Genomic DNA, 115,343 nt, shown 5'->3' on the forward strand with positions numbered 1-115,343 from the left:
ACACAGGTATCTGGTCGCGCTCGGCTCCAACATGCGCCATCCGCGGTACGGCGGACCGCGACAGGTGCTCGCCGCCGCGCTTGAGGCGCTGGATCACGGCAAGATGGAAGTGCTGGCGGCCTCGCCGGTGATCGAGAGCGCGCCGCTCGGCCCCTCGCGCCGCCGCTACGCCAATGGCGTGGCGCTTGTGCGCAGCAAGCGTGAGCCCGACGAAGTTCTGCACAAACTGCACAAGATCGAGCATAAGTTCGGCCGCCGCCGCATGGGCGCGGCCTGGGGCTCGCGCGTGCTGGACCTCGATATCGTGCTGTGGAATGGCGGCCCATGGGCGGCGGGAGAAGGCGATGAAAGCCTTGTAATCCCGCACCCGGCGTTCCGCGAAAGGGACTTCGTGCTAGGCCCCGCACGGCGGATTGCGGGGGGCTGGCGCGATCCTTTGACAGGCCTGACGATAAACCAGCTTCATGCCCGCTTGACCAAGGCGCGACCTGCCCTTAGGTGACCCCTTCCGCCGCCGGTCACGGCGGCGCCCGGAAACGGGGGCCCTTAGCTCAGTCGGTAGAGCAACTGACTTTTAATCAGTAGGTCGCTGGTTCGAACCCAGCAGGGCTCACCATCCAATCCACCCGCATACAGCTGCTATCGTGGATCCATGGTTGGTGGGGCGGACTCGTCCCGATCCGGCGTATGGTCCCAGGCGGATAGCAGAGGGTGTGACGGCGTGCGGCGATCCTGCAGGTTACCCTGCACGACTTCAGTTTTTCTGATCGATCTCAAGTTGAAGGCGCTTTGACGCGCGATCAGGTGGTTCCCTTATTGGCCAACCGCCGTCGCTTTACGTCATCATGCCGTAGCCGACGATAGTCGAAGCCTTGCCACGACTATCGTCGGCTGGATCACTGCTCCAATGCCGGGGAAGAGCATTGGGCGGCGATGGTCTTGATGGAGGCCCTGTGGCGTTACCGGATCATGCGAAGCGTATGCGGATCGAACCGCTGCATTTCGAGCACATTGGGTGCGCGCCGGAAGATGACCGCGCCGCGCCCGAAATCGACCGCTGCCACCGAGAGGGCCTGCCCCGGGTTCCTGGCGCCCGCACCATAGTAGTTGTTGAGCAGGATCGTGCCGATGACACCCGAAACGGTGTTGCCGTGGACGGCCCGCTTTTCGACCTGTGCACGGGTCGGGGCATCCAACACGCTCAGCATGGCGCGTTCAAATGCAGTGGGTGTGGCTGCCGGTTGTGCCAGAGACGCAGTAGGGAGTGCCGCAAGATTGACTGCAATCAAGGCGGCACAGGAAAGTGTGACACGATTGAAGTTCATTGGCCTTTTCCTTCTTTGTGGGGGAAGATTAATCTAGCACTATTTCCAATGGATAGACAAGCTGGGACAAACGTCCCGACTATGTTTGCTGCAGTTGCGAAATAACGTTGGCGTCACGATTTAAGTCGCGTTAACTCTATAGGCGAGGCGAATGGAAGGGGCCGGATCCATCATGGCTGTGCCTGCGTCTGGTCGGAATTCTGTCGCCGGTTGAGGTCCTGCGAAAGCCGGTGAAGCCCGGCTTCCGTCCAGCCCGTCGGCTGTGTCACGGCCACCCAGGCGTTGACGTAGTGGTCCGCGGCGAAGACGTGTCCGAAGCCCGGGGGTGTTTCCATCCCCGTGATCATGTCCACGCTCAGTTGCAGGAAGGTGACGCCGGGCACCCAGCGAAATGTGGGCGAGACATCGGGCGCGCGCTGGCCGATCATCCATTCCGGCTGCCTGTAGAACGAACTGGGCGTGAAGAAGGTAATCGGATCGCTGCCATATTGCAGATAGACGATGCGCATCCGGCCCCATGAGGCCCCCGGAATGGTCAGGTGATCCTGCTGGTTTGTGAAGCGGACCACCGAACTGTCCCGAAACCGGGGCAGCCATGCGGGCGAATCGGGCTGCCGGTCCCGCGTCGTCGATTGCCAGAGCGTGCTGGGAAAGGGCGGTCCCGCCCAAAGCGCGCCCTGAATCGGCTCGTTTATCATGTCGAACAGATCGAGCGAGCTTTCGGAACTCAACGCGCCGAGGCTGAGGCCATAGAGATAGAGGCGCGGCCGGTGCGCTCTGGGCAGGGTTTTCCAGTAATCGTAGACTTTCCGGAACATGGCGCGCGCACTGTCCGCGCCATAGTTCGGCTCGACCAGCAGCGACAGCCAACTGGCGAGGTACGAATACTGGATCGCCACGCTGGCGACATCGCCGTGCTGGAGATATTCGAGACTGTCGATCGCGGCGGGATCGATCCAGCCGGTGCCGGTCGGGGCGATCACGACAAGTATCGATTTGTCGAATCCACCCACGCGCTTCAATTCTGCGAGGGCAAGGTTCGCCCGCTCGTCGACATTGCGGGCCGAATTCAGCCCGGCATAGACCCTGATCGGCTGGGATGCGGGAGCGCCGGTGAACAGGCCGATCTGGTTCTGCGACGGGCCCGAGGCGATGTAGTGGCGCCCCTGCCGGCCGAGTTCCTCCCATGTGATGAGCGAGTCCGCGCTGCCAACCTGGAAAGGCGCGGTCGGCGGGGCGAGATCGGGTTCGATCAGAGCGTCCAGCTCGCTGAACGATGCATCGGCAAGGTGAAGGCCGGCCTTGAACACGACGCCGGTGATCATGCTCCAGAACAGCAAGGCGACGATCAGGACGCCCAGCGGGATGGCAACGCGGCGCGGCAGATAGCGGTCGAGCCACAGGGTCAGGCGGCGGAACAGCGCTCTTGCCAGCAGGCCCAGCGCAAAGAGCACGGCAAAGGCGACGAGGGCGACGATGCAGGTGGCGATCAGCTGCCAGTGCGACAGGGGTTCCATATGCAGCACGACGCGGACGTCATTCTGCCAATCGATGGAAAGCCACAGATAGGCCGCCGCAAGAATGGCGCAGGCCGCGATGATCGCTTGCGTTACCTTCGGCGGCACGCGGCGGACCGGCAGGCCCATGTAGTGCCAGACGTAGAGCAGGGCGATGCTCAGCAGATAACCCATCGCGAAGCTCGTGCCGCCCAGCAGGCCGAGCAGGAGCGGGGGGCGAGGGGCAAGGCTGGGCGTGAGCGACGCGGCGAGGAAAATCGTGCCGAGAACCAGCCCGAGCAACGATCTGCGGGCAAGATGGAAGCGAATGCGCCGGGCGCTCCAGAGTCTTGCGAACGTCGTGCCCGCTCTTGCTCCGGAAGCGCCCTGGTCTGCCGGCGTGGGCATCGGATCAGCCTATGACGCGGGCCCTGAGCTTGGCGTGCTCTTCGCTGGTGATGGCGCCGGATGCCTTCAGGGCTTCCAGTTTTTCCAGTTCCTGCGCCGGGCTTTGGCCAATGAATTCACGCAGTTGTTCGCGAGTTCGGGCCACTTCCTGCCCGTTCCGGATCGCCATGCCTTTGGACTGGAGAAGCAAGTACAGGAAAACGCCCAGAAAAGGCGCAACGATCAGCAGGATGACCCAGAGTATCTTCTTGAACCCGCCGGCGTCATCGCGGCGAAACAGATCGCGCAGCACTGTAATCAGGAGCCAGAACCACATGACGAAAACGAAGATGACCGCCACATCCAGGAGGAACGTCCAGAAATCCGGTAGATTCATTAGAAATCTCCTGCTCGATTGACTGGAATGTGTGCAGGTCGCTGTATCAGCCTGCACTTGGGAAGACGGATTGCAATTGCCTTGGGGACTGGTCGAGTTATCTAATCGTGATTGTTTAGTGGTTCCGTGAATCGATACGACTTGTATAGATAACATGAAATCGAGTCCAAGCTCAAACGACAACCTCACCTTGCGTAGAATTTTGAAGGACTTGAATGGGTAAGGTAATCCGGTATGATGCGATTGGGCGACTCAACGATCGTCATTGATAAGTCATTATCTGAAATTGAGTGATCTTGGCGCGATTACACGCGGCCCTGATATCTCGGGGCAGAACAGCTCGTAAAATCCGCGTCATTCGAACGAGGAGAATTTTATGAAGCTCCGTACATATATTCTGGCCTCTTCCGTGGCGTCCTTTGCTCTGCTTGGTGCCTGCACGCCTCAGCCCGGGCCATCCTCGTTCTCCCGGAATGAAGTGGGTCAGGCTGTGCCCGTCCAGTTCGCGGAGATCATATCGCTTCGCGAGGTCGAGATTCGCCCCGGGCAGACGAACGTCGGAACCATCGCGGGCGGTGCGCTCGGCGCGATCGGTGGCAGCCAGATCGGCAGCAGCACGGCCGCCAATGTCGCAGGCGGTGTTGCCGGTGCCGTGGTCGGCGGGGCGGTCGGTTCGGCTCTTCAGGGCTCCAGCAGGACCACGGGCGTCGAGTTCACTCTCAAGCTGGATTCGGGGGAAACCATTGCGGTCGTCCAACCCGGCGAAATGCGCGATTTCCGCGTGGGTGACCGCGTACGCGTCAGCGGTACGGCACAGAACACCCGCGTAACCCACTGATCCCCGCATCCTGTCGGGCCGGGGCCCTGTCGGGCCGGGGCCCTGTCGGGCCGGGGGCTCACCACACTGCGTGGAACGAGCCTCCGGCCGATGACGGGTCCGGTATTGCAGCATGCGTCGGTGTTCATCGGAATGCCGCAAGTCCAGTCAATTCCAAGCCATGGCTCCATCACAATTCGATCCAGTACGTCACAGGTGAAGCGTGGACTGACGTGACCCGTTCGCCGGATCGGGCGTGTGCGAAGGACAGTCGCCACATGCCGCAATTTGGCTGGTCACCGAAGCCTTGCTGCCGCCATCCCGGTGGTCTCCCCCTGTGACGCTATCCTGTCGATCACTGGAAAGGAGTAAGCCGATGTCGAGAACGTCAGTCTGGGTCGCGGTGATGGCCTGCGCCGCCGTGGCCGGTTGCGCCAATGACGCGCCGCCGTCCGGGCAGAACGCCGCGCAGCGACAGCCGCCGCAATGCTTCCAGGCCAGCTCCGCCCGGCACTTCAGGGCCGTGAACTCCCGCACCGTCAACATGCGGATCGGCCGCGATGTCTATCGCATCGATACGATGGGCATGTGCCGGGATCTGAACTGGACCACGAGCATGCGGCTGGCCACCACCGGCAGCTCGACGGTCTGCACCGGACTGGGGGCCGGGGTCTCCATCGTGACGAGAGGCCCGAGCGGTCCACAGCGTTGCACAGTGCAATCGATCACCGGCTTGACGCCGGAGCAAGCGGCGGCGCTGCCGCTGAGCCAGCGACCGTAGTCACTTCATTTGCGAAATGACGGACGTCACGGGTGATATCTCCGTGCCGTCTGTCATTTCAGCATCGCGGACGAATTCGGCGCCCCAACGCGTTTTACGTGATGTCGAACCGTCAGTTTCATTCGTTCGTCGCCCCCGCGAAGGCGGGGCCCCCGCTTTCTTCTGCAACCTCTCGTGTCGCGCAAGAGAAGCGGGATCCCCGCCTTCGCGGGGATGACGAGTTTGGGCGAACTTTCGGACTCGTTCTACTCAGCGGCATCGCGAATGATGGGGCACGTCATGCAATGCCCGCCGCCCCGTCCGCGTCCGAGTTCGGCGCCGGAGATGGTGATGACCTCGATCCCGGCCTTGCGCAGCAGGGTGTTGGTATAGACGTTGCGGTCATAGGCGAGCACCACGCCGGGCGAGACGCAGACGAGGTTCGCGCCCGAATCCCACTGCGTGCGCTCGCGCATGTAGTGGGTGCCGCCGGTCTCCACCACGCGCATGTTGTCGACCTTGAGCGCGCGGGCGACTGCCGCCACCCAGCCGCCTTCCTCGCGCCGCACGTCGAAGCCGCCGTTGGCACCGGGGCGGATCATGTAAGGGGTGATGGTGTCGACGATGTCGGGATAGATCAGCACGCAGTCGCGGTCGGCAAAGGTGAAGATCGTGTCGAGGTGCATCGCCGCGCGCAGCCGGGGCATGCCCGCCACCAGGATCTGGTCCACCACGTCCTGCTGGAACAGCGAGCGCGCGAGCAGCGCGATGCCCTGGCGCGAGGTGCGCTCGGACATGCCGATCAGCAAGGTGCGGTTGCCCGCCGGCATCACGTCGCCGCCCTCGATCGTGGCCAGGCCGTGGTCCTCTTCGGGATTGCCGTGCCAGATCTTGGTCTTGCCCGCGAAGTCGGGGTGGAACTTGTAGATCGCCGTGGTCAGCAGCGTCTCGTCCTTGCGCGCGGGCCAGTAGAGCGGGTTCACCGTGCAGCCGCCGTAGATCCAGCAGGTGGTGTCGCGGGTGTAGAGCGTGTTGGGCAGGGGGGTGATGAGGTACTGGGTAATCCCCGGCGTCTCGCGGATCAGCGCCATCAGCGCGCTGGAGTGGCTTTCGGGGAACTCCTCCACCGACAGGCCGCCGATCAGGATCTCGGCCAGTTCGCGGTGGGGCAGGCCTTCGAGATAGCTGCGCACATCGTTCAGCAGGCCGAGCCCGACCTCGTTCTCGGTGACGCGGTGGTCGAGGATCCACTTGCGCGCCTCGGGGATGCCCACGGTGGTGGTCAGCAGGTCATGCATCTCCACCACGTCGACGCCGCGGTCGCGCATCTTCTGCTGGAAATCGAGATGGTCGCGCTTGGCTGCGTCCACCCAGAGCACGTCATCGAACAGCAGGTCGTCGCAGTTGGACGGCGTCAGCCGCTGGTGCGCGCGGCCCGGCGCGCAGACCATGACCTTGCGCAGCTTGCCGACTTCGGAGTGAACGCCATAGGGAGTGTCAGTAGACATGGGGGGAGGCTCCTGTTGGATCGGATCACGGAACGATGCGGCCGGTGAGCAGCCCGGCAAGGCCGACCAGCCCTCCGACCAGCACCACCAGGAAGATCACCAGCTCGACCGGCTTGAACAGCCGCACGCCCTGTTCGCGCCGGGCCCAGACGTAGAGGATCAGGGTGCCCGGGATCAGCAGGATCGCCACGAGCATGACATGCTCCAGCCCCGCCGCCACGAACATCACGACCGAATAGAACGCCGCCACCCAGGCGATGAACTGGTCGCGTCCGGCCTCACTGCCATCGGCGCCATACCCCTCGCGGCGGCGGGCGATCAGAACGCCGTAGCCCGCCACCAGCAGGTAAGGCAGCAGCGCGCTGACGCTGGTGAGGTCCAGCATCAGGTTGAAGGCATCCTGCGACCAGTAGGTCGAGATGACGAAGAGCGAGACGACGATGTTGGACAGCCACAGCGCATTGGCGGGCACGCGGTTGCGGTTCTCTTCGGAAAACAGCCGGGGCATGTCGCGCGACTTGGCGGCGGCGAACAGCACTTCGGCGCAGATCAGCGACCAGGCGAGATAGGCGCCCAGCACCGAGACCAGCACGCCCACCGAGATGAACACGCTGCCCCACGGGCCCACCACTTCCGCCAGCGCGCTGGCGAGCGAGGGCTGGCGCAGCCCGGCCACCGCCGCCTGCGGCATCACCGCATAAGGCAGCAGCGTGACCGCGACCATCAGCCCGGTCACCCCCACGAAGCCCAGGATCGTGGCGGTGCCGACATCGGCGCGGGTGCGGGCAAAGCGCGAATAGACGCTGGCGCCCTCGATACCGAGGAACACGAAGACGGTGATGAGCATGGTATCGCGCACTTGCGCCACCAGCGTCTTCTCCGGCATGCCTTCGCCGCCCCAGAAGTTGGCGGCGAACGTGTCCCAGTGGAACGCCAGCAGCATCAGCAGCAGCGCCGCCAGGATCGGCACGATCTTGGCGATGGTGACGACGAAGTTGATGAAAGTGGCCTGCTCGATCCCGCGCAGGATCATGAAGTGGAAGGCCCAGATGCCGACCAGCGAGACGCCGATGGCCACCGCCGAACTGCCGTCTCCGAACACCGGGAAGAACTTGCCGAGCGTCGCGCCGATCAGGACCCAGTAGAACACGTTGCCGAGAATGGAGCCGAGCCAGTACCCGAAGGCGGAAAGGAACCCCATGTAGTCCCCGAAGCCGGCCTTGGCATAAGCGAAGACGCCGGCATCGATATCGGGCTTGCGCGCGGCCAGCGCCTGGAAGACCCGGGCCAGCGCGTACATGCCGGTGCCGGCGATGAGCCAGGCGATGATCGCCCCGAACGGCCCCGTCGCCGAACCGAACCGCGCCGGCAGATTGAAGATCCCCGCCCCGATCATCGAACCCACCACCATCGAGGTGAGCGAAAACAGCGAGATCTTGTTATCCTGGCTCGGCATCTACGTCTCCCAAGAGTGGAATTTCGATGGGTCGCGGTTTATTCTTGAGTAACTTACGGAATAACTGTCACAAATCTGCGCGCAGCGTGATGGCGGGCAGGACTTTGAAAGCGGAGCGGTCCGCGCTGTCCAGATTGGAATCGACTTCCAGCCAGAGCACGCCGACGCCTAGCGCGTGAAGCGGGTTGAAGCGGCCCGGCGGCGGGGCAAGCAGGTTTGCGATATCGATCCCGGCAAAGCCCTCGAACCGCCAGTCGCGCCGCTTGCCGGGCACAGCGGAGCCGTTGTTCAGGTACCAGCGGCGATCGATGGACACTTCGCCGATCAGGCCGATGCCGTCGTTCATGACGGGATAGAACGCGTCGATGAAAAGTTCGGCGGCGAGGTAATCGTCGGTATTGTGATTGGAATTCATCCAGCGCGGGGCCAGTTCCACCCCGATCGACCCGGCGCCGACATTCGCGCCATAGCGCAACCCGCCCGTGAGGGTCTGGTCGGTGGCGAGGCTGCTGCCGAAGAAACTGTCCATGTCGTGCGCCAGTTCGTACCGCGCGAAACCGGCGAAACCGGAGGCGCTTTGGTGCGTGCGCAGTTCGAGCGACGCGGCGAGGGTGGATTCCGCGATGTCGCCATGTTCCAGAAGCATCGACGGCCCGGCGTCGAATTCGACTTCCAGCCGGTCCGACAGGGGCTGGGTGGTGATGAAGGTTAGCGATGTGCTGGTGGACGTGCTTGTGCGGGAGTTCGAACCGAGCGGATTGTGGGAGGCGATCTCGGGCGCGAATTCGAACTCGATTGCCGATGCGCCCACGCGCGTTCCGTCGTAGCCGGGGATGTGGAGCTGATCGACTTCCTGATCCGATCCGGATGCATCGGATTTGAGCGTTCCCGCCTCGCCATCCGGGGGGACTGCTGGTTCTGCGTGGGCCGAAAGCGGTGCGATGGCCAGGAGGTAGCCGAGGAGACGGACCGAGGCAGATTTCACTTTGCCCTCCCGCGCGGTGTTCCCGCGTTCAAAAGTGATCTGAGGCCAGCATATCTTCAAAGCGAATAAGTGTGCAAAGACAAATTTTTAAATGGAGCGACGATTTCTCCTCGCCATACCTGTATTGTTGCAGTGCAACGCAAATGTGATTGCGCTCTTTCATAGAAGGCGGCTGTTGATTTCATGCGGAAAATTGAATTGTATCAGCGTTAATCCATTGTTTAGCAACGGGATCGAGGTGCCAGGAAGAAGCACGAAAGCTGCAGTGCAGGCGGGCGGGTTCCCCCCGAACAGCATCAATTCGCGCTCTCGTCCGCCGTTTCGCAGGCTCGCGGCAATAGAGTGTCGCTTCTAATGCGTTGCCGCGGGTGTTCTCGAAATGGACTCTAAATGAGTGGCGCTTCGCGAATTTTTGAATTTTGAGCGTGATAATTTTTTCTTTGTGCGCCAATATCGGTTCATCACCTAGCCGACTCGGCAAGTGCTTTTACTGCGGAACTTTTCGAAAGATGGACCGCATGCCCGAAACGGATCCTGAACCCACCCCAAGACAACCCCGCGAACCCTCTTATGCGGACGCGCTGTTACCGCTGGTGATCCTGGCAGTACTTGTCAGTAGCGCGGTCGTGTTGTTCGGCGTGGATGCGATGGCCGGGCCATTGCAGGTCGCGATGATGCTGGCCGGCATGGTGGCATCCCTGATTATCCTGAAGAATGGCCATCCTTGGGAAAGTGTTGCCGAAGCGGGGCGTCGCGGCGTTTCTTCGGTGGTCAGTGCGATTTTCATCCTGCTTACGGTGGGCGCGCTGATCGGTACATGGAACATGGCCGGTACCATTCCTACGCTGGTATACTACGGTCTTGGGATCATTAATCCCAACTGGTTCTACGCTACGGCGCTAATAGTCTGTGCCGTCACATCGCTCTGCATCGGCAGTTCTTGGACGACAGCGGGAACTATCGGAGTTGGATTGATCGGGTTGGCCACTCTGGCCGATCTATCCCCCTTCATTACTGCCGGTGCGGTCGTTTCCGGGGCCTATACCGGAGACAAACTGTCTCCCTTGTCCGAAACGACGATCCTGGCCGCCCAATTGACCGGCAACGATATTTACGAGCATCTTCGCCATCAGGCGTGGGTCAGCGGCCCGGCCTTCGTTATCGCGGCGATCGGATTGATCTCGCTGGGATTTATCGGCCATCCCGCGCTGGCCGGTTCGGAGGTCATACATTCCGAACTGATGGCGCTGGATCAGATCTTCAATATCTCGGCCATCAATCTGCTTCCGCTTCTGCTGCTGGTCGTCCTGTCGTTCCGCAAGGCTCCGGCGTCGCTGGCGATCATGACTTCGGCGCTGTTCGCGGGGTTGCTCGCCTGCTTCACCCAACCCCATGCGGTGCTTGCGATCATTCCCGACGGCGGGACCGGGCTGGAGGCCTATATCAAGGCGGTCTGGCATGTGATCGCCAGCGGCTATCATACCGATACCGGCATAGAGGCGGTGGACAGCCTGCTTTCGCGCGGCGGCATGGCGAGCATGTTGTTGACCGTCTGGCTGATCATCGTGGCGCTGGCTTTCGGATCGCTGCTCGATGAGTTCGGTCTGTTGTCCAAGCTTGTGACGCCGGTGCTCACGCGGGCGAAGCACACCGGCAGCCTGATCGCGACATCGATCTGCACCGCGATCGGCCTGAACATCGTGACCGCTGATCAATACGTGGCGGTCGTGCTGCCGATCCGCCTGTTTCGGGTGGAATTCGAAAAGCGCAATCTGGCGAGCAAGAACCTCTCACGCGTGGTTTCGGACGGCGGCATCGTCACGGCACCGTTGGTGCCGTGGAATTCCTGCGGCGCCTATATGGCGGCGGTGCTGGGCGTGCCCACGCTGGCCTATGCGCCCTTCGCGATCTTCAACTATGCGAGCCCGCTGCTCGACATTCTCTACGGCGGGCTGGACATCAAGATAGCCCGTATCCGCGAGAACTGATTTCCCGCGCCGCCGCGCCGGAGTTTCGCGCCGCGGCTTCGACTGCTCCTGTAATCGAGTCCGGCCGGCACGTTGGCTGGCGAGCTATCCTATAATGGCAAAGTCTATCAGTGTCCCGCAAAGAGGACTTACATGCGTTTTGCCATTCCTTCAGGGGTCGCCCTGATTGCAGTTCTGTTTCCCCCCGCCGTTCAAGCTCAGGAAGAAAGCCCCGCCATCACCGTCTCGGGCGACGTCACCCTCATCAGCGACTACCGGTTTCGCGGCATCTCGTTGACCGGCAAGGACCCTGCGATCCAGGGCACGATCAACCTTGCGCACAAGAGCGGCGTCTACGTCGGCACCTGGGGCTCTTCGCTCGGCTTGGGGGACCGTTATGGCCCCACCGAGGTCGATCTCTACGGCGGCTGGGCGGGTAACGTCGCCAAGCGTACCAGCCTTGACGTTGCCGTTGCCTATTACAGCTATCCCGGCGGCAAGGGCACCGGGAAGATCGAGTACTTCGAGACCACGGCCAAGCTGACCCACGATTTCGGCCCGCTGCGCGGAACGCTGGGCAGTGGTTATAGCTGGGATCAGGCCGCGCTGGGCGGCGATCACCTTTACCTCTTCGGCGAGGCTGCCGCGCCTATTCCCGGGACCCCGGTGACGCTTCGCGCGCACGGCGGCCGCAGCAAGGGCGCGCTCAGCCCGAAGCCCGGCGGCTATTACGACTGGTCGCTGGGCGCCGACGTCGCGGTGAGCAAGCTGACCTTCAACCTTTCCTACATCGATACCGACCTTAGCCACGGCCACAACGCCGATGGCGCCGCGCTGTTTTCCGTCAGCGCCGGCTTCTGATCCTCCCGCTGGAGCGAGATAATGAAAGACCTGTTCAGTCGCATGCACATAGCGGGCAAGCTGATGACGGTCGCCGGCCTGGCGATCGCGCTGCTGCTCCTGCTCGGATTTTCGGGCGTCGTTTTTGAGACCGGCACGGCCGTGGCCAACCTGTCAGACGATGCCGCCGTCGCCCAGGCCAATGCCGAGGGCAATCAGGTGAAGGCCGATATCGCCACGTTCGAGGCGACTGCACGGGCCCTGGCCTCGTCGCTGGGCAAGATGCACGCGACCGGCGCGCGCGATCGCGGCACGGCGTTGACGGTGCTGAAGACCGATCTGCTCGAATCCAAGGCAGCGCTGGGCAGCTGGGTGATGATCAAGCCGAACCAGTGGGACGGCACCGATGCGGGCAAGGGCAATCAGCCGGGCTCCGCACCCAACGGCAACTTCACGCCGTACTGGGTGAAGAGCAACGGCGTCCTGACGCAGCAGCCGAACAATGAGGCGGGTGCTTACGACAAGCCTTACTTCCGTCAGGCATTCGACAGCGGCAAGGGCGCGCTTGTCGATCCCTATGCCTACGATCTTGACGGCAAGCAGGTCCTGATGACCTCGATCACGCACCCCGTCCGTTCGGGCGACAAGGTGATTGGCGTGGTCGGCGTGGACATGGAACTGGGTACGATTTCCCAGCGTCTCGGCACGCTCAAGCCCTTCGGTGACGGCCGCGTGATGCTGCTGTCCTCCTCGGCGACATGGGTGGCCAATCCGGACGCCTCGGTGCTCGGCAAGACTTATGCCGACCCCGGCCTCGATGAAGTGAAGGCCGCGCTGGCCAGCGGCGAGACCAAGGTGCTGCCGGGCCTCGACATCGGCGGCGTGCCCACCCGCCGCGTGATCCGTCCGATCGCGCTCGACAATCTCAATGCCACTTGGGCGCTTGTGCTCGACGTTCCCGAGGCGACCGTTTCGGCGCCGGCGCGTTCGATCGGCTGGCAGCTTGTGCTGGGCGGTCTGATCATTGTCGGCGCGGTGCTGGCGAGCCTGTTCTTCGCTGCACGCGGCATCATCGGCCGCCCGATGGCGGCGCTGAGCGATGCGGTTGACCGCCTTGCCAAGGGTGAGGATTGCACGATCCCCGAAACCGAGCGTGAGGACGAGATCGGCACCATGGCCCGTGCGGCGGACGTGTTCCGTCAGGCCGCTGCCGACCGTGCCGAGGCCGACCAGCGCGCCGCCGAAGAGCAGCGCGTGGTGACGAGCGCCGTGGGCGAGGGGCTCGACGCCCTGACGCGCGGCGATCTCACGGCCGAGATCGCAGTGCCGTTCCCGGCGGGCTATGCTGCGCTGAAGGACAACTTCAACGCCGCTCTGGGCGAGCTGCGCCGCATGATCGGTGCCGTCGCGCTCAGCGCCGGGGGTATCCGTTCGGGCTCGATGGAAATCGCGCAGGCATCGGAAGACCTTGCCCGTCGCACCGAAGCCAATGCCGCCAGCCTGGAAGAGACGTCGGCCGCGCTCGTGCAGATCGACCAGCGGCTCAAGGCTTCGGCCACCGCCGCATCGCAGACGGTCCGCCGTGCCGACGAGGCGCTCACCACTGTCTCCAGCGGCCGCGCGGTTGCCGGTGAGGCCGTCGCGGCGATGGACCGTGTGAGCGACAGCGCCAAGGGCATCGACCAGGTGATCGAAGGCGTCGACAAGATCGCCTTCCAGACCCGCGTGCTCGCCATGAACGCGGCGGTCGAGGCAGGCCGTGCGGGTGATGCCGGTCGCGGGTTCGCCGTGGTGGCCGATCTCGTCTCGGCGCTTGCGATGCGGGCCGAGGAAGAGGCCAAGCGCGCGCGTGACCAGCTTACGGTGACGCAGACCGATATCGTCACCGCCGTGAACGCGGTGCAGCGCGTGGACGGTGCGTTCGAGAACATCTCGGGCGGCGTCGGCGAAGTGCACAAGCTGCTCGGCCAGATGGCGGAGGACAATCAGGCCCAGTCCACCGCGATCAGCCAGATCAGCGTGGCGGTTTCGACCATGGACCATTCGACCCAGCAGAACGCGGCCATGGTGGAGGAAACCTCCGCCGCCGCGCGCAACCTGACGACCGAGGCGGTTTCGCTCAACGATCAGGCGGCGCGTTTCGATACCGGCGAGATGCGCGGTTCGGCGCGGCTGGCTTCGGTGGCCTGACGGTTGCCGGTCCAGCCTTCGGGTAAAGCAAAGGCCCGCGGATCACGCCGATCCGCGGGCCTTTTCGTATAGGCCTCGCGGCGTTCCACCCCTTTACATCCACCGGTCTTCGTCGCCCCGGCGAAGGCGGGGGCCCCGCTTTTCTTTTTAAGCACGCAGAGACGCGGAGACGCAGAGGGGCGATTGCTGCACCGTCTCTCTGCGTCTCCACGTCTGCGCGTGAACTCAAGAAAAAGCAGGGCCCCCGCATTCGCGAGGGCGACGGAGTGTTTGGGTGTGAGGGGAGTGGACGGAACGGGCCTGACGGGCTGATTGGGCAGAGCGAGCGGAACAGGCGGAGCGGGCTTACTCTCCCGGCCGGTACGTACGGGTCGTGTGCCCGGCCAGATCCTCGGGATAGAAATAGATCGGCCGCAGCGCACCATCGGCATAGCGCTGCGCCTGATCCTTGAAGTGCGCAGAGGTCGGATCGCCGCTCTGTCCTCCGGCGCTCACGGCCCATGCCCGCACTTTGGGTCCGAACTCGACCACGGCGACGAAGCTGTTGCCGCTGGTGCCGTAATACTTCTTCGTGTTCGGATAAGGCTTCGCGCCGAACGAGGCGAGCGAGCCCCAGAGCGCCGAGGTGAAGGGCACCGAAATGCTGCTCTTGGCATCGTCGAAGTGCGGCGTGATCGCACCGTCGAGCCGCTGGAAGCGATTGACCTCGCCCCACGGCACCTGCCAGCCGCCGAAGTCGCGCGTCAGCCGGTCCGTCGCCTCCGAAAGCGCGGTCAGTCGCTGGTCAGACGTGGTACGCTTGGCGATGTAGTCCGGCAGGTTCAGCCGTGCCCTCTTGGCATCGGCGCCGAACTTGCCGCCCAGCGTATCGCCCCAGAACACCGCCAGCGTGGTTTCCTTCGAGCCATAGCCCCAGCGGCAATCCCAGCTCCGCAACAGCGCCATCGGCGCGGCGAGCTTGGCTTTCAGCGGATCGGCGGCGGGCAGGGCGTCGTAGTCTGCGGCAAGCTGCGGCAGCAGCACCGCGAAAGCGGGCAGGTGGCTGTCGTAAGCCGCCGCGATCAGGCGTTCGGGCGTGAAGTCGTGCTTGCCGGTGAGCACTTCGTCGGCATGGACGCCGCGATAGTTGCCGCCCACCTGATCCATGTAGCGCGGGAAATCGGCGGCCTTGGGGCTGTCCGGCCCGGCGGCGTCCCAGGGCCAGTCATTGGTGTTGTGGACCCAGCCGACTTTGGGATTGAGCACGTTGGGCAGCGTGTCGATCGCGTGCAGGCCCTTCCAGTCGGTGGCCGGATCGGCGCCGTCGACCGGATCGCGGTAGTCGAAGCGATCGTCGCGCACTGGCACGAATTGCGGGTGGAGATAGGCGATCTCGCCCCGGGCATCGGCCAGGATCGTGTCGTTCGAGGAATTGGCCCGCGCGCCCGCGACCGTGATGAAGGAGGCAAGGTCGCTCGTCTTGGTGCGCAGCCAGCTCTGTTGGAGCGCGGGGATCGGCTTCCACATCAGCGCCTCGGCAATCCACTTGCCGCCGTCCTCGGCCACGATGGGGCCGTGGTGCGTGCGGTAGGTGGTGAACTGGCGCTCGCCCATGGTGCCGTCGGGGCGGCGGAACGAGACGGTCACCTCGCGCGTCGTCAGCGGGCGCAGTCCGCTGCCGTAGTGATAGACGGGCTTGCCGCCGCGCGTGTCCACCGTCTCCGCGAACTGGTCGATATTGTCGACGGTGGAGGACGTATGCATCCAGCCGATCTTCGGGTTGAAGCCCTGATAGATGAAGAACTGGCCCCAGGTCGACGCGCCATACGTGTTGAGCCCGGCATCGCTGGTCATCTGCAATTCGGCGCGGAAGTAGAAGCTGGTGTGCGGGTTGATCAGCAGCAGGGCATGGCCGTTCGCGGTGTTGACGGGCGCGATGGCGATGCCGTTCGATCCGCTCGGTTCTTTCACCAGCGCGCCGGTTTCCAGCGCGGTGGGCGGAATGCGGCGGTGTTCGTAAAAGCTCTGGAGCTTGGTCAGCGAGATCTGCTCGATGTCGCCGCCGATCGAACCCTCGGTGAAGGAGAGGGCCATCCACGGCTCGAACCGCGTGAGCAGCTTGGGCTTCACGTCGGGATGCGTGGCGAGGTAGAAATTGAGCCCGTCCGCCCAGCTGTTCATCAGCGTGCGCAGCCATGGCGGGCTCTCGCGATATTGCGCCTTCAGTTCCTCGGGATCGACGAAGAGGCGCTGGCGCAAGTCCTGCCAGATCGCGCTTTCGCCATCGGCTTCCGCCGTGCGGCCGAGCGCGGTGAGGTAATTGGCCTCTACCCTCGGGAAATCGTCTTCGGCCTGCGTATAGATCGCGCCGAACACGGTGTCGGCATCGCTGCGGCCGTGAACATGGGCAATGCCCCAGTCGTCGCGGGTGATCGTGACCCGGGCCGCCTCTGCCTTCCAGCGGGCCAGTTCGGCCGGCGTTGCCGCATGGGCGGCCGGCGGAGCGGCAAGCGCGGTAAGGAAAGTGCCGGCGGCGAGAGCCTTGCGAACAGGAGATAAATTGCGCTGCATCGCCCTCAGCTATCGCCCGAGGCGCCGCCGGGCAAGGTCCATCGGACCGGCCCGGCGGAGCAAGGCAATCGGCCTATTCAGCGGCTTCGACTTCGCGGTCCCAGTCGTGCTGGACGGGGTAGGTGGAAATGCGCTCGTCGGGCAATTCGGGGCTGCGAATGCTGCCGAGGAAGCGCTCGACCTGGCTCTTGAGGATCGCCGCCTGAAGCTGAAGCTCGGTCGAGGAGGAGAGCACTTGCGAGGCGGCGGCACCCGTCGCCAGCGAGGTTTCGCGCACGTCTTCCACGCGCCCGGTAACATCGTCGGTGCTGCGCGCGGCAAGGTCGATGCTGCGGGCAAGATCCTGCCCGGCAACCGACTGCTGATCGACCGCGGCGGCAATCGAGACCGAGGTGGCCTCAAGCTGGGCCACGTCCTCGGCAATGGCGCGCAGGGCCTCGACGCTACCGGTGGTGGATGCCTGGATCTCGCCGATCTGCGCGGCCACTTCGTCGGTCGCCTTGCTGGTCTGGGCGGCCAGTTCCTTGACCTCTGCGGCGACGACCGCGAAGCCGCGACCAGCCTCGCCCCCGCGTGCCGCCTCGATCGAGGCATTGAGCGCCAGCAGGTTGGTGCGCTGGGCGATGGAGTGGATCAGCTTGACGATCTGGCCCACCTGTTCGGCCGACACCGCCAGTTTGGCGATCGTGGCATCGGCATTGGCGGTGGTTTCGCTGGCCTGACGGGCCAGTTCGGCCGAAGTCGCGGCCTGACGGCTGATTTCGTGGATCGACATGGCGAATTCGTCGCTGGCGGCAGCGGCGGCGGTCACCCCGGCCGACGCTTCGCCCATCGCGGTCGAGACTTCGCTGGTGCGTGTGGCGGCATGTTCGGCGGACTTGGCCATCGAGGTCGCGGTCGACTGAAGCTGGCTGGAGGCCGAGGCGACGCCGCTGACGATCTCGCCCACGCTCTGTTCGAACTTCTCGGCAAGATCGAGGACGATCTTCTTGCGCTGGTCGCGCATGGCGTCGCGGCCACGGCGCAGTTCTTCCTGTCGCTCGATCTCGGCCTCGGCGGCGGCGGCGGCTTCCTGCCGCAGCTTGTCGAGCCGCAGATACCCGCGCCGGAAGGTTTCGAGCGAGCGGGCCATGTCGCCGATCTCGTTGACCTGATCGGTGCCGGGCACGACGATATCGCGGTCACCCTCGGCCAGCTTGACCATGGCATCGGCCATGTCGGCCAGCGGGCCAGTGATGCCGCGCCGGGTGACCAGGAGCGCGAAGATGCCATTGAGCGCGGCCAGCAGGGCGAGGACCAGCATGGTGACTTCGGTCCAGCCGATGAAGCTGTCACGGCTCTGCTCGATGGATTCGGTGCGCTGGGTCAGCACGTCCTTGATCTGCGCGACCTGGCCCGAGATCTGGGTCATCGCCACGGAGGGATCGGTGCCGGTTGGGCCCGAGGAAAGCTGCGCGTCGAAGGCAGTGAGCGTGGGCGTCAGGCGGTCGAACAGCAGGTCCACGCCGGGATCGACATTGTCGAGCGCCACGCGCGCCTTGCCGAGCTTGTCGGCGGCCGAGGCGACGAGCGCCCGGGTGGCATTGGCATGGGCGGCATCGAGGCCGTGCCCTGAATCACCGCCTGTATCGCCTGCTGCGCGCGCCGCATCGAGCTGCTGCATGGCCTGCGCGATATCGCTCCAGGCATCGGCGGCACCGAGCGCGGAGCTGTGGAGCTTGGCGGTCAGCGTGGCGTCGCCCTGAACCTTGCTCAGCGCGACGCAGGCAACGCCCGCGATCGTCACCGACATGACCAGGAAAATGCAGATGATAATGCGGATCTTGGTGACGATGGACCGGCGCCAGAACCAGTCGCGCTTCGATGCGGAAGCCATGTCGGTCATTGCACTCTTCCCCCCTGCAAACCTTGGCTGAACAACCTTGGCGAGCGATGATGCAGAGGCCTACGAAATTACGCTTAAATAAGGCTTAAACGGAGTGACGGCGCTTCAGGCGATAGCGGCTGGCGCGACGGCGGCGCGGCGCGGTTTTGCGGGCTTTGCATGGCGGAAGAATCCGGGGGCGCCGCGTTCTGGGGAGAGCCGGTCGGTCAGGCCCAGCGTGGTCTCTCCAGCGCCGAGCATCAGCCAGCCGTCGGGCGCCAGCGCGGAGGCGACGCGGGCAAAGGCGCGCTCCCGCGTGGCGGCATCGAAATAGAGCAGGACATTACGGCACAGCACGATGTCGAACGTGGGCATCTGGCCGCCGGGCAGGGCGGGCAGCGGATCGAGCAGGTTGTGCTCCTCGAAACGAATCATCCGGCGCAGCCGTTCGCGCACGCGCCAGCCTTGCGGCGTTTCCTCGAACCAGCGCATCATCTCGCCCATGGCGAGGCCGCGCTGGATCTGGAACGGCGTGTAGCAGCCCTTGCGCGCGATCTCGATCACCGAGCCGGAGACGTCTGTGCCGAGGATCGAGATGGTCCAGCCCGCCCAGCGCGCTTCCTGAGAGGCGAAGAGCATCGCCAGCGTCAGCGCCTCCTGCCCGGTCGAGCATCCGACCGACCAGATCGTCAGTGAGCGGCTTTCCGCCCGGGTTTCGGCCAAAGTGGGCAGGACATGCCCGACGAGATGGTCGAACAGCGCGCGGTCGCGGAAGAAATAGGTTTCGTTGTTGAGCAGGGCCTCGACCATCTGGCGCGCCAGCACGGATTGCCGCGTGGGCGAAAACATGGCGACAAGCTGGTCGATGCTGTCGATGCCATATTCGCGGCACAGGCCTGAGAGCGCCGTGCCGATCCGCCAGCGGCGATTGTCGGGCAGCTCCTGCCCGGTGCGCGCCCGCAGAAGTTCGGCCAGCAGGCGTTCGGAGGCGAGACTCACTTGCACGGCGTGGCTCCAATTCCGGCGATCACGCGCTGGGCAAGCTGTTCGGGCGGCAGGACGGCGCTGGCAAGCCCGGCCTCAGCTACCGCGCGCGGCATGCCCCAGACGGCCGAGCTGGCCTCGTCCTGCGCAAGGATTGTGCCTCCGGCCGCGACGATGCGGGCCGCGCCAAGGGCTCCGTCGCGCCCCATGCCCGAGAGCACGACGCCCAAAGTACGGTCGCCCATCTCCTCGGCGAGCGAGGCGAACATGGTGTCCAGCGAGGGCAGGCAGCCGCTCGGGGCAGGCGCGTGGTCGAGCCGGACGGTGAGCGTGTCTCCCCGGCGGCGGAAGGCCATGTGGGCAGCGCCGGGCGCGATCAGCACGCGGTCGGGCAGGAGCGGCATGTCCTCTTCGGCCAGCAGCGTCTCGCAGCCCGAGGCGGTGCGGATCTGGCGCGCGAAATAGGGAATGATCGCGGGCGGCAAGTGCTGGGTGATGACGACCGGCACGCCAAGCTGCCGGGGCAGCGCCGCAAACAGGCTGGCTAGCGCGTGAACGCCGCCGGTGGATGCGCCGATGGCAAGGATTTCGGCGGGTTGCCGCGCGGGATTGCCCGTTGGCGGACGCAGGCGCGGGGACGGCGCGGCCTCCCGGCCGACCGCTTCGCGCGTGGGGACGGCAGCAAGGCCGAGTTCGCGGATCTTGCCGAGCAGGAGGTCGCGGTAGTCTCCGTGGAATCCGCGTGCGACGGGCTTGGGCAGGGTATCGGCAGCGCCCAGTGCCAGCGCCGCCAGTGTATGCTCGGCGCCGTCGATGGTGAGCGAGGAGACCACCAGAATACGCGCGCCGCGTGCCCGCTCGATGATGCGGGGGAGTGCTTCCAGTCCGCCCATGCCGGGCATGTCGAGATCGAGCAGGATCACGTCGACCCGACTGGTGCGCAAGGTTTCCAACGCCGCTTCGGCATTGCTGGCAATACCGACGACCTCAAGCCCCTCGGCCCCTTCGACCATGCGCTTGAGCGCGGTGCGGGCCACCAGCGAATCGTCGATTATCATCAGTCGGACGGGCGGCAGCAGTGCCGCGCGGGCCCGATCGGAGCGCATGTCGCGTCGGCGCAGCGGGGATAGGGCCATCGAGGCAGCCTCGATGCGGCTCAGGCGACGCCGACGAGCTGAAGCTTCATGTGCAGGGTATCGTGGTCGAACGGCTTCATCACATATTCGTCGGCGCCCGCCTCGATGGCCGCCTGAATATGGGCGGCATCGCTTTCGGTGGTGCAGAACACGACCTTGGGTTGGTTGGCATGGCCGGTCTGGCGCAGGACGCGCAGGAATTCGATGCCGCTCATCACCGGCATGTTCCAGTCGAGCAGGATGACGTCGGGCATCGCGGCTTCGCAGCTCTGGATGGCTTGCTGCCCGTCGCAGGCCTCACTGACCATGAAGCCGAGGGCCTCCATCGACTGACGCGAGAACTTCCGGATCAACCGCGAGTCATCGACGATCAGGCAGGTTTTCATACGGTAGTTTCCTTATCCCAGAGCCCAACCCTAGTCGTTTTGCGTAACCATTTGCTTAAGCGGCCTCGACGGAGGGCGGGAAAGTGGCTTGCGGACCCGCGATCAGGGCCCCGACATCGGCCACCAGCAGCGGCCCCAGCGCGGTTTCGACAAGGCCGTGCGACATCGCTGCCCAATTGCCTTCCATTTGCGCGTTGATCGGTTGCGGCTCGTTCCACGCCTCCGTCACGTCCTCTACCTCGTCGAGCAGCAGGGCGTAGGCGTGACCTTCGTGCATGACCACGGCGGCGGGCGATCCGGCGCCGCCTTGGGCGCCGCGCGAACATTCGCCGAGATCGAGCGCGCGGCAGCCGTCGATCACGGTCAGCACCCGGCTGCGCAGACCCGAAAGTCCGGCAACATGGGCGGGGGCGCAAGGGACCGGAGTCATCACTTCAAGCGCGATGACCGATTGCACATCGCGCGAGCGCAGCGCGATCCGCCGCCCGGCCAGCGTGACGACGACGAGCAGTTCTCGATTGGACAGTTCCGACATGCTCAGGCCCTCCCGGCGTGGCGGCGCAAGGCGCCCATCAGCGCGGCCTGATCGTAGCGATAGATGCTGGAATCGCCCGGCTCCGGGTTTCCCGGTTCGGTGCGTAGGCGGATCACCTCGCGCGCCGGGCCATGGGGCGAGGCAGTGGACGCGCCGCCGCCATCGTGTGGCAGGATGGCAAGATCGGCCTCGTCCGGGGTGTCGGTCTCGACCACGCGGTAGCCTGCCGCCTCGACCATCGGGCGCACGAAGTTCTGGATCCACGCATCGTCGGCGGGAAGGCGGCAGACCGGCCGGACGATGCGCGACGGCGTGCGCGAATGGCGCGCGAACAGGCGGTAGGGCGCGACGACTTGCGTGGCCAGACCGTCGACCAGGACCACTGCATCCTCGTGCTCGGCGCCGCCTGCGGCAATGGCATCCGCATCGATCTCGCGGATTTCCAGCGCCTCGCGCACGGCATAGGCGATCTCGTTCTGTCCGTCGGCAAGCCGCAGCAGGCGCAGGACGCCATTGCCGTCCAGCGCCGTTTCGAGGGGCATGTCCTCGATCCCGGCGAGCGGCAGGATGCAATCGCGTATGACCACGAGGCGGCGGTCGCCCTCCATCGCGATCGCTTCGGGGCCGACTTCCTCCAGCCGGTCGAGCACGCCCATCGGCATGGCGCGGCGAATGCCGTCGAGCCCGGTGAAGAGCAGCACGCTGGTCGTGCGGCGTGGCTGGGCAGGGGCGTCCTCCAGCCGGTCGCGGCGTTCCAGCGCGTCGGTGCGCAGGCCGCCGGCGCGGGCGATGCCGCTCACTTCCAGCAGCAGGATCGGATGGCCGTCGTCGGTCAGCGTGGTACCGGCATAGAGGCCGGTGGCGATGATGGCAGGGGCTGCGGGCTTGATGACCAGTTCCTCGTGCCCGAAGACCTGATCGACGATCAGCGCGAAATGGCCGCCGCCCGCGTGCCGCAGCACGATCACTGGCCGCGCCGCGTCGTCGGAGAGGGGCTCGTCAGCCGCAACATGCAGCACTTGCGCGGCCATGAGGCAGGGCACGCGGTGCTCGCGGATACGGGCGAGCATGGCGCCGCCCACTTCGTCGATTTCCAGCGTGCCGTCGGCAAGGTGGATGATTTCCTCCACCGAACTGCGCGGGATCGCGAAGCGCTGGTTGCCGATGCCGACCGTCACGGCCGGAATGATGGTCAGCGTGAGCGGCACGCGCAGGGTCATGCGGGTGCCGAGGCCGGGCGTCGAATCGATCTCGATGGCGCCGCCGATCCGCTCGATATTTGCGCGCACCACGTCCATGCCGACGCCGCGTCCGGAAATCGCGGTGACCGTTTCGGCGGTGGACAGTCCCGGCTCGAAGATCAGTTCGAAGGCTTCGCTGCGCGACATGCGGGCGGCCTGCGCCTCGTCCACCAGACCGGCGATCACGGCCTTTTCGAGCAGGCGCGTCTCGTCGATCCCGCGCCCGTCGTCGACGATGTCGATCAGGATCTTGTTGCCCGACTGGCGCGCCGAAACGGAGAGCCGCCCGATCTCGCTCTTGCCGGCAAGGCGCCGCAGCGGCGCGTGCTCGATGCCGTGGTCGATGGCGTTGCGGACGATGTGGGTGAGGGGATCGCGGATGATCTCGACCATCTCGCGGTCAAGCTCCACCTCGTTGCCGGCGATGTCCACGTGCGCCTGCTTGCCGAGTTCGGCGGCAAGGTCGCGCACCATGCGGGGCAGTCCGGAAAACAGGCTCTCGATCCGCTGCATGCGGGTGCGGGTCATCGCCTCGCGCACTTCGGCGATAATCGCGGAAAGGCGCTCGAACGGTTCGTGGACTTGCGGTTCGACCGCGCCTTCGCGCAGGCGGCGGGCCAGTTCGTTGCGGGCCAGCACCATGTCGGAAACGCCGCTCATCACTTTGTCGAGCAGTTCGACGGGGATGCGGATCGATCGCTGCGGCTGGGCAGTACGGGGGCCTGATATTGGCGGAGGGGTAGCCGGAACCAGCGTGACGACCGGCGCGGCCGCCGGTTCGAGCGCGGCCTTCAGCGCCTCGTCGCCGCCTTCGGGGAAAGTCTCGCCCGCCTCGATGGCGTCGACCATGTCGCCGATCCGGTCCACCACCGCCAGCACCGCGCTGACCAGAGCGGCATCGGCGCTGCGGCGACCTGCGCGGACATCGGCCAGCGCATCCTCGGCGGCGTGGCTGAGCGCTTCGAGACGCGGCAGGTCCACGAAGCCGCAATTGCCCTTCACGGTGTGGACGAAGCGGAAAATCGAATCGAGCCGCGCGCGGTCGCCCGGATTTTCCTCCCAGGAAATCAGTTCGCCGCCCAGCGCCTCCAGCATTTCGCGGGTTTCGACGACGAAGTCTTCGAGCAGTTCGTCCATAAGGGCCCCCAATTCCCGGGGCTTATGCGGCCGAATAAATTAACCAAGAGTATAGGCCCGTCGATCTCGTGCCCCGCGGAAACCGGGATCGGCACCCTCACGCGGCCGGTCGTGCGCGGAAGATTGGTAAAATTTCCTTTTCAGCAAGGATTTCCCCCTAGCCTGTCGGCCAAGCGAGGGAGACCGTGCTTTGATCGAGATCGAAGTCCAGAACGAGACACGTCAGACGCAGGAGACCGTCCGGTTTGCCGCCGTGCCCCGCATCGGCGAGGGCGTGCGGCTTCAGGATCCCGACGGATTCTGGGTGTCCTATGACGTTGTCGACCTGTGGTACCAGAAGGCCGAATTCGGCGAGATCTGGATGCCCTATATCCATGTGCGGATGACGCCTTCGGAGATTTCCGCCGAATCGCTGCCCCGGCCTCAGCCGGTGGCCGAGGACAAGGAGGAAGTCATCGAGACCGCCAAGAAGGTCGCCCGGATCCTCCAGGCCAACGAGAACGCGTGAGCAAGGGAGTAAGTATCATTCTTGAGGGTCTGATCAAGCGCACCCCGGCGCCCGCCCGCCGCGAGGACGAAACACCTGCCCCGCAGGCCGCCGCCGCTGCTGTGCCCGAGGCGCCGCGTGGTCGTCGCGGCCTGATCGTCGACGATTCGCGGGTGATCCGGAAAGTCTCGCGCCGTATCCTTGAGGCGCTCGGCTACACCGTGACCGAGGCCGAGAATGGCGAGGAAGCGCTGAGCAAGTGCATGGCGGCGATGCCGGACCTGATCCTGCTCGACTGGAACATGCCGCTGATGGGCGGGCTGGAATTCGTCACCGCGCTGCGCGGGATGCAGGGCGCCCACCGGCCGAAGGTGGTGTTCTGTACCACCAACTCGGAGAACGGCGATATCCGCAAGGGGATCGAGGCGGGTGCCGACGAATACGTCATCAAGCCGTTCGATCACCATACGTTGCACATGAAGCTGCAAGGCATCGGCGCGGCCTGATATTTTGATGGCCTGAGTCTAAATGCGGGCGGCGATCAGGTAAGGCAGACTTAACGGCGCGTTGGTCGCCGGACTAACTGAGATCGCCATCCCAAACCCCGTCATCCCCGCGAAGGCGGGGATCCCGCTTCTTCTTTTAAGCACGCAGAGAGAACGGCGGATTGCTGCACGGTCTCTGTATGTCTCCGCGTCTCTGCGTGAACTCAACAAAAGCGGGGGCCCGCCTTCGCGGGGGCGACGAGGTGTTGGGGTGGCCTCGTGGGGGGCAGTCAGCGTCCGCAGGTTAGCCCGTTGCTTGCAAGGCCGTGCCGGTTCGCACCGTGACCTCGTTGCCGTTCGGTGCGGTCGTCCTCGGCTGAGGCGCCGATGACGGAACCGACAAGCGATAGCCGTAACGCGAAAGATCGTGCGCGGTCATGCGCTGAAGTTGGAGGTTGCTCTCCGCATAGCGGTCGCCGGTGACATCCTCGATCTGGCGCTTGAGGCGCCGACGCAGGGGAGCATCGATCAGCCGCGTGGGCTCGAACAGCGGGCGCATCCGGCGATACCAGCGGTCGAACGGATTGAACGCGATCGGCGCGTGCGGGGAGAGCTGGTTGCGGTAGATCAGCCCGTTGAGATGGCGCCGCAGCAGCTGCATCATCAGCGGCATGCTGGCATTGGCCATGTCGCCGAAGATGTCAGCCTCGATCCGGGCGGTCGACTGGCCGCAGAAACGCGCGATCTCCACCGCAATGCGCCAGGATTCGCCGCGCAGCGCTTCGTAGGGGATGACGAGCACGTTCTCCGAACCGAACAGTGTCCGGTAATATTCGATCAGCGGGACATAGGCGAAGCTGCGCAAGTCGAATTCCGGCTTGCGGAACAGCTTGGGCTGGATCGGCCGCGTCAGCCGCCGGAACGACAGCGATCCGCCGTCGGTAATATACTGAAGATAGTAGGAATAGAGCATCGAACGCTGTTCGCGCACGAAGACCAGGATTCGGGCATCGGGAAGGCAGGTCTTGACGCGGTCCGCGATCATCCGCGCGTCGAACCCGCCCGATCCGGGATAGCCTGAGAGACGCTCGTGCGAGAGCACCAGCGTGCGGCCGCGCGTGCGAGCTTCGTAGGCAAGGCGGTGATAGGCCTCGATCACCTTGGGCTCCATCTCGTCGAAGGCGCCGTAGCGGATGAAGTCGGCCTGAAGGCGGACGCGGTCCCGGCCGGGGCGTTCGTAGCCTAGGTCTGAGCGGGCGAAAAGCGTGCGCTGGAGCAGCGTGGAGGCGGTCTTGTGAAAGCCGATATGAACAAGCGGTTGAATCGACTGTTGGGACAACGCGGGGATCTCCATGCCTCGGCGGGAACGGTTGCCTTTTGGGGGGATCTCTGTGCCCGACCGGCCCGGTTAGCTTCCTGAATGCAAGTCGAATGTTCGGTTTTTGCCCGATTCCGGTCAATTGCCATGAATCGCCCGCTGGCACCCCTTAAGTCTAGGCTGAGCCGTGGCGCACTACCATCGCGGCCCCGGTTGTGGGCGGGGTACGCCCAATGGGCTGGCGCTCCGACCCCAATGACACGTCCGGGATCGCCATAGGGGTGATTGCCCGGGGCGGGTTCCCCCAGCACCCTTCGTCACCCAGCACCCCTTTGCGGAGGGCCTGCGCGCCGAACGGCGGAAGGGAGCCAGTCTGTGAACGAACATGAAAAGGTGCGAGGTGGCGGCCGCGATCCGGTGCTCGTGACCGGGGCGGCCGGCTTCATCGGCCATGCCACCGCGCATCGCCTGCTGGCCCGGGGCGAGCGGGTGATCGGGATCGACGTGGTCAACGCTTACTACGATCCCGCGCTGAAGGAAGCGCGCCTCGCGACGTTCGAGGGGCATCCCGACTTCATGTTCCACCGCATGGACATCGCCGATGCCGAGGGACTGGCAGCGCTGGTTCGGCACGAGGGCGTGCGCAGGGTCGTGCATCTCGCGGCGCAGGCGGGGGTGCGCTACAGCATCGAGCATCCTTTCGCCTATCAGCATTCCAATCTGGCCGGGCATCTCTCGGTGCTGGAGGCGTGCCGCCATGCGCCGGATTTCGAACACCTGGTCTATGCCTCGTCCAGTTCGGTCTACGGCGACCGGCCGCTGGCAGGCAGTGGGTTTACCGAGGACGATCCCACGGTAAGCCCAGTCTCGCTCTACGCCGCCACCAAGCGTTCGTGCGAGCTGATGAGCCATGCCTATGCCGGGCTCTATCACTTCGCGCAGACGGGGCTGCGGTTCTTCACGGTCTATGGGCCATGGGGACGGCCGGACATGGCCTATTTCAGCTTCACCGGAAATATCCTCTCCGGTCAGCCGATCGAGGTCTATGGCGAGGGCCGGATGGCGCGCGATTTCACCTATATCGACGATATCGTCGACGGGGTGCTCGGTGCGCTCGACAACCCGCCGGGCGGGGGAATGTACGATCCGCTGCACCGCGTGCTCAACATCGGGGACAGTCGCCCGGTCGGCCTGATGGACATGATCGCCGCACTCGAAGCGGCGCTCGGGCGTGAGGCGGTGAAGGTCATGCGCCCGATGCAGCCGGGCGACGTGACCGCCACTTATGCCGACGTCAGCCGCCTGAACGCGCTTACCGGCTATCACCCGCGCGTCATGCTGGAAGAAGGGCTCCAGCGCTTCGCGGATTGGTATCGCGTGTTCTACGGGTGCGAGACCGAGGCGGCATCCCAGGCGGCCGAGTGAGCCCGGCGGATCGCGTCGTGGCCCTGCGCGGCGAACTGGCCACGCTCGCACGGTTCGTGCTGGTGGGCGCGGCCAATACCGCGATCGGCTATGGCCTCATCCTGTGCTGGCTGTTCGCCGGGCTGGGGGATTACGGCGCCAATGTGCTGGGCTTCGCGATGGGCTTGCCGATTTCCTATCTTATGCACCGCAGCCTGACGTTCCGCGCTCGCCACCGTCCGAGCCGGGCGGAGATGGTGCGTTATGTGCTGGCGTTCCTGACGGCCTATGGCGCCAATCTTGGCGTGATCGCGCTGGGGAGGGCAGCGGGTCTGGGCGGCACTGCGCTGCTTCAGGGCTTGGCCGTCTGCACTTATGCCGCGCTGCTCTTCGTGCTGACCCGCCTTATCGTGTTTCCCGCGCGACGAGCGTGACCACGTCGGGAAAGTTGAGCCGGGTCTCGACGATCGGGCTGGATGCGTTCTTGGCCTGAAGGAACAGGCGCCCGACATATTCGCCCAGGATCCCCATGAAGATCGAATTGATGGAGATCGACATCAGCAGCAGGATCGTCGTCGTCGCGAAGCCGGCGGGCCAATGCTGTCCCAGCACGATCCGGCCGATCAGATAGACGAACGTCAGCAGCAGCGACAGCACGCCGATCATGATCCCGGAGATCGAGGCGATCCGCAGCGGCAGCAGCGAGTGGTTGAGCACGCCGTCCACCGCCAGCGAAATCATCGATTTCAGCGGAAACTTGCTTTCCCCCGCCGTCCGGTCCGCACGGTCGTACTCCAGCCCGATCTGCGAGAAACCCATCGCGCTGATGAGGCCGCGCAAATAGGGCGAGGCATCGTCCACCTTGTGCAGCTCGACCAGGATGCGCCGGTCGCAAAGGCGGAACTCGCCAGCGTTGACCGGCAGGTCGTCGTCGCTGATCCAGGTGATGAAGTGGTAGAACGCGCGCCGGGCCGTCGCCACCACGAAGCTGTCCTGCAGGCTGCGGCGGATGCCGTAGACGACCTGATGGCCCAGCCGCCAATGCTGGAGCATGTCGGGGATCAGTTCGGGCGGGTCCTGAAGATCACAATCGAGCTGGATCGAGCAAGCACCGCTGGCTGCCTTGTAGGCACAGAGCAGTGAGCGCTGGTAGCCATAGTTGCGTGAGAACCGGATGACCTTGAGCGCCGGGTCCCTTCGGGCAAGCTCTTCCAGCAGTTCGAAAGTCCGGTCGGTCGAATGGTTGTCGGTGACGATGATCTCGTAGCTGTACTCTGGCAGTCTCTCGAAAACGCGCACCACTGCCTCGTAGCAACGAACCACGGTCAGCTCTTCGTTGAAGGCCGGTATCAGGATCGAGACAAGGGTTTTGGGCTCTGCGTTCACTGCCGTCACCCCGCCATGCTGCGCATGAGTTGCTCGGCCGCGATGGTCTGGCGCAGCCCTTCCTCAAGCCCGATCCGTCGCTCCCATCCAAAGCGCACGCGTGCCCGTTCGGTGGTGCTGCGCATTTCGACCGGGCTGTCGCCGGGAAGCGGGTCCAGCCTGGTGACGAGAGCGGGGTCGCAGCCGGTCATGGCGACGATCCGGTCGGCCACTTCGCCCATGGTCGGTGCCTCGCCCGAGGCGACATTGACGAGCGTGCAATCACCGGAGGCAAGCTCGGCAATCTGGAGCAGGGCGTCGACGACATCCGCAACGTGCAGCAGGTCGCGCCGGTCGCCGGGACGCCGGACAGTGATGGGGCGACCCGTAATCGCTGCGTCGATCAGCGCGGGGACAAGGAATTCGCGCGATTGGCCGGGGCCGTAGCACAGCGCCAGTCTGGCGGTGATAACCGGGAACGGCACGGTGGGGGCCAGCATCGCAAGATACTGCGCGGTGGCCAGCATCCCGGCGCCATAGGGTGAGAGCGGGTGGGGGCGGCTGGCCTCGCCATAGGGCAGATCAGCGTCGCCGTATTCGGCGATGGTCCCGGTGCGGACGACGACCGAAGGGGGCGCGGAAAGGTCCGCCAGCGCTTCCACAAGGTTGAGCGTGGGTTCGATATAGAAGGCGATGGCCGCGCGGGCCCGCTCGAAGCTCGGTTCGGGGGGCAGGCGGGTTTCGGCGGCCAGGTGGAATACGCGCTCTGGCGCGATCGCCGCGATTTGCGCGCGCGTGGCCTCACGGTCGCGCAAGTCGGAGGTGTGGATCGTAAGGTTTCCAGCGATCGCGGATAGCCGCGCCAGCGACGTCGTCGGGCGGACGAGGACGTGGACTTCGTCCCCTTCCGCAAGAAGGCGCGCGGACAGGTGCGAGCCGATGAAGCCGGCTGCTCCTGTCACCAGCGAGACTGACTTGCGCACCACGATTCCTGTTCCCTTCGGCCCGGCCTTCCGGGCAGTCTGTGCTTTTCCGTCAGGCCGCTGTCCCCGGCAGCGGCATTTTGGGCGAATACTCAGGCATTGGCGGTCTCGAAGCGGGAGGACGCGGGCAGCGATGCAACGAAGGCCTCGAAACTTTCATGCATGTACTGGATGTGGGCTTCGGTCAGGCCGTGGTGGCAGGCGAGCAGGATGCCGCCCCTCATGACCGCATCGGCCACCGGATAGCCTTCGGGCGATACGCGCGCGGGCACGCCCTGCATGGCCGGCTGGCGCAGGATATTGCCGGTGAACACCGGGCGCGTCTGGATATCGCGCTGCTCCAGCCAGATCTGCATCTGCGTGCGGGTGAAAGGCGCATCCTCGCGAATGGTCAGCGGGAAGGCGAGCCAGCCGGTGCGCGAATCCGGCAATTGGCGGGGCAGCACGAACCATTCCTCGTAAGCCTTGAAGAACGCGTACTGGCGCTGGAAGTGACGCTCGCGCGCGGCGATGTTGGCCTGGAGCTTGGTGAGCTGGACCAACCCGAAGGCGGCGCCCATCTCCGAAGGCTCGACGTTGAAACCCAGTTCGTCGAACAGGAACTTGGCGTCGTAGTCGATACCGTCGAGTGCGACGTTGAAGCGCGTGTCGATGCTCTCGGAATCGACATGGAGCGAACTTGTCCGCCCCCACGAACGCAGCAGCAGCGCGCGCCGGGCAAGGTCCTCGTCCGAGACGCAGAGCATGCCGCCGTTGCCCGCCGCATTGATGACATGCGACCCGTAGAAGCTGGTGGTGGAAATGTGCGAGCGTGTCCCCGTGCTGGTTCCGCGCAAAGTGGCGCCCAATGTATCGGCGCTGTCTTCCACGATCATCAGGCCATGCCGGTCGGCAATGTCGCGAATGCGGTCCCAGTCGAGCAGGTTGCCGATCAGCGATGGGATCATCACCGCGCGGGTGTTCGGCCCGATCATCGCTTCGATCTTGTCGACATCGATATTGTAGGTGCCCACGGCGGAATCGACGAAAGCGGGAATCAGCCGTGACCGCACGATGGGCGCCACCGTCGTCGCGAACGTGAGGGCAGGGGTCACGACCTCGCTGCCTTCTGGCAGGTTCAGCAGTTCGATCGCGAGGTAGTTCGCGGAGGAGCCGGAATTGACCATGATCCCGTGGTCCTTGGCGAAGAGCGCGGAGACCTGCTCCTCCATGGCGCGCACTTTCGGGCCCATCTGCGTCGATGTTCGCAGGACTTCGAGGACGGCGGCGATCTCTTCCTCGCCGTGGACGGTCTGGCCGTAATTCACGCGCATGCTGCCGTTGCCCCCTCGAACGATTGGGTGTCTGCGGTTGCGTTGAAATAGTGGGCGATCTGCGCCTCGCTGATGGCGCGCATCGCGGCATGGCCGCGCGTTGCGGTGCGGTACCACTCGGCGGTCAGGGCCACCGCATCTTCGGTCGAAAGGCGGGGCCGCCAGCCGAGGCGCGCGCGCGCCTTGCTGGAATCGAGCGTGAGCATCCCTGCCTCGTGCGGATCGTCCGGCCGCTTGCCGAAGGCGATCTGCGCGACACCGGAGCCCCAGGCGTGCTGGAATCGGCGGGCGAGTGTCTCGACATCGATGAAGCCATCCGCGCTCGGGCCGAAGTTGAAAGCCTCGGCATAGCGCGGGGCATCGCTGCCCAGCAGCCTGGCGCCTATCATGAGGTAGCCCGTCACGGGCTCCAGCACGTGCTGCCACGGGCGTACGCTGGCCGGATTGCGGATCGTTACTGCCGTGCCCGCCATGGTCGCGCGCACCACGTCGGGCAGCAGCCGGTCGAGCGACATGTCGCCGCCGCCGATCACGTTGCCCGCCCGTGCGGTGGCGATCTGGCAGCCAGCGGGATCGCCAAAATACGAATGCCGGAACGCGGCGGCCACCAGTTCGGTGCAGCCTTTGGAGGCGCTGTAGGGGTCTGCGCCGCCCAGCGCGTCGGTCTCGCGATAGGGCCATGCCCACTCGCGGTTGTCGTAGCACTTGTCGCTGGTAACGACGACCACGCCGCGCGTAGAGGGTATGCGCCGCACCGCGTCGAGCACTATCGCCGTGCCGGTCACATTGGTGGCGAACGTTTCCACCGGGTCGGCATAGGAAGGCCGCACCAGCGCCTGCGCGGCAAGGTGAAACACCAGATCGGGTTCCAGCCCCTTGCAGGCCTCGCCATAGGCGCGGGCATCGCGAATGTCGGCAATGCGGTGGTCGACCAGCTCCCCGAGGTCGACCGAATGGAAGAAGTCAGGGCCTTGCGGGGGGCGGTGCAAGGCGATCCCGGCAACCTCGGCACCCAGTTTCCTGAGCAAGAGGCAAAGCCAGCCACCCTTGAATCCGGTATGGCCAGTCACCAGGATCCGCTTGCCGCGGTAAACCGCTGCAAGCGCCTGATCCAGAGTGCCCTCGTCAGGCATGTTGCAGTTTGGTCGGACCGTCGGTGGAAAGCACCGGCTGCCCGTTCTCGAAATCCATCCACGGCGGCAGCGCCTGCGTGCCCAGCTTGTCCAGTGTGTCGCGGTCACGCACGGTGTCCATCGGGTGCCAGAAGCCCTTGTGCTTGAAAGCCATGAGCTGGCCATCGTGAGCCAGGCGGGTGAGCGGCGCCTGTTCGAGCGGTTCCTCGTCACCCGTCAAATAGTCGAGCACGCCCGGCTCAAAGACGAAGAAGCCGCCGTTTATCCAGGTTTCGTACTTGATGACCTTCTCGGTGAATTCCACCACCTGGCCACCTTTTCCAGCGCATTCGCCCAATTCCAGATTGCCGAAACGCGCTGGCGGCTGGACCGCGGTAACGGTGGCCAGCCTGCCATGCGAGCGGTGGTATTCCAGCAGCGCGGTAATATCGATGTTGCCCACCCCGTCCGAGTAGGTGACCATGAATGTCTCGTTATCCAGCCACGAGCGGAGCCGCCTGAGCCGCCCCCCGGTCATCGTTGCCAGGCCGGTGTCCACCACCGAAACGCGCCAGTCGATCTTGGTGGTGGGGCGCAGGGCCATCTCGCCATTGCCGATGCCCACCGTGAAGTCGTTCGACATCAGGTGGAGCGCCTGAAAGAAACTCTTGATCGCCAAAGACTTGTATCCGCAAGCGACGATGAAGTCGTTGTGTCCCCAGTGGTCGTAGATATCCATGACATGGAGCATGATCGGCCGCCCGGCGACTTCCACCATCGGCTTGGGTATCCGAACGGTCTCTTCGGCAAGGCGCGAGCCCAGACCACCTGCGAGCAGAACGACTTTCATGACACGTTCTCCGGTCACGGAAATTTCTGGAGAAAATTCTCCGCTCGATGGCGCAAGGTTAAGGGCAGAGCGGGTTCCCGGCGAAGTGGGCATCGGGGGTAGGCAGCTATTGCCAGAAGGGGCCCAGCTTTAGCCAGCAAGGGCACCAAAGGGCTATTTATCCGCCATCATGGGAGGCCCGGGACGGCGGAAAAGCCGCAGCTGGCGGTGCTTTCCCTGCCCGGCAAACTCAATGTAGCCATGGGTGCGGGCATAGTCCGCGAAGGCCTGCTCAAGTGGCTCCTCGCCATCGACAAGGATCGCCGGCGGCGGGTCGGCATCAAGGAAGCCGGTGAGCTGCGTGGGCGAGGTGGTGGTGAAGTACGGGCGGTCGGCCGGGGGGAGCAGGTCCGCCACGCGGTAGACGAACTGACCGGCGGCGAATTCGCGGGGGACCGTGAACCCGCCTTCCAGCGCCATACCCGGGGACAGTGTGGCGGCGCGCTCGCCGCCCGAGAAACCGGCGTCGCGCGCCAGCTTGCGGATGTCGCGGTGGAGCGAGACGGTCTCCCATTGCGCCGGGCGGCCAAGCGCCGCGAAGCCGGGCCCCAGCCGCGAGACCGCGCAGAGCAGCGCGACCAGCGCCAGTGCCGCCAGCACCGCGTCGGCGGCGGTGCGGTCGGCAGGCTGGGTGCGCGCGCGCAGCAGCAGCAGCAGGAGCAGCAGGAACGGGATCGGCGGCACGAAATACTGCGGGAACGACGGCGTCGGCACGAAGGCGACGACGAAGCCCATCACTGCCAGCGACGCCGCGAGCACCACCGGCCAGGCGAAGGCCATCCGTACACCCTCGCGAAAGCTGCCGCGCGCCATGGGCAGGGCGATCAGAACCACGAAGCCGGTTATCGTCAGCAGAGTGCCGTTGGCGGCCCAGATATCCTCGGCCAGCAGGACTTTTTGCGCGATCCCGATGACTTTGGGCTCTGACGAATGCGCCCAGTAGGCGGCCTGCGCCTGCGTGAAATAGCGCATGGTGTGGGCGAAGAAGGATTGCGGATCGGCGGCCATGACCAGCAGCACCGGAAGCCCGGCGACCAGTCCTCCCACCGCCAACGGCAGCGTGCCCAGCATCAGCCGCCGCCCGAGCGTTCGCGAGGACGGTGCCAGCAGGGTCGCCAGTGCGAGGAACGGGGCCAGGAATACGTAATTGACCTTGAGCGCGATGGCGGCGGTCGTCAGGATCCCGGCAACAAGGCAGGAGAGCGCCGAGGGCCGCTCCGCATCCAGGCCGGAGATCAGGAAGCCGATCGACAGCAAGGCGAAGGGGATCGGCAGGAAATTGTTGGTCGCCAGCATGCCCGGCGATCCCAGCAGGAGCACATTGGTCATCAGCAGCACGGCGGGCGCGAAAAAGCCCCAGAATCCTGCCTTGGTCAGCCGCGCAAGAAACCACAGCGCGACCAGCGCCAGAACCCAGCCCGCCAGCACCAGCAGCCGTCCGGTCAACAGGAACCGCGCGGTGCCGAAAATCCAGTAGATGCTGCCCAACACCCACGGCAGCAGGGGCAGGTGGTTGTAGCCAAGGTCGCGGTAGATATCGCCGGTTCCCGACAGGGCCGAGACGGTGATGAACAGGTTCTCGTCACGCCCCATCGGATAGGACATCATCCGTCCGGCCAGGCTCACCAGCAGCAAGGCCAGCAGCGCCCAGCACATGACCGAAACGACCCCGCCCCGGGGCGCTGCGACTTGCGTTTCGTCCGACGTCATCGCGTCCCCCGTCATCGTTCGATCCGTTGCAATTCTCGCCGATTGCCCGGCCATGCCGTGAGCGCGATTAGGGCGTAATCACTCTGGATGACGACTGGCTCCCATGCGCATCTGCGGCGCATGATCCCTTCGCCAATAAAGGGTTAGACCGCATGATCGGATCCCGGCGCTGCGGGGCTTGCGGTACTCTGGGCAGATCAGAAGAAAGTACGCAGGCTCTCCTTGGTGCAAAATCTCGAACCGTTGCACGTTGCGATACTGGCTTCCGGGCTGGGGGCCGGAGGCGCGGAGCAGGTGATCGCTCAACTGGCGCGGCACTGGTGCGCGGCGGGCCATCGGGTTTCGGTGGTCACTTTCGATAGGCCGGGGGATGCCGTCTACCATCCGCTTCCCGCTGCGACGGGGCTGCACCGGCTTGGCGGGCGGGCCGGGACATGGGGTGTGCTTGGCCGGGTCTTTGCGCTGCGGCGCGTGCTGGCGGCGGAGCGGCCGGCGGTGCTGGTCTCCTTTCTTACCAAGAACAACCTGATCGCCGCGCTGGCGACATTGGGCACCGGCACGCGGCTGGTCTGTGCCGAGCGCAACAATCCCGAGCGGCAGGACGCGCATCCCTTGTGGAACCGCGCGTTGGACCTGCTCTACCGCCGCGCCGACGCCATCGTCTGCCAGACCGACGCGGTACGCCGCTGCTTTCCCGCGGCCGTGCGCCGCAAGCTGGTGACTATTCCCAACCCGGTCCCCACGCCGGATGTCTTTCCGACCGCCGATGACACGCGCCGGATCTGCGCGGTGGGGCGGCTCACGCAGCAGAAGGGGTTCGACGTCCTGCTGGGTGCCTTCGCACTCATCGCACCGCGCTTTCCCGGCTGGAGCCTGACGATCCACGGAGAGGGGCCCGACCGCGCCGCTCTGGAGGCGGCCGTGGCCGAACTCGGCCTTTCCGGTCGTGTAGAGTTGCCCGGCCTGAGCCCGGTGCCGCGCGGCTGGATCGCGGAGTGCGACGTGTTCGTGCTGTCCTCCCGCTACGAAGGCTTCCCCAATGTGCTGGGCGAGGCAATGGCGGCCGGCTTGCCGGTGATCGCCGCCAATTGCGATTTCGGCCCCGCTGAGATGGTCGAGACCGGCAAGACCGGCGTGCTTGTCGCGTCCGAAGATACCGAGGCACTGGCCGACGTGCTTGCCGAGATGATCGAGAACCGCGCCGCGCGCGAGCGGATGGGCCCTGCGGCGGTAGCGGCCATGGCGCGCTTCGCGCCGGAGCGGGTGCTGGCACGCTGGGACCAGTTGCTTGCCCGGGTCCTCGCAACCGGACGCAGGCCCGCCTCCGCACCACAGGCCGGGCGCAGCCCAAAACGCGAAGCGGGGTTGCCCTGATGACGCGGAGCACGGTGCGCATCCTGTTCACGTCGGCAGGGCGACGGGTCGAACTCACGCGCTGTTTTCGCCGTGCGGCCGAGGCGCTGGGGCTGCGCGCGGAGATCCACGCCTGCGACTTCTACCCCGACCTCAGCGCGGCGTGCCTTGATGCGGACCGTGCGTTTGCGGTGCCGCGCTGCACCGATCCCGCCTATGTCGAGCATCTGCTGGATCATTGCAGGCGCGAACGCATCGACCTGCTGGTGCCGACCATCGACACCGAACTGGAAGCGCTGGCCCTGACCCGCGATAGTTTCGCCGCAGCGGGGACGCGGGTCCACATCAGCGATCCCGAGACAGTGGCCATCGTGCGCGACAAGGCGCGGACCATCGCGGTGCTGGGCGAAGCGGGCGTGCCGGTGCCGCGCTCGGCCCCGGCGGAACACGTGCGCGTCGCGCCGGGCGAGTGGCGCTGGCCCGCCTTCGTCAAGCCCGTGGGCGGCAGCGCCAGTCGCGGTATCGGCGTGCTGGAAGGCCCGGAGGATATCGCGCTCGCCTATGCCGAACCGATGCTGGTGCAGGAACTGCTGCGCGGGCCCGAATATACCGTCAACATGTACATCGACGCGGCCGGGCGCATGCTCTCGGCGATCCCGCACCGGCGGCTCACGGTACGCGCGGGTGAGGTCGAGAAAGGCCGCACCACCCGCGATCCGCGCTTCGTTGCCATCGCGGCCGGGATCGCGGCCGCGTTGCCCGGCGCGCGCGGCGTGCTGTGCTTCCAGTTGATCGACGATCCCGATCGCGGCCCCAGCGTGTTCGAGATCAACGCGCGGTTCGGTGGCGGCTATCCGCTCGCCGACCATGCGGGCGGGCGCTATGCCGAAAGCCTGCTGGCGGGCTTTGCCGGGCTGCCCGAATGCGCCACCCAGGACTGGCGCGAGGACGTGACCATGCTGCGCTACGACGCGGCGGTATTCCATGGCTGAGGTGGTCCTGCGGGGAGACTGGGTGGTCGTCCTCGATCTGGACGACACGCTCTATCTGGAGCGGGACTTCGCATTGAGCGGCTTCGGTGTGGTCGGGCGCAGGCTGGAGGCCATGCACGGGATCACCGGCTTTGCGGAGGAATGCGCGCGGCTGCTCGAAGCGGGCGTGCGCGGTTCGATTTTCGACCGGGCGCTGGCTGCACTGGGCGCGGCGGATGCGGGAATAGCGGTGGCGGGTCTGGTCGAGGTCTATCGCGGACATCGGCCCCGGATCACACTGGCGCCCGATGCCGCGCGGCTGCTCGATCGGATCGACGGTCCGGCCTCGGCGCTCATCACCGATGGCCCGGCGCGGATGCAGGCTGCCAAAGTGGGCGCGCTGGGGCTGGGCGGACGGCTGGGCAGGCTGGTGCTGACCGGAATGCTGCCGCCGGGTTGCAGCAAGCCGCACGCCATGCCCTACCAGCTCGTAGAGCGATGGTCCGGCCAGTCGCCTTCCGAGCATGTCTATATCGCCGACAACAGCGCCAAGGATTTCATCACGCCGCGCGCGCGGGGATGGCAGACGGTGCAGATCCTGCGCGAAGGGCGGATCCACCATGGCGAGCCGCCGACTTCCGCCCATGCCGCCGATGTCGTGATCGATACGCTGGATGCGCTGATTTTCGAGCGTTCCGGCGTGCGCTCAGTCCGCGCCTGAGGCTAGCGCGACGGCGGGTTTCCGTCGCTCACCGCCCGCCATGACCCACAGCGTCAGCACAAGGATGCGCAAGTCCAGCAGCGGCGAGGCATTGTCCACGTACCACAAGTCCAGCGTGATCTTCTCGTCGAGCGAGAGCAGCGTATTGCCGTTGACTTGCGACCAGCCGGTCAGGCCGGGACGGACCCTGCCGCGCGCCTCTCCACGCGGGCCGAGCCCGGCGATGGTCTCCGGCAGCAGCGGACGCGGGCCGACGAAGGCCATGTCGCCCCGCGCCACGTTCCACAGCCCGGGCAGTTCGTCGAGCCGGCTGCGGCGCAGGAATCGCCCGAAGGCCGTCACGCGCACTTTGTCGGACAGCGGGCGGCCGTCGGGGCCGTTCGCCTCGCGCATGGAGCGCAGCTTGAACATGGTGAAGGATTGCCCGCCCAGCCCGGCGCGCGCTTGCCGGAACAGCACTGGCGAGCCCATCGAAAGGCGTACGCCCAGCGCCAGTCCGGCAATCAGCGGCAGGGCAGGGATCAGCAGGGCGGCGCCGAGCGCCCGGGTCATGAGACGTCGCATGGATCGCACTCTTCCCCGATGCGCTCAGACTTCGGACGGGCGCCAGGAATGGCCGCGGAAGAAGCGACGGATCCGAGCGGCCCAGGCCTCGCGGCCCGCGACTGACGAGGTGTAGTAGCTGGCCGAGTCCGCATAGAACTGCACGGAGTCGCCGTAGCGGCGGCGGGCATGTTCGGCGTAATCGACCTGATCGAAGATCACCCCGCCCACGCTGTCGTCCAGCGATTCCAGCGCGGCGCGCATCTGGTCTCCGGTGGTGTGTCCCCAGCGGGCCACCATCACCGTCTGGTCCGCGAAGTTGCACATGGCGCGGGCATCGCGCACCGCCAGCGTTGCGGGGGCATTGATGATGACAAGGTCGAAACGCTCGCGAAGCTGGCCGAGCAGGATGCGCAGCCGGTTGGAGGACAGCAGCACGGCCGGTTCGGCCACGGGTTCCTTGGCGCTGAGCAGGACGATCTGCCGGGCGATCGCGTCGCTCGAAAGCGGCTCGTCCTGGTCATAGGGGTTGCCCTGATGCGGGATCGCCAGACTGTCCAGTTCTGCACGTCCGCAGACAATGTCCACAAGGTCGGGCGCGCTCGATTCGTTCTGGAGCTGTTGCAGCGCCCCGCGCTTGCGCAAGTCGAGGTCCAGCACCACGGTCCGCTCGCCCAGAGCGATGCCGGCGGCTGCGAGAGTGAGCGAGACAGTGGACTTGCCGTCTCCGGGCAGCGGAGACGTGACCAGTACCACTTGCACGCCAGCCCGTCTCTGCAACCCGCGTACCTCGCTATAGGTAGAGCGGGCGACTTCGGCGAAGAGCGATTGCGGTTCCTTGATGACCGGGCTGTCCTTCGGATCGAAGGAGGTGTCGCGGGTCAGCAGCGGCAGCATGCCGAGGGTCGGCAGGCCGAACTGGCGGCGGATCTGCGCCATGGTCCGCAGGCGATCGTCCAGGAAGTCACGCAAGTAGGCGATCATCAGGGCAAGGAGCGAGGAGCCGACGAAGGCGGTCAGCGCCAGCTTGAACGGCGTTGGTGCCACCGGGTTGTAGTCGGGCACTGCCGGCGAGACGACGGAAGAGGACACGCCTTCCATCTGCATCTGCGCGCGCACCTGTTCGATGCGGGCGGAGATCGACTTGTAGGCCTGATCGTCAAGATCGGCCTGACGCAGCAGCTTGTCGAGTTCCACGCGATTTTCGGTGTTGTGATAGGCCATCGAGCTGAGCCCGGCGACAATGCCCTCCAGACGTGAGGCTTGCGCGGCATCGCCATCGGCTTCGCTGCGCGCGATCTGCGCCATCTGGTCGCCCTTGGCGGCGACATCGGCCTGCGCGGCGGCCTGCACGGCTGCACGTTCGTCAGCTATGCTCTTGTCGACTGCTGCCAGTTCCGAATGCACGCGCTTCACGTCGGGGTGATTGGGGCCGAGGCTGGTGCTCAGCTTCGACGCCTCGCCTACGAGTTCGCCGCGATGGCGTTCAAGCTGGTCGAGCGCGGCCGATGTCACCATTGCCGTGCTCTGCATGGTTGAGGCGCGGGCGATACCGGCGCTACGTGCGGCGGCGCCATCGCGGGCGGCGGTGGCGGCAGCGCTTTGCACGGCGATTCGGTTGATCTGGGCCAGGTCCTCGTCCGTCCCGGCACCGGCAAGCATGTGGTTGCGCTCGCGGAAGTCGGCCACGAGCTGCGCCGATGCCACGGCGGTACGGCCGCGTGCCTGCTGTTCCTGTTCGAGCGAGGCCAGCAGTTCGGAGCGGCGCTCATTGGTCATTGCGCCGCGCAGGGCGCGCACGGCTGGGGGTATCTCGTTGGCGATGTCTGCCGCCAGTTCGGGTGAGCGCGCCACGACGGAGATCTCGATGAGGTCGGAACCGGCCTCGGAATCGATCGTGATCATCGACAGCAGCTTGTTCACGGCGGCCTGAAGCAGCGGCTTGCCGGTCAGGGTGGGATTGCCCATTTCATTCAGGAAATCGGGATTGTGCAGCAGGTTCAGGTCCTTGATGACCTGCTCCGCCGCCGATCCGGACCGGTGCAGACGCACCGCGTTGGCAACGCGTTCGGCATTGCGCGAATTCACGTCGGCCTGGTTGGTGCCCACCTGATCGATCAGTTCCACCTGAACATTGGTGGTGGACTTGTAGAGCGTGGGCGAAAGCAATTGCTGGATCAGCACCGCCGTTGTGGTGATGCCGACGATCAGCAGGATCATCGTGCGATAGCGCATGAAGATGCGCATGAGATCGCGCAGAGAGACTTGCCCTTCCGCCGGGGGGGTATGGTCGTTCCTCGACCGTCCATATGGCAGGGGACGCCGGACAGGGGCGTTGCGTGGGACATCGGGAACGAGTGCGGAAGTCATCTTGGCCCTCCGAAAGGGAAACGCGCAGGGATCACCCTGTTCGCGGATTACGGCGATTATGGCCCCGGCCGGCGGTGAAGCAAAAAGCGCATCGGACGGGGAAGCGGGGCAATCAGGCTAATACCTTTGGTGCGCCGACGGCCCGATTCTGCGGCAGCAGCGCCGCGTAAAGGCTGAGATGGCGGCTTGTGGCGGCCTCGATCGTGTAGTCGCGGCTGGTGGCCAGCGCCCCTTGCGAGAGGCGGTTATGGAGGCCGGGGGTTTCCAACAGGCGCAGCAGGGCGGCGGCCAGTTGGTGAGGCCGTTCGGGTGCGAGAAGGCCGTTGCCGTAGGGCTCCACGAGGTCGCGGTTGCCCGCCACGTCCGTTGCGATCACTGGCATCGCCGAGGCAAAAGCCTCCAGAATCGCGACCGACATGCCTTCATATCGCGAGGTATTCAGGAAGACGTCACTCTCCGCCATGAGCCGGGGCACGTCATCGCGCTCGCCCAGAAAATCGATCATGGTGTCCAGCCCGAGGCTGCGCACGAGCGCGCGCATCTCCTCCAGCTCGCCGCCGCCCCCGGCGATGCGAAACCGGGGTGGCGGGGCATCCGGCATGCGGCGGCGCAGCTGTTCGCGCAGGGTGCGCGCGGTCTCGACAAGAAGGGGGTAGTTCTTCTGGCCCGAAATAGCCCCCACGCTCAGCACGCGGAGCGGGCTTGCCATCTCCGCGCGCGGGGCGGAGGCCGCGAAAGTGGCGGCGGGGGCATTGGCGATCAGCGTGAACGGGCGCCGGGAATGGCGGCGGTAGATATCGGCAACTTCGTGGCTGATCGCGACGTAGTGCGAGACGATTCGGTCGAACAGGCGGAACATCTGCGGTGAAAACGACAGGCGGCTGTTGTGGTGGGTCAGGACCACCGGGCCGCCGAAACCGGCCAGCGCGATCATCGGCAGGGCTCTTGCGGTATGGGCGTGGATCACGTCGGGCCGCTGGGCGCGCAACAGTCGCCGCAGCGCGCGGGCGCCGGCAAACATGCCCCGGCGGTGATCCAGCCCGAGCGAGACGAAACCGCCTCTTTCCGCGATCTCGCGGGCCAGCCGGGCCTCGGTCTGCGTCGAATTGCCCAGCGTCGGGGCGTGGCACAGGGCCACCACCGTCGATGAGGCGCCTTGCAGCGCAAAGTTGCCGTGCAGGTTCGACACCAGCATTTCGGCGCCGCCCGAAGTCAGGCTGTTCAGGATCGACCAGATTTTCACGCGGGGGGCAGAGTCCGGGATCACGCGGGCCATGGTTTCGTCCGGCAGGCGGGCCAGTGAGGTCATGTCCGTTCTTCCGTGGAGGCTTGTGCGGGGGCCTGCGCATGCGCGTCACCGTCGTCCGGGCTGGCCGTTTCGGCGGCAGCCGCGTCGCTCTTGCGATGACGGGAAAGCCCGCGCCACAGGCCGATATCCAGGAACAGCGCGGTCGAAAACCCGAAGGCCACATGGGCATAGTTGGCGGCGATGGCGCCCCAGCGCGGCATCAGCACCAGCGCGACAGTGAAGAACAGCACGGTAGAACCCACGGCGACCACCAGCACGTAAGTCGGCCGGTTCATCGCCAGCAGGCCGGACCGCGAAGGCGCGGCGTGGAGCGTCAGTGCCACTGCGAATAGCTGGGTGAACAGCATCGGATAGACGTCGGTGAAATCGTCGCCGAAGAAGAGCAGCAGCGCCGGATGGCCGATTGCCATGCAGATCAGGATGAAGGCGATCGCGAAGACCAGCAATGCCGATTGCAGGATCCGGACCAGCCGTTCCAGCGCCTTGCGGTCCAGCTTCGCCCAGAGCCGCGCCAGATCGGGGTAGATTACGGTCTGGATCATGTCCCCGGCGGTCTGCGCGAATTTCGCGATCCGGCGGGAGAGGTAGTAGAGGCCCGCCGCCCCGGCTCCGGCGAAGTAGCCGACCATCAGCGTATCGACCTCGTGCGTCAGCGTGCGCAGCGTGGAAGACACGTTGGTGGAGAGCGCGAAGCGCAGGAAACCGGGAAAATCATCGCTGAGGCCGCGCCAACTGACGCCGAGCGGGCTGGGGATCCCCGATTTGCGCAGCGCCTGGAAGCCGAGCGCGTTGAACAGTAGCGAGTCGAGGATCTGCGCCGCCGTCCAGAGCGCGACGAAGGCGACAAGGCCCGCGTGGGCGTGGAGCAGCACCACCGAAAAACCGAGCCGGAACAGGCTTGAGGCCAACTGGACATAGGCCAAAGTGCGGAATCGCCCGCCCAGCCGCAGCGCCGCGCTGGCCATGCCGCGCGGATTGCAGATGATCGCCAGCGCATAGATCGCCACCAGCCCGACGTGATCCTTGCCCAGCCCGAAGGCCTTTCCCGCCACTTGCGCCAGCCCGATGGCCAGCAGCCCGGCGATCAGCGCGCTCGCAAGATCGAGCTTGAGTCCATAGGCATAGAGCCGCGCCAGCCGGTCCACCGAGCCGTTCGCCTCCTCGGCGGCGACGAAGCGGACGAGGGGCTGCCACGACTCGAACCGCACCAGCCGCTCGCAGACGCGGCCGATGGAGAGAACCACGACCATCACGCCGAAGTCGTTCTTGCCCAGCCCGTGAGTCGCCAGCGACAGTGCCGCGACCATCAGCATGCCCGATCCGAAATTGCCGGACAGCAAGTGAGCCATGCTGACGATGCGGGGCCGGATCAGCGTGGAGGCGCACCAGGATTGCCACAGCCGTCCCGCGATGGGCAGCTTCAGCGTGACCTGTCCCGCGTCGTTGCCACGGTCGGTCATGCTCGCGTCAGCGCCCCGTCGAAAAAGCGCTGCCGTTCAAGCCACTCAGCCCGGTGCGCCAGCGCAAAGGCGAGGAATATCAGCATCGGTTCGAACCAGACGCGCGTGTACATGTGCGGCAGGGCCGTGGTGTAGATGAGCAGGATGCCAACCTGGGCCAGGGCAGCCCCCCCGTCCAACGGGTCCTCCCGCAGTATCATGATCGCGGTCATCACCAGCGCCCCCAGTAGCAGCCAGAGGCCGAGCAGGGCGACGATGCCGCCTTCGTTGAGGACCAGCAGGTGCAACTGGTGCACCGGGGCGGCAAAAGCGCTCGCCTTGCGGTAGCGGTCGGTGCCGAGGCCGATAATCAGGTTGTCGTCGGCAAGGCCCCAGGCCTCCTTGATAAGCGCGGCGCGGCCGACGAATGTGCCGGCCTTGTCCGCATCGCCGGTTTCCAGTGCCGTGCCCACGCGCTTCTCGAAGATCGCGGGAACCGGGCCGCCAAGGCTGGCATAGGCCGCGACGAGCAGGACGAGCGGCATTCCGAAGCGGATCAGGTTGGAAAGCCGCGAAAGCGCCAAGAAGCACATCAGGCCCAGCGCGGCGGCGGTGAAGGCTGTGAAGCTGGCGCTGGCCAGCAGCCCCCAGCCGATCGGGCCCAGCATGAGCAGTGCCCAGCCCCAGTGCAGGCGCCGGGCGATCACGGCATGGACCATCATCACCAGCGCGAACGCGCATTGCGCGCCGTTGGGATTGGGCTCGCCCGACATCGCGCCAAGGCGCCCGTTGCCGGTGACGTAGCCGTTGCCCATCACGGTATCGAGGCTGGTGCGGTCGTAATGGAACAGCGTATAGAAGCCGACGATCTGAGAGATCGCCACGCCAATGATGAAGGCGATGATGCAGCGGTGCAGCACGCGGCTGTCGAAACTGGCGAAGGTCATCGGCACGATCACCAGCGCAAAGATGTACTGGCTGCCCACGATCGGCCAGCGGACGAATTCGCCATGGTAGAGCGAGCTGAACAGCAGCGCGCCCAGCATGGTGGTCAATCCCAGCACCCACATCGACGTATAGGGCCCGAGCATCAGCACGCGCAGCCGTCCCTTGAGAACCAGCGCAACCGTGCAGGCGCCCAGCAGCACGTCCGAAAGCGTGATGTTGGCCACCGGCGGGCGCAGCACACGCCAGGGCAGCACCAATGCGGACAGGATGATGCCCAGTGTCAGGATGTCGGGGATCCAGCGGCGCATGGCGAATCGCGAATGCGGTCGCGCGCCCGGCCGGGCCAGCGCCGCGCCGCCGGGCCGGGAGGGAAGCTGGTTCGGGACCGAGATAGCCATGCCGCGATGATGGTCGGCGGGCGCGGACGAGGCAAAGACAAGTATGGCCAGATGCCTGCGCAAAGTTGGTACCCCAACAGGACATCCGGCATGACCGGCAACCCGAATTGGTGACTTGCCGGTATATGTTACGAGAACTTAGTCTGCACCCCGGGCAGCGCGCGATGCGATGCGGAACAAGGCCGGTGCGAGACGGGGCAATCGACTCCTGAAGCGTGCCACCGGGCCGGATTGCCGCCGGACTTTGCCCCTGCGCCTTTCTACCCCTGATTTTTCGCAGTTTGAGTTCGCCCGCTGTTTGAACTTCGCCCTGTGTCGTCACTGTCGAGAGGCCGGCTTGTCAGAGCACCCGTCCGACCAGACCAAGCTAAGGGTCATCTACGTAGCCGGCTACGGGCGTAGCGGGTCGACTCTTCTCGACATCGCGCTGGGTATGCGCGCGGACGTGTTCGGGGCGGGCGAACTGACCGCGCTCGCTCGCCATGCCTGGAAGAACGGCGAATACTGCGCCTGCGGCGCCACGGTCCGCGACTGTCCGTTCTGGAGCCGCGTGATGGTGCGCGCGGATGGCGACGAGGGATCGGCTGGAGACGGAGAAGAGACGCGCGTAATGCTGGAGGAACTAGCAAGGGTCCAGAAACGCATGGAATCGCTTGCCGCGCCGCGCCGGCTGCTGGCTCGGTTCATGCCGAAGTCCCGCAATCGCTACCACTCGGCCAACGCGGCGCTGTTCCGCGCCGTCGGCGAGCAGGTGGGCCACGAAGAGGAAAACGGCGAGGGCGCACGCGGCGAGGTCTATATTCTCGATTCGAGCAAGCTGCCCGGCCGGGCGCTCGCGCTGGCGTCGATGCCGGGCATCGATCTTCACGTGATCCACCTCGTGCGGGATCCGCGCGCGGTGGCGTGGTCGATGTCGCGGCGGCACGCCAAGAGCATCGAGGCGGGTGTGCAGCGCGAATTGCGACCCAAGCCGGCGGCTTACGTCGCGCTGCGCTGGGTCATGGTGAACCTTGTGTGCGAATGGCTGTGCCGCAGGCTTGGCAAGGGGCGGACGATCCGGGTTCGCTATGAAGACTTCGTGGCCGATCCTGAGGCCGTGCTGGAGTCGATCCGCTGCCGCTGCGCGCCGCAACTGGCTTCTACCGTGCAGGATGGCGCTTCGGAGGAAGAACGCGCCGGGTCCGAAACGCTCCATCCGGGGCATCAGGTGGCGGGCAGCCGGCACCGGATGCAGTCCGGGCTGGTGATCCGCGAGGATCACGTCTGGCAGCGCCAGATGCCCGACGCGACTCGCCGGATCGTCACGCGCCTCACTGGACCGCTGCTGCGGCGATATGGATATGTCTCCGGTACCGGGGCGGGAGAGGAGGGCCGTTCGCCGTCCTCACCCCGCGCGGGCCTCGTCGGCAACAAGGGCATGGGAGCAGGCGGATGACGGCAAAGCGCAGGAATGGTGCAGGCCGCAAGGTCTGGCCACTCGCGATCCTCGGCATGGTGCTGGTGGCGGCCTATGCGCTGATACCCACCGATGGCGCCCGGCTGGAGGCGGCCCAACCGCCCACCGTCTCGACGCCGGGCGGCACCAAGTCCTTTCCCGGCGCCATTGGCTGGGGCGCATCGAGCGCCGGAGGGCGGGGCGGCAAGATCATCTACGTGACCACGCTGGCCGATTCCGGTTCGGGATCGTTCCGCGCCTGCGTGATGGCTTCGGGCCCGCGCGTCTGCGTGTTCCGCGTGGCAGGCGTGATCCGCTTCACCACCACGCCGCCGGTGATCGACCAGCCTTATCTCACCATCGCCGGACAAACCGCGCCCGGCAGCGGCATCGTGCTGGCCCATGCCGGGGCCCCGGTGGGCCGGACGCCGCTGGTCATCAAGAACACCCATGACGTCGTGGTACGCAACATCCGCGTGCGCGCCGATCTCCCCGGCGGCAGCCGCGGGTCGGAGGACAGCATCACTATCGAGCACGCGACGAAGGTTCTGGTCGATCACGTCAGCGCCTCATGGGCGCGTGACGAGCTGATCAACGGCTATGCCGATAACGACTATATCACGGTCAGCAATTCGATCTTCGCATGGGGTATCCCGACGCATGACAAGTGCGCGCTGCTGGCCAGCGACCCGACCGACGCGCAGCACTTCAGCTTCATCGGCAATCTCTGCGCCCATAACGGGGACCGCATGCCGGATGTGAACTTCCCGCACGGCTCGTGCCTCGAAGTGGTCGACAACATCTTCTACAATGCCCAGTCGCGCTTTGCCGAAGTGTGGGAACTGTTCGGCGGTACTCCGGTCTCCTTCGTGGGCAACAGCTTCATCGGCGGGCCGAACACGACGAACCTGACGGTCGGCATCGCCCGCGACACCAGTACGTCTATCGGGACGCCAGCAGTGATCTACGCGTGGGACAACCGCTTTGTCGGCGCCTTTCAGGACATGAATGCGGAAGCCGAGCAGGCGCTGGTCAACCAGCCGCCGTGCCCGCTGACGATTAACCCGGCCTCGGCGGTGAACGCCTATACCTCGGTGCTGAAGAAGGCAGGCGCGTTCCCCCGCGATTCCATTGACGATCAGGCCGTCTATGACGTGGAGCACGGATCCGGCCGGATTGGACAGCCGGCGCCGGTGATGCCCGCGCAGACGGCGGGCACGCCTTATCCCGATGCTGACAAGGACGGCATGGACGATAACTGGGAAGTGACGATCGGCGCCAATCCCCGGGTCCCCGATGCCTGGGGAGACGCCAACCATAACGGCGTCTCCAATTTCGACGAGTTCCTGGCCTATCGCGACAAGGTGCTGGGGCTGTGAAGGCAATCGATGCGGGCCAGACGCGGCAGGAAGATATCGCCCCCCTTGTCGCCGTGCGCTCGCATCGGCCGACCGTATGCTATCCGCTGGCCGGGGATGCGCTGGGGGGGAGCCATGTCTCGCTGCGGGGGCTGCTGGACGGGCTCGATCCCTCGCAAGTCGAAGTGCTGGTCGTGCCCGAAGTGCCTGACGGGCGGCTGGCGGCGTTCTTCTCCGGCATCGCCCAGTGCCCGGACCCGGCGCGTCCGACCAATCCCTTTATACCCGGCCGCAGCATCGGCATCGCCAAAGTGCTTGGCACCCTGACCGGATTGCCGAAGCGGGTGCGCTTCCTGAAGGAGCGCGGGGTCGATATCGTCCACACCAACGACGGGCGCAGCCATGCGAGTTGGGCGCTGGCGGCGCGGATCGCGGGGGCACGTCTGGTCTGGCACCATCGCGGCGATCCCGGCGCGCGCGGGTTGCGTTATGTCGCGCCGGTGCTGGCCGACCGGATCGTGGCGGTTTCAGCTTTCGCGCTGCCGCGCGGGCGGCGCGGCGCAGCGCGGACGGCGCGGGTGATCCACAGCCCGTTCGACGTTTCGATCACGGCGGATCGCGAGGCCATGCGCGCACGGATCCTGTCCGAAACCGGCAGTCCGGCGGATACGGTGATTTGCGGGTACTTTGGCAGCTTCGTCGATCGCAAGCGCCCGCTGGGCTTTGTCGAGGCGGTCGAGGCACTGGGCCGGATCGTCAACCGGCCGGTGCTCGGCGTGATGTACGGAGAGCCGCGCGAAACGGAGCTGGACCGGCGGCTGGACGAGCGCATCGCCCGGGTCGAGGCGCCCGCGCGGGTGATGCGCATGGGCTATCGTTCGCCGGGGCATGCCTGGCTGGCGGGGTGCGATCAATTGCTGGTTCCGGCGGTGGACGAGCCGCTGGGGCGTACGCTGGTGGAAGCCATGCTGGTCGGCACTCTGGTTGTCGCGACCGATTCAGGCGGGAATCCTGAGGCTCTGCGCCATGGCTGCGGTGTGCTCTGCCCGCCCGACAGTCCGCGCGCCATGGCATTGGCGGCAGCGGGGCTGTTGGCAGATCCGGCATGGGCGGACACGATGCGCAGGGATGCCCGGACCGCCGCGCGGGGGCGGTTCTCGCAGGCCCGTCATGTCGATGCGATCCGCCAGATTTACGAAGAGCTGATCTGACTGAGTTGGGCCCGGCCGATAAAGCAAGCCCCAAAAAAACCGTCATCCCCGCGAAGGCGGGGATCCCGCTTCTCTTGCGACATGCGAGAGGTTGCAGAAGAAAGCGGGGCCCCCGCCTTCGCGAGGGCGACGAAGGGGTGAAACCGGCGGCTCGTCATCGATATTGGCGATCCGCTATCGGAATCGTCCGAATATCGGGCATTCCCTCAGAACCGTACGCGCAGCGCCACACCGCCCCGGAAGCGGTTGAATTCCAGCGTGGCGCTGTCGCTGGTACGATTGCCGTAGCTCATCGAAGCCGCGACGGACACGTTGCGCATCACCAGATATTCCAGCTCGCCCGATCCGGTCAGGGTCTCCTCGCGGATGCCCGAGCCGGTATATTTGGTGTGCCGGTAGCCGACAGCGACGTTGGCATAGAGATTGTGGCGGATTTCCTGGTTCACGGTGACTCTGGCGATCGTATCGGTACGCTGCGTGGCGCCGACGCGGAACGTGGCGACATCGCCGTTGAACGCATCGAACAGCACGGCGGTACGGCGCGTGGGGTGATAGGTCAGGTTGCCCGCCACCGACAGGCCGGTATGACCCGGAGTGTTCGGATCGTCCGGATTGTGGCGGAACACGCCGACCGAAAGCCCGCCCTCCAGCAGACCGCCGGGCTGGAAGTTGATGCCCAGACGGCCGCCGAACGTAGTGGTGTCGCGCTCGGCGCCGCTGGGCGTGCGGTCGAGCCGGAAGTCCCGCCGGGTGGCGAAGAGCGTGGCGGTGGCGAAGGCCCGGCCGGTCACGCGCAGGCCGAACGTCGCCTGCCCGGCAAATGCCGTGAAATCGCGGTCGGCGTCGATTTGCGACACAGCATTGTACTTGGTGGTATCGAGCAGGACGTCCATCATCGTGCGCGTGGAGACGCGGTGATAGGACAGTTCGCCGCCCAGGCTGTCGATCAGGCGCGGGCCGGAATTGGGATTCAGGCGCGCCTCGGTGTCGCCGCGATCCTCGATCGCCCGGCGCGAAAAGACCGTGGCGTTCAGGTTGGATGTTGGGCCGGTCTGCCAGTGCAGGCCCGCATCGGCCAGCCAGCTTTCGGCGTTCTCGGTGGAATAAGTGGCATAGCGGCGGATCATGCCGCCTGCGTTCAGTTCGAAAGTGAGCGGGGCCGGGGCCGTGCGTACCCGCACTCTGGGCGAAATCTCGAAGCGGACATCGTCCTTGGCGTTGTTTTCGGCCGCGTAGACGTTGCTGTCGTATTCGAACTTGGCCTCGGCGCCGGCGGTAACCTCAAGCGAGCCGATATGATGCGGCAGCGCGCGATATTCCTTGTCGTTGGCGAACACGGCCGGCGCGGTGGAGCCGATCTGCCCCGTCTGCTGGGCCAGCGCATGCTGCGGTGACGCCAGCAGCAGCGGGACCGGGGCGGCGAGCGCGAGTCTCCGGTGCTTCACGCGCCTAGAACCAGCGTTCGTAGACGCGGATCGTATCGCCCGGCAGAACCGGCGTGGTTTCGCCCGCCTTGGACGTCACTTCCTTGCCATCGACCATGCGGGTGATCGCCACGTTGTCCTTCTGCGCCCGGTAGGTATAGCCGCCGGCCGCCGACAGGGCGGAGAGCACGGTCAGGCCCTGGCGATAGGGGAACTGGCCGGGCTGGTTGACTTCTCCGGTGACGTAGAACGGCCGAAGCTCGACCGGCGCCACGTTGACCACCGGATCGCCGGTCATGATGCCCTGCTTCAACAGGGCGGCGGCGATGCCCTGTTCGATCTCGCGATAGGTCATGCCGGCCACGGCGACCTGCTTGACGTAGGGAAGCGAGATCAGGCCGGTGTCTTCCACCGTGTACTCGCCATTCGCGGCGTCGAGATCCTGGACGACGACTTTGATCTTGTCGCCCGCACCCACCCGGTAGGGACCTGCCGGAGTGGATGCGAGCGTAGGCATCGACGATGTGGGCGACGAGCAGCCGCCGAGCATCGAGGCCGAAAGGAAACTTGCCAGCAAGGGAACCGCAAGGGCGGTCTTCCACGGGCGCGGACGATTGCGAAGTGCTGTCATGATATGCTCCCCGACAACCTCGGGCTGGCCCCGCGTACCCACGCACGCATACCCAGTCCCGGAATCATCCCGTCCAGATTACGGGAGATACGGCGAATTTCCTTGGTTATTAAGGGCTATGTCAAAGCACAGTGGGGTGGCGGCAAGTTGTCCGTTGGAGCACGGGTTTTATCGGTCTAGGAAACCGGGACATGCCTTGTGGGCGCCTTCCAGCGCGCAAGGTCCAGCCCGAACATGGCTTCCAGAGTCTCCACGTCGCGCGCATAGAAATCGCGCAGTCGCTCGCGCAGGGCCGGGGTCAGCGGCGGATAGGCCACCTCGCGCGCGATCAGCGAGCGGACCCCCTCGAACACCGGATTGCCGCGCAGCGGGCGCATGCTGTCCTTCAGCGGGGCCAGTGCCCGGCGCAGCGGCAGGGGCAGGATTGCCGTACGGCTGCTGTTGTCGTGCGTGGCGGCGTGTCCGGGCTCGAAGCAGGGCTTGGTGCCGATGTGGCGCGAGACGGCGGTGATGATCTGGCGCGGCTGCGCGACCACGTCCTCGTAAAGATAGGCCAGCATCTGCTCGCGCGGGAACAAGTCGAACCAGCGCGCGAGGTGCCGGGCATAGAGGCCGTCCTCCAGAAAGCGCGGGAACGGATTGTCGGGCGAGGACAGGTATTCCTCTGGCGGGCCCTTCACGGTGCCGCGCCGGTAGAACATCTTGTAGTCCGAATAGGCGCGATCGACCGGGTTGCGCAGCTGGAGCACCAGCTTCACGTCGGGCAGCCGGGAGGCGATGCGCCGGGCGGCGAGAGGGTGAGCAAGGTAATCGGCGGACTTCTCGCCGATCACATGCGCGGCGGCGGGGCGTTCCGCGAAGAAAGTACGGTACCACTCTTCGCCGCGCTCGAATTCGCTGCTGAAGTAGTGGGGTTCGGGAGCGGGCATGAAGATGGCCGGATTTTCCTGAAGCCGCGCCTGAATCCAGGTCGTCGCCGCCTTGACCGCGCCGATGATGAGGAACTGCGGACGCCAGGTGCGATCGATCATGCCATGGCCTCCTGCATCGACGTGCGCAGGCCCCCGGCCATACGCGCCATCGCCTCGTCGCCCAGTGTGTGGTCCACCGGGAACATCAGGGTGCGCTCTCCCAGCCGCACGGATTGCTCCAGCGTGCCGTCACGCCGCACCGGCTGCCCGGCGAGCGCGGCCTCACGGCTCATGTCAGGGCAGGAGCCGGTGGCGGCGGGCAGGCCCAGTTCGAGCAGGCGCCGGAGCACGCGATTGCGCCGCGCTTCGGGTGCATCGCCGGAAAGCTGGACGTAGAACTTGTACCAAGCATGGCGGGCCTCGGAAGGCGGCTCGGGCAGGGTCACGCCGGGAAGGTCGGCCAGTGCCTCGCGCAGTAGCCGCGCGTTGCGGGCGCGGGCGGCGAGCCAGAGCGGCAGCTTGGCAAGCTGCCGCCGCCCAAGTGCGGCCTGCATCTCGGTCATGCGGTAATTCGATCCGAGGTGGTCGTGGACATGGCGGAACGCGCCGGGTGTCCCGCCCGCGTTTCCGCCCGTTACCTTGCGATAGTCCTTGCCGTGGTCCTTGATCGCCCAGCCGCGCAGCCATGCCTCATGGTCGCGAAACAGCAGCAACCCGCCTTCGCCGCCGGTCGACATGATCTTGTCGGTGCAGAACGAGAACGAGGCGGCATCGCCGAACGATCCGACGCGCGCGCCGCGCCACGCGGCCCCGTGCGCCTGCGCGCAGTCCTCGATCAGCCTGAGGCCGTGACGTGCGCAGACGGCGCCCAGTGCGTCCATGTCGCAGGGCCAACCGGCGAGATGGACGCAGATCACCGCCCGCGTGGCGGGGCCGATTATGCGCTCTACCGAGGCTGGATCGATGTTCTGGGTGACCGGATCGATATCGGCAAAGACCGGCAGCGCGCCGACCACCATGACGCAACTGGCACTGGCGAAGAAGCTGCGGGCGGGCACGATGACCTCGTCGCCCGGCCCGATCCCCAGCGCGCGCAGTGCCACTTCCAGTGTCAGAGTACCGTTGGCAATGCACAGCCCCTCAAGCGTCCGGTTCGTGCCTTCACCGATGTACCGGGCGAATTCGGCCGCGAATGCGCGGTTTTCCTCGCCATGGACCAGCGCGTTTACCTTGCCGGAGCGCAGGACATCGACAACCGCTTCGATCTCGTCCGCCTCGTGGCGCGGCCACTGAGAACGGAGCGGGGCCCGTTCGCGAAGGCCGGGCTGCGCCGGTGCGACAGCGCTTGTCGATACCGGGGTCAAGGCAGGCCTCCCTTTCAGACTTTCACAGGCTCGCCGGAACCGCGCGGCCCGGTCAGCGCCTCGTTCTCGATCAGTCCGAAGCCGGCGCTGCCGCTGGGGACCTTGACCAGCGTGTGCGTGATCCGCCGCGCCTCGACATGGTCGCCAAGCTCGACCGCGCGGGCCAGCCGGTCGATCGAGCGCGAGATGAAGGGCAGCGGGATCGGTCTGGACTGCGCCTCGAAGATGCCCTTGATGCCCGAAGGGAGCTGCTCCTCGCAAATGTCGAAGAGTTCCTCGAACAGCTTCTCGCCGGGCCTCAGACCGACGAATTCGACCGGCACGTCGATCTCGGGCTGGAGGCCGTAGAGGCGGATCATCCGATAGGCGAGGTCGACGATGCGGACCGGCTTGCCCATGTCGAGCACGAAGATCGTACCGCGCTGGGAGTTCTGGCTGAGCGCGGCGGAACTGCTCTGGAGAATGAGCTGCACCGCCTCGCGCACGGTCATGAAGAAGCGTTCGATATCGGGATGGGTGACGGTGAGCGGGCGGCCCTCTCGAAGCTGGCGGTGGAACAGCGGGACGATCGACCCGCTCGATCCCAGCACATTGCCGAAGCGCACGGTCATGAAGCGCGGCGCCTCGGTATCGTCGACGCCGCACATGTCGAGCGCCTGCGCATAGAGTTCGCCCACGCGCTTGGTCGCGCCCATCATGCCCACCGGGTTCACCGCCTTGTCGGTGGAGATCTGCACCATCGCCCGCGCCGAAAACTCGCAGACCGCGTCGGCGACGATGCGGGTGCCCAGGATATTGGTGTGCACGCCCGCGCAGGGATTGGTCTCGACGATCGGCACATGCTTGAGCGCGGCGGCGTGGTAGACGATCGACGGCCGGTGCTTCTCGAACACCCGGCGCACGTCGTCACGCTCGCGCACGTTGCAGAGTTCGGGCTGGATATCGAGGTCCGGGAACTGCTCGCGCAGCTTCATCTCGGCGGCGTAAAGGTGAAATTCACTATGTTCGAGCAGGACCAGACGCGACGGGCGGAAGCTTGCCAGCTGCCAGCACAGTTCGCCGCCGATAGTGCCGCCCGCGCCGGTCACCAGCACGCATTTGCCGGTGATCTGGCTGGTGATCTGCTCGCCCTCCAGCGTGAATTCGCTGCGGCCGAGCAGGTCCTTGACCGAAAGCTCGTCCGGGGCGGCGCCGTGGCCGCGCTGGAGAATGTGGCTCCAGCCGTCGCGAATGCGCGAGAGTTCCAGCCCCAACTGGCGCGAGCGGGAGGTCAGTCGCGCCATTTCGCGGTTGGATAGGTCGGTGCCGTCATCGCAGGCGATCACCAGTGAGGGGCGGCGGCCCTGGAGTTCCAGTTCCTCCACTGCGAGGGAGAGATCCTCGTGCGTGCCCAGCACCGGCACTTTGGAGATCTGGAGCAGGGTGTCGTTCGACGCCGGCAGCAGGATGCCGACGACCGAGAGCGAGGGCGTGCTCTCGCGCTTCAGCATCTCGATGATCGACAGTGCCCAGTCGGACGATCCCACCAGCAGCGCCCGGCGCAAGTCGCGGCCTTGGGCGGCTAGGGGGAGGGCTCTGCCGGTCTGCGAAAGCTTCTCACGCAGGGCGCGCCGCGAGCCGCGCACGGCGAAAAGCACGGTAATTGCGAAGAGCCACTGCGCCAGCGCGATCTGCGCAAGCTGGGGGCGTTCGGCGTGGACGCCGGGAACCAGCAGGATCGCCGCCCAGCCGAGCCCGAAGGCCGGCAGCGTCAGCAGGGCCAGCTGCATCGCGTGCGAAAAGCTGAAATAGCGCCAGCTCCGCCGATAGATCCCGGCCGTATAGAAGCAGCCGATGGCCAGCGCCGCGAAGACGAGGATCGCGGCCAGGTGCCCGTCAGATCGGGGAAAGCCGGTGCGGCCGATAAACAGGAAGGCCAGTCCCAGCGTTGTTGCCAGCACCAGGAAGTCGACCAGCATGAGCACGGTGTTGCGGAATGTGCGGCGAAGGCTGAACTGCGCGATCGAGGAGCGGGAGCGCGGTGCCCTCGGCCCCAGTTTTCGCACGCGCAGGAACGTATTGGCCGAGCCTCCGGCCATGTTCGAGGCAGTGGATCCTGCGACGGGTTGGTTCATTGCGTCAGCCTTCGCGGGTTGCTTGTGGCGAAGTGGTTTTCTTCTGCGAAGGCTGTGTTGACCCGCTCGCAGCAACTAACTGTCTACCGGTGAACGTCTGGTCACGCATGTATTCATGAAGTCATCAGCCGGAATTGCCGCCCTCTTCGGTAATAGGGGGAGGTATACACTTGCTGGGTCAGGGCCGGTCTCAAATGGTTCGAATGGGCAACAGGATTGTGATCCCTAAATCGCCCGACATTATCTCTAAGGGCTATCAGCCGATTAGGAACTTGCGGTCGGCGCGGCCGGGCTCATCATCAGGGACACCGCTGGGATGTATGGGGCTCCCGAAAATGGCCGATGTGATGATCTTGAATTTCTTGCCGATCATTCACCCCGGGGGGGCTTGAGCAAGCCATGAAAGTTCTCGTTCTCTCCAGCCTTGCCTACTCGCTCACCAATTTCCGGGGGGCGCTGCTGCGCGAGCTGAAAGCCAATGGACACCACGTCGTGGCCGTCGCGCCGGACGGCAATGCGGCGGTCGAGGCGGAGCTTGCGAACTGGGGCGTGGGCTTCCGGATCGTGCCGATGGACCGTACCGGCACCAGCCTGATCGGCGATGCCGCGCTGCTGGCAGCTTACACGCGGCTGATGGTGGCCGAGAAGCCGGACCTCGTGCTGGCCTATACCCAGAAACCGATCATCTACGGTGGCATCGCCGCGCGCCTGATGTGCGTGCCGCGCTTCTACGCGATGATGTCGGGGCTGGGCTACGTCTTCAGCGAGGCAGCAGCCCATCGCCGGCTGCTGCGCCGCGCGGTCGCGCGGCTCTACCGCGAGGCTGTACGCCGGGCGCGCGGGGTCTTCGTGTTCAACGCCGATGACCGGCAGGACATGATCGACCTTGGCATCGTGCACGAGCATCAGAACGTGGTGCGCGTACCGGGCTCAGGCGTGGATCTTGAGCGGTTCGCTCTGGCGCCGCTGCCGCGCGGCAGGATGCGGTTCCTGCTGGTGGGACGGCTGATGCGCGACAAGGGCGTACAGGAATTCCTGGAAGCGGCGGCCCTGATCCGGCGGGACCATGCGGATGTCGAATTCTGTATCCTGGGCCACTACGAAACCGCCAATCCTACCGGGATCGACGAAGTGGAATGCGCGCGCCTTTCGCGCCAGTTTCCGGTCCAGTTCATTCCCGGCACATCCGACGTGCGGCCCTACCTGGCCAGTTGCTCGGTCTTCGTGCTGCCCTCCTACTACCGCGAGGGCCTGCCGCGCACGATCCTTGAGGCGATGGCGACCGGCCGCCCGGTCATCACCACCGACATGCCCGGTTGCCGCGATCCTATCATCGAGGGCGAGAACGGCTTTCTGATAACGCCGCGCGACACGGCGGCGCTGCGCCGGGCGATGCAGCGTTTCATCGACGATCCCGAGCTGGTGGCGCGCATGGGTGCCCGATCCCGCTCTCTTGCCGAAAAGGTTTACGACGTGCGCAAGGTAAATCACCAGCTGCTGGACGAGATGGACCTGCTGCGAGAGCCGTGGAATGTGCCAGATGCCGTCTCCGCCGCGCGCGGGGTGGATGCCGATGCGCCGCTTGTCGGCACGCCGATGGTCAAGGCACCGCGCGAGGGCGGCACCGGCCCCTCGCAAGTCGCGGCGGGCTGACAGGCCATGGAAACGCAGGCGATGCGGGCGGTCGTTGTCGGAGCGGTCGGCAGCACAGCGGTACTGGTGGAGGAACTGGCGGCGGCGGCCGGATGGGTGCTTCCGCTGGTGGTGACCTTGCCGCCGGAACTGCACAAGCGGCATTCCGACCTTGTGGACCTCTCACCCCTTGCCGCGCATGCGGGCGCCCTGTTGGCGACGGCGGCGCGGACCAACGATCCCGAAACGCTGCTGCTCGTGCGCGCGGCCAAGCCCGACTACGTGTTCGTGGTCGGCTGGTCGCAGCTTTGCAGTTCCGATTTCCTCGGGATCGCCGCGAAGGGATCGATCGGCTATCACCCGGCACCGCTGCCGCGCCTGCGCGGGCGGGCGGCAATCCCGTGGACGATCCTGCTGGACGAGCTGATTTCGGCATCGAGCCTGTTCTGGATCGGCGCGGGCACCGACGATGGCGATATCCTTGCCCAACAGTACTTCCACGTGGCCCGCGACGAGACCGCGCAGGGTCTCTACGACAAGCACATGGACGCGTTGCGCACGATGCTGCGCGGGCTGTTGCCCCGGCTCGCGGCGGGCGAGCAGCCGCGCACGGCGCAGGACGAGCGCTATGCCACCTGGGCGACCAGGCGCACGGCGGCGGATGGCGCGATAGACTGGCGCCAGTCGGCGGTCGCGATCGATCGGCTGGTGCGCGCGGTGGGGCGGCCCTATCCCGGCGCCTTCACGCGGCTGGGGGACCGCCGGATCACGGTGTGGTCCTCACGGCTGGCGGCCGGGGGCGAGCGCCACCACGCGCTTCCGGGCCAGATCGTCTCCCGGCAAGGCATGGTGCTCACTGTCCAGACGGGGGAGGGGCTGCTGGACCTTGTGGAGTGGGAGATCGAGGGCAGGCTGCCCCCGCTCCACGCGATTCTGGAGGGCTAGGCCTTGGTCGGCCGTCCGGGCACGGGCCTGCACCATTATGGCAAAGTGCTGGTCATCGCGCCGCATCCGGATGACGAAGTGCTCGGCTGCGGCGGCACGATGGCGCGCATGGCCGAGGAGGGGCTCGATGTGCAGGTGGCCGTCGTCACGACGGGACGCCCGCCTGCATTCAGTGAGGGATCCGTCGCCCAGGTGCAGGCCGAGATGCGCCGGGCCCATGCCCATCTGGGCGTGAGTCAGGCGCACATGCTCGGCTTGCCCGCTGCGGCGCTCGATACGCTGCCGGCGGCCGAGATCAATGCCGCAATTGGCCAACTCGTGCGCGAAGTGCGGCCCGATACGCTGTTCCTGCCCTTTCTGGGCGACATCCATCAGGATCACCAGCTTACCTTCCTGGGCGCCATGGTGGCCGCCCGCCCGCGCGACCGGCGGGTTCCATCGCGCGTGCTGTGCTATGAGACGCTTTCCGAAACGAACTGGTACGCGGCGCCGATGACGCCTGCGTTCGTCCCCAACGTCCATATCGACATCGCATCGACGCTGGCGCGCAAGCTGGAAGCCTTCGCGATGTTCGAAAGTCAGGTGAAGGCGTTCCCCGATGAGCGCTCCCTCACCACGATAGAGTCTCTGGCCCGGCTGCGCGGTTCCAGCGTGTTTGCCGAGGCTGCCGAGGCCTTCATGCTGGTGCGCGCGATCGAGCGCTGACCCTGTTGTTTGGGGTGCCTGCCAGCGCCACGGCGGTCCATCGCGTGGTCAGAAGAAATCGCTTTTACTTTTATGGTGACTTTAAATGACCGGATAATACTTGGTTAGTGCCCACTTGTGCACACTAAACGGACGTGCCCTGTCCTCTTTTTGAAGCTTGCCGTCGGGCCCTCTCGACTTGGTGAAGAATGATCGAATGGCGGCACTGATTCGGGTTGGTTAGCTGACATGGCGGAACAACCGCCGCGTCCCGAATGATCTGAACCGCCGCATACGTCCCATCATTTGGGCTTCGCGATGCGCTCCATCGGATGGAGTGGGCGCGTCCTTTGGGGCAATTCGGGCCTCTACAACGGACGAATGGGGTTCCCTTCGCTCGGCGCAACCCACCAAGTTTCAAGCGAATTTTCGAGAAAACCGGCCACGCCATGGCCCTTCCGAACGATCAGGCGAAGGTTTTGGGCGCCGAGTCGATGGCGGATTTTCCCCACTTCTCAGGGAAAGGGGCCGCGCACAGGCGGTTGAAAGTGCGAAACTGACAGGATTTAACGACCGCCGGCATGTGTGCACAAGGATTCAGTTCTAGATAAATCAATGATTAAAAATGATATTTTTAATCATCTACCTATTTCGAGGTAGTGCGCCCGGGAAACGGGCAGGTTTCGGGGGTACAGGCCAATGAAAATGTTGAAACCCTTAAGCAAACTCCTGCGGGAACGCGGATTTTCTGACTTGTCCCAATCTGGACTACCCATTTTCTCATACTTTACGCCCTCTCGACTTGAACTGCCGGATATGTTTTAAGGAGATGCACCTATGTTGTGGGGTTTGAAGGGGCATTGGAGGGGGAGCACCAGTCCATCTGGTCAACCACCAATTGTCATACGTGTATTCTCCCGACCAAAACGGGCGAATTCGCCTATCCTTGATCATCCTCCGGCATGATGTCGACGGAGCAATCCGTCTCAAACAACAAGCATACATTGGGTCGTCCGTATTTCCGGGTTTCAGGAGAGAAAGACGATGGCGAATTTTGAAGAAGTATGTGTCTCCATTGTGGGATTCAATTCACTCGTTCGCGAGGGGATCTGCAAGATCCTCGACAAATGCGAGTTCCGTTGCGGCCGCTTTTACCGCGACTGCGACGACCTTATGGCTGAGGACGCAGGCGCGAACCTGGGGCTGACCATTTTCGATATGGGGCATTGCGACGACCTGCTTGGCTGTCTGGCCACGCTGAAGGAACGTCACCCTTACATGCGGGCCGTTTTGCTCGCCGATGAGTTCGAGTTCGGCCAGATGGTCGATGCCTTCCAGTTGGGCGCCCATGCCTATCTGCTGAAGGAGATCGGCGCCGAGCCACTGATAGAATCCCTGCGACTGGTCAATCAGGGCGAGAAAGTCCTGCCCAGCGCGCTGCTTCAGCATCTTCCGCAGAAGCAGGCCATTGCCGAAGGACAGGCAGATGTGCAGGTCCAGCTCAGCGAACTGCTCTCAGACCGTGAGATCGACACGCTGCGCTGCCTGGTGATGGGTTATCCCAACAAGGTGATCGCCTATCGCCTAGACATCAGCGAGGCGACGGTGAAGGTCCACGTCAAGGCGATCCTGCGCAAATTGATGGTGCAGAACCGCACGCAAGCGGCGATCTGGGCCGTCAATCAGGGCCTCGTCACGCAGGCGGGGGATTTTCAGGCTGCGGAGTATGTGCCCGCTGCCGAAGAAGTGGTTCGTCCGGCAACGCTTGCCTACGCTCGCTAGGCAAGCCGGACATGACCCCGGATGCGGCGTTCATCAGAACGTCCATCGGCGCGACAGGTGCGGCCTGCCGCGTCGATGCGTCGCGGGGGAACGGTATACGATGTGGGGGTGGCGCAAGCGGTCAGCCGCGAGCGCGCACCACGCAGCGGAAACCGATATGGCTGGTCGCCGTATCGATCATTTCGGGATGGCGCGCTGCCGGCCGATAACGTTGGCAGTAATTCTCGGCGCAGAGGTGTGAGCCGCCTTTCAGCACCTTACGCCCGATGCGGACATGCGGCTGTGCGGGATCGAAGCTCTCCTTGAGCTTGCCGCCGCCTGGGTTCCGAGGCGGATTGCTGACCGCACAGCACGAACCGCCGGATTTCTTCACGCCGGGTTTCTCGGACCACCAGTCCCGGGTCCATTCCCAAGTATTGCCGATCATGTCGTAAAGGCCGTAGCCGTTGGCGGGAAAGGTGCGAACGGGCGACGTGCGCTCCCAGCCGTCCAGACACTGGTTGGCGAAGGGGAACAGGCCCTGCCAGTAATTGGCCAGCATCCGTCCCTCGGGCGCGAGCTCGTCGCCCCAGGCATAGTCCGCATCGGCGAGGCCGCCGCGCGCGGCAAATTCCCATTCGGCCTCGGTCGGCAGGTCCTTGCCCGCCCACTTCGCATAGGCTTCCGCATCGGCATGGCAGACCTGCACGACCGGATGGTCCCAGAGGTCCAGCGCGTCGATATCGCTTTCGGGGCCGTAGGGGTGGCGCCAGCAGGCGCCGAATTCGTAGCGCCACCAGTCGCCCGGGTTCGAGGTGTCGACAGGCGTTGCCGTCTTGCGGAATACCACCGCGCCGGGCTGCGCCATTTCCGGCAGCATGCCCGGATAGTCCTTCGGATCGGGTGCGATTTCGGCGATGGTGACATAGCCGGTCGCCGCGACGAAGCGAGCGAACTCGCGGTTGGTGACCGGCGTCTCGTCTATCCAGAAGGCGTCGACCGCGACCTGCCGGAGCGGGGCTTCCTCCGGATAGAAACGCTCCGACCCCATGGTGAATGTGCCGCCCGGGACATGGATCATGCCGAGCAGAGCTTCGCTGCCTTGGGTGAGGGGGGGTTCGGTCATCGCAGTCCTCTCAACGGATATTGCATCCGGTTTAGGGCTGCGCCGAAGCTACGCCAAACGCGTATTTTCTTTGCAGCCCTAAACGAAGAACTGAAGGGGCCTTAGCCGAGCGCCACTTCCTTCTCGGCGTAGAGGCGTTCCAGTTCGGCGCGGCTCTTCTTTTCGGCGGCGGTCTTGAGCTGGCCGCAGGCCGCATCGATGTCACGCCCGCGCGGGGTGCGCACCGGGGCCGAGATGCCGCCCTTGAATACGATATCGGAGAACGACTTGATCCGCTCCGGTGTCGAGCATTCGTACTGCGCGCCCGGCCAGGGGTTGAACGGGATCAGGTTCACCTTCGCGGGCAGGTTGAACTGCTTGAGCAGGCGCACCAGCTCGCGCGCATCCTCGTCGCTGTCGTTCTTGTCCTTCAGCATCACGTATTCGAAGGTGATGCGGCGCGCGTTCGATGCGCCCGGATAGTCGGCACAGGCCTGGAGCAGGTCCTCGATGCCGTACTTCTTGTTGATCGGCACGATCTCGTCGCGCACGTCCTTGGTGACCGCGTGGAGCGAGACGGCAAGGTTCACGCCGATTTCCTCGCCGCAGCGAGCCATCTGCGGGATCACGCCCGAGGTAGAGAGGGTGATGCGGCGCTTCGACAGGGCCAGACCGTCGCCGTCCATGACCAGCTTCAGCGCATCGCGCACATTGTCGAAATTGTAGAGCGGCTCGCCCATGCCCATCATCACGATGTTGGTGAGCAGGCGGCCGTCTGACGAGTAACCGCCTTCATCCTCGTCGGTCTCGGCGCCATCAACGCCGTCACCGAAGGCAAAGTCCATGCGCCCCTTGGGCCATTCGCCCAGTGCGTCGCGCGCCAGCATGACCTGACCGACGATCTCGCCCACCGTCAGATTGCGGACGAGGCGCATCGTGCCGGTGTGACAGAAGCGACAGTTAAGCGTGCAGCCGACCTGCGAGGACACGCAGAGCGTGCCGCGATCGGCATCGGGGATGAACACCATTTCGAAATCGTGCGCGTCCGCCGTGCGCAGCAGCCACTTGCGGGTGCCGTCGCTGGAGTGCTGCGCCTCGACGATTTCCGGGCGGCCGATCACGAAGCGTTCGGTCAGCCAGGGGCGCATGGTCTTGGCGATGTCGGTCATCGCTTCGAACTCGGTGACGCCGCGGTGGTAGATCCAGTGATAGACCTGCTTGGCGCGCAGCTTCGCGGCCTTCAGGTCCAGCCCGGCGGTTTCGAACAATTCGGCAATGCGCTTCTTGGGCAGGCCCATCAGGTCCACGCGGCCGTCTTCGCGCGGGGTCACGCCCTCGACAAGGCCAGGGCGGGGCACCGGAACGGGGTCGATATGCCCCGGGATCGGCATCGGGCCGGCACCGGAGGCACCGGAAAGGATCGGGTTCGCGTCTGTCATGATTGGCCGGCCATATAGTGCATTCGGGCGCAAAACGAAAGATGCCGGTAAGCATTCGGGCGTTCGTGCCCACGCAGCGGGTGCGCGCGAACCGTTGTCACGCCTGTCCGGTTCCCGCTTCCGGACGTGCCGGGGGCTCGCTCCGTCGATTGAGTGTGACCCGAAAACATCAACGATTTCGTTGTGTTAGGTTCATGAAACTCCCTTTGTGTGACGGGCATTTGACCAGTCCGGACGGGCCGGTCGCCATCCATAAGAGCCCGTCGGAGAACACAAGGAATGGAGCATCCCATGAAGAAGATCCTTCTCGGCCTCGCCGCCGGCACCGCCATCGCCTCGGTTCCCGCCATGGCGCAGGACGCGGGCGCGAGGCAGCCGTTCGACGGTTTCCATGTCGATGCGCTGGCGGGTTACGACGTGACCAAGGCCGGCAGCGGTGTCGATGACGACGTCAATGTCGATAACGATCAGTCGATCGACGGCTTCGCCTTCGGTGTCGGCACCGGGTACGACGTGCGCATGAACAACTTCGTCATCGGTCCAGAGGCGGAAGTGACGTGGTCGACCGCCAAGACCAAGTTCAACGACGGCGATTTCGAAGGCTTCGGCATCGGCAATGTGAAGAGCAACCGCGACCTCTATCTGGGCGCGCGGGTCGGCTACGTGGTGGCGCCCAGCACGATGGTCTACCTCAAGGGCGGCTATACCAATGCCAAGTTCGACGTGCGCAATGCGGTCGGCACTGTCGATACCAAGCGCGACATCGATGCGGACGGCTGGCGGATCGGCGCGGGCGTCGAGCAGGCGCTCAGCAGCAACGCCTTCGTGAAGCTGGAATATCGCTACTCGAACTACGGCAAGGGCGAACTGGACTACACCGGCGACATTCCGGACGGTCAGCGCTTCAACCTCGATCTCGACCGGCATCAGGTGATGGCGGGCGTGGGCGTGCGCTTCTGATTTCAGCTTGAGGCGGGGGAAGGGCGGGGGTTTCGGCTCCCGCCCTTTTCTTGTCCTCCCCGGCACGGGGAGGGGGACCGCCCGAAGGGTGGTGGAGGGGATTCGCACCACGACGCAACGGTCGAGCGAGACTGCCAATCCCCTCCGTCAGCGCTCCGCGCTGCCACCTCCCCGTGCCGGGGAGGACAAGTATCGACTACTGAACCTTCGCGCAGCCGATCAGCGCGGCATCCATGGCCGAGGCGGCGCCTGCCAGCGGCCATGCATTGACGAAGCGATTGCCCTTGAGATCGGTGGCCGTCACGGTCAACCGCGGGGCAGAGCGCATGGCGGCGACTATGGCCGCATTGTCTCCCTCGCCGCGCGGCCATGCATCGCCGCCGCCGCCGGTAAGTTGCCAGCGTTGTCCGCCGACATTGAGCGTGATGGTGGAGGGCTGCATGATCCGGCGCGACAGCCGGAAATGGAGCTGCCCGCGCGCACCCCGGCGTGGCCATGTCCCGACGGCCACGAAGGGCTGGTATTCACGGGCGGACTGGTTCGGTTCGGCCATGGCGATGGCATAGCAGCGCGGCACGACCGGATCGCGGAACGCGCCCCAGGTGCTGTAGAGCCCCAGGCTTTCGCGTGCGAGTGCGGGCACGGCACCGGCTGCGCAAAATGCGAGCAGGGCGATGAGGCGGAGCGAGCGACCGGACATGCGTTTCATCGTGGCGTGCCCATGGCATGAAACACGCTTGAGGTAAAAGGTCCGAGGCTGTGCCGGCGGATTTCTCAGGCGATTTCGCGCAGGACTTCGCCGATCTTTTTCCCGTCCTCGAAATAACCGAGGCCGTAATCACCCTTGATCGTGGTGCGCAAAGTGCGGCGTTCGTAGTGCGCGTCGCAGCCCTCCACCGCGTGGAGCATGCGGTGGTTGTCCCAGATCACCATGTCGGTGGGCTTCCAGTCATGCCAGTAGGCGCTGGTTCCGGTGCCGAGGCGGTTGATCGCCTGGGCCGCCTCGTCGAGCAGGGCATCGCCATCGGCATCCTCGTGATGTTCGAGCGCCACGGCCATCCATGGGCCGAAGTGCAGCACTTTCTCTCCGGTCTGCCGCTTCCACACGGCCGGATGCATCGCGCGCGGGAAGCGCGCGGCTTCGGCCAGCAGTTGCGGCGTCGATTCGTATTCGGTGAGCGGCGTGAAATCGACGCCGTACTTCATCGTCGAGAGCCGAGTATCGAGCGTGTAGACCACGTTGTGCCCTTCCAGCCGGCGACGCAGGCCTTCGGGAAACTGGCGGTAGAGTTCGACGCCGTCCATGAACCCGGTGCGCCCGCCGACCGGCGCATTGACCGGCGCGCGCAGCACGCCTGCGTAGTTCAGCTCGTCATTGTAGCAATGGTCGAAATGCCAGGGCGAGAAGCGGGCGAGGATCTGCCCGTCGATCTCCACCAGCCCCTCGCCGCGCGCGATCTCGTCGCGGGGCTGGTAATGCATGTCGATCACGCCTTCCGCATCGTCGCCGGTTTCCGCGTCGCGGGTGGTGGTCTTGGTCGGATGGTCCTTGAGCGGGCCGAACACCCGGCTGAGCGCCACCTGCATTTTCGAGCTGGGCTCCATGTCGGTGAAGACGATGACGCCGCGCTCGACGAACAGGTCGCGCAATTGCTGGCGGACCGCCTCGTCCTCCAGCGCCGCGAAGGTCACGCCTTCGACCCGCGCGCCGAAGCTGAGGTTGTCCTGAAGATTCTCCACACGAATGCCGCTCATGGCCTTGCTCCTCTCTGGCCGTTCCGGTGCGTGCCGGAACGATCCTAAGCTTGCTGAGCATGGTGCCATGGCCTTTGCGTCGGGGCCAAGGGGAATTTGATCTTCTTGCCGCCTCAGGCAGTCGGGTAGGCGATCTCCATCACTTCCCATTCCTTCTCGCCGGAGGGCAGGCGGACCATTCGAAGGTCGCCGATGGCGGCACCGCGCAGGGCGCGGGCGATGGGGGCGCTCCAGCCGATCAGGCCCTTCGCCGCGTCCTGCTCGTCATCGCCGACGATGGTGACGGTCTTGTGGTTGTCGTCCTCGTCCGCGATGGTGACAGTGGCGCCGAAGAAGACCTTGGCGCGTTCGGTCTGCTCGCGCGGATCGACCACGCGCAGCGCCTTCATGCGGCGGGCGAGGAAAGCCAGTTCCCGGTCGATCTCGCGCATGCGCTTGCGGCCGTAGAGATAGTCGCCGTTTTCCGAACGGTCGCCATTGCCCGCTGCCCACGAGACGATCTCGACGATCTCCGGCCGCTCCTTGCCGAGCAGATGGTCGTAGCGGGCGCGCAATTTCGCCATTCCGGCGGGCGTGATCGGGGGACCTGCGGGTTTCATCGGGTGAGCCTTATCCGGCGAGGCTGATGCGGGGAAGGGGCGGGGGCGCTTCTCCACCGCCTTGCGCTCGGCTTATTAGTCCGACAAAAGAAGGCAAATCTATCTGGGATCGAGGAAATCATGGAACTCTCACGCCGCTCCGCGCTCATCGCTGCTGCTGCCGCGCCACTTGCCGGGATGGCCGCGCGCGCCGTTGCGGCGGAGGGCGTCGGCGCTCTGCCGACCGCACCGGGCGCGACGCTGGCGCCGCGTCCGCCCATGGGCTGGAATTCGTGGAACAGCTTCGCCGGAACCATTACCGAGGCGCAGGCGCTCGAAACCGCCGCGATCATGCGCGATAAGCTACTGCCCTTCGGCTACGACGTCTTCACCGTCGACATCCAGTGGTACGAGCCCGAGGCGAAGAGTTACAGTTACAACGCCAACCCGGTGCCCGCGCTGGACGCCAACGGGCGGCTGATCCCCGCGCCTAACCGTTTCCCTTCGTCCAAGGGCGGGAAGGGCTTCGCGCCCTTGGCGGCCAAGGTCCATGCGATGGGCATGAAGTTCGGCATCCACGTCATGCGCGGCATCGCGCGACTGGCGGTCGAGAAGAACCTCCCGATCCTCGGCACGCCCTACCGCGCACAGGACATTGCCGACACCAGCAGCATCTGTCCGTGGAATCCGGACATGTACGGCGTCGACATGACCAAGCCCGGCGCGCAGGAATACTACGACAGCATCTTCCGTCTCTACGCCTCGTGGGGCGTGGACTTCGTGAAGATGGACGACATGAGCCGCCCTTACGACGCTCATGCGCCGGAGATCGAGGCGGCTGCCAGGGCCATCGCGCGTTGCGGCCGGCCGATCGTGCTCAGCCTCTCGCCGGGCGAAACGCCGGTCCCGCGCGGGGCGGAAGTGCGCAAGCATGCGCAGATGTGGCGTATTTCGGACGATTTCTGGGACGAATGGCCGCAGCTTGCCGCGCAGTTCACGCGACTGGAGAACTGGTCGCCCTTCACTGGGCCGGGTTCATGGCCCGACGCCGACATGCTGCCGCTGGGCCGCATCGCTCTTGGCGAGCGCAGCAGCCGTTTCACGCCCGACGAGCAGCAGACCCTGATGACGTTGTGGTCCATTGCCCGTTCGCCGCTAATCATGGGCGGGGATCTGCGGGGCATCGACGACGCGACGATGGCGTTGCTGACCAATCGCGAGGTGCTGGCGGTTAACCAGCACAGCGCGGGCAATCGTCCGCATTTCCTTGCCGACAATACCCGCGTCTGGTCGGCGCGGCCGGAGGGGAGCGAGGATCGCTATCTTGCGCTGTTCAACACCGGCGATGCGCCGCTGGAGGTTTCGGTGCCGCTGCGAGAACTCGGCCATCAGCGCGCGGCGGTGCGCGATTTGTGGAAGGGCGAGGACCTTGGCGTGAGCGAGGGCCGAGTGATCGCCAAGCTGCGCTCGCACGCCTCGGCGCTATACCGGGTGAAGGTAGCGTAAGCCGCCTCAAGCTCAGCCTTGTCCATCCCCGTCATCCCCGCGAAGGCGGGGATCCCGCTTCTTTTTCTCGTAGAGACGGGGAGAGTACGGCCGCACTAGTGCGCGGGCCCTCTGCGTCTCCGCGCGAACTTAAGAAAAGCGGGGCCCCCCGCTTTCGCGGGGGCGACGGAGTTTTGTGGTGAGAGGTGGAGGACATTTAGTCCCCGTGCCCCCTCAACCCGGCGTGTTCTTGCCCATCAACCGGCTCAGCGGCAGGCTGCTGCGTACACCCGCTTTGTCCGGATACATCGCCTGATAGACCACCGCGTTTTCCAGCACGCGCTGGATATAGTTGCGCGTCTCGGAGATCGGGATCTGCTCGATCCATGTCACCCAGTCGACCGAGCCCATGCGGGGATCGCCGTTGGAGGCGAGCCACTTGTTCACATTGCCCATGCCCGCGTTGTAAGCGCCGATCGCCAGCGGGTACGAACCGCCGAAGTAGCTGCGCACGCGCGCGAAATAGGCATCGCCCAGCGTGATATTGAACTGCGCGTCGCTGACCAGACGGCCGTCGTCGTAGGATAGACCCAGCTTGCCCGCCTGCTCGCGCGCGGTAGTGGGCATCAGCTGCATCAGTCCGCGCGCACCGGCGTGGCTGAGCGCGTTCTGCGCGAACTGGCTCTCCTGACGGGTGAGCGCATGTACCATCGTCCAGTCCGCGCCCGGCGGAGTGGGGATCATCGGATAGGCGATCTGGCCGAAGTCGCCATAGCCATCGGCATGGGCGCTCTGGCCGAGGATCACTGCAAGGTCGCGCCGCCCGATCTCGCGCGCCAGATCGGCGACCAGCACGTGGTCCGCCTCGCTCTGTGCCTGATCGGAGATTTCCTTGAAGAATTGAACGGCGGTCTTCCAGTCCGCATCGCGGGCCACGTCGCGCACGGCCTTGGTGATCGGCTCGGCCATGAAGGCGCTGCGCTGGGCCGATGTCGGCATCGAGCGCGGCTTGGAATCGAGGTCGGGCAGGGGGCGTCCCAGCCGTTCCAGCGCCAGCTGGCCGTAGAAGTACTGCGGATAGGCAGCGGCCATTTCGAAATAGCGCTTCGCCCCGGAGCTGTCGCCCGCTTGCGCCAGTGCTCGGCCCGCCCAGTAGAAGCCCTTGGACCGCGTACCCGGGGTCTGCGCGGCGGCGCCATAGCGATAGAACAGCGGCGCTGCGCGGCGCGGATCGCCCATTGACCACAGCGCCTTGGTGCCGCCCAGCCAGACCAGCGAGGTGTAATCGTCACGCAGGCGGAAGGACTGCTTGGAAATATCCGTGCCCGGCGCGAAGGCATCGTCGATCGAACTCGCGATCCGCACTGCCGAATCCGAACCCGCCCCGCGTGCGGCGTTGAGCAGTTCGCGCACCCATTTCTCGGGCTCCGGTACCGGCTTGGACAGCGGCGGGCGGGTGGAGAGCAGCGAGATCTCGCCGGGGAGGTTGCCCGATTTCCGCGCCTGCACCGCGCGGGCATAGATATAGCCCGGATCCGCGTTCATCTGCGGGCTCAGCGTCAGCCCCATGGTGCCGGGGGGCGAGCCTTGCAGCATCGACAGCCGCTCCATGAACAGCGAACGATTGGCGGCCGAGACGAAGGAGATCTGCCGCTGCGCCTGATCGGTCTGGCCCTGCCAGAGCAGTTCGTCCATGCGCGCGTCGTGATCGGCCTGCGTGAAGCGCGATCCATAGGTCGACATCAGCCGGGCTTCGTCATCCGCTGCCAGACTGCCGCCGCGCCATGCGGCAACCGCCTTTTGCGCGGCATCCGGCCGCTGCAACGTAGAAAGCGCCACGGCGTAGCGTCCGGCGGCCTCGCTCGTCAGCGGTGGAAAGCGGGTGAAGAAGGCGACGGTGGTATTCGCGTCGGCCGGATAACGGGTCAGCGCGCCTTCGGCGTAGCGGCGAATCCGATCCTCCATCGGATAACCCGGATAAGTCATCAGGAAGTTCGAATAAGTACCGAAGTCGAGCTGATCGCTGGCCGAAAGCTGGCGCCAGCGGTCGATGGACTGATGCACGCTCATGTCGTGCGATTGCATTTGCTGCGCTTTGGCGATGTCCCATTCGCGGCCGTCCTGTGCGAGAACAGGGCTCGTGAAAAGGAACGTGGAAGCAAGCAGGATGAGGGGGGCGGCACGCTGCATGCTGGACATTTGGGGAAAAGGCTCCTTATCAGGCGCTGAACGTCGGGACCGATCACCCGATGAATGACGATCAGCTGAGGTAAAGTCCATGTTCTCGGGGTCTATTCCTGCTCTTGTTACACCGTTTCGCGACGGAGCGTTCGACGAACAGGCTTTTCGGCGGCTGGTGGACTGGCAGATTGATTCGGGTTCTTCCGCGCTTGTGCCATGCGGTACCACCGGTGAAAACTCCACGCTTTCGAACGCCGAACACCATCGCGTGATCGAACTTTGCGTGGAACAGGCGGCGGGCCGCGTGCCCGTGATCGCCGGCTGCGGCAGCAACGACACGATGAACGCGCTGCTGCACATGAATTTCTCCAAGAAGTGCGGCGCCTCGGCCGCGCTGCTGGTGGCGCCTTACTACAACCGCCCCAGCCAGGAAGGCCTGCTGGCCCATTTTAGCTACCTTGCCGAGCACAACGACCTGCCGATCGTGCTCTACAACGTGCCCGGCCGCACGGTGACCGACCTGCTGCCCGAAACCGTGATCGAACTGGCGCGCCGCTATCCGGATCGCTTCGTCGCCATCAAGGACGCCAGCGGCGACCTCAGCCGCGTAACCGATCACCGCATGGGTATCGGCAAGGACTTCTGCCAGCTTTCGGGCGACGATGAACTGGCCCTGCCGTTCAACGCGGCCGGCGGCGTCGGCTGCATTTCGGTGACCGCGAACGTGGCGCCGAAGCTCTGCGCCGAATTCCAGGCCGCTTGCGCGGCGAACGACCTTGAGGAAGCGCGCCGCCTCAACGACCTGCTTTACCCGCTGCACTATGCGATGTTCGAGGACAGCTCGCCGGGGCCGTGCAAGTACGCGCTGGCACAGGTCCACGACTGGATCGAAAACGAACTGCGCCTGCCGCTGGTGCCTTGCGGCGACAAGGCCCGCAAGGCCGTGGATGACGCGCTGGTGCATGCCGGGCTGATCTGAGCGGTTTCCGTTTTCAGGGACAAGGGGGCGTCGGTGCGAACCGGGGCCCCTTTTTCGTTCTGTTCGGTGCGGGTTTCAAGCGGGCCACGCTCTCCCATGCACCGCTCATCCCGAGCTTGTCGAAGGATGGCAGCACCGCGCCCCGGTCTCCGGGGGCTTCGACCGGCTCAGCCTGAGCGGGATTGGGAAGCGCTACCCAGTCCGTCCCATGTCATCCTGACGTCCCACGTCATCCTGAACTTGTTTCAGGATCCATTCGCGACCTGTCCCGAACGGCGGTGTGAAGGGCGCGGCGATTGCCTGTTGCCGATCGAAGCGTAACGCGGGGGGGAAATGGATCCTGAAACAAGTTCAGGATGACGTTCGGGTGCCGGCGGTTTTCCTTGTCGTCAGCCCGGATTTTGCCGGGCTGACGACTAATCAATTGCCCATCGCGTAACGAAGCTCTCAATCCGCCGGATTGTACTTCTGCACAAAGCGCATCGTTTCGGAGAGCATGCGCTTGCGCGTCTCCTCACGCGACAGCCAGTGGTCCTCGCCGGGCAGCGTGACCATTTCGTAGGGCTTGCCTGCGTCTTTCAGCGCATCGGCCATGATCGTGCTCTGGCGGTAAGCGACGACGGTATCGTCCTTGCCGTGGATCAACAGCACCGGCGCGTCGGCCTTGGCGGCGAAGCGGCGGGGCGATATCGCGTCGAAGCCCGATGGATCGCCCAGTTCTTCGAGCAGATTCTTGCGCAGCATCCGCGAATCGCCGCTTTCGGTGATGTCGGTGTCATACATCAGTCTGACGTCGGCCACCCCGGCTACCGCGACGGCACAGCGGTAGAGGCCGTGTTGCAGGGTGACGCCCGCCAGCGCCGCATAGCCGCCATAGCTGGCCCCGACGATGCAGGCGCGCTTGGGATCGGCCACGCCGCGCTTCACCAGTTCGGCAAGGCCGTCCGAGATGTCGGTCTGCATCTTGCGGCCCCACTGGCCGTCCCCGGCATGGCGGAAGGCGTCGGTGCGGCCGGTGGAGCCTCGGAAATTGGGCTGGAACACCGCGTACCCGCGCGAGGCGAAGGCCTGTGCCCACCAGTCGAACACGGGCTTGTCCTCCGCCGCCGGGCCGCCGTGGGGCAGCACCACGATCGGCAGATTCTTTGCCTCGCGCCCCGGCGGCAGGGTCAGCACGCCGTCCATCTCAAGGCCGTCCGCCGCCTTGTACTGGACCATGGAGATCGGCCCGACCTGTTCGGCAGCGATTGCCGGGCGTTCGTTGCCGACCGGATCGGCATGGCGCCCCGCCACGTCGACAAGGTACCAGGTGCCGCTGTCGCCATTGCCGCTGGTGTTGAGCAGCACCTTGGAGAAGTCGGGCGTCCAGTCCACCAGATGCGGATTGCGGCCGGTGAAGGCCTTGAAGATCTTGTTGAGCGCGACCTGCTTGGCGGGATCGTACATCACCGTCGTCGCCTTCTCGCCGTCGAGCCGATAGCCGAGCAGGTTGCCGTTGGCGCGATCGACGAAGATGCGGTCAATCTTGCTGTCGTCCAGGATTTCGTGCGCCTCACCGCCGGCAAGCGGAACCTCGAACCAGTGCGAGGCGCCTTCCTTGTCGTCGATGGCGTAGACCACGGTGCTGCCGTCCTTGCCGAAGCAGATCAGGCTGACATTGCCGTGGAGATCGACCCCGCGTGCCAGTTCGGCGCCCTTCACGGCGTTGATCTTCCACGTGCCGCTATTCTCGTCGATATCGAGAAGGACCGAGACCTGGCCTGCCGCGTCAATCAGCCAGTCGCGGTAATGGTCCTCGGCCGGGGCATTGGCGACCAGTCGCGGGCGATTGGTCTTCAGGTCGACTGCAAAGAGCGTGGTGCGGCCGTGGACGAACTGCGGATCCGAGCCCCGGGTATCGAGCGCGATGCCGCCGTAGAAGCCCACCGTCTTGCCGCCGATCTGGCGAATGCCGAAGCTGCCGCGGGTGACAGTGGCGATGCTGTGGGTCTTGCTGAAGACAAGGCCTGCAGCGCCGCCGTTCAGGGGCAGGATGACCGTGCCGTAAAATTCGTACTTGGCAGCGGCAAAGCCGAAGAGGGGAACCGTTGCGCTGTTGGTGAGCAGGACGGTGTCGTCATCGGCCCATTCGATCGAGCGCACCTTGGATTTGCCCGACGAGACATTGAATTTGATCGCGCCGGTCTCGTCGAACACCGAGATACGACGGTCCCCCTCCACCTGGGTAACGCTGGCAAGATTGTGCCCATTGGGCGAGATCGCCGCATCCTCGACGCGGGGAAGTTCGCCATAGGCGTCGAGCGGCGGCGGCTCGACCGCTGCATGCGCCAGAAATGGCCAGAACGCAGGCAGCAGCGCCGCCTGCGCCCATCTCGCACGTGACTTCATATTGAAAAATTCCCCCTTCGATTTCGTCGGTATTTCCGCCTGCTCCGAAATCGGCAAGGGGGGAGGATCACGGCACCGCGATTAAATACTTGTTATCCTGCTTTCTTCGCTTTGCGGTGGCGTGCTTCCGGCCGTTTCCGCCGCGCTTGTGTGGGGCGATGCGGCGCGGTCTGCGCGGGTTTGGTGCCGTATGGTCGCAAATCGCGCAAACGGACATTTCCTTTTCGCGCGCGAAACCCTAAATGCGCTTCGACATGGCACGCCCGCAGCACACGACATTCGACAAGAAGAAGACCGTCGCCGAAAACCGCAAGGCGCGCTTCGACTATTATATCGACGAGACTTTCGAGGCCGGCATCGCGCTGACCGGCACGGAGGTTAAATCGCTGCGATTCGGCGAGGGGTCGATCGCCGAGTCCTATGCCGAGATCAAGAACGGCGAGTGTTGGCTGGTCAATTCCAACGTGCCCGAATTCAGCCACGGCAACCGCTACAACCACGTGCCCAAGCGGCCGCGCAAGCTGCTGCTGCACGAACGCGAACTGTCGCGCCTGCAAGGCTCCGTGGAGCGCAAGGGCATGACGCTGGTGCCGCTCTCGATCTATTTCAACGGCCGGGGCCGCGCCAAGGTCGAACTCGCGCTCGCCAAGGGCAAGAACGCGGCCGACAAGCGCCATACGATCAAGGAACGCGACTGGAAGCGGGAACAGGGCCGCATCCTGCGCGAACACAAGTGAGCACGCTGTTGCAGCGGCTCGGGGCCTGGCTGCACAGCCAGATGCCCACGCACGCGCAGCTTGAGGCGAATCGCTTCACCGCGCCGTTCACGCGTCGTCCGGAACTGTTCCGCTTCACCCGCCGCTCGGTGCCGCGCGGCGTGGCGGTGGGCATGTTCATCGGCATCTTTGCGCTGATTCCGGGTGTCCAGATCGTTGGCGCGGCCGTGATGTGCGTGCCGTTTCGCGGCAATATCCCGCTCGCCGCCGCTGTCACCTTCATCAGCAACCCGGTGACGACGCTGCTGATTATCCTTCCGGTGGCGGTCGCGATCGGCAACAGCTTCGGCTACCACGCCGACATCGCGACCGTGGAATCCATGGTGCGCGAAGGGGCCGGTCTGGCCGAGTGGCGGGTCTGGATGCTGACCGACACCGCGCCCGCCGTGGTGATCGGGCTGTTCATCCAGTCGGTGATCGCCGCCGTCCTGAGCTATTTCGTCACGGTATGGTTCTGGCGCTACTGGATCGGCCGCAAGCATCGCGCTCGCCGCAATCGCGCGCCGTTCCGCCATCTCGCGACTGCGGACGGCCCGGCGAAAGTGGCCGAAGCGGAAAAGGTTGAGGACAGGGAAGGAATCGCATGATCGCAGGCCAGCAGCGCTCCGGCAGGTTGCCCGACACATCGATCGTCGGGCTGGCCCTGGCGGGAAGCGTCGCGCTGGTCTGGCTGGTAAGCGGGGACGGCCTGCTGGCGGCGGTTCTGGCCGGCGCGCTGATGGTTTTTGCGGGCCTCGCATGGATGATCGCCAACCGGCGCGTCGCCGTGACCGAGCCCGAATTCGCGCTGCCCGACTGGTCGGTGACGGTCGCCGCGATCGACCGCAGCGACATGGCCATTGCCCTCACGGACCGGGCCGGGCGCCTGACTTGCGCCAATTCCAGCTACGAGAACTGGTTCGGCATCGGCCATGATCCGTCACGCCTGCCAATGGGCGATGCCGCGCTGGAGCAAATCGCCGAACTGGTGCGCTCGGCATGGCGCGACGGGCAGGGCGTCACGCAAGTTCGCGCCGCGATCCCCGGCGGCACCGAGACCGATTGGCGCATCGAAGTGCGCCGTTCCGGCCGGGGCGAGGACTTTCTGGTCTGGCGCGTCCAGCCCGTCAGCGCGGTCGATCTGGTCGGCGATCTCGTCCGGCAGGTTGACGGCAAGCTCGGCAAGGGGCTGGCGCGTTCGGGTATTGCCACGGCGCTGGTCGATCCCGACGGCACCATCCGCGCCGCCAGCGCCGGTTTCGCGCAGCGCGCCACCGGCGATGCCCTGGCCGACGTGACCGGGCTCGATTTCGTCTCGCTGCTCAGCCAGGAAGAGGGCGAGCGCATCGGCTGGGCGCGCGAGGGCGGGCGCGGCGGACCGCTGGTGCTCTACCACGTGCCGGTGGCCGATCCGGACCTTCCGGGCGATCCCGATCCGAACCTGACGCCCTCGCTCATGCTGGTGGTGGAAGCCGGGCAGGGCATCGGCGCCAGCGGCGGCGGCGGCACGGCCGCACCGCATCTGGAAGCGCTGCTCAGCCAGCTTCCGCTCGGCCTTGCCATGGCCGACCGCGACGGCCGCCTGCTGTTCGCCAACCCCGCCTTCATGCGCGCCGCCGGGCGCGAGGGGCAGGTTCCACCGACGTACCCGACCGATCTCGTTACCCGGGAGGACAAGCGCGCACTGTCCGAGGCGATCCGCCGTTTCGCGCAAGGGCCCTCGGCCGCGGGCGACATTGCCGTGCGGCTGTCCGAACTGCCGGACGATCCGGTTTCGCTCAGCCTTGCCGGCGTGCGCGGGCTGGGCGAGGCGGCGGTGCTGCTCGGCCTGACCGACACTTCGGAAGAAACGCGCCTGAAGCGGCAAGTCGCGCAGGCCACCAAGATGCAGGCGGTGGGTCAGCTTGCTGGCGGCGTCGCGCATGACTTCAATAATGTGCTGACCGCGATCCTGGGCACCTGCGACCTCATGCTGATGCGCCATACGCCGGGCGATTCGGACTATGACGACATCCAGCAGATCCGCGCCAACTCCAACCGCGCAGCCTCGCTGACGCGCCAGTTGCTGGCCTTCTCGCGCCAGCAGACGCTGCGCCCCGAAGTGCTCCAACTGCCTGACGTGGTGGCCGACGTTTCGCAGATGCTGCGCCGCCTGATCGGGGAGAAGATCCAGCTCGTGGTCACGCATGACCGCGATCTCGGCCCGGTGCGTGCGGACCCGACCCAGCTCGAACAGGTGATCGTCAATCTCGCGGTCAATGCGCGCGATGCCATGCAGATGAAGAAGGGCGCGGACGGTTCGGGCACCCTGACGCTGGCGACCCACCGTGTCACCACGACGGATGTGCGCGCCATGCGCAGCGAGATCATCCCGGCGGGCGATTATACCGCGCTGATCGTGCAGGACACCGGCGGCGGCATTCCGCCCGAACACCTCGGCAAGATATTCGAGCCGTTCTTCACCACCAAGGAGCAGGGCAAGGGCACCGGCCTTGGCCTTTCCACCGTCTACGGCATCGTCAAGCAATCGGGCGGCTTCATCTTTGCCGAGAGCGAAGCGGGCATCGGCACGCGCTTCGTCGTCTACCTGCCGGTCCACCACGTGGCGCCGGGCAGCGAGAAGGCTGTCCCCGTCGTGAAGGACGAGGCTCCGCCCAGCCAGTGGGCAGGCGGCGGCTCAATCCTGCTGGTGGAGGACGAAGACCCGGTGCGTGTCGTCGCCGAACGTGCGCTCACCCGACAGGGCTATGAAGTCACTTGCGCGCGCGATGGCGAGGAAGGCCTGGAACTGGTCCAGAGCGGCGGGCAGTTCGATATCGTCGTTTCCGACGTCGTCATGCCGACGATGGACGGCCCGGCGATGGCGCGGGAGATTCGCCGCATCGCGCCGGGCCTGCCGGTGCTGTTCATGTCGGGCTATGCCGAAGAGCAGCTTCGCAAGGAGATCGGCATCGCCAACGCCTGGTTCATGCCGAAACCCTTCTCCGTGCAGCAGCTGTCGGAAAAAGTGGGGGATGTTCTCGCCCGCACGGCAGGCGGTGTTAAAAATAGGAAATAAGCCGTTGTTCGCCTCTTGTTCTATGAGAACAAAGGCGATACATCGTTCCCCGTGACGTTGACCTTTCCGGTCAGGCCAGTAGCAAAGGGGAAGTGTAATGGCTGCTCAGCTCAAGCTGATCCAGGAAGGCAAGGAAAAGGAAGCGATGGACCGTCAGAAGGCGCTCGAAGCCGCGCTTGCGCAGATCGACAAGGCGTTCGGCAAGGGCTCCGCGATGAAGCTGGGTTCCAAGGAGACGATGCAGGTGGAGGCAATCTCCACCGGCTCGCTGGGGCTCGACATCGCGCTGGGGGTCGGTGGTCTTCCGCGCGGCCGTGTGATCGAAGTTTACGGGCCGGAAAGCTCGGGCAAGACCACGCTGGCGCTCCATGTCATCGCAGAGGCGCAGAAGTCCGGCGGTACCGCCGCCTTCATCGATGCCGAGCACGCGCTCGACCCGGTTTACGCCAAGAAGCTGGGCGTCAACATCGATGAACTGATCGTCTCGCAGCCCGATACGGGTGAGCAGGCGCTCGAAATCACCGACACGCTCGTGCGCTCCAATGCGATCGACGTGCTGGTAGTGGACTCGGTCGCCGCACTGGTTCCCCGCGCGGAAATCGAAGGCGAGATGGGCGACAGCCACGTCGGTCTTCAGGCCCGCCTGATGAGCCAGTCGCTGCGCAAGCTGACCGGTTCGATCAGCCGTTCGCGCTGCATGGTGATCTTCATCAACCAGCTGCGCATGAAGATCGGCGTCATGTACGGCAACCCCGAGACGACCACGGGCGGTAACGCGCTCAAGTTCTACGCCTCGGTCCGCCTCGACATCCGCCGCACCGGCCAGATCAAGGACCGCGACGATATCGTCGGCAACGCCACCCGCGTGAAGGTCGTGAAGAACAAGGTCGCCCCGCCGTTCAAGCAGGTCGAATTCGACATCATGTACGGTGAGGGCATCTCGAAGATCGGTGAAATCCTCGACCTTGGCGTCAAGGCGGGCATCGTCGAGAAGTCGGGCGCGTGGTTCAGCTACGATTCGATCCGCATCGGTCAGGGCCGGGAAAACGCCAAGACCTACCTGCGGGAAAATCCCGAACTCTGCGACCGCCTCGAAAAGGCAATCCGCGCCCGCACCGAAGGCCTCTCCGACGAGATGATGGTCGGCCCTTCGGCGGATGACGATACCGAATAAGCCTTCCAGCGCTTCTCTCTTGGGAAGACGAAACGAAAACCCCCGGTCTGTAATGGCCGGGGGTTTTCGTTTTAGGGCCGAAGTGTCTGAAATGGGCGATGTGAGGGACTAAGCCGCTCTGGATTGCTTCCTCGGCTTCGCCTCCTCGCAATGACGAGGGAGTCGCTGACTCCCCCATCCGAATGCTCTCTAGCCCAAGCAGAGTTGGCTGGAGAGCATTCGGATGGGAGTTCAGATGGGAGTGTGGACTGACGCAACCCCAACCATTCCCGTCGCCCCCGCGAAGGCGGGGCCCCCGCTTTCCTTCGCGCCACAGAGATACGTGACCATCATCAACCGAACACGGGCGTAACGCACACGCACCTCCGTTTAGAGTACCGCAAACGGCGGAGCGCCCTCTCGATCGTCATCATCTCTGCTTCGGCGCTTGGTGATACGTGCCCGATTCGACGACGAGACGCGCCGCCCGAAACAGAAGGGACTGGGGATAGCCGACCTGACCCAGCCGGAACCAGTCGAGGCCGGATCCCGAGGCAAACCCCGCACCGAAAGCGCTTCAGTACGTGGCGTTCCCACCACGCTAGGCGGGATATCGCAATTCCCGAACAGTCTGACCGCTGCAACCCGCTTGCCGCCGCCGCGCGGCTGCATTATCGGCGCGTTCATGCACACGACCAACGAGATCCGCCGGTCCTTCCTCGACTACTTCGCCCAGAACGGCCATCAGGCCGTTCCGTCTGCGCCGCTCGTGCCGTACAACGACCCGACGCTGATGTTCGTGAATGCGGGCATGGTACCGTTCAAGAACGTGTTCACGGGCCTTGAAACGCCCTTCGCGCCGCGCGCCACGTCCTCGCAGAAGTGCGTCCGCGCCGGCGGCAAGCATAACGATCTCGACAACGTCGGCTACACCGCGCGCCACCACACGTTCTTCGAGATGCTGGGCAACTTCTCGTTCGGCGACTATTTCAAGGAACAGGCGATCACCCACGCCTGGACCCTGCTGACCAAGGAATGGGGCCTTCCGGTCGAGAAGCTGCTGGTCACCGTGTACCACACGGACGACGAAGCTTTCGATCTGTGGAAGAAGATCGCCGGCCTGCCGGAATCGAAGATCATCCGCATCCCCACGAAGGACAACTTCTGGGCGATGGGCGACGAAGGCCCGTGCGGTCCGTGCTCGGAAATCTTCTTCGACCACGGCGACCACATCTGGGGCGGCCCTCCGGGATCGCCGGAAGAAGACGGCGACCGCTTCATCGAGATCTGGAACCTCGTGTTCATGCAGTTCGAGCAGAGCGCCGGCGAAATCGTCGGCAACCTGCCGAAGCCCTCGATCGACACCGGCATGGGCCTTGAGCGCATCTCGGCGGTCATGCAGGGCGTGCATGACAACTACGATATCGACACCTTCAAGGCACTGATCGCCGCCTCGGAAAGCCTGACCGGCGTTGCCGCGCAGGATGAACAGCGCGCCAGCCACCGCGTGATCGCGGATCACCTGCGTTCGACCAGCTTCCTGCTGGCCGACGGCGTGCTGCCGTCCAACGAAGGCCGTGGCTACGTCCTGCGCCGCATCATGCGCCGCGCCATGCGCCACGCCCACCTGCTGGGCGCCAAGGAGCCCCTGATGCACCGTCTGGTGCCGTCGCTGGTTGCCGAAATGGGCCAGGCCTATCCGGAACTCGGCCGCGCGCAGCCGCTGATCGAGGAAACGCTGCAGCGCGAGGAAGTTCAGTTCCGCCGCACGCTGGCCAACGGCCTGAAGCTGTTGGACGAAGCCACCGCCGACATGGGCGAGGGCGGCGAGCTTCCGGGCGAGACCGCGTTCAAGCTCTACGACACTTACGGCTTCCCCTACGACCTCACCGTCGATGCCCTGCGTCCGCGCGGCATCACCGTGAACGACGATGGCTTCCAGGCCGCGATGGCGCAGCAGAAGGCTGCCGCGCGCGCTGCGTGGAAGGGTTCGGGCGCTGCTGCCGACAGCGAAGTCTGGTTCGACATTGCCGAGCGCGAAGGCGCCAGCGAGTTTACCGGCTACACCTCGACCGTCGGTGAAGGACAGGTTGTGGCGCTGGTGCGCGACGGCAAGGAAGTCGCATCGGCCACGGCCGGTGAGGACGTGACCGTGCTGACCAACCAGACGCCGTTCTACGGCGAATCGGGCGGTCAGGTCGGCGATGCCGGCACGATCACGACCAACGCAGGCCTGAAGATCGCCGTGCTCGACACCGCCAAGCCGCTCGGCCGTCTCCATGCCATGATCGGCAAGGTCGAGGCAGGCACGATCAAGGTGGGCGATGCCGTCAACCTGACCGTTGATGTGACGCGCCGCGATTCCGTGCGCGCCAACCACTCGGCCACGCACCTGCTGCACGCGGCGCTGCGTAACCGTCTGGGCGGCCACGTTACCCAGAAGGGCTCGCTGGTGGCAGCCGAGCGCCTGCGCTTCGACTTTTCGCACCCCACCGCGCTTTCGGCCGAGGACATCGCCGCGATCGAAGCCGAAGTGAACGCCGAGATCCGCGCCAACGAACCCGTTCTCACCCGCCTGATGACGCCGGAAGACGCCATCGAGGCCGGCGCCATGGCGCTGTTCGGTGAGAAGTACGGCGATGAAGTGCGCGTGCTGTCGATGGGCACTTCGTCGAAGGACGCCTCGGGCGAGCACACTTATTCGGTCGAACTGTGCGGCGGAACGCACGTGCGCGCCACCGGCGACATCGGCGTGTTCCGCATCGTTTCGGAAAGTGCAGTTTCGTCCGGCGTGCGCCGTGTCGAGGCGCTGACCGGCGAAGGCGCGCGCCAGTGGCTCGTCGCCCGCGAGGAAGCGCTGAAGAGCGCCGCCAGCGCGCTGCGCACGACGCCGGAAGACGTCGAAGCCCGCGTCGTCGCGCTGCTCGACGAACGCCGCAAGCTGGAGCGCGAACTGGCCGAAGCCAAGAAGGCGCTCGCGCTCGGCGGCGGTTCGGGCAAGGCCGAAGCGGCCGACGAAGAAGTGAACGGCGTCAAGTTCTCGGGCCAAGTGCTTGAGGGCCTCGATCCCAAGGAACTGCGCGGCCTGCTCGATCAGGCGAAGCAGCGCATGGGCTCGGGCGTCGCCGCGATCGTCGCGGTGAACGAGGGCAAGGCGAGCATCGCCGCTGCCGTCACCGAAGATCTCACCGGCACGATCAGCGCCGTCGATCTCGTCCGCAAGGGCGTCGAGACGCTGGGCGGCAAGGGCGGCGGCGGTCGCGCCGACATGGCGCAGGGTGGCGGTCCCGACGGTGACAAGGCGGCCGACGCCATCGCAGCCGTGAAGGCCGTGCTGGCAGGCTGATCCGACCTCATTCCGAATTTAAGGCGGGGGCGTGGGCAGTGGGTGCCTGCGCCCCCGTTTGCTGTGCAGCAGGTCTTCTCAGGAAAATGCCCGCAGCACCCGCAATGCGCGTTGTTCCAGCGTGCGCTGGTGGGGAGAGGGACCGCGCTCGCCTTGAGCCGGACTCTGGGCAAGGAAGCCGTCGTAGCTCTCGCGCAGCATGTCGAGGTTGGAATGGCGCGGTTTCCAGCCGCTGGCCAGCAGTGGTGCCAAATCGAAATGGCAGTCGCGATGGTAGGTGCGGTAATGCCATGCTGTCAGCGGCGAGAGGCCCACTGTGTGCAGCGCGTGGAGCAGCGCTTTCGACGGCGCGACGGGCAGGCCGGTAACGCGTGAGCGCGAACCGGCGTGGCCGATCAGCGCGTCCAGATCCTCGCGCAGGCTGCCGAACCGGTCGGTCCCGACGTTCCAGGTGCCCGAACGGCCCATCTCCAACGCATGCATGTGGAAATCGACCAGATCGTCCACATGGATGAACTGCTGGCGCTGGTGGCCGTCGCCGATCACGTAGACCCGGCGGGAGGCGCGGATCCAGTCGAACAGGATCGCGAAGATGCCCAGCCGTCCGGCGCCGAGCGTCACGCGCGGGCGGATCGTCACCACGGGGATCCCGGCATTTTGGCAGGCCGCCTGCATGGCCCGTTCGCCCGCCAGCTTGGAGCGGCCGTAGTCCTCGATCGGGCGCGGCACGGTCGCGGCGGTGATTGGCCCGCTGGGCGGCAGCCCGTAGACCGCGGTGGTGCTGAGGTGCACGACCATGCGCACCCCGGCGCAGACGGCGGCATCGGCGACGATCCGTGTGCCGGTCTCGTTGACGTCGTAATAGGCGCGTCCCGCCGCCGCCTGCGCGACCAGCGCGGCATTGTGGTGGACCACGTCCACGCCCGCCATCGCCGCTTCCACCATGGCTGGATCGGTCACGCTGCCGGGGAGGAATTCGATATCGGCAGGGCGGGCGGGATCGTCCACCACGTCCAGCACGCGAACGCGCTCTCCCTTTGCGCGCAGGCGGGCGGCAAGGCGCGTGCCGATGAAGCCGGAGCCGCCGGTGATCAGGTGCAGCATCGTCAATGAAACCGATGGGCCATCATCGCCTGCGCATTGCGGTGCGCGATGGCCATGACGGTGCCTTGCGGATTGACCATTGTCGGCGTGCACAACAGCGAGGCGTCGCCGATATAGAGCCCCTCGGTGCCGTGGACTTTGCCGAACGAATCGGCAGCGCAGAGGCTCTCGTCCTCTCCCATCGGGCAGGAGGAGAACACGTGCACCGATGTCAGCGCCCCGTCCGATGCGGCCAGCACTTCGGGCAGCTCCGCGATCTCGGTGGCAGAGTTCAGGGTGGGATAGCCGGCGATGCAGGGGTGGACGCGCAGCGCGCCCGCCGCGAACAGCGCCTGCGCCAGCCGGGCGAGGCCCTCCGCCAGGACCCGCAAGTCATCCGGCGCAAAGCGGACGCGGACGAGCGGGTCGCGGAAGCCCGGCAGGTTGCGCACGGAGGCCGTGCCGACGCCGCTCTGGACGTAGTAGATGCCCATGGTCCGCCAGCGCTCGGCAATGAGGTCCCAGGCATCCGCGCGGCCTGCCAGCGCCATGCCCAGCATGGCCGGATTGCTGATCGAGCAGCCCATGCCGAAGCGCGGCTCGAACTCCTTGATCTGGTGGACGGGATCGCAGTCGCCCGCGCGGTTCACGTCGTGGTCGAACTCGGCGACGACCTTGACCATCGGATGGAAGCGCAGCGAATTGCCGACATTGCGCGTTACGCCCGAGCGGCGCAGCAGGGCGGGGGTCTGCACCGCTCCGCAGGCGACGATCACCACCGGCGCGCGGAAGCTGACCCGGCGGCGCACGCCGTCGGCGTCGGTGCGGCTGCCCTCGGCGATCCAAAGGCTGCCCGCGCGGTGCAGGCGCTCGATCCGGGTCGAGGGCGATAGGCGGCCCCCGGCGGCGAGGAAGCTGGGCACGAAAGTGGCGGACATCGATTGCCGCTCGCCGCTTCCGTTACCGCCACCGTCGCCGCGATAATGGAACAGGCGGGGCGTTTCGATCGAATGCCAGCCGTTGGCAGTCGCGCCCCGGTGGAGCATCTGCGACATCTCGGACGGGCGACCCGCCACATATTCCACCAGCGCCACTTGCTCGCAGGCCTCGAAATGCGGGGTCATGCCTGCAAGGTCGAGATCGTTCACCGCGAAACGGCGGCGCCAGTCGTCCAGCACATAGTCGGGCGTGCGGTGATAGAGGCCGCGATTGATCTCGCTGCCGCCGCCGACGCAGCGTCCTTCCACCCAGGCCAGCTTGTTGCCACCCATGGCGACGCTGACCCCGCCGTTGCGGTACTTGGACAGCATCTCCTCGCGCGAGAAATGGGCGACCGCGGCCAGCGGGACATGCGCGCCTTCCTCCAGCATCAGCACCGCATGCCCGGCGCGGGCGAGCTGCGCGGCGCTGACCGCGCCGCCGGGGCCGGAGCCGATCACCAGGACGTCGGCGGTATCGATGGTGGCGTCTTTTCCTCCGCCCGTCATGCTGCGATCCTGCCGCGCTCGTCCTGCCCGGCGGGATAGGCGACCGAATAGAGGCCATAGGCCGAAAAGCTGGCGTAGAAGGCGATCATCGAGCGCAGCGGCGCAATGGCGGAGCCGCGCCAGCGGGCGACATGCGCCTTGCGCCGTGCCGGGACGAGGTGCGAAAAGGGCGCCTCTCCGTGCAGTACCGGCGCATATTCGAACAGGTACGCGAGCAGGTGAAAGCCCAGCCGGAAGAAGTCCGGCATGGCGGCCACGGTGGCCAGCACATAGTCCTGCACCATGACGCGCTCGTGCTCGCGCGTGGCGGCGCACTGATCGTCGACAAGCGTGTCGACCAGCGGGGCGACGATGCGGCCGAAGGCGGTGGCCGGCGCCATCTCAATTGCCCTTGTGCAGGTGCAACATGTCGACCGGCGTGAAGCTGCGGTTGGTCAGCGTGGCAAGGCGCGGCACGTCAAGGAACGTCACCAGCAGCAGCACGCAGAGGTTCACGCCCAGCATCGTCATCAGGCGGCGAGACCGGAACATGCGCTCGGGCCGCTGCGCGATCGAATCGGGCAGCATCGAGAGCCAGAGGTAGCAGCCGAACAGCCCGGTGATGAACGGGAAGGCCAGCACATATTCGATGCGGTACTTGATGAGGAACACGCCGAGGAAAAACGAAGAGAGCATCGCATAAGTCAGGCAGCTGACGATCAGGCTCTCGGCCGTGTAGCCGCCGAACGACTTGCGATAGCGGGTGAGCGTTTCCAGCCCGACGCTGGCAGTGATGTCGCGGTATTCCGACAGGCGCTTGGAGCCCATCAGGAAAGCGCCGCCGGTCCAGTAGGCCAGCAGCAGGCTGACCGGCGGCATGCTGGTGGGGTCCATCATCAGCCAGCCCAGCGTCAGGCGGATCGGGTTGTTGATCGATTCTGAGACCACGTCGAGGAATGGGCGGTCCTTGGAGCGCAGCGGCTGCACGTTGTAGACCAGCCCCGATACCAGGAACACCGCCGCGCAGGCGAAGAACGGTCCGCCCATCCACGCCGCCAGCAGCAGGCCCACCGCTGCGAAAGCCGCATATTCCAGATAGACCAGCGTCGGCGAGAGTTGCAGCGAAACGGCGGTGCGGCGGTGCTTGGAAGGGTGGTGCGCGTCGAATTCGCGGTCCAGCCATTCGTTGATGACATAGTTGGCGGAGGCGATGGCGATGGCCACTATGAAGCCGACTACCACGCGCTGCGGCATGTCGAGCAGCGAAGGTTCGCGCAGGGCATAGGCCAGGATGAGGCCGGGCACGATGAACACGTGCTTGGAGATGTGATCGAACCGCGCAAGGCTCAGGTAGTCGCGCAGCCGCGCCGTTCGGCTCTCCATGGTCACGGAAACGGGCATTTGCGGTTTCTCCTGGGGCATGATGGGCCGGGCGAGCGCTGGGTCATCGGGGCGCGGTGGCTGCGGGAGGGGGCGGAACGCGGTAGATCCGCCCGTCGGGCAGGTGCGTCGGAGCGGGGAGCGAGAGATCGCGCACCAGCCGGTCTTCGGTGGCGAGGTAGAAGCGCCAGTCCACGTTATCGAACATCACGAGGTAGACCGGCGCGGCACCGGCAGCCGATGCGCGGAGATCGGCGATCTGGCGGGTAACCGGGTTGTTCGGATCGGGACGGTCGGTGCGCAACTGGCGCTCCTGCGGCGAGAGCAGGGCGCGGCGCTCGTCAAGCAGGGCGATCACCTCGGGCGCGTTGGAAAAGATCACCGCGTCGGCCGGTAGGGTGCGGACGGCGGCAATGGTCGGGGATTCGCGCCAGACTTTCGCGTTGTAGCCGAAGCCCTTGGCATAGACCTCATGCGTGCGGATCGCCGAGCGCGCGCCGTGTGAGACCAGCACGGCGGCTCCGACCACAATGAGGGCGATCAACACGCCGCGCTCGCCCTTGCGGCTGCGGTCCAGCCCGCTCGCCTCCACCCCCATCAGCATGACGAAGGCGAAATAGGCGGGCAGGGCATAGCGCCCGTTCAGCGAGAGATTGGCCTCCAGCGAGGTCGAGAGCCAGATGAAGGCAAGGTAGGCGACAAGGAATGCGGCCAGCACCAGCGAGAGCGGCGTGCGCAAGTCGAAGACGGTGCCGGGGGCCATGGCACGCCAGCGCTGCCAGTGGCTCAGCGTTTGCCGGCCCGCAAAGCCGAACAGCCCCAGCAGCACGGCCACGCGCGCGCCGAGCGGCACCTGATCGGGGAACAGCCAGGCCGCCAATGTCTCCAGATTGTTGTGCCACTGCTGCGGGCCCATGTTGCCGTAGAAGCGCAGCTCGCGACCGATCGAGTGGCCGACCGTCTCGGTGCTCCAGCCCACCCATGCGAAGAACAGCGCGCCGCCGAGCAAGGCCAGCAGCACGCAGTCGGCAATCCGGCGGCCCATCGGCACACCCGGCCGGGCGAGAATGACCAGCGCGATGGCCGCGCCCATCGGCGGTCCGGTGAAGCGCGTCAGCGTCGCCACGCCCAGCAGGATCGATGCGATCAGCAGGTCGCGCCGGCGGCCAAGTTCGAAATAGTCGAGCGCGAACCACAAGGTGCCCAGCAGGAACATCATGAACGGCGCTTCGGACATCGCGCCCGCGTGCAGCGTGACGAACTGCGGAGCGAGGATCAGCAGCGCGGTGGCGGCGGCGGCAAAGCGCCAGTCATGGCTGCCGCGCTGCACCAGCGCAAAGACCAGGACGACATTGGCGAACAGGCAGGCGATCGCGACCGCCATCGCCGCCGTCAGCAGCGAGACGCCCAACGCGTGGCCGCCCGTCAGCATCCAGTGGTAGACCGGCGCGTCGTAGGGGACCGGGCTGATGCCCATGTACCGCGTGGTGTCGGGATAGATGCCAAGGCCGTGATGCACGTTGAATGCAAACGTCGCGAAAGCGACCGCCAGCAGCAGCGTGCAGGCTATCCAGCCTTGCACGCTGCTGCCTCGGGCCTGTACGCGGTCGCGGTAGGGACGTTCGCGTTCCAGCGCGCCAGCCGAGGCGGTCATGTCCATCAGTGCAGCATCCTTCCCGTGACCGGCACATGGCCGCCGATGCGGCCCAGCACATCATCGAGCGCGGCGATCAGCCGGTCGATCTGCGCCTCGGTCACCACGTAGGGCGGCATGAAATGGAGCACTTCGGGCGCTTCCGGCAGGTAATGGGCGAGAACGCCGTGCCGCTCGAACAGGTCGGCGGTGAGTGTGGCGATCGGCGGTTTCCGGCCGAGCGTCCGGATCGGGCTGAAATCGAACGCCACAGCCTGAAAGCAGCCTTTGCCGCGCAATGAGGCGATGCAGCGGGGGTGCTTGGCCTGAAGCCGTTCGAGCCCGGCCCGAAGGTAGGCACCCATGGCTCCGGCCCGTTCGATCAGACGTTCCTCGGCCAGCACATTGAGCGTCTCGATGGCAACGGCGCAGGTTTCGCCTATGCCCGAGAAGCTGGAGCTGTGCAGGTTGCAGTCCTGCGTGTTGCCGTAGGCCTTGTCGAACAGCGCCTGCGAGGTGACCATCGCGCCCATCTCGCGCTTGCCGCCGCCCAGCGTCTTGGCCAGCGTGACCACGTCGGGCACCGCGTCCTCGTGCTGGAAGGCGCAGAACAGGCCGGTGCGGCCCATACCGACCTTCACTTCATCGAAGATCGTCAGGATGTCCGCCGCGCGGCAGGCCTCGACCAGTTCGGTGAAGTATCCCGGCGGCGGGGATTCGCAGGAAGTGCCGCGCAGGGTCTCGATCATCACTGCGATGATGCCGTTGTCCGCGCCACCCTCGCGGGCAATCGCCTCGCGGACCGAGGCGATGTCGCCGTAGCGGCAGAAAATCACGTTTTCTCCGGGCACGCCCATCAGGAACGGGCCCAAGCCGTCGGCGCCGTCCCCGATGCAGAGGAACTTGGTCTTGCCCTTGGGCGTCTGCACGCGTTCGCACAGCTTCATCGCCGCCTCAATGGCCTCGGCGCCCGAGACGGCGAGGAACGAGACGTCGAGCGGCTCGGGCAGGAACCGCGCGATGTTGTAGGCCAGCGCGCCCTGCAATTTGTGCGGAGCGATCTTGATGCAGTCGAGCACAAGGTCGTCATGGCAGCGCCGCTCTGCGGCGATCACGCGCGGATGATTGTGGCCGAGCCCCAGCACGCCGAAGCCGCCCGAATAATCGAGGATCCGCCGCCCGTCGCGCAGCACGATCTCGCAACCCTGCGCGCTGGCGATGTCCATCTTCCGCAGGCCGAGCAGCTCGGCATAGAGAAAGGCATAGCGATCGAGGTGGGCGGCATGGAGGTCCAGCGCGGTCTCTTCGTCCAGCGCGAGGCTCTGTTCCAGCGTCAGCAGATCGCGGCGGATATTGCGGTCCCGCCGGGCCTTGGGCTGCGGGTTCGTGATCGACTTTCCGGCTGGTATCGATACCTGACTCGCCACGCGGAAACGCTCCCCATTCCACCATTCTGCGCCGCAACTGTACGGTTTTTCGGGGGCCGGAAGTATCTACAGGAAGGTATAATCCCGAAGACCCCAGAGCCCGTCCGGCCGGACGGGGCACTGTCCCTTTCGGGAGCGTGGCGGCCATTTGGGGATCAACTGTGGTAGCCCCAATGCGCTGCCTTTTTACCTCCGGTTCGGACAGCGGTTTGCAGGCCGATCCGCTTGCCCGGAACCGCGCCTTGCGGCAGACGAGAGCAGATCGGTCGCTTCCGGCCCTCGCTGCCTCTTTTCGCTTCCGGGGAATTTCGACGATGGATAACCTCGACCACATTCTGGCCGGGATCGCCGCGGAAATGCGCGGGATGGAGAACCGGGGTAAAGTGGCCGACTACATCCTGCCACTGGCCGCCGTTTCGCCCCATAAGTTCGGCATGGCAGTGGTGACGGCCGGAGGATCGGTGCATCTGGCTGGCGACGCCGAGGAGGCGTTCTCGATCCAGTCGATCTCCAAGGTCTTCGCGCTGACGCTGGCGATCGGCGCAGTGGGGGACCAGCTCTGGCGCCGGGTGGGGCGAGAGCCCTCGGGGAGCGCGTTCAACTCGATCGTCCAGTTGGAGAGCGAGCACGGCATTCCCCGCAATCCGTTCATCAACGCAGGGGCCATCGTGGTGACCGACGTGCTGCTCGGCCATCACCAGCCGCGCGAGGCGATCGGCCAGATGCTGCGCTTCGTGCGCGAACTGGCGGGCGACGATACTATCACCGTGGACGAAGCGGTCGCCCGGGCTGAACAGGATACCGGCTTTCGCAACAAGGCGCTGGCCAACTACATGCGCGCCTTCGGCAATATCCATGGCGACGTGGAGCAAGTGCTGGGCACCTATTTCCACTTCTGCGCGCTGGCCATGAGCTGCCGCCAGCTTGCGCTCGCGGGGCGCTATCTGATGGACGGCGGCCGCACCACGCGCGAGAAGGGCGGCCACCGCGTCATCACCGACCGCCGCGCGCGGCGCATCAATGCGCTGATGATGTCCTGCGGGCACTACGACAATTCAGGCGACTTCGCCTATCGCATCGGCCTGCCGGGCAAGTCCGGCGTCGGCGGCGGGATCCTTGCGGTAGCGCCGGGCATCGCCAGCATTGCAGTGTGGTCGCCGGGGCTCAACGCCAGCGGCAATTCGCAGTTGGGGCAACTGGCGCTGGAGCGGCTTGTGCAGCACACCGGCTGGTCGGTCTTCGAGCCGCGTGGAGGGCAGGGGGGCTGATCGCGGGGGTGTTTGAAGGGGATATTCGGATGCTTTCAGCAACCTCCCCGGAACGACGCGTGAATTGGACCAACCTATCTGCTCGTCGCCCCCGCGAAGGCGGGGGCCCCGCTGCCTTTGCGCCGCGCTGCAAGAACAAGCGGGATCCCCGCCTTCGCGGGGATGACGGGGAAGTAGGTACTTTTTTACCGTAAGGCTGGTCAGGCGATTGTTGATGTCTAGGTACATCGCCTCCACCAAAACTCGGCCCTCAATCCATGCAGAACTCGCCCGTCAAAACCAGCTTTCCACCATGGGTAGACGCAGACACGCGCGTCTTGCTGCTGGGTAGTCTGCCCGGCGAAAAGTCGCTGGCGGCGGGCGAATACTACGCCAACCCCAGCAACGGTTTCTGGTGGCTGATAGGCGAGGTGCTGGGCGAAAGCGAACTCCCCACCATGCCTTACACCGCCAAGCTCTCGGTACTGCGAGACCATCGCATAGGCCTCTGGGATGTCATCGAAAGCGCGAAACGACGGGGCAGCCTCGACACCGCGATTCGCGAAGCCACGCACCGGGACTTGGCCGCCTTCGCCGCCAAGCTCCCCCATCTGCGCGCCATCGCCTTCAACGGCGGCAAGGCGGCCAAAGACGGGCGCAAGCAACTGGCCGGGCAGGAAAATCGCTGGGCGCTGCTGGACCTTCCCTCATCCAGCGGCGCCCATGCCAGCATGTCGAAAGCGGCCAAGCTCACTTTGTGGCGGGCGATCGAACGCTATCTGCGATAGCCCTTCAGTCTTCCCGTTTTCCGGCGAACGTCTTCATCACCGCGTAAGCGGCATCCTGTTCTTCAGGCGCCAGCGCTTCCAGATGGGCCAAGGCTTCCTTGTACGTGAGGAAGGGCTTTCCTCCCACCACGATGGGGACCGTTCGGCCGTTGAAGACTCGCCGCAAGAGCCGCTTTTGGGTCCGTCCCAGCGCCTGGCTGCTCTCTTCGGTCATGACATGTCCTAAAAGCGCCCCTGTGGCGCAATTCGCTCGCGTTGTTAACGATTTTCGGGACCGTCCTGCCGTGCCGCCTCCAGCGCGGCGAGGAAAGCGGCCGGATAGTCCACCCGAAAGGCCAGTGCCCAAATCGGCGGGCGCGGGCGTAGCAAGGGTTTGCGTTCAACGGGGTGGCTTAGCCGCAGGATCACATTGGGCCACGCGAGCAGCGCCATATTGCGCGTGGTCGCGGCCTTGACCTCGACAGCGGTCACCTCGGGCGCAAGTTCGGCGATGTGCTCCAGCCGCACCATTTGCCGTGCGATCATGCCGCTGCGGATCAGCAGGCTATCCCCAGTCAGCAGGATCGGCCGGAGCCGCAGCGAGTGGATCAGGCCGACGCTGTAGAGCAGCAGCACCACGCCCACTTCCAGCAGCAGGTTCGCGGCGCGCGGACTCCACAGCCGCAGCAAGACATCCTGCACGGCGATCTCGATGGCTTGCAAGGTCAGCAGCACAGCCATCATCGGCGCCAGATGGCGATGATACGCGAAGGGCAGGGCGTCGGCAGGCACGTCCGGTTTGGCACGCCAGCCAGTGAGCGCCATGCGCAGTACAGTCAGCTCCGCCATGGCAAGGCGCAGCAGCGGTTCGGGCACGAACACGGCCGCCGCCTTGCGCCAACGCTCGCCGGGCGCGTTCACCCGCCAAGCCTTGCTTGCCCGCAGCAGCGACCAGCTGGTGTGCACCAGCAGCGTCAGGATGAGCGCGACAGAAACGGAGGGCATGGTCGCCAACCCGCTCCGCACGGCCGGGGGTGCGCCCAGCAGGACGACCAGCGCTGCGGTCGCCAGCCGCGCGAGAACAGCCTCACGCGAAGGGCGGTGCTCCTTCGCCATCAGCGACAGCATCAGCGTGTCGGCGGCGATCCACACGAACAGCAGCGCGGCGATGCGGGGGTAGCGCTGGGCAAGGCCGCTGTGCCCGGCCAGTTTCGCGAGCGCGATGGCAAGGAGCGGAAGCGCCAGCCATGCGAGGTTTCGCAAGGGAGATTGGGCGGTCCGGGTCCTTGTTGCGCGCATTGCTTTCCTCTTGGATGGTCAGGTCGGCTCGGCTTCGCGAAGCTGGCCGGACTTGAGTGCCGGTTTCTGAGAAAGGCCGCCTTGTTCCATGATCTGCTCGCGGAATTCGTCGCGCTTTTCGTGGATCGAGGCGATTACCGGGCCCATCGCCACACCGATCTCGACAAGTGCGGCCTCCGACAGTTGGAGCGAGCTTTCCAGGGTCTCGGGCACGGCGTGGGTTGCCCCTGCGCGGTAGAGCACGCCCGCGTGGTCGGTATCGCGGGCGCGGGCGATGATCGGCAGGTCGGGAAAGTCCGCGCGCAGCTTGCGGACGATGCGCTGGGCGGAGACCGGCTCGTCCATCGTCAGGATTACGGCTGCCGCGCTCGACACGCCCAACCGCAGCATCGCGTCTCCCCGCGCGGCATCGGCGAAGGCCACCGTGTAGCCAAGGCGGCGTCCCTCGGTGACGAGGTCCGTATTGCTGTCCACCGCCAGATAGGGCCGGCCGTGGCGCGTCAGCATATCGGCGACGAGGCGGCCAACGCGGCCGAATCCGACGATCAACGTGGGCGGCTTGTCGGCAGCGGAGACCGGCTGATGCGGAGCTTCAACGCCCTCGACCCGGCGGGCCATGATCCGGCCGATCTTGGCGAGCAGCGGCGTGATAGTGAGGCCCAACGCAGTCACGATCTGCCAGAACATCGCCGTACCCGGCTGGATCAGCTGTGCCGCGCTGGCCGCGCTCAGCACGATCAGGGTGGTTTCCGAAGGGCTGGCCATGAGGATGCCGGTCTCGGTCGCGGTGCCGCGCCGCGCGCCCATCAGCCGCAGCAGCAGGCTGGTGACCACGGCCTTGAGGACGATCACCCCCGCAGTCGCCACCAGAATCGGGCCGAGATTCTCCCAGACCACCCGCAAGTCGATGCGCATGCCGACGGTGATCAGAAACACGCCGAGGGCTAGGCCCTTGAACGGCTCGGTCATCTGCTCGACTTCGGTGTGGTACTCCGTCTCGGCAATCAGCAGCCCGGCCACGAGCGCACCGACGATGGGCGAGAGGCCGGTTGCGGCCGTCGCCAGCGAGGCGAGGATGACCACCAGCAGGCTGGCGCTGAGGAACAGTTCGGGGCTCTTGGTCCGTGCGGCCTGCGCGAAAAGTGGCGGCAGCAGGTAACGCCCCGCCACCAGCAGCCCGAGCACGACCGCCGTGCCCCAGATCAGCGTGTGGATCAGGTCGTCCATCCCGCCCTTGGCATGCGGTGCGAGCGCGCCGAGCAGGAACACGATGGGCACCAGCGCAATGTCCTCGAACAGCAGCATCGCCAGCGCCGCGCGGCCGACAGGATTGCTGGTATCGGTGATCTTGAGCACCAGCGCGGTGGAGGAAAGCGCCAGCGCCAGCCCCAGCGCCAGCGCGCCCGACAGGCCCTGTCCAAGCGCCGCGAAGATGAACGCCATGGAGCCGCCGATCAGCACCAGTTCGAGAGATCCCAGCCCGAACACGAAGCGCCGCATCGCCCAGAGGCGCGCGAAGGACAGCTCCAGCCCGATCGAGAACAGCAGGAGGATGATGCCGAACTCGGCGAATATCTCCAGTCCGTCGGGATCGGTGATCGTCACCCACGAAAGCCAGGGGTGGTCGAACACCAGCCGCCCAAGGCCGAACGGGCCGACCAGCAGGCCGACAAGGATGAAACCGATCACCGGGGTGATGCGGTATCGGCTGAACACGGGAATGACGATGCCCGCAGCGCCCAGAATCACCAGGGCGTCGGACATGACGGGAGAGGAAAGTGCGTTGGTACCGGCCATGTCCGGCCACTATGGCAGGGCGGGGCGGACAGACAATGCCCATGTGCCCGTGCTCATGGGGTTCGGGCAAATCGTTGCAAACCGCCATGCACGTCCGCAGGGCCCGGGCATCGCACGGAAAACACCCCCTCGGCGCATTATTCCAATCGTTATGCGAGGGCGTGTAACTTCACTTGGCGTTCAGCAAAGCGCTGTCTATAGACCGGCCCCATGTACGAACGTTCGCGCTTCAAGATCGCTCTCCTTGCCGCCGCTACCGGGGCTCTCGTTCTCACCGCCGGCTGTGCCGGGAAGGGTAACAAGAACAAGGACACTGCTTACGTCGCGCGCGACGTCGATACGCTTTACGCGGCGGCGCAAGACCGCCTGAACAAGGGGCAGACCAAGGCTGCTGCCGCCCTGTTCGACGAAGTGGAGCGTCAGCATCCCTATTCGCCCTGGGCCCGCCGGGCCCAGTTGATGAGCGCGTTCAGCTATTATGCCGCGCGCGATTACAACAAGGCGATCCAGTCGGCGCAGCGCTTCCTTTCGATCCACCCGGGCAACAAGGACGCGCCCTACGCCTATTACCTCATCGCGATCTCCTACTATGAGCAGATCAGCGACGTGACGCGCGACCAGAAGACCACCGAACAGGCCAAGCAGGCGCTTACCGACGTGATGCGCCGCTATCCGAACTCGCCTTACGCGGCGGACGCCAAGGTGAAGATCGATCTTGTGAACGATCACCTTGCGGGCAAGGAAATGACCATCGGCCGTTCGTACGAGAACAGCGGCAAGTGGCTGGCCGCCACGCTGCGCTTCCGCAACGTGGTCGACAATTTCCAGACCACCAGCCACACGCCCGAGGCGCTGTACCGTCTGGTTGAGGGCTATCTGTCGCTGGGCATTCCGTCCGAAGCGCAGAAGGCTGCGGCGGTGCTGGAGCACAACTATCCCGATTCGAAGTGGTATGAGCGCGCCTATCGTCTCATGAGCCGCCACGCGCCGAAGAACGTCGCCGCCGCCTGACGGCGCCGCACTTCGCAGGCTTTCGACGCCGGTCGGCCCCCGTGGCCAGCCGGCGTTGTCGTTTGGCGAATCGGGGATGCCCGCGCGATCAATGCGATAGAGCGCCCGTCGCGCCGCGCTCTTTGCGACAACCGCACGAAGGGGCGTGACGGGCGAATTTCTTTTCGCTAGAACGCAACGCGAACATGCTGACGCGCCTCGCCATTCGCAACATCGTGCTGATCGAAGCGCTCGATCTCGATTTCGCGCGCGGTCTTGGCGTTCTCACGGGTGAGACGGGCGCGGGCAAGTCAATCCTGCTCGATGCGCTGGGCCTCGTGATCGGCAATCGCGCCGACAGCGGGCTGGTGCGCGCCGGGGAAGACCGCGCGAGTGTGACCGCCAGCTTCGAGTTTTCCGCGCTTCCCGCCGCCGTGCGCACCGTGCTGGACGCCGCCGACCTTGAAGTGGAGCCGGGCGAACCGCTGCTGCTCAAGCGCCAGCTTCGCGCCGATGGCGGCAGCCGCGCCTTCCTCAACGACCAGCCGGTCAGCGTCTCGCTGCTGCGCGAGATCGCCCCGGCGCTGGTGGAGATCCACGGCCAGCACGACGATCGCGGACTGGTGAACCCCAAGGGCCACCGCACGCTGCTCGATCGTTTCGCGGGCGGCGACGTGGCCGGCGTGGAGGCCGCGTGGAAGACCTGGCGCGCAGCGCAGGGCGCACTGGATGCGGCGCGCGGGCAAGTCGCCAAGGCGGCCGAGGATCAGGACCTGCTGCTCGCGCATCTGGCCGAGCTCAATGCCCTTGCCCCGCAGGAGGGCGAGGAGGAGCAACTCGCCCACGCCCGCGCCGACATGCAGAAGGGCGAGAAGCTGACCGACGATCTCTCGGCGCTGCAACACCTCTGGACCGGTTCCGATTCGGCGCTGGCACGCCTGCGCGGCGCGGCGCGGCGGCTCGACCGCATTGCCGGGGAGCATCCGCTGCTGGGCGATGCGCTCGAAGCGCTCGATCGCGCGGTGATCGAGGCGAGCGAGGCCGAGGAAAAGCTGGAGCGCGCGGCGGAAGCGCTGGCCTTCGATCCCGACGAACTGGACCGCATCGAAACCCGCCTGTTCGATCTGCGTGCCGCTGCCCGCAAGCAGCTCTGCACGGTAGACGAACTGCCCGAAAAGATGCGCGAGATGCGCGAGGCGCTCGATGCCATCGAGGGGGGCGAGGAACATGTCGCCGCGCTTGAGGCGGCCGCGCAGAAGGCCGCGCTGGCCTATCGCCAGCAGGCCGAGGCGCTGCACGACTTGCGCCGCTCGGCTGCCAAGCGGCTGGACAAGGCGGTGGCCGCCGAACTCGCGCCGCTGAAGCTCGATGCTGCGCGCTTCCAGACTTCGGTACTCAAGCTGAGCGAGGATCGCTGGGGCGCGCACGGCATGGACGCGGTGGAATTCCTGATCAGCACCAACCCCGGCGCCGACTTCGCGCCGCTCGCCAAGATCGCTTCGGGCGGCGAGCTTTCGCGCTTCATCCTCGCGCTCAAGGTGGCGCTGGCCGAAGAGGGCGGGGCGGCGACCGTGATCTTCGACGAGATCGACCGGGGTGTGGGCGGCGCGGTGGCGGATGCCATCGGCGAGCGTCTGGCGCGTCTGGCGAATGGCAGCGGGCAGGGCGGCCAGTTGCTGGCCGTGACGCACAGTCCGCAAGTGGCCGCGCGCGGCGACCGCCACTTCATGATCGCCAAGTCCTCGCAAGGGACGGTGACACGCACGTCGGTTACGCCGCTGAGCGCGGCCGAGCGACAGGAAGAGATCGCCCGCATGCTCTCCGGCGCCGAAGTGACCGAAGAGGCGAGGGCGCAAGCGAACCGGTTGCTGGAACGGGCTTAGGGCCCGTTTGAACATTCGCTGGGGGCGAATTGTGCTGCGCGGGTCCCTCTTGCAGCGTTTATCTTAGGCATGCTCTTAAAGCAGAATGCGCACGGCTGACGATTTCGCCGGATCGCACCAAAGACAATGCCTGTTGTCGCAGGATTATCTGTCTGCGGTAATGAAATGACATCGAAATCGATGTTTGGTATTCTGCACATTCAATTGAACATTTCTGCGAAACTAATTGAAGAAATGAGAATGTGTTTTTTGCACACATATAACCGGCCCGATCGGTATAAGTACCGATTGTCCAATTGATGCCAATAGATAATTCCACTTAGTGCAATGGACTGATTTTGCCGGGTTGGCGTTTGCCGATCTCGAAATGGGGGGTGCCGGAAGAGGAGAAGAAAGTGGCTCTACTCGACACCATTCGCGGGGCCATCGCGCCCGGCACCGTTGACAATCTGGCGGCGAAACTGGGCGAAAGCCCGCAGGCCACCGGAAGCGCTCTGGGCGGGATCGTCCCCGTCATCCTTGCCGCAATGTCCAGCCGCGTCGCCGCAGGCAGCGGTGGCGGGGTCCTCAGCATGATCAAGGCCGCGCTGGCGAGTGGAAACCCGCTGGATCACCAGGCGGCACTGACCGATCGCGTGGGCGCCGAGCCGGCAATCACTCCGCATGGAGGTGGTTTTCCGGACCTGTTCGGCTCCAACTTCGGTGGTCTGGTATCCACGCTGGCGGGCCACTACGGCATAGCTCCGCAAAGCGTGCGCTCTCTCCTGGGGGTTGGCGGGCTGTTCGCGGCTGGCGGCATTGGCAAGCTGCTGGGCTCGACGCCGTCGCTCCCCGAAGTCACCACACTGCTCAATGGCGAGCGGGCATCGATCCATGCCGCCTTGCCGCCCGGCGTGTCGGGCCTTTTGGGTTCCCCCGCCGCGACAGCATCGCAGAGGTTGGAGGAACCCGTCCGCGCCGCATCCGGCGGGATGGGCAAGTGGTGGCCCCTGCTCCTGCTTTTGCTGGCGATCATTGCGCTCATCTGGGCCTTGCGCTCGTGCAGCAACAAGGAGGTCACGACTCCCAGCATGGAACCGACTGCGGCGGTCGAGCCCAGCCCGATGGTCGAACCCACTCCAACGGCCGCGATCCCAACCGGTTCCGGCATGGTGAGCGAAGTGACCGACGGCCGGCCGGTGCTGCGGGTGTTCTTCGCCGTCGGCAAATCCGATGTGACCAAGGACCTGTCGACCGCGGCGAGCAGCGTGAAGGAATACCTCGACGCACATCCTGGCTCCTTCGTGGCCGTTTCGGGCTATAACGACCCGACCGGAGACCCTGTCGCCAATGCCGCCCTTTCGAAGCGGCGCGCCGAGGAAGTCAGCAAGGCGCTGGTGGATACCGGGATCCCGGCCGCATCCATCAAGATGATCAAGCCCGCCGATACGACCGGTAACGGCGATACCAACGCCCAAGCACGCCGCGTGGACGTGACCGTAGGCGAATGACAATTCCGGTGGTGTGCACGCTTTACGCTGAACGGTGTGCACACCACCGTCGTCCGGTCCTCTTATCCGGGGCGAGCAGCCTTGCGAGGCCACCCAAATTGCTCTGAACCGTGTAAACAGTGTCGGCCGCGTCACCTTGTGGTCTACCGTCCGGCCAAGGCTTGCGGCATAGGCTAGGGCATGACCGAAAATCCCGATCTGTTTGCGAAGCCGGACCTTCCGGGCGAAGCCGAAGCCGCCAACGAACTCATGCGCCTGGCGCGCCAGATCAACCGGGCGAACCGGCTCTACCATGCCGAGGACGCGCCCGACATCACGGACGCCGAGTACGACGCGCTGGTGCGCCGCAATGCCGAACTGGAAGCGGCCTATCCGCACCTGATCCGGCCCGATTCGCCTTCGAACAAGGTGGGCCACGATGTCGCCGCTTCGCCTCTCGGCAAAGTGCGGCACGAGGTTCGGATGATGAGCCTCGACAACGCCTTCACCGATGAGGAAGTGGAAGACTTTGTCGGCCGCGTGCGCCGCTTCCTCTCGCTCTCCGCCGAGGAACCCGTGCAGGTGACGGCGGAGGACAAGATCGACGGCCTCTCCTGCTCGCTGCGCTACGAGAACGGCAAGCTGGTGCGCGCCGCCACGCGCGGCGACGGGCAGGTGGGTGAGGACGTGACCCCCAATGTCGCCCACATCGCCGACATCGTGCAGGAACTGAAGGGAGAGGATATCCCGGAGGTCTTCGAGGTGCGCGGCGAAGTCTACATGGAGAAGGCCGCCTTCCACGCTCTGAACGAGACGCTGATGGCCGAGGCGCGCGCGCTGGCCGAGGAGAAGGGCGAAGCTTTCGATGAGAGCAAGGTCCGCCAGTTCGCCAATCCGCGCAATGCTGCCGCCGGGTCGCTGCGCCAGAAGGATGCCTCCGTCACCGCCAAGCGCCCGCTGCGCTTTTGGGCCCATGGCTGGGGTGCGGCAAGCCACGTTCCGGGGGCGAGCCAGCACGAAGTGATCCGCCGCATCGAAAGCTGGGGCCTGCCGGTCTCGCCGCAGTTCCGGCTCTGCCATTCGGTCGAGGAAATGCTCGCTGCCTATCGCGCGATCCGTGACGGGCGGCCCGATCTGCCGTTCGAGATCGATGGCGTGGTCTACAAGATCGACCGGCTCGACTGGCAGCAGCGTCTCGGTTTTGTGGCCAAGGCGCCGCGCTGGGGATTGGCGCACAAGTTCCCGGCCGAGCGGGCGGAGACGACGCTGGAATCGATCGACATCCAGGTCGGCCGTACCGGCAAGCTGACGCCGGTGGGGCGCTTGAAGCCGGTGTTGGTGGGCGGCGTTACCGTCACCAACGTCACGCTACACAATCGCGACGAGATCGGCCGTCTGGGCGTCCGTCCGGGTGATACCGTGGTGCTCCAGCGTGCGGGCGACGTGATACCGCAGATCGTCGACAACCTGACCCGCGATGTGGAGCGCGATGCTTTCGCATTCCCCGATCACTGCCCTGAATGCCACTCCGAAGCTGTCGCCGAGGAGGGTGAGGTGGACGTGCGCTGCACCGGCGGGCTGATCTGCCCGGCGCAGCGGACCGAGCGCCTGAAGCACTTCGTCAGCCGCGCCGCGCTCGATATCGAGGGACTGGGCGAGAAAACCATCGATGAGTTCTTCGCCAAGGGCTGGCTGGAAAGTCCGGCCGACATCTTCCGCTTGCGCAAGCGCCGCGAGGAGATTCTCGCGCTGGACGGGTGGAAGGACAAGTCTGTGGACAACCTGTTGGCAGCGGTGGAAAACAAGCGCCAGCCCGATGCCGCGCGGCTGCTCTTCGGCCTTGGCATCCGCCATGTCGGCGCCGTGACGGCGCGCGATCTGATGAAGCGTTTCGAGACACTGCCGGCGCTGCGCGAAGTGGCCGAAAAAGCGCACGAGAAGCAGGGCGAGGAAGCCGCGCTGGCAGGCAGCGAGGCCTATTCGGAACTGGTCTCGATCGACGGTATCGGTCCCGCCGTGGTCGAGGCGCTGGGCGACTTCTTCCATGAGGAGCACAACCGCGCGGTCTGGGAGGACATCCTCTCGGAAGTCACGCCGCCGGCCTATGTCGTGGAAACGATCGAGAGCGAAGTCGCGGGCAAGACCGTGGTCTTTACCGGCAAGCTGGAAACGATGAGCCGCGACGAGGCGAAGGCACAGGCCGAACGGCTGGGCGCCAAGGCGGCAGGCTCGATCTCGGCCAAGACCGACATTCTGGTCGCGGGGCCGGGTGCGGGCTCGAAGCTGAAGAAGGCGGCCGACCTTGGCATCAAGGTCATCGATGAAGCTGAATGGGCCCGGATCGTGGAAGCCGCCGGCTGACGGGTCGCAAGATCAGCCGGGGTTCGCGTCCCGGACCCATGCCCGGTGCCGGAGGGGCGCACTGCCCCTGCCGGCACCTGTAGTGTGAGTGACGCGCCGCTCAGGAGACGCGGTTCTGTCGCTCATGCACCTGGCGGTAGTGTTGCACGCGGGTTGCGCGCAGCCCTGCCATTCCTTCGCGCTCTACTGCGCGTTGCCACGAGGCAAGTTCCTCAAGCGTGAGATCGTAGCGTTCGCAGGCCTCGGCAATCGTAATCAGGCCCCCATTGACGGCAGCCACGACTTCCGCCTTGCGGCGCGCAACCCATCGCAGCGTGTTGCGCGGCGGCAGGCTCTTGCGGTCGAGAGCTTCACCCAGGGGTCCCACGACGACGTTCGGTCGGTCGAGTTCGGTACGAAGCATATTTGGCCTCTTGAGCTGTTGTTACCAGCCCCCCTTGGTCACTAATTCTTGTTTGTAATCCCTAATTCTACCTTACTAAAGATGGTTAATTTCTGATTTTGGCGTTTTAGGTAAGATACTGGGAAATATAGGTAAATTTGCCTATGAAATATTGCCGAGATATTAACGCGGCGTTTACCTCTCTTAATTACACTCCCGGATAGAGCGGATCCCCCCGATCCGCATGGAGTTATGAACGTGTCCCCCGGGCTTTCCCCTTATGCGATCGCGCTTGCGCGCCACGTTTCGCCGGAAGGGTGCCAGCTCGTGGTTGAGCGGAATTTGCTCGAAAAGGGTGTGCGGCTGGTGCTGGCGCTGGCGGGGAATCCGCGGGCGACGGGAACCGTTCGCTGGGTCGTGGCCGACCGCGCGGGCTTTGCCTTCGACGCACCGATCGCCGCGGACCTGATGCGGATCATGCGGCTTGGCCCGCAGGGGCCGGGGCTGGAACTCCATCGCGCCTGAGCGCGCGCTTCACAGCCTCCGGCCAATCGAGGTTCCGGATCAGCGCCGACGCGCGCGCATCCACAGGATCGACCAGTCGCCCTTGACCAGCCTTGCAGCCAGTCGCAGCCCGGCCCGACGGCAGGCGCGGCGCACGGCATCTTCCTGCGTTTCGAGCAGGCCCGCCAGCAGCAGGTGTCCGCCCGGTGCCATCGACTTGGCGAAATCTGGCGCCAGGCTGACCAGCGGCCCGGCGAGAATGTTCGCCATGATGAGGTCGTAAGGCCCGCGCGCGGCGAGCAGCGGGTTGTCCATGCCGTCGGCGATGGTCATGACCAGTTCGCCCGAGCGACCGCCCAGTTTCATGCCGTTGGCATCGGCATTGTCGGCCACCACCGAGGCGCAGACCGCGTCGATGTCGCTGGCCGTGGCGAGCGCGCGCGGCCAGAGCGTCATCGCCGCGAAGGCGAGCAGGCCGGTGCCCGTGCCGATGTCCGCATGGTTGCGCACGATCACGCCCTGCGCCTTCATGTGGCTGAGCATTTCGAGGCAGCCAGCCGTCGTGGCGTGTTGTCCGGTGCCGAACGCCTGGCTGGCGGGGATCACGAAGTCGGTTACGCCGGGCTCGTCCAGCGGCGGATATTCGGGCGTGTGGACGTAGAAGCGACCGGCACGGATCGGCTCCAGGCCTTCCTGGCTGGCGACCAGCCAGTCCGTTTCGGGCAGTTCCTCGACGATGAATTCGGGCACGTCGCCGGTGAACAGCGCGGCGAGGGCGTCCTTGTCCGCCTTCTTCGGCTTATGGGCGAGCCACGCCTCCAGTTGCCAGTCGTCGGGCTTGTCCTCAGCAATTTCGCTGCCGGAAATGACGATATCCGGATCCCAGTCGAAAGCGTCCTCATGGGCGACGAGCGCACCCTCGACGACGGCGCGGGGGGCGAAGGCAGTGATTTTCCAACTCACGAATGCGTCTCCTTCGCTTCGGGAGCGGCCTCTTCGGCAAGGCGCTGGTCGAAGCGAGCATGGGCTGCGGCTGCATATTTGCGGCACGCGGTGGGATCGACCAGCGGGGCCGTGCCTGCAAGGCGCGCGAAGAGATCGCTCGCGCCCGGATGCGGGGAAACCAGCAGGTCGCAGGGAAGTTCGGCGATTCGCGCATAGCCTTCGCGGATGGCGGCAATGCGCTCGGGGTGGTCGGTAAAGCGGTAGCCCTTGACAGAAATCGCGCTCACGCTGTCCGCATAGGCGATGGTCAGGCACTTGCCCGCATTGTCGCACGATCGCCATGTCCAACTGGTCGATCCGGCGGCATGGGCGGGTGTGGAATGGGCGGTGAGCGTGATGGTGCCAAGCGTCAGCTTCTCGCCATCGGTCAGGCGCCGGCCGACATGGACGGGCGGGAAGGCGTCAAGCTGGCCGAACTGCGGGTCGGCGGCATCGGCCTTGCCGCTTTCGAGCACTTGCGCGGCGGCGGGCAGGGCGGCGACGCGCGCCCCGGTTCCGCGCTGGAGCGCGGCGAGGGCGCCGGCATGGTCGAAATGCTCGTGCGTGGAGAGGATCCAGCGCACGTCCCGAGGGTCGAAGCCCGCCGCCTTGATATTGGCGAGAACCAGCGGGGCCGCTTCCGGCACGCCGCCGTCGATCAGCACGTGGCCCTGCTTGCCGGTGATGAGAATGGCGGAGATCCCGCAAGTGCCGACGTACCAGGTATTGCCAAAAAGCCGCGCGGGCGGGGCGGGATAGGCCCAGCCATCATGGTCCTTGCAGGCGGCGACGAGTCGCGCTGCGTCGGTGCCGGCCGGAAGCGCTCCGGCATTTTTCGCGGTATTTGCGCTCGCGGCATCCGGTGACGATGCCGCCGCGCCGGGAGAGGCGGAGCAGGCGGCCAGCAGCAAGGCCGGTGCGAGGATGTTCGGCAGGCGATTCATAAGCGTGCGCTTTAGACCGCACCTGCGGCCAAGGCCAGTGGCAGGGGACCGGTGCTCCCGCACGTACAAGGCGATCGGGGCGGCTCGTCCGATGTGGCGGGCGAAAGGACGCTTGTGGGCGATGCATCCGCGTTGTGCGTCGCGGAACTTGCGCCAAGCCGTGATTTGTCTAAGGGGACTTCTCGACAGGGGCAGCCTCAGGGGCTGCTAAAAGGCAAAAAGGATTCGAAAGAGCCATGGCCAAAGACGGCACCAGGAACCGTCCGCTTTCGCCCCATCTCGAGATCTGGCGTTGGGGCCCTCACATGTTCGTCTCGATTCTGCACCGCGTGACGGGCGATGGCATGGCATTTGCCGGCCTCGGCCTGCTGCTGTGGTGGCTGGGGGCGCTGGCCAGCGGTCCCGCGGCTTACGCGCAGTTCGCCAAGTGCATGACGTCGATTCCGGGCTATGTCGTGCTCGTCGGCGTCTCCTGGGCCTTCTTCACGCACATGATGAGCGGCCTGCGCCACTTCGTGCTCGATATCGGCGCCGGCTTCGAACTGAAGGCCAACCGGACCTTCTCGATCCTTGCCCCGGTCATGGGTGTGCTCGTCACGGTCGCCTTCTGGGCGCTCCTGCTGCTTCGCTGAGGAACGGAACATGGGTAACGGAACTTCCATCGGCCGCGTTCGCGGCCTCGGCGCGGCCAAGACCGGCGTTCATCACTGGCTGCTGCAGCGCTTCACCGCGATCGGCAACCTGCTGACCGGCATCTTCCTCGCCGTCTCGCTCGTCCTCCTGCCGGACCTCAGCTACGCCTCGGTTGCCGAATGGCTGGCCCGCCCGGTCCCGGCCGTGGCGATGATCCTGCTGGTCGTCACGACCTTCTGGCACGCACGCCTCGGCCTGCAAGTGCTGGTCGAAGACTACGTGCATGAGCACGCCAACAAGTTCGCCTGCATCGTGGCGCTGAACCTTGCTGCCTGCGGCGGCATCGCCTTCGGCGTCTTCTGCGTCATTCGCCTCGCGCTGGGAGCCCACGCCTAATGTCCGGCCCTGCCTACAAGATCATCGATCACACCTATGACACCGTCGTCGTCGGCGCCGGTGGTTCGGGTCTGCGCGCCACGATGGGTTCGGCCGAAGCCGGCCTGCGCACCGCGTGCATCACCAAGGTGTTCCCCACCCGCTCGCACACCGTCGCGGCGCAGGGCGGCATCGCCGCCTCGCTCAAGAACAACACCCCGGACCACTGGACCTGGCACATGTACGACACCGTCAAGGGGTCGGACTGGCTGGGCGACCAGGACGCCATCGAATACATGGTGCGCGAAGCCCCGGCGGCGGTTTACGAGCTGGAGCACGCCGGCGTGCCCTTCAGCCGCAATGCCGACGGCACGATCTACCAGCGCCCGTTCGGCGGCCACATGCAGAACATGGGCGAAGGCCCGCCGGTGCAGCGCACTTGCGCCGCCGCGGACCGTACCGGCCACGCCATGCTGCACGCGCTCTACCAGCAGTCGCTGAAGTACGACGCGGACTTCTTCATCGAATACTTCGCGATCGACCTCATCATGGACGGCGGCAAGTGCGTCGGCGTGATCGCGCTGTGCATGGATGACGGCTCGATCCACCGCTTCCGCTCGCAGGCCGTCGTGCTCGCGACCGGCGGCTATGGCCGCAGCTACTTCACCGCCACTTCGGCCCATACCTGCACCGGCGACGGCGGCGGCATGGTGCTGCGCGCGGGCCTGCCGCTTCAGGACATGGAATTCGTGCAGTTCCACCCGACCGGCATCTACGGCGCGGGCGTGCTCATCACCGAAGGCGCGCGCGGCGAGGGCGGTTACCTCACCAACTCCGAGGGCGAACGCTTCATGGAGCGCTATGCACCGTCGGCAAAGGACCTCGCCTCGCGCGATGTCGTCTCGCGTTCGATGGCGCTGGAAATCCGTGAAGGTCGCGGTGTCGGCCCGAACAAGGACCACATCTACCTGCACCTCGATCACATCGATCCCAAGGTGCTGGCAGAGCGTCTTCCCGGCATCACCGAAAGCGGCAAGATCTTCGCGGGCGTCGATCTTACCCGCCAGCCGCTGCCGGTCGTCCCGACCGTCCACTACAACATGGGCGGCATTCCGACGAACTATCACGGCGAAGTCGTCACCATCGGTGCCGACGGCAATCCCGAAACCGTGGTTCCCGGCCTCTTCGCGGTCGGTGAAGCGGCCTGCGTTTCGGTCCACGGCGCCAACCGCCTTGGTTCGAACTCGCTGATCGACCTCGTGGTGTTCGGCCGCGCAACCGGTCACCGCCTGAAGGAACTGGTCAAGCCCGGCGCCAATCAGGACGAGCTGCCCAAGGATTCGGCAGACCTCGCGCTCGGCCGTCTCGATCACTTCCGCCATGCCAACGGCGGCACGCCGACGGCCGAGATTCGTACGGAAATGCAGCGCAACATGTCGGCCCACGCCGCCGTGTTCCGCACCGACGAACTCATGGTCGAGGGCAAGGCGGCAATCGCCAAGACCTACGAGAAGATGCAGGACATCAAGGTCACCGACCGCGGCCTGATCTGGAACTCGGATCTGGTCGAGACGATGGAGCTGGACAACCTGATCTCGCAGGCCACCGTCACGCTGCACGGCGCCCAGGCGCGTCAGGAAAGCCGCGGCGCCCATGCGCACGAGGACTTCCCCAACCGCGACGACGCGAACTGGATGAAGCACACCGTGGGCTGGTTCAACGGCTGGGGCGGCAAGGGCGGCGAAGTCCGTCTCGATTACCGCCCGGTCCACGAATATACGCTGACCGACGACGTCGAGTACATCAAGCCCAAGGCCCGCGTGTACTGATCGACGCGCCGGCAACGGCCCGGTAAATCGATAACAAAAATGGCGGCGCTCCGGACAACCGGGGCGCCGCCATTTTCATTTGGTTGGCTATTCGGCCAATCATTTGCCCCGACATCTGCCCAACTATTTGCATTGCAACCGAATCCACTCCGTCGCATTACTTGTGCGACATCGCGGGAACAGGAGTCGATTGCATGACGACCTCACACACCGACCCGAATGCCTTCACCGATCCGCTGGCCCCTCCCTTTCTTGGCTCCCCGCCGCTCGGCTGGGGCTGGGTCCTGGCCTATGGCGTGCTGCTCATCCTCGTTGCGGTCGTCGTCATCGCCAATCCGCTGGTGGCAAGCTTTGCGACCGGGTTCCTGCTGGGCATCGTGCTCTGCGTCTACGGCGTCGCCGCGATTTCCGCCGGTGTCCATTCGATGTCGCGCCGCGCACGCTGGACGGAGATCCTGCTCGGTGCAATCGGCCTGATTGCCGGGCTCTATGTGCTGTTCAACCCTGTGGCCGGAGCGCTCACGGTGGTCTGGGCGATCGGTGCATGGCTGCTGATTTCCGGCGGGTTCGAGATTGCCTTCGCGCTCAAGGCCCGTCACGACAAGGCTTGGCGCCTGTTCCTGGGCGCGCTGGATGTGGTGCTGGGCGTGCTGCTGTTGACCTCCAATCCGAGGACGGCCATCGGCTTTCTGGCGATCATGGTGGCGATCAGCTTCTTCATGCGCGGCATTTTCATGATCGCCGTCGCTCTGGGCCTGCGCAGGCTGGGCAAAGCGGCAGGGTGATCGGGTTCCGGTAACGGAGATCGACGATGAGCGAGCGACCCGAAGGCAAACTCGCCGGCGAAATCGCCGAGGACGCGCACAAGGTCGCTCGCAACGTCGAAAAACAGACGGACACGGCGGACCGGCGGACGGTGCTTGCCGCCGACCGCACCATACTCGCGGCCGAGCGCACGTATGCCGCATGGGTGCGCACCGGCCTCGGCGCTCTGGCGTCGGGGATCGGCGCGCGCGCCTTGCTGCAAGGGGTGGTGAGCGAATGGCTGGTACTGACCACCACCGTCGCCCTGCTGCTCTTCTCCGAATTCTGCTTCATCGCCGGCATCTGGCGCGAGCTTCGGCCGATGACGCCGGCACCTGAGAGCGACACGCCGCGTCTGCCGGCGGCGCTGCTGGTCGGCTTCAACGGGTTTCTGGTCGTGCTGGGAATCGCCGTGATCGTGGGCATCCTTTCCAAGTAGTCGGGGATGGGCTTCCCAGCGCCGTTCATCTGGCGTTCATGTTTACAAACGTAGTCGATTACGTGTGTAAACGATGGAGAGCGACGTGGCCGAAGAGCCCGACACCCCTAACGAGAACTCTCCCGAGCGGATCTCGGATGCCGAACACGCGGTGATGGAAGCGCTATGGGAGCGCAGCCCGATCACCGCCGCCGACGTGTGCGAGCGGGTCTGCGGGCCGCGCGGGTGGAGCCTCGCCACGGTCAAGACCCTGCTCTCCCGCCTCGTCGCCAAGCAGGCCGTCGCCACCGAGCCTGACGGCAAACGCTTCCTCTATTCGCCCAGGATCGCCCGCGAGGCCTATGTCGGCACCGAGAGCCGCCGTCTGGTCGACCGCCTGTTCGGCGGCCGCGCCGCGCCGCTCTTCGCGCATCTTGCCGAAGCGGACGCCCTGACCGAAGATGACATCGCCGAAATCGAGGCCCTCCTGAAGGAGCTCAGGTCATGATCGCATGGCTTGCCGATACGCTTGTGATGACCGGTGCGCTGATGGCGCTGATCCTGCTGGTCCGCCGCCCGGTGGCGCGCCTGTTCGGCCCGATGGCCGCCTATGCGCTCTGGGCCCTGCCTATGATCCGGCTGGTCCTGCCCCCGCTGTCGCTGCCGCGCGGGCTGATCCCGCAGCTTTCGTTGGGCGTGGAGCCGATCACGGCCGCTGCGGTGCCCGTTGAGGCCCCGATGGCATCGGTTCCGGTCGATACGGTGATGGACATGCCGCAGGCGACCTCCGCCGCTGAGCCGGCCGCGACCGATTTCGGCACCCATCTTGCCGCGACTCCGGTCGCCGATCCGGGCCTCTTTGCACATGTGCCGTGGACCGCGCTGCTGCTGACCGTGTGGCTGGGCGGGGCTGCCGTATTCCTGGCCTGGCGGATCTGGAACTATCGCCTGATGCGCCGCGAGATCCTGGCCGAGGCGCGCCTTGTGGCCCGTTCGGGCGACGTGCGCATCATCGAGAGCCCGGCAGCGGGCGCGCCGCTGGCGTTCGGCGTCTTCGAAAAGCTGGTCGCGCTGCCGCAGGGCTTCCTTGCCAGCGTCGACTCGGAATCGTCCGATTTCGCCATCGCGCACGAACTGGAGCACCATGCCGGCAATGACCTGCTGGCGATCATGGCGCTTCAGCCGCTGTTCGCGCTGCACTGGTTCAATCCGCTCGGCTGGGCGGCGTGGCGCGCGCTGCGGGCGGATCAGGAAGCCGCGTGCGATGCCCGCGTCATGGCGGGGTGCGGACGCGAGATGAGGGCGCGCTATGGCCGCCTGATCGCCAGCTTTGCGGCGGCCACGCGACTTACACTCGCCGCGCCGATGGCGGGAACGCTGTCAGGCGAAAAGCCGATCATCCAGCGCCTGAAGGCACTCGGCCGGGCTGAAGTCTCGCCCGCGCGCAAGGTCGCCGCGCGCAGTCTCTTCGCGCTCGCAGTGGTCTCGGTACCGTTCACCGCCACTGTCACTTACGCCGCGATGGAAGCGCCGGAAGTGCCGGAAGTCCCCGCCGTGCCAGAGGCTCCCGTGCCCCCGGAACCTGCGGCGCCGTCGATCCGTGCGGTTGATCCCGATGTGCCCGATGTTCCCAATGCGCCCGATGCACCGGCCATGCCTGCAAGTCCGGCGCCTGCACCCGCCGTTAATGCGATAACCGTCAACGCGCCGATGGCGCCGCCCGTACCGCCGACACCGCCTGCTCCTCCCGCCGTTTCACTGCGTGACAGCATCAGCCGCGATGTCGAGGCCACCGTGACGAACGCGATGCGTAACGTGCCCGAGGTCCGCCAGACGGTGTCGTCCGACGGGAAAGTCCAGGTCATCCACATCGTGCGCCGGGACGGGAATGGCCAGACGCGGATCGAAAGGAAAATGACGTTCGACAGCCGCTGCCCCGCCGACAGCCGCCGCGCTCAGGCGCAGGTCGGGCAGGGCGCTACGGTGACGTCGACGGTCATCTGCACCGGCGCGCCGAAGCACACGGCCGACGCGGCCGTGCAGGCCATTGCCAAGGCCCGCGCTGCGGTGGCTGCGAACCAGAGGCTCGATGCCGCGACGCGCACCGAAATCCTTGCCGATCTCGATGCGGAAATGATCGAGACCCGTGCCGACGTAGAGCGCGACCGTGCCGAGGCGGAGCGGGATCGGGCCGAAGCCGAACGCGATCGTGCGGAGGCCTATCGCGAACGCAACACCAACTGGTGACCGGGAAGCGCCCGCCTCAGGGAATCTTCTGAACGACTGGAATAGCCGTGAAGGGAACGGGGGCCATGCTCACGTTCCCTTTCCTGTTGGATGATGTGTCCGCAACGGTGATGAGCGTGGCGTGTGGATACTCTTCCTCTGCGGCGCTGGGCATGGGGAGCATCGGACCCGGGGTGGCAGCGGCGATATTCGCGGCCTTGTTCGTGCCTTTCCGGTCCCGCCGTACGTGGGTGTCCATCGCGCGGGCCTGAATGATCGCAGGCGTCGCGGGGGAGGCGGGATACCTGCAATCCTTGGCCTCGCCCACGCCCTTGAGGAAAGCCCGCCGCGCAATGCCCGCGCGCGCCGCCGCGAGCACGCTCTGGTCTTGCGCATTGGCGCCCGAAATCTCGCGAATCAGGCCGCGAAAGGGAATGAACGACGCGACCGCCCACTTGGCGACGCGGCCGGGGCTGATGATGTCACGCCCGGGTGAGGGGAGGTCGATATCGGGCCCCAGCACGGTGTCGAGTTCCTGCACCGCCGCCGCAATCTGGTCGCAAGTCTTGAGGCCGCTGAGATCATAGGGCTTGTGGATCGCCGCCTTGAGCAGCGGCGGAATTTCGATCCTGTCCAGATTGAGGTCGGTCACCGGCGTCTTGGCGACGTCTATGGCATCTGGTTCCGAATCGGTGATCGCGCGCTGGGGCTGTTTTGCTGCCGCTGGAGAGCCGATGAGCAGCACGGTCAACGCGGCGGCAGTCCAGACCTGGCGCATGGTCGTCTCCTGTCTGCCGGGAGAGGCGCGCGTTCCGGATTAACGGTCTGGGACCCTTGATGAAGCCGGAACCACGGCGGTCCGGATCATGCCCAGCCTAAGGATCGGTCGCACCCGCCCGTCGGTCAAATCATCACACGTCGGAGAACGTGTCGCAAGCGTCCTCGTTCCCGCTGTCGAGGCCGCGCTTGAGCCATTTCATGCGCTGCGCGCTCGACCCGTGGGTGAAGCTTTCGGGGCTGACGCGCTGGCCGGCGTTTTTCATCAGCGTATCGTCGCCAATGGCGCTGGCGGCGGTCATCCCTTCCTCCATGTCGCCCGGCTCGATGCGGTTCCGGTTCTTGCCCGCCCAGACGCCTGCATAGCAGTCCGCCTGAAGCTCCATGCGCACTTGCAAGGCATTGGCCTGCGAGGGATTCTGCTGCTGCGCGCGGCGGACTTTGGCGTCCAGCCCGAGCAGGTGCTGGATATGATGCCCGTACTCATGCGCGACCACGTAATAGCGCGCGAAGTCACCCTTGGCGCCCAGCTTCTGGTCAAGCTCATCATAGAAGCTGGTGTCGATATAGATGCCCTGATCGGCCGGGCAGTAGAACGGGCCCATTGCGCTTTGCGCGGCGCCGCAGCCGGAGCGGTCGGTGCCGTTATAGAAGTGCAGTTCGGGTTGCTCGAAAGCGATGTTCGCTTGCTTGAACGGCTGCTCCCACGTCTGGTTGAGCGAACTCAGCGCGTTGCACGCCTCCAGCGAATATTCGTTCTGGCCGCAGATCTGGGCGGCGCTTTGCGGCTGCCCCGGTTGCGCGGGAGCGCCTTGTCGGGGCTCCTGTTGCTGCACGCTGTCGATGGTGCCGAGCATCTGCTGAGGGTCGACGCCGAAGACGAACATGCCGATCAGCACGATCACCAGCGTGCCGCAGCCGATCTTGCCGCCGCCGCCACCGGGAAAGCGACTGCCGCCTTGCGTGACGCGGATGTTGTCGGGATTGAACCTGTCGAGCCGCATCCGCTGTCGTCCTCTCGCACCTGCCCTGTGGGGCCGAGCCTAATCGCGCGGCACCGTCCTGTTCAATCGAAAAGGTATCCTGTGGTTCCGTAGGCACGCAGCAAGGAAAAATCGCGTCCATTCCGGGCACTGGTCGAGATTCGCTAACCGGGTCCGCAATTCGCGGTTATGCATGCGGAACGATGAGCAGGGGTTTCAAGGCGAGCATGGTCCGGCGAAAATGGGTCCGGACTTTCGGGGTGACGGCGCTGGGCGGAGCGCTCGTCTGCGCCGGTGTCGCGCATTCGGCATCCTCGCGTGCGGATCAGGATATCGCTGCAAGGCTGCACGCGCAGATTGAAGTGCTCGCCAGCGACGACTTTGACGGCCGCGAACCCGGCACGCAGGGCGAGGCCAAGACCCTGCGCTACCTTGGCAAGCAGTGGTTCGACATCGGCATGACATCGGGCACCAACGATCCCGGCCACGAATGGTTCGCCCCGGTCACGCTCGTCGCGCGGGAGCCTGCCACGTCCTCGGCGCAGTTCCAGCGCAAGGGCGCACGCGCGCCGACCTCGCCCAGCGGCGTGCTGGTGCTGACCTCGGGCAAGCGCAGCATGGTGCGCAACGTGCCGCTGCTGTTCCTCGGCACGGCCAAGGCGCGCGACTATTCGCGCACCGAGCTGGCCGGGCGGATCGCGGTAGTGCTGGACGGCGACACGCCCGACAGCAAGCGCCAGAACGACCTGCTGGAAATGGGCGCCTCCGCCGTGCTCACCGTGCTCGACGGGGACCGCAGCCTCGATCAGGTTTCCGCGCGCCGCAAGCGGTCCGGATATGCGCTGTCCAACGAATCGCTGGGCGGCGATCTGGAGGCATTCATCACGCGCGAAGCGATGACCGCGCTGCTCAAGGGTTCCTCGCATACGCTTGCCGGGCTTGAGGCGCTGGCGGCAAAGTCCGATTTTGCGCCGGTCCCGCTCGACATCACGGCCTCGCTCGAAGCCACCACGCGTGAGACCACGATCCGCACCCACAACCTGATCGGCAAGCTGCCCGGCCGTCGCCCGGAAGCGGGCGCGGTGCTGTTCCTGGCGCACTGGGATCACTTCGGCGAATGCGGCGAGCCCCCGGCCGAGGACGTGATCTGCAACGGTGCGATAGACAATGCCAGCGGCGTCGCCACGATGACCGAAGTGGCGCGCCGCCTCTCGCGCGGGCCGCAAATGGACCGCGATGTCTATTTCCTCGCCACCACGGGTGAGGAACTCGGCCTGCTCGGTGCCCATGCCTTTACCGAGAGCCCGCCGCTGCCGCTGCGCCAGATCGTGGCCGCCTTCAACATCGATTCGAACGCCATCGCGCCGCATGGCACGCCCTTCGTCATCGTCGGGCGCGGCATGACCGGGCTCGACGGCACGATTGCCAAAGTCGCCAAGTCCGAAAAGTTCAAGGTTTCCAACAGCGACGATGGCAATGAATATGTCCGCCGCCAGGATGGCTGGGCTCTGCTCCAGCACGACATTCCGGCCGTGCTCGTCTCGACCGCCTATGGCGACATGACGCGCATGCGGGCCTTCTTCGACGGTGATTACCACCGGCCGAGCGACGATCTGGTCCACATGGCCCATCCGCTCGAACTGGGCGGGGCGGTGGATGACGTGAAGCTGCTTTCCGCGCTGGGCCGGTGGTTTGCGGATACCCGGAAGGTTCCCGCGAGCGCGGTGACAGGCGCTGCCGCCGGGGGAGCGGCGGGGAGCGCTACCACTCCGGCAACCCGGACTTTGCCGCCCGATCCGCCAACGGGAAAATGAGGCCTAGCACTATCGCCCCCACTTGATTACATGGGCCGCCACGATTCTCCCCCGACAAGACAATGGTGGCGCACATGGACATTCCCCTCGGACTTACTTTCGACGACGTACTTCTGCGTCCCGCCAAGTCCGACATAGTCCCCACCCAGGCAGACACCCGCAGCCGCCTGACGCGTGACATCGGTCTCAACATTCCCGTCATCTCCTCGGCCATGGACACCGTGACCGAAGCCGACATGGCCATCGTCATGGCACAGCTCGGCGGCATCGGCGTCCTGCACCGCAACCTCACGATCGAGGAACAGTGCGCCGCCGTCCGCGCCGTGAAGCGTTTCGAGAGCGGTATGGTGGTCAACCCGATCACGATCAGCCCCGACGCCACGCTGGGTGAGGCGCAGGCTGTCATGCAGGCCAACCGCATCAGCGGCATCCCGGTGGTCGAGAATTCGGGCAAGCTGGTCGGCATCCTCACCAACCGCGACGTGCGCTTCGCCGCCAACCCGGCGCAGCCGGTGCGTGAGCTGATGACGCATGAGAACCTCGCCACCGTGCAGGTCGGCGTCGATCAGGACGAGGCGCGCCGCCTGCTGCACGCCCGCCGGATCGAGAAGCTGCTGGTGGTGGACAATGCCTTCCACTGCGTCGGCCTCATCACCGTCAAGGACATCGAGAAGGCCGTCAATTACCCGGACGCCACCAAGGACGCCGCGGGCCGCCTGCGCGTCGCCGCCGCGACCACGGTGGGCGACAAGGGCTTCGCCCGCACCGAGGCGCTGCTGGCTGCCGAGTGCGACGTCGTCGTGATCGACACCGCCCACGGCCATAACCGGGACGTGGCGCTCGCGGTCGAACGCGTGAAGAAGCTGTCGAACTCGGCACAGGTCATCGCTGGCAACATCGCCACCGCCGAAGCGGCACGCGCGCTGATCGACGCGGGCGCGGACTGCGTGAAGGTGGGCATCGGCCCGGGCTCGATCTGCACCACGCGCATCGTCGCCGGTGTCGGCGTGCCGCAGCTCACCGCGATCATGGAAGCCGCCGAAGAGGCCGACAAGTCGGGCGTGCCGGTGATCGCCGACGGCGGTCTGCGCACTTCGGGTGACGCAGCCAAGGCGCTGGCCGCCGGTGCCTCGACCATCATGGTCGGCTCGATGCTCGCGGGCACCGAGGAAGCGCCGGGCGAGACGTTCCTCTACCAGGGCCGTGCCTACAAGTCGTACCGCGGCATGGGCTCGGTCGGCGCGATGGGCCGTGGTTCGGCCGACCGCTACTTCCAGGGCGACATCAAGGACCAGATGAAGCTGGTTCCCGAAGGCATCGAAGGTCAGGTTGCCTACAAGGGCCCGGCCAAGGACGTCATCCACCAGCTCGTCGGCGGCATCAAGGCGGCGATGGGCTACACCGGCTCGGCCACGGTCGAGGATCTGCGCAAGAACGCCCAGTTCGTGCGCATCACCAATGCCGGTCTGCGCGAAAGCCACGTCCACGACGTGACGATCACCCGTGAGGCTCCGAACTACCCGACGCGCTGATCGCGTCGGAGGAATCGAAGCATGACACCGGGCGCGCGCGTCCAGGCGGCTATCGAGGTTCTGGACCTCGTGATCAAGGCGGCGCGTGCCAATGGTGCGCCCGCCGACCGCTTGATCGGGGACTGGTTCCGCACCCGCCGCTTTGCGGGCAGCAAGGACCGCCGCGCGGTGCGCGAACTGGCCTACCGCGCCATCCGTGCCTGCGGTGAAGTGCCCGCCGATGGCCGCGCCGCGATGTTGCGCGTTGCCGCCGAAGACCCGGAACTGGCCGCGCTGTTTGACGGCACCGGGCACGCACCGGCCCCCATCGATCCTGCCGAACAGGCAGCGGAGCAGGGCCTCGCCCCACGCTGGCTGGTGGACCGCCTCGCCGCAAGCGGGGTGAGCGAGGTGGACGGCATGGCGCTGCTGGGCCGCGCACCGCTGGACGTGCGGGTGAACATCTTGCGCGCCGCCGCTGCGCCGCTGCCCGAAGGCGGTAAAGCCACGGTGCTGCCCCACGCGCTGCGCTATCCGCCCGAAACCCGCATCGAGCAGTCGGCGGCTTATGTCGACGGCGCGATCGAAGTGCAGGATCTCGGCTCGCAGCTCACCTGCGAAGCAGT

Annotated in this window: 96 protein-coding genes and 1 tRNA gene (2 of these 97 running past the window's edge); 46 read left to right on the forward strand and 51 right to left on the reverse strand. The window is 65.6% G+C overall.

All coding sequences use genetic code 11. The annotated features are described in order from the left end of the window. A protein-coding gene (gene folK / locus AC1VVK_RS14880; RefSeq protein ID WP_132389490.1) for a 2-amino-4-hydroxy-6-hydroxymethyldihydropteridine diphosphokinase crosses the window boundary here: on the forward strand, positions 1-502 show its 3' portion. The gene continues 8 nt to the left of window position 1, outside the view; 502 of the gene's 510 nt are visible here — the last part of the coding sequence; its start codon lies off the left edge, out of view; it ends in the stop codon at positions 500-502. 38 nt (positions 503-540) lie between these two features. Continuing rightward, a tRNA-Lys gene (locus AC1VVK_RS14885) sits at positions 541-616 on the forward strand. Between the two features lie 343 nt (positions 617-959). Here AC1VVK_RS14885 and AC1VVK_RS14890 read toward each other — a convergent pair. The 3 genes from AC1VVK_RS14890 to AC1VVK_RS14900 all read right to left on the reverse strand — a co-directional run bounded on the left by AC1VVK_RS14890 (position 960) and on the right by AC1VVK_RS14900 (position 3,605). Further along, complete coding sequence (locus AC1VVK_RS14890; protein ID WP_482903576.1) at positions 960-1,325, reverse strand: hypothetical protein; 366 nt, start codon at positions 1,323-1,325, stop codon at positions 960-962. 170 nt (positions 1,326-1,495) lie between these two features. Continuing rightward, positions 1,496-3,229: an alpha/beta hydrolase gene (locus AC1VVK_RS14895; protein ID WP_482903577.1), complete on the reverse strand. Its 1,734-nt coding sequence runs from the start codon at positions 3,227-3,229 to the stop codon at positions 1,496-1,498. Between the two features lie 4 nt (positions 3,230-3,233). Beyond that, positions 3,234-3,605, reverse strand: coding sequence for an SHOCT domain-containing protein (locus tag AC1VVK_RS14900; RefSeq protein WP_482903578.1), 372 nt, complete (start codon positions 3,603-3,605; stop codon positions 3,234-3,236). A gap of 376 nt (positions 3,606-3,981) precedes the next feature. On the opposite strand from AC1VVK_RS14900, the gene AC1VVK_RS14905 reads away from it, so the two are divergent. Together AC1VVK_RS14905 and AC1VVK_RS14910 are read left to right on the forward strand one after the other, a co-directional pair. Beyond that, on the forward strand, positions 3,982-4,443 hold the full coding sequence (locus AC1VVK_RS14905) for an outer membrane lipoprotein (RefSeq protein ID WP_482903579.1): 462 nt from the start codon (positions 3,982-3,984) through the stop codon (positions 4,441-4,443). A gap of 355 nt (positions 4,444-4,798) precedes the next feature. Further along, complete coding sequence (locus tag AC1VVK_RS14910; protein WP_482903580.1) at positions 4,799-5,203, forward strand: DUF6491 family protein; 405 nt, start codon at positions 4,799-4,801, stop codon at positions 5,201-5,203. A gap of 245 nt (positions 5,204-5,448) precedes the next feature. Here the strand turns inward: AC1VVK_RS14910 and AC1VVK_RS14915 are convergent, their stop codons facing one another. From AC1VVK_RS14915 to AC1VVK_RS14925, 3 genes are all read right to left on the reverse strand, one after another. Next, positions 5,449-6,690: an arginine deiminase gene (locus AC1VVK_RS14915; protein WP_482903581.1), complete on the reverse strand. Its 1,242-nt coding sequence runs from the start codon at positions 6,688-6,690 to the stop codon at positions 5,449-5,451. Positions 6,691-6,715: 25 nt separating this feature from the next. Next, complete coding sequence (locus tag AC1VVK_RS14920; RefSeq protein ID WP_482903582.1) at positions 6,716-8,146, reverse strand: basic amino acid/polyamine antiporter; 1,431 nt, start codon at positions 8,144-8,146, stop codon at positions 6,716-6,718. Between the two features lie 67 nt (positions 8,147-8,213). Next, entirely contained in the window at positions 8,214-9,131 is a 918-nt protein-coding gene (locus tag AC1VVK_RS14925) for a hypothetical protein (protein ID WP_482903583.1), read from the reverse strand. A gap of 518 nt (positions 9,132-9,649) precedes the next feature. On the opposite strand from AC1VVK_RS14925, the gene nhaC reads away from it, so the two are divergent. The 3 genes from nhaC to AC1VVK_RS14940 all read left to right on the forward strand — a co-directional run bounded on the left by nhaC (position 9,650) and on the right by AC1VVK_RS14940 (position 14,128). Then, positions 9,650-11,119 carry a Na+/H+ antiporter NhaC gene (gene nhaC, locus AC1VVK_RS14930; RefSeq protein WP_482903584.1) on the forward strand — a complete coding sequence of 490 codons (1,470 nt, stop codon included), beginning with the start codon at positions 9,650-9,652 and terminating at the stop codon, positions 11,117-11,119. Between the two features lie 132 nt (positions 11,120-11,251). Then, the gene (locus tag AC1VVK_RS14935; RefSeq protein WP_482903585.1) at positions 11,252-11,959 is read left to right on the forward strand and encodes a TorF family putative porin; all 708 of its coding nucleotides are present in this window, start codon (positions 11,252-11,254) and stop codon (positions 11,957-11,959) included. A 21-nt stretch (positions 11,960-11,980) separates the two neighbouring features. Continuing rightward, positions 11,981-14,128 (forward strand): methyl-accepting chemotaxis protein, encoded by a 2,148-nt coding sequence (locus AC1VVK_RS14940; protein ID WP_482903586.1) that lies wholly within the window; start codon positions 11,981-11,983, stop codon positions 14,126-14,128. Positions 14,129-14,473: 345 nt separating this feature from the next. Here AC1VVK_RS14940 and AC1VVK_RS14945 read toward each other — a convergent pair whose 3' ends face one another. From AC1VVK_RS14945 to AC1VVK_RS14975, 7 genes are all read right to left on the reverse strand, one after another. Beyond that, entirely contained in the window at positions 14,474-16,678 is a 2,205-nt protein-coding gene (locus AC1VVK_RS14945; protein ID WP_482903587.1) for a penicillin acylase family protein, read from the reverse strand. A gap of 73 nt (positions 16,679-16,751) precedes the next feature. Then, positions 16,752-18,563, reverse strand: coding sequence for a methyl-accepting chemotaxis protein (locus AC1VVK_RS14950; RefSeq protein WP_482903588.1), 1,812 nt, complete (start codon positions 18,561-18,563; stop codon positions 16,752-16,754). 105 nt (positions 18,564-18,668) lie between these two features. After that, on the reverse strand, positions 18,669-19,547 hold the full coding sequence (locus AC1VVK_RS14955) for a CheR family methyltransferase (protein ID WP_482903589.1): 879 nt from the start codon (positions 19,545-19,547) through the stop codon (positions 18,669-18,671). Continuing rightward, complete coding sequence (gene cheB / locus AC1VVK_RS14960; protein WP_482903590.1) at positions 19,538-20,662, reverse strand: chemotaxis-specific protein-glutamate methyltransferase CheB; 1,125 nt, start codon at positions 20,660-20,662, stop codon at positions 19,538-19,540. Before cheB ends, AC1VVK_RS14955 begins: the two co-directional genes overlap by 10 nt. A gap of 20 nt (positions 20,663-20,682) precedes the next feature. Further along, positions 20,683-21,048 (reverse strand): response regulator, encoded by a 366-nt coding sequence (locus tag AC1VVK_RS14965; RefSeq protein WP_132384715.1) that lies wholly within the window; start codon positions 21,046-21,048, stop codon positions 20,683-20,685. Between the two features lie 55 nt (positions 21,049-21,103). Beyond that, positions 21,104-21,583, reverse strand: a complete 480-nt coding sequence (locus tag AC1VVK_RS14970; protein WP_482903591.1) for a chemotaxis protein CheW — start codon at positions 21,581-21,583, stop codon at positions 21,104-21,106. A gap of 2 nt (positions 21,584-21,585) precedes the next feature. Beyond that, positions 21,586-23,961, reverse strand: a complete 2,376-nt coding sequence (locus tag AC1VVK_RS14975; protein ID WP_482903592.1) for a chemotaxis protein CheA — start codon at positions 23,959-23,961, stop codon at positions 21,586-21,588. 190 nt (positions 23,962-24,151) lie between these two features. Here AC1VVK_RS14975 and AC1VVK_RS14980 point away from each other — a divergent pair, with 190 nt between their 5' ends. Both AC1VVK_RS14980 and AC1VVK_RS14985 read left to right on the forward strand, forming a co-directional pair. Continuing rightward, positions 24,152-24,469: a hypothetical protein gene (locus AC1VVK_RS14980; RefSeq protein WP_207904590.1), complete on the forward strand. Its 318-nt coding sequence runs from the start codon at positions 24,152-24,154 to the stop codon at positions 24,467-24,469. 131 nt (positions 24,470-24,600) lie between these two features. Next, the gene (locus tag AC1VVK_RS14985) at positions 24,601-24,954 is read left to right on the forward strand and encodes a response regulator (protein WP_132385702.1); all 354 of its coding nucleotides are present in this window, start codon (positions 24,601-24,603) and stop codon (positions 24,952-24,954) included. 283 nt (positions 24,955-25,237) lie between these two features. Here AC1VVK_RS14985 and AC1VVK_RS14990 read toward each other — a convergent pair whose 3' ends face one another. Next, the gene (locus tag AC1VVK_RS14990; protein ID WP_482903593.1) at positions 25,238-26,272 is read right to left on the reverse strand and encodes a hypothetical protein; all 1,035 of its coding nucleotides are present in this window, start codon (positions 26,270-26,272) and stop codon (positions 25,238-25,240) included. Between the two features lie 354 nt (positions 26,273-26,626). Here AC1VVK_RS14990 and AC1VVK_RS14995 point away from each other — a divergent pair, with 354 nt between their 5' ends. After that, on the forward strand, positions 26,627-27,676 hold the full coding sequence (locus AC1VVK_RS14995; RefSeq protein ID WP_482903594.1) for an SDR family NAD(P)-dependent oxidoreductase: 1,050 nt from the start codon (positions 26,627-26,629) through the stop codon (positions 27,674-27,676). Continuing rightward, on the forward strand, positions 27,673-28,089 hold the full coding sequence (locus AC1VVK_RS15000; protein ID WP_482903595.1) for a GtrA family protein: 417 nt from the start codon (positions 27,673-27,675) through the stop codon (positions 28,087-28,089). Before AC1VVK_RS14995 ends, AC1VVK_RS15000 begins: the two co-directional genes overlap by 4 nt. On the opposite strand, the gene AC1VVK_RS15005 is transcribed toward AC1VVK_RS15000, so the two are convergent. The 6 genes from AC1VVK_RS15005 to AC1VVK_RS15030 form a co-directional block, all read right to left on the reverse strand. Beyond that, positions 28,061-29,041, reverse strand: coding sequence for a glycosyltransferase family 2 protein (locus tag AC1VVK_RS15005; RefSeq protein ID WP_482903596.1), 981 nt, complete (start codon positions 29,039-29,041; stop codon positions 28,061-28,063). The genes AC1VVK_RS15000 and AC1VVK_RS15005 overlap by 29 nt on opposite strands. Positions 29,042-29,046: 5 nt before the next feature. Then, positions 29,047-30,006 (reverse strand): NAD-dependent epimerase/dehydratase family protein, encoded by a 960-nt coding sequence (locus tag AC1VVK_RS15010; RefSeq protein ID WP_165912028.1) that lies wholly within the window; start codon positions 30,004-30,006, stop codon positions 29,047-29,049. A gap of 89 nt (positions 30,007-30,095) precedes the next feature. Next, the gene (locus AC1VVK_RS15015) at positions 30,096-31,316 is read right to left on the reverse strand and encodes a DegT/DnrJ/EryC1/StrS family aminotransferase (RefSeq protein WP_482903597.1); all 1,221 of its coding nucleotides are present in this window, start codon (positions 31,314-31,316) and stop codon (positions 30,096-30,098) included. Beyond that, complete coding sequence (rfbG, locus tag AC1VVK_RS15020; protein ID WP_482903598.1) at positions 31,307-32,449, reverse strand: CDP-glucose 4,6-dehydratase; 1,143 nt, start codon at positions 32,447-32,449, stop codon at positions 31,307-31,309. The genes AC1VVK_RS15015 and rfbG overlap by 10 nt, the downstream gene beginning before the upstream one ends. After that, positions 32,442-33,278 carry a glucose-1-phosphate cytidylyltransferase gene (rfbF, locus tag AC1VVK_RS15025; protein ID WP_132384725.1) on the reverse strand — a complete coding sequence of 279 codons (837 nt, stop codon included), beginning with the start codon at positions 33,276-33,278 and terminating at the stop codon, positions 32,442-32,444. Before rfbF ends, rfbG begins: the two co-directional genes overlap by 8 nt. Before the next feature lie 153 nt (positions 33,279-33,431). After that, positions 33,432-35,027: an ArnT family glycosyltransferase gene (locus tag AC1VVK_RS15030; RefSeq protein ID WP_482903599.1), complete on the reverse strand. Its 1,596-nt coding sequence runs from the start codon at positions 35,025-35,027 to the stop codon at positions 33,432-33,434. A gap of 225 nt (positions 35,028-35,252) precedes the next feature. Between AC1VVK_RS15030 and AC1VVK_RS15035 the strand changes: the two genes are divergently transcribed. From AC1VVK_RS15035 to AC1VVK_RS15045, 3 genes are read left to right on the forward strand one after another with little or no spacing between them, the layout of a single operon-like run. Then, on the forward strand, positions 35,253-36,401 hold the full coding sequence (locus AC1VVK_RS15035; protein WP_482903600.1) for a glycosyltransferase family 4 protein: 1,149 nt from the start codon (positions 35,253-35,255) through the stop codon (positions 36,399-36,401). After that, complete coding sequence (locus tag AC1VVK_RS15040; protein ID WP_482903601.1) at positions 36,401-37,372, forward strand: ATP-grasp domain-containing protein; 972 nt, start codon at positions 36,401-36,403, stop codon at positions 37,370-37,372. Before AC1VVK_RS15035 ends, AC1VVK_RS15040 begins: the two co-directional genes overlap by 1 nt. Next, entirely contained in the window at positions 37,365-38,072 is a 708-nt protein-coding gene (locus tag AC1VVK_RS15045; RefSeq protein WP_482903602.1) for an HAD family hydrolase, read from the forward strand. Before AC1VVK_RS15040 ends, AC1VVK_RS15045 begins: the two co-directional genes overlap by 8 nt. Here AC1VVK_RS15045 and AC1VVK_RS15050 read toward each other — a convergent pair. From AC1VVK_RS15050 to AC1VVK_RS15070, 5 genes are all read right to left on the reverse strand, one after another. After that, positions 38,058-38,636, reverse strand: a complete 579-nt coding sequence (locus AC1VVK_RS15050) for a sugar transferase (RefSeq protein ID WP_482903603.1) — start codon at positions 38,634-38,636, stop codon at positions 38,058-38,060. The genes AC1VVK_RS15045 and AC1VVK_RS15050 overlap by 15 nt on opposite strands. Before the next feature lie 24 nt (positions 38,637-38,660). Continuing rightward, positions 38,661-40,985, reverse strand: coding sequence for a GumC family protein (locus AC1VVK_RS15055; protein ID WP_132384731.1), 2,325 nt, complete (start codon positions 40,983-40,985; stop codon positions 38,661-38,663). Positions 40,986-41,097: 112 nt separating this feature from the next. Beyond that, a complete protein-coding gene (locus tag AC1VVK_RS15060; protein ID WP_482903604.1) occupies positions 41,098-42,294 on the reverse strand; it encodes a glycosyltransferase family 4 protein in 1,197 nt (398 codons plus the stop codon). Beyond that, on the reverse strand, positions 42,291-43,754 hold the full coding sequence (locus AC1VVK_RS15065; RefSeq protein ID WP_482903605.1) for a lipopolysaccharide biosynthesis protein: 1,464 nt from the start codon (positions 43,752-43,754) through the stop codon (positions 42,291-42,293). The genes AC1VVK_RS15060 and AC1VVK_RS15065 overlap by 4 nt, the downstream gene beginning before the upstream one ends. Next, a complete protein-coding gene (locus AC1VVK_RS15070) occupies positions 43,751-45,079 on the reverse strand; it encodes a hypothetical protein (RefSeq protein WP_482903606.1) in 1,329 nt (442 codons plus the stop codon). Before AC1VVK_RS15070 ends, AC1VVK_RS15065 begins: the two co-directional genes overlap by 4 nt. A gap of 337 nt (positions 45,080-45,416) precedes the next feature. Here AC1VVK_RS15070 and AC1VVK_RS15075 point away from each other — a divergent pair, with 337 nt between their 5' ends. Genes AC1VVK_RS15075 through AC1VVK_RS15085 form a run of 3 tightly spaced genes read left to right on the forward strand, consistent with a single transcriptional unit; the run spans position 45,417 to position 49,083 of the window. Next, on the forward strand, positions 45,417-46,514 hold the full coding sequence (locus AC1VVK_RS15075) for a sulfotransferase family protein (RefSeq protein ID WP_482903607.1): 1,098 nt from the start codon (positions 45,417-45,419) through the stop codon (positions 46,512-46,514). After that, positions 46,511-47,893 carry a pectate lyase family protein gene (locus tag AC1VVK_RS15080; protein WP_482903608.1) on the forward strand — a complete coding sequence of 461 codons (1,383 nt, stop codon included), beginning with the start codon at positions 46,511-46,513 and terminating at the stop codon, positions 47,891-47,893. Before AC1VVK_RS15075 ends, AC1VVK_RS15080 begins: the two co-directional genes overlap by 4 nt. Beyond that, the gene (locus AC1VVK_RS15085; RefSeq protein ID WP_482903609.1) at positions 47,890-49,083 is read left to right on the forward strand and encodes a glycosyltransferase family 4 protein; all 1,194 of its coding nucleotides are present in this window, start codon (positions 47,890-47,892) and stop codon (positions 49,081-49,083) included. The genes AC1VVK_RS15080 and AC1VVK_RS15085 overlap by 4 nt, the downstream gene beginning before the upstream one ends. Positions 49,084-49,289: 206 nt before the next feature. On the opposite strand, the gene AC1VVK_RS15090 is transcribed toward AC1VVK_RS15085, so the two are convergent. From AC1VVK_RS15090 to AC1VVK_RS15110, 5 genes are all read right to left on the reverse strand, one after another. Then, complete coding sequence (locus AC1VVK_RS15090; protein ID WP_482903610.1) at positions 49,290-50,528, reverse strand: outer membrane beta-barrel protein; 1,239 nt, start codon at positions 50,526-50,528, stop codon at positions 49,290-49,292. Positions 50,529-50,532: 4 nt separating this feature from the next. Then, positions 50,533-51,138 (reverse strand): polysaccharide biosynthesis/export family protein, encoded by a 606-nt coding sequence (locus AC1VVK_RS15095; protein ID WP_132384737.1) that lies wholly within the window; start codon positions 51,136-51,138, stop codon positions 50,533-50,535. Between the two features lie 176 nt (positions 51,139-51,314). Then, positions 51,315-52,169, reverse strand: coding sequence for a sulfotransferase domain-containing protein (locus AC1VVK_RS15100; protein ID WP_482903611.1), 855 nt, complete (start codon positions 52,167-52,169; stop codon positions 51,315-51,317). Further along, the gene (locus AC1VVK_RS15105) at positions 52,166-53,413 is read right to left on the reverse strand and encodes a DegT/DnrJ/EryC1/StrS family aminotransferase (protein WP_482903612.1); all 1,248 of its coding nucleotides are present in this window, start codon (positions 53,411-53,413) and stop codon (positions 52,166-52,168) included. The genes AC1VVK_RS15100 and AC1VVK_RS15105 overlap by 4 nt, the downstream gene beginning before the upstream one ends. Before the next feature lie 14 nt (positions 53,414-53,427). Next, positions 53,428-55,527, reverse strand: coding sequence for a polysaccharide biosynthesis protein (locus tag AC1VVK_RS15110; protein ID WP_482903613.1), 2,100 nt, complete (start codon positions 55,525-55,527; stop codon positions 53,428-53,430). A gap of 399 nt (positions 55,528-55,926) precedes the next feature. Between AC1VVK_RS15110 and AC1VVK_RS15115 the strand changes: the two genes are divergently transcribed. From AC1VVK_RS15115 to AC1VVK_RS15130, 4 genes are all read left to right on the forward strand, one after another. Continuing rightward, positions 55,927-57,180 (forward strand): glycosyltransferase family 4 protein, encoded by a 1,254-nt coding sequence (locus tag AC1VVK_RS15115; RefSeq protein ID WP_482903614.1) that lies wholly within the window; start codon positions 55,927-55,929, stop codon positions 57,178-57,180. Positions 57,181-57,201: 21 nt separating this feature from the next. Beyond that, positions 57,202-58,104: a methionyl-tRNA formyltransferase gene (locus AC1VVK_RS15120; RefSeq protein WP_482903615.1), complete on the forward strand. Its 903-nt coding sequence runs from the start codon at positions 57,202-57,204 to the stop codon at positions 58,102-58,104. A gap of 3 nt (positions 58,105-58,107) precedes the next feature. After that, positions 58,108-58,809 (forward strand): PIG-L deacetylase family protein, encoded by a 702-nt coding sequence (locus tag AC1VVK_RS15125; protein WP_482903616.1) that lies wholly within the window; start codon positions 58,108-58,110, stop codon positions 58,807-58,809. A 1,152-nt stretch (positions 58,810-59,961) separates the two neighbouring features. Then, positions 59,962-60,570 (forward strand): response regulator transcription factor, encoded by a 609-nt coding sequence (locus tag AC1VVK_RS15130; protein WP_165912033.1) that lies wholly within the window; start codon positions 59,962-59,964, stop codon positions 60,568-60,570. A gap of 121 nt (positions 60,571-60,691) precedes the next feature. Here AC1VVK_RS15130 and AC1VVK_RS15135 read toward each other — a convergent pair whose 3' ends face one another. Both AC1VVK_RS15135 and rlmN read right to left on the reverse strand, forming a co-directional pair. Next, positions 60,692-61,675 (reverse strand): formylglycine-generating enzyme family protein, encoded by a 984-nt coding sequence (locus AC1VVK_RS15135; RefSeq protein ID WP_482903617.1) that lies wholly within the window; start codon positions 61,673-61,675, stop codon positions 60,692-60,694. 101 nt (positions 61,676-61,776) lie between these two features. After that, positions 61,777-63,093, reverse strand: coding sequence for a 23S rRNA (adenine(2503)-C(2))-methyltransferase RlmN (gene rlmN, locus AC1VVK_RS15140; protein ID WP_482903618.1), 1,317 nt, complete (start codon positions 63,091-63,093; stop codon positions 61,777-61,779). 291 nt (positions 63,094-63,384) lie between these two features. Between rlmN and AC1VVK_RS15145 the strand changes: the two genes are divergently transcribed. Continuing rightward, positions 63,385-64,053 (forward strand): outer membrane protein, encoded by a 669-nt coding sequence (locus AC1VVK_RS15145; RefSeq protein WP_482903619.1) that lies wholly within the window; start codon positions 63,385-63,387, stop codon positions 64,051-64,053. A 196-nt stretch (positions 64,054-64,249) separates the two neighbouring features. Here the strand turns inward: AC1VVK_RS15145 and AC1VVK_RS15150 are convergent, their stop codons facing one another. From AC1VVK_RS15150 to greB, 3 genes are all read right to left on the reverse strand, one after another. Beyond that, positions 64,250-64,762 (reverse strand): hypothetical protein, encoded by a 513-nt coding sequence (locus AC1VVK_RS15150; RefSeq protein ID WP_482903620.1) that lies wholly within the window; start codon positions 64,760-64,762, stop codon positions 64,250-64,252. 65 nt (positions 64,763-64,827) lie between these two features. Further along, on the reverse strand, positions 64,828-65,808 hold the full coding sequence (locus tag AC1VVK_RS15155; protein WP_482903621.1) for a TauD/TfdA dioxygenase family protein: 981 nt from the start codon (positions 65,806-65,808) through the stop codon (positions 64,828-64,830). A 113-nt stretch (positions 65,809-65,921) separates the two neighbouring features. Further along, positions 65,922-66,407, reverse strand: a complete 486-nt coding sequence (greB, locus tag AC1VVK_RS15160) for a transcription elongation factor GreB (protein WP_132384748.1) — start codon at positions 66,405-66,407, stop codon at positions 65,922-65,924. A 120-nt stretch (positions 66,408-66,527) separates the two neighbouring features. On the opposite strand from greB, the gene AC1VVK_RS15165 reads away from it, so the two are divergent. Beyond that, on the forward strand, positions 66,528-67,892 hold the full coding sequence (locus AC1VVK_RS15165; RefSeq protein WP_482903622.1) for a glycoside hydrolase family 27 protein: 1,365 nt from the start codon (positions 66,528-66,530) through the stop codon (positions 67,890-67,892). 213 nt (positions 67,893-68,105) lie between these two features. Here AC1VVK_RS15165 and AC1VVK_RS15170 read toward each other — a convergent pair whose 3' ends face one another. Continuing rightward, a complete protein-coding gene (locus AC1VVK_RS15170; protein WP_482903623.1) occupies positions 68,106-70,070 on the reverse strand; it encodes a lytic transglycosylase domain-containing protein in 1,965 nt (654 codons plus the stop codon). A gap of 79 nt (positions 70,071-70,149) precedes the next feature. Between AC1VVK_RS15170 and dapA the strand changes: the two genes are divergently transcribed. After that, positions 70,150-71,031, forward strand: coding sequence for a 4-hydroxy-tetrahydrodipicolinate synthase (dapA, locus tag AC1VVK_RS15175; protein ID WP_132384751.1), 882 nt, complete (start codon positions 70,150-70,152; stop codon positions 71,029-71,031). Positions 71,032-71,478: 447 nt separating this feature from the next. Here dapA and AC1VVK_RS15180 read toward each other — a convergent pair whose 3' ends face one another. Beyond that, positions 71,479-73,419, reverse strand: a complete 1,941-nt coding sequence (locus AC1VVK_RS15180; protein ID WP_482903624.1) for an alpha/beta hydrolase family protein — start codon at positions 73,417-73,419, stop codon at positions 71,479-71,481. A gap of 254 nt (positions 73,420-73,673) precedes the next feature. Here AC1VVK_RS15180 and smpB point away from each other — a divergent pair, with 254 nt between their 5' ends. The 5 genes from smpB (at position 73,674) to alaS (ending at position 81,731) form a co-directional block, all read left to right on the forward strand. Continuing rightward, positions 73,674-74,156: an SsrA-binding protein SmpB gene (gene smpB, locus AC1VVK_RS15185; RefSeq protein ID WP_132385708.1), complete on the forward strand. Its 483-nt coding sequence runs from the start codon at positions 73,674-73,676 to the stop codon at positions 74,154-74,156. Beyond that, positions 74,153-74,782 (forward strand): DUF2062 domain-containing protein, encoded by a 630-nt coding sequence (locus AC1VVK_RS15190; RefSeq protein ID WP_482903625.1) that lies wholly within the window; start codon positions 74,153-74,155, stop codon positions 74,780-74,782. Before smpB ends, AC1VVK_RS15190 begins: the two co-directional genes overlap by 4 nt. Beyond that, a complete protein-coding gene (locus AC1VVK_RS15195) occupies positions 74,779-77,232 on the forward strand; it encodes a hybrid sensor histidine kinase/response regulator (protein ID WP_482903626.1) in 2,454 nt (817 codons plus the stop codon). Before AC1VVK_RS15190 ends, AC1VVK_RS15195 begins: the two co-directional genes overlap by 4 nt. 97 nt (positions 77,233-77,329) lie before the next feature. Beyond that, the gene (recA, locus tag AC1VVK_RS15200; protein WP_132384755.1) at positions 77,330-78,406 is read left to right on the forward strand and encodes a recombinase RecA; all 1,077 of its coding nucleotides are present in this window, start codon (positions 77,330-77,332) and stop codon (positions 78,404-78,406) included. A gap of 664 nt (positions 78,407-79,070) precedes the next feature. Then, the gene (gene alaS, locus AC1VVK_RS15205) at positions 79,071-81,731 is read left to right on the forward strand and encodes an alanine--tRNA ligase (protein ID WP_482903627.1); all 2,661 of its coding nucleotides are present in this window, start codon (positions 79,071-79,073) and stop codon (positions 81,729-81,731) included. Between the two features lie 78 nt (positions 81,732-81,809). On the opposite strand, the gene AC1VVK_RS15210 is transcribed toward alaS, so the two are convergent. The 6 genes from AC1VVK_RS15210 to AC1VVK_RS15235 are packed head-to-tail and all read right to left on the reverse strand — an operon-like array spanning position 81,810 to position 88,720. Continuing rightward, entirely contained in the window at positions 81,810-82,835 is a 1,026-nt protein-coding gene (locus AC1VVK_RS15210; RefSeq protein ID WP_482903628.1) for an NAD-dependent epimerase/dehydratase family protein, read from the reverse strand. A gap of 2 nt (positions 82,836-82,837) precedes the next feature. Next, positions 82,838-84,301 (reverse strand): GMC family oxidoreductase N-terminal domain-containing protein, encoded by a 1,464-nt coding sequence (locus tag AC1VVK_RS15215; RefSeq protein ID WP_482903629.1) that lies wholly within the window; start codon positions 84,299-84,301, stop codon positions 82,838-82,840. Continuing rightward, positions 84,298-84,681: a hypothetical protein gene (locus AC1VVK_RS15220; protein WP_482903630.1), complete on the reverse strand. Its 384-nt coding sequence runs from the start codon at positions 84,679-84,681 to the stop codon at positions 84,298-84,300. The genes AC1VVK_RS15215 and AC1VVK_RS15220 overlap by 4 nt, the downstream gene beginning before the upstream one ends. A 1-nt stretch (position 84,682) precedes the next feature. Further along, entirely contained in the window at positions 84,683-85,681 is a 999-nt protein-coding gene (locus tag AC1VVK_RS15225) for a UbiA family prenyltransferase (RefSeq protein ID WP_482903631.1), read from the reverse strand. 43 nt (positions 85,682-85,724) lie between these two features. Then, entirely contained in the window at positions 85,725-87,320 is a 1,596-nt protein-coding gene (locus tag AC1VVK_RS15230) for a glycosyltransferase family 39 protein (protein WP_482903632.1), read from the reverse strand. After that, on the reverse strand, positions 87,320-88,720 hold the full coding sequence (locus tag AC1VVK_RS15235) for a class-III pyridoxal-phosphate-dependent aminotransferase (protein ID WP_482903633.1): 1,401 nt from the start codon (positions 88,718-88,720) through the stop codon (positions 87,320-87,322). Before AC1VVK_RS15235 ends, AC1VVK_RS15230 begins: the two co-directional genes overlap by 1 nt. A 314-nt stretch (positions 88,721-89,034) precedes the next feature. Between AC1VVK_RS15235 and AC1VVK_RS15240 the strand changes: the two genes are divergently transcribed. After that, positions 89,035-89,988 (forward strand): glutaminase, encoded by a 954-nt coding sequence (locus AC1VVK_RS15240; RefSeq protein WP_482903634.1) that lies wholly within the window; start codon positions 89,035-89,037, stop codon positions 89,986-89,988. 317 nt (positions 89,989-90,305) lie between these two features. Beyond that, positions 90,306-90,755, forward strand: a complete 450-nt coding sequence (locus AC1VVK_RS15245; protein ID WP_482903635.1) for a DNA-deoxyinosine glycosylase — start codon at positions 90,306-90,308, stop codon at positions 90,753-90,755. 4 nt (positions 90,756-90,759) lie between these two features. On the opposite strand, the gene AC1VVK_RS15250 is transcribed toward AC1VVK_RS15245, so the two are convergent. Genes AC1VVK_RS15250 through AC1VVK_RS15260 form a run of 3 tightly spaced genes read right to left on the reverse strand, consistent with a single transcriptional unit; the run spans position 90,760 to position 93,830 of the window. Next, a complete protein-coding gene (locus AC1VVK_RS15250) occupies positions 90,760-90,969 on the reverse strand; it encodes a hypothetical protein (protein WP_482903636.1) in 210 nt (69 codons plus the stop codon). Between the two features lie 44 nt (positions 90,970-91,013). Then, on the reverse strand, positions 91,014-92,033 hold the full coding sequence (locus AC1VVK_RS15255) for a hypothetical protein (RefSeq protein ID WP_482903637.1): 1,020 nt from the start codon (positions 92,031-92,033) through the stop codon (positions 91,014-91,016). Between the two features lie 18 nt (positions 92,034-92,051). Further along, positions 92,052-93,830 carry a cation:proton antiporter domain-containing protein gene (locus AC1VVK_RS15260; RefSeq protein ID WP_482903638.1) on the reverse strand — a complete coding sequence of 593 codons (1,779 nt, stop codon included), beginning with the start codon at positions 93,828-93,830 and terminating at the stop codon, positions 92,052-92,054. A gap of 210 nt (positions 93,831-94,040) precedes the next feature. On the opposite strand from AC1VVK_RS15260, the gene AC1VVK_RS15265 reads away from it, so the two are divergent. The 4 genes from AC1VVK_RS15265 to ligA all read left to right on the forward strand — a co-directional run bounded on the left by AC1VVK_RS15265 (position 94,041) and on the right by ligA (position 100,533). Continuing rightward, positions 94,041-94,841, forward strand: a complete 801-nt coding sequence (locus AC1VVK_RS15265; RefSeq protein ID WP_132384769.1) for an outer membrane protein assembly factor BamD — start codon at positions 94,041-94,043, stop codon at positions 94,839-94,841. A gap of 185 nt (positions 94,842-95,026) precedes the next feature. Then, positions 95,027-96,703 carry a DNA repair protein RecN gene (gene recN / locus AC1VVK_RS15270; protein ID WP_132384770.1) on the forward strand — a complete coding sequence of 559 codons (1,677 nt, stop codon included), beginning with the start codon at positions 95,027-95,029 and terminating at the stop codon, positions 96,701-96,703. 395 nt (positions 96,704-97,098) lie between these two features. After that, positions 97,099-98,193 (forward strand): OmpA family protein, encoded by a 1,095-nt coding sequence (locus tag AC1VVK_RS15275; protein WP_482903639.1) that lies wholly within the window; start codon positions 97,099-97,101, stop codon positions 98,191-98,193. A gap of 180 nt (positions 98,194-98,373) precedes the next feature. Then, a complete protein-coding gene (gene ligA / locus AC1VVK_RS15280) occupies positions 98,374-100,533 on the forward strand; it encodes an NAD-dependent DNA ligase LigA (protein ID WP_482903640.1) in 2,160 nt (719 codons plus the stop codon). A 100-nt stretch (positions 100,534-100,633) separates the two neighbouring features. Here the strand turns inward: ligA and sciP are convergent, their stop codons facing one another. Then, positions 100,634-100,936: a CtrA inhibitor SciP gene (gene sciP / locus AC1VVK_RS15285; RefSeq protein WP_132384773.1), complete on the reverse strand. Its 303-nt coding sequence runs from the start codon at positions 100,934-100,936 to the stop codon at positions 100,634-100,636. Between the two features lie 231 nt (positions 100,937-101,167). On the opposite strand from sciP, the gene AC1VVK_RS15290 reads away from it, so the two are divergent. Then, positions 101,168-101,440 (forward strand): PilZ domain-containing protein, encoded by a 273-nt coding sequence (locus AC1VVK_RS15290; protein WP_132384774.1) that lies wholly within the window; start codon positions 101,168-101,170, stop codon positions 101,438-101,440. 39 nt (positions 101,441-101,479) lie between these two features. Here the strand turns inward: AC1VVK_RS15290 and AC1VVK_RS15295 are convergent, their stop codons facing one another. Together AC1VVK_RS15295 and bla are read right to left on the reverse strand one after the other, a co-directional pair. Further along, positions 101,480-102,382 carry a 50S ribosomal protein L11 methyltransferase gene (locus AC1VVK_RS15295; RefSeq protein WP_482903641.1) on the reverse strand — a complete coding sequence of 301 codons (903 nt, stop codon included), beginning with the start codon at positions 102,380-102,382 and terminating at the stop codon, positions 101,480-101,482. After that, positions 102,379-103,347, reverse strand: coding sequence for a subclass B3 metallo-beta-lactamase (gene bla / locus AC1VVK_RS15300; RefSeq protein ID WP_482903642.1), 969 nt, complete (start codon positions 103,345-103,347; stop codon positions 102,379-102,381). Before bla ends, AC1VVK_RS15295 begins: the two co-directional genes overlap by 4 nt. A gap of 236 nt (positions 103,348-103,583) precedes the next feature. Between bla and sdhC the strand changes: the two genes are divergently transcribed. From sdhC to AC1VVK_RS15335, 7 genes are all read left to right on the forward strand, one after another. Then, entirely contained in the window at positions 103,584-103,979 is a 396-nt protein-coding gene (sdhC, locus tag AC1VVK_RS15305) for a succinate dehydrogenase, cytochrome b556 subunit (RefSeq protein ID WP_482903643.1), read from the forward strand. 10 nt (positions 103,980-103,989) lie between these two features. Then, on the forward strand, positions 103,990-104,376 hold the full coding sequence (sdhD, locus tag AC1VVK_RS15310; RefSeq protein ID WP_132384778.1) for a succinate dehydrogenase, hydrophobic membrane anchor protein: 387 nt from the start codon (positions 103,990-103,992) through the stop codon (positions 104,374-104,376). Beyond that, the gene (sdhA, locus tag AC1VVK_RS15315) at positions 104,376-106,184 is read left to right on the forward strand and encodes a succinate dehydrogenase flavoprotein subunit (protein ID WP_482903644.1); all 1,809 of its coding nucleotides are present in this window, start codon (positions 104,376-104,378) and stop codon (positions 106,182-106,184) included. The genes sdhD and sdhA overlap by 1 nt, the downstream gene beginning before the upstream one ends. Before the next feature lie 194 nt (positions 106,185-106,378). Beyond that, positions 106,379-106,969: an HdeD family acid-resistance protein gene (locus AC1VVK_RS15320; protein ID WP_482903645.1), complete on the forward strand. Its 591-nt coding sequence runs from the start codon at positions 106,379-106,381 to the stop codon at positions 106,967-106,969. A 26-nt stretch (positions 106,970-106,995) separates the two neighbouring features. Continuing rightward, positions 106,996-107,427, forward strand: a complete 432-nt coding sequence (locus tag AC1VVK_RS15325; protein WP_482903646.1) for a YidH family protein — start codon at positions 106,996-106,998, stop codon at positions 107,425-107,427. Between the two features lie 73 nt (positions 107,428-107,500). Further along, positions 107,501-107,914 carry a BlaI/MecI/CopY family transcriptional regulator gene (locus AC1VVK_RS15330; protein WP_132384782.1) on the forward strand — a complete coding sequence of 138 codons (414 nt, stop codon included), beginning with the start codon at positions 107,501-107,503 and terminating at the stop codon, positions 107,912-107,914. Further along, positions 107,911-109,653: a M56 family metallopeptidase gene (locus AC1VVK_RS15335; RefSeq protein WP_482903647.1), complete on the forward strand. Its 1,743-nt coding sequence runs from the start codon at positions 107,911-107,913 to the stop codon at positions 109,651-109,653. Before AC1VVK_RS15330 ends, AC1VVK_RS15335 begins: the two co-directional genes overlap by 4 nt. 16 nt (positions 109,654-109,669) lie before the next feature. Here AC1VVK_RS15335 and AC1VVK_RS15340 read toward each other — a convergent pair whose 3' ends face one another. Continuing rightward, entirely contained in the window at positions 109,670-110,410 is a 741-nt protein-coding gene (locus AC1VVK_RS15340; RefSeq protein WP_482903648.1) for a hypothetical protein, read from the reverse strand. 133 nt (positions 110,411-110,543) lie between these two features. Beyond that, positions 110,544-111,413: a KPN_02809 family neutral zinc metallopeptidase gene (gene ypfJ / locus AC1VVK_RS15345; RefSeq protein WP_482903649.1), complete on the reverse strand. Its 870-nt coding sequence runs from the start codon at positions 111,411-111,413 to the stop codon at positions 110,544-110,546. A gap of 182 nt (positions 111,414-111,595) precedes the next feature. On the opposite strand from ypfJ, the gene AC1VVK_RS15350 reads away from it, so the two are divergent. From AC1VVK_RS15350 to AC1VVK_RS15360, 3 genes are all read left to right on the forward strand, one after another. After that, positions 111,596-113,206 (forward strand): M28 family peptidase, encoded by a 1,611-nt coding sequence (locus AC1VVK_RS15350; RefSeq protein ID WP_482903650.1) that lies wholly within the window; start codon positions 111,596-111,598, stop codon positions 113,204-113,206. 74 nt (positions 113,207-113,280) lie between these two features. Then, a complete protein-coding gene (guaB, locus tag AC1VVK_RS15355) occupies positions 113,281-114,738 on the forward strand; it encodes an IMP dehydrogenase (RefSeq protein ID WP_482903651.1) in 1,458 nt (485 codons plus the stop codon). A 21-nt stretch (positions 114,739-114,759) separates the two neighbouring features. Beyond that, positions 114,760-115,343 carry the 5' portion of an RsmB/NOP family class I SAM-dependent RNA methyltransferase gene (locus tag AC1VVK_RS15360; protein ID WP_482903652.1) on the forward strand. It continues 589 nt past the right edge of the window, so 584 of the gene's 1,173 nt are visible here — the first part of the coding sequence; the start codon lies at positions 114,760-114,762; its stop codon lies off the right edge, out of view.

This window comes from Novosphingobium sp. BL-S-32, from assembly GCF_056857055.1.

What these genes read in the sequence shown, in the direction of transcription:
- AC1VVK_RS15210 (WP_482903628.1), bottom strand. Translation starts at nt 82,835, where the DNA reads ATGCTGCACCTGATCACCGGCGGCTCCGGCTTCATCGGCACGCGCCTT.
- recN (WP_132384770.1), top strand. Translation starts at nt 95,027, where the DNA reads ATGCTGACGCGCCTCGCCATTCGCAACATCGTGCTGATCGAAGCGCTC.
- AC1VVK_RS15260 (WP_482903638.1), bottom strand. Translation starts at nt 93,830, where the DNA reads ATGGCCGGTACCAACGCACTTTCCTCTCCCGTCATGTCCGACGCCCTG.
- nhaC (WP_482903584.1), top strand. Translation starts at nt 9,650, where the DNA reads ATGCCCGAAACGGATCCTGAACCCACCCCAAGACAACCCCGCGAACCC.
- AC1VVK_RS15230 (WP_482903632.1), bottom strand. Translation starts at nt 87,320, where the DNA reads ATGGACATGACCGCCTCGGCTGGCGCGCTGGAACGCGAACGTCCCTAC.
- AC1VVK_RS15255 (WP_482903637.1), bottom strand. Translation starts at nt 92,033, where the DNA reads ATGCGCGCAACAAGGACCCGGACCGCCCAATCTCCCTTGCGAAACCTC.
- ypfJ (WP_482903649.1), bottom strand. Translation starts at nt 111,413, where the DNA reads ATGCGGCTCGACAGGTTCAATCCCGACAACATCCGCGTCACGCAAGGC.
- AC1VVK_RS14975 (WP_482903592.1), bottom strand. Translation starts at nt 23,961, where the DNA reads ATGGACGAACTGCTCGAAGACTTCGTCGTCGAAACCCGCGAAATGCTG.
- AC1VVK_RS14940 (WP_482903586.1), top strand. Translation starts at nt 11,981, where the DNA reads ATGAAAGACCTGTTCAGTCGCATGCACATAGCGGGCAAGCTGATGACG.
- sdhA (WP_482903644.1), top strand. Translation starts at nt 104,376, where the DNA reads ATGTCCGGCCCTGCCTACAAGATCATCGATCACACCTATGACACCGTC.
- AC1VVK_RS15150 (WP_482903620.1), bottom strand. Translation starts at nt 64,762, where the DNA reads ATGAAACGCATGTCCGGTCGCTCGCTCCGCCTCATCGCCCTGCTCGCA.
- AC1VVK_RS15330 (WP_132384782.1), top strand. Translation starts at nt 107,501, where the DNA reads ATGGAGAGCGACGTGGCCGAAGAGCCCGACACCCCTAACGAGAACTCT.
- rfbG (WP_482903598.1), bottom strand. Translation starts at nt 32,449, where the DNA reads ATGCCTGACGAGGGCACTCTGGATCAGGCGCTTGCAGCGGTTTACCGC.
- AC1VVK_RS15030 (WP_482903599.1), bottom strand. Translation starts at nt 35,027, where the DNA reads ATGACGTCGGACGAAACGCAAGTCGCAGCGCCCCGGGGCGGGGTCGTT.
- AC1VVK_RS15065 (WP_482903605.1), bottom strand. Translation starts at nt 43,754, where the DNA reads ATGACCGACCGTGGCAACGACGCGGGACAGGTCACGCTGAAGCTGCCC.
- AC1VVK_RS15145 (WP_482903619.1), top strand. Translation starts at nt 63,385, where the DNA reads ATGAAGAAGATCCTTCTCGGCCTCGCCGCCGGCACCGCCATCGCCTCG.
- AC1VVK_RS15335 (WP_482903647.1), top strand. Translation starts at nt 107,911, where the DNA reads ATGATCGCATGGCTTGCCGATACGCTTGTGATGACCGGTGCGCTGATG.
- AC1VVK_RS15215 (WP_482903629.1), bottom strand. Translation starts at nt 84,301, where the DNA reads ATGACGGGCGGAGGAAAAGACGCCACCATCGATACCGCCGACGTCCTG.
- sciP (WP_132384773.1), bottom strand. Translation starts at nt 100,936, where the DNA reads ATGCTTCGTACCGAACTCGACCGACCGAACGTCGTCGTGGGACCCCTG.
- AC1VVK_RS15115 (WP_482903614.1), top strand. Translation starts at nt 55,927, where the DNA reads ATGAAAGTTCTCGTTCTCTCCAGCCTTGCCTACTCGCTCACCAATTTC.
- AC1VVK_RS15180 (WP_482903624.1), bottom strand. Translation starts at nt 73,419, where the DNA reads ATGAAGTCACGTGCGAGATGGGCGCAGGCGGCGCTGCTGCCTGCGTTC.
- recA (WP_132384755.1), top strand. Translation starts at nt 77,330, where the DNA reads ATGGCTGCTCAGCTCAAGCTGATCCAGGAAGGCAAGGAAAAGGAAGCG.
- rfbF (WP_132384725.1), bottom strand. Translation starts at nt 33,278, where the DNA reads ATGAAAGTCGTTCTGCTCGCAGGTGGTCTGGGCTCGCGCCTTGCCGAA.
- AC1VVK_RS15170 (WP_482903623.1), bottom strand. Translation starts at nt 70,070, where the DNA reads ATGTCCAGCATGCAGCGTGCCGCCCCCCTCATCCTGCTTGCTTCCACG.
- AC1VVK_RS15015 (WP_482903597.1), bottom strand. Translation starts at nt 31,316, where the DNA reads ATGCGCGTGAATTACGGCCAGACCGTCCACGGCGAGGAAGAGATCGCC.
- AC1VVK_RS15135 (WP_482903617.1), bottom strand. Translation starts at nt 61,675, where the DNA reads ATGACCGAACCCCCCCTCACCCAAGGCAGCGAAGCTCTGCTCGGCATG.
- AC1VVK_RS14935 (WP_482903585.1), top strand. Translation starts at nt 11,252, where the DNA reads ATGCGTTTTGCCATTCCTTCAGGGGTCGCCCTGATTGCAGTTCTGTTT.
- AC1VVK_RS15165 (WP_482903622.1), top strand. Translation starts at nt 66,528, where the DNA reads ATGGAACTCTCACGCCGCTCCGCGCTCATCGCTGCTGCTGCCGCGCCA.
- ligA (WP_482903640.1), top strand. Translation starts at nt 98,374, where the DNA reads ATGACCGAAAATCCCGATCTGTTTGCGAAGCCGGACCTTCCGGGCGAA.
- AC1VVK_RS15195 (WP_482903626.1), top strand. Translation starts at nt 74,779, where the DNA reads ATGATCGCAGGCCAGCAGCGCTCCGGCAGGTTGCCCGACACATCGATC.
- smpB (WP_132385708.1), top strand. Translation starts at nt 73,674, where the DNA reads ATGGCACGCCCGCAGCACACGACATTCGACAAGAAGAAGACCGTCGCC.
- AC1VVK_RS15055 (WP_132384731.1), bottom strand. Translation starts at nt 40,985, where the DNA reads ATGACTTCCGCACTCGTTCCCGATGTCCCACGCAACGCCCCTGTCCGG.
- AC1VVK_RS14945 (WP_482903587.1), bottom strand. Translation starts at nt 16,678, where the DNA reads ATGCAGCGCAATTTATCTCCTGTTCGCAAGGCTCTCGCCGCCGGCACT.
- AC1VVK_RS15050 (WP_482903603.1), bottom strand. Translation starts at nt 38,636, where the DNA reads ATGCGACGTCTCATGACCCGGGCGCTCGGCGCCGCCCTGCTGATCCCT.
- AC1VVK_RS15040 (WP_482903601.1), top strand. Translation starts at nt 36,401, where the DNA reads ATGACGCGGAGCACGGTGCGCATCCTGTTCACGTCGGCAGGGCGACGG.
- AC1VVK_RS15325 (WP_482903646.1), top strand. Translation starts at nt 106,996, where the DNA reads ATGAGCGAGCGACCCGAAGGCAAACTCGCCGGCGAAATCGCCGAGGAC.
- AC1VVK_RS15110 (WP_482903613.1), bottom strand. Translation starts at nt 55,527, where the DNA reads ATGAACCAACCCGTCGCAGGATCCACTGCCTCGAACATGGCCGGAGGC.
- AC1VVK_RS14890 (WP_482903576.1), bottom strand. Translation starts at nt 1,325, where the DNA reads ATGAACTTCAATCGTGTCACACTTTCCTGTGCCGCCTTGATTGCAGTC.
- AC1VVK_RS14970 (WP_482903591.1), bottom strand. Translation starts at nt 21,583, where the DNA reads ATGTCGGAACTGTCCAATCGAGAACTGCTCGTCGTCGTCACGCTGGCC.
- AC1VVK_RS14910 (WP_482903580.1), top strand. Translation starts at nt 4,799, where the DNA reads ATGTCGAGAACGTCAGTCTGGGTCGCGGTGATGGCCTGCGCCGCCGTG.
- AC1VVK_RS15060 (WP_482903604.1), bottom strand. Translation starts at nt 42,294, where the DNA reads ATGACCTCACTGGCCCGCCTGCCGGACGAAACCATGGCCCGCGTGATC.
- greB (WP_132384748.1), bottom strand. Translation starts at nt 66,407, where the DNA reads ATGAAACCCGCAGGTCCCCCGATCACGCCCGCCGGAATGGCGAAATTG.
- dapA (WP_132384751.1), top strand. Translation starts at nt 70,150, where the DNA reads ATGTTCTCGGGGTCTATTCCTGCTCTTGTTACACCGTTTCGCGACGGA.
- guaB (WP_482903651.1), top strand. Translation starts at nt 113,281, where the DNA reads ATGGACATTCCCCTCGGACTTACTTTCGACGACGTACTTCTGCGTCCC.
- sdhC (WP_482903643.1), top strand. Translation starts at nt 103,584, where the DNA reads ATGGCCAAAGACGGCACCAGGAACCGTCCGCTTTCGCCCCATCTCGAG.
- AC1VVK_RS15350 (WP_482903650.1), top strand. Translation starts at nt 111,596, where the DNA reads ATGAGCAGGGGTTTCAAGGCGAGCATGGTCCGGCGAAAATGGGTCCGG.
- rlmN (WP_482903618.1), bottom strand. Translation starts at nt 63,093, where the DNA reads ATGACAGACGCGAACCCGATCCTTTCCGGTGCCTCCGGTGCCGGCCCG.
- alaS (WP_482903627.1), top strand. Translation starts at nt 79,071, where the DNA reads ATGCACACGACCAACGAGATCCGCCGGTCCTTCCTCGACTACTTCGCC.
- AC1VVK_RS14900 (WP_482903578.1), bottom strand. Translation starts at nt 3,605, where the DNA reads ATGAATCTACCGGATTTCTGGACGTTCCTCCTGGATGTGGCGGTCATC.
- AC1VVK_RS15225 (WP_482903631.1), bottom strand. Translation starts at nt 85,681, where the DNA reads ATGCCCGTTTCCGTGACCATGGAGAGCCGAACGGCGCGGCTGCGCGAC.
- AC1VVK_RS15220 (WP_482903630.1), bottom strand. Translation starts at nt 84,681, where the DNA reads ATGGCGCCGGCCACCGCCTTCGGCCGCATCGTCGCCCCGCTGGTCGAC.
- AC1VVK_RS14915 (WP_482903581.1), bottom strand. Translation starts at nt 6,690, where the DNA reads ATGTCTACTGACACTCCCTATGGCGTTCACTCCGAAGTCGGCAAGCTG.
- AC1VVK_RS15095 (WP_132384737.1), bottom strand. Translation starts at nt 51,138, where the DNA reads ATGACAGCACTTCGCAATCGTCCGCGCCCGTGGAAGACCGCCCTTGCG.
- AC1VVK_RS15045 (WP_482903602.1), top strand. Translation starts at nt 37,365, where the DNA reads ATGGCTGAGGTGGTCCTGCGGGGAGACTGGGTGGTCGTCCTCGATCTG.
- AC1VVK_RS15340 (WP_482903648.1), bottom strand. Translation starts at nt 110,410, where the DNA reads ATGCGCCAGGTCTGGACTGCCGCCGCGTTGACCGTGCTGCTCATCGGC.
- AC1VVK_RS14905 (WP_482903579.1), top strand. Translation starts at nt 3,982, where the DNA reads ATGAAGCTCCGTACATATATTCTGGCCTCTTCCGTGGCGTCCTTTGCT.
- AC1VVK_RS15250 (WP_482903636.1), bottom strand. Translation starts at nt 90,969, where the DNA reads ATGACCGAAGAGAGCAGCCAGGCGCTGGGACGGACCCAAAAGCGGCTC.
- AC1VVK_RS15070 (WP_482903606.1), bottom strand. Translation starts at nt 45,079, where the DNA reads ATGGCTATCTCGGTCCCGAACCAGCTTCCCTCCCGGCCCGGCGGCGCG.
- AC1VVK_RS15265 (WP_132384769.1), top strand. Translation starts at nt 94,041, where the DNA reads ATGTACGAACGTTCGCGCTTCAAGATCGCTCTCCTTGCCGCCGCTACC.
- AC1VVK_RS14920 (WP_482903582.1), bottom strand. Translation starts at nt 8,146, where the DNA reads ATGCCGAGCCAGGATAACAAGATCTCGCTGTTTTCGCTCACCTCGATG.
- AC1VVK_RS15240 (WP_482903634.1), top strand. Translation starts at nt 89,035, where the DNA reads ATGGATAACCTCGACCACATTCTGGCCGGGATCGCCGCGGAAATGCGC.
- AC1VVK_RS15130 (WP_165912033.1), top strand. Translation starts at nt 59,962, where the DNA reads ATGGCTGAGGACGCAGGCGCGAACCTGGGGCTGACCATTTTCGATATG.
- AC1VVK_RS15100 (WP_482903611.1), bottom strand. Translation starts at nt 52,169, where the DNA reads ATGATCGATCGCACCTGGCGTCCGCAGTTCCTCATCATCGGCGCGGTC.
- AC1VVK_RS15290 (WP_132384774.1), top strand. Translation starts at nt 101,168, where the DNA reads ATGAACGTGTCCCCCGGGCTTTCCCCTTATGCGATCGCGCTTGCGCGC.
- AC1VVK_RS15155 (WP_482903621.1), bottom strand. Translation starts at nt 65,808, where the DNA reads ATGAGCGGCATTCGTGTGGAGAATCTTCAGGACAACCTCAGCTTCGGC.
- AC1VVK_RS14965 (WP_132384715.1), bottom strand. Translation starts at nt 21,048, where the DNA reads ATGAAAACCTGCCTGATCGTCGATGACTCGCGGTTGATCCGGAAGTTC.
- AC1VVK_RS15080 (WP_482903608.1), top strand. Translation starts at nt 46,511, where the DNA reads ATGACGGCAAAGCGCAGGAATGGTGCAGGCCGCAAGGTCTGGCCACTC.
- sdhD (WP_132384778.1), top strand. Translation starts at nt 103,990, where the DNA reads ATGGGTAACGGAACTTCCATCGGCCGCGTTCGCGGCCTCGGCGCGGCC.
- AC1VVK_RS14895 (WP_482903577.1), bottom strand. Translation starts at nt 3,229, where the DNA reads ATGCCCACGCCGGCAGACCAGGGCGCTTCCGGAGCAAGAGCGGGCACG.
- AC1VVK_RS15320 (WP_482903645.1), top strand. Translation starts at nt 106,379, where the DNA reads ATGACGACCTCACACACCGACCCGAATGCCTTCACCGATCCGCTGGCC.
- AC1VVK_RS14950 (WP_482903588.1), bottom strand. Translation starts at nt 18,563, where the DNA reads ATGACCGACATGGCTTCCGCATCGAAGCGCGACTGGTTCTGGCGCCGG.
- AC1VVK_RS15120 (WP_482903615.1), top strand. Translation starts at nt 57,202, where the DNA reads ATGCGGGCGGTCGTTGTCGGAGCGGTCGGCAGCACAGCGGTACTGGTG.
- cheB (WP_482903590.1), bottom strand. Translation starts at nt 20,662, where the DNA reads ATGGCCCTATCCCCGCTGCGCCGACGCGACATGCGCTCCGATCGGGCC.
- bla (WP_482903642.1), bottom strand. Translation starts at nt 103,347, where the DNA reads ATGAATCGCCTGCCGAACATCCTCGCACCGGCCTTGCTGCTGGCCGCC.